Origin of the sequence: Paracoccus sediminicola (genome assembly GCF_027912835.1) — a bacterium.
Lineage (GTDB): Bacteria > Pseudomonadota > Alphaproteobacteria > Rhodobacterales > Rhodobacteraceae > Paracoccus > Paracoccus sediminicola.
This window is the reverse complement of sequence record NZ_CP115768.1, coordinates 1953264-2067313: the sequence shown is the minus strand read 5'-3', so window position 1 is coordinate 2067313 and position 114050 is coordinate 1953264. Positions and strand designations below refer to the sequence as shown.

The window sequence follows — 114050 nt, the reverse complement described above, 5'->3', positions numbered from 1 at the left end:
TTTCAGCAGTGCATTCGCCGCCGCGCCGTTCATCTGGTCGGCAGCATCGACGATGGCCACGCGGCGACCGCCCTCGGCCGCGCTCATGTGGAAAAAGCCGAGCAGGGCGCGAATATCGTCGACACCGATTTCGGCCTTGAGCCGCCCGGTCTTCTGATCGAAACCGCGCCGCACCAGATGCAGACGCGGCTCGGACAGCGCCGCCACGCGCCGCGCCACCGGATCGCCGGGCGGCAGGCGCAGATCACCCGGCGCGCCGCCGGACAGAAGCCAGCGCGTCATCGCCCAGGCCAGCGTCGCCTTGCCGACCCCGCGTGGCCCGGTGATCAGCCAGGCATGATGCAACCGCTGCGCCCCGGCAGCGGCGAGAAAATCGGCAATGGCGTGGTCATGTCCGACCGCCGCCTCGGCGTGGCGGGGATGCGGCGCGCCGGGCACGCGGTCCGATTCGGGGGCGTCGTCGCTCATAACGCGGCCCGGACGCGGGCGGCGACTTCGTCTGCGCTGCCGCTGCCGTCGATGACGCGGACCCTCTTTGGATGGGCATCGGCCAGCGAGAGAAAGCCCGCCCGCAGCTTTTCCTGAAAGCCAAGCCCCATAGATTCAAAGCGATCCTCGGTCCCGCCGCGCGCGGCCCCGCGAGCGAGCCCGTCCTCTGGTGAGATGTCGATCACGAATGTCCGGTCCGGCTCGATCCCGATCATCAGACGGTGCAGGCTCTCGACCTTGTCCACCAGATCACCCCGTGTGGCACCTTGATAGACCCGGGTCGAATCGGCGAAACGGTCGGTGACGACAACCGCGCCGCGTTCGAGCGCCGGGAGGATGCTGCGTTCCAGATGATCGCGGCGGGCGGCATTGAAAAGCAGGATCTCGGTCTCGGGCGACCACCGCTCGGCCCCGCCCTCGACCAGAAGGCGACGGATCAGCTCGGCCCCGTCGGACCCGCCGGGCTCGCGCGTCAGCACCACCTCGCGCCCCTCGGCACGCAGCGCTTCGGCCAGCAGGCGCGCCTGCGTGGTCTTGCCGCTGCCGTCAATGCCCTCGAAGCTGATGAACATGCCCGAATTACTGCCGCGTCGCCTGCCAGGCTTCTCCGCCCAGACGGAACGCGGCGCTCCGCAGACGGCCGACAAACCCCGCCGCCTCGACATTCTCGGCGGCCACCAGCGGCACATTCGCCGGACCCACACCCGGGATCTGGATCTGCAACATGCCCAGCCGGTCGCCTTCCGAGATCGGCGCCTGGATCGGGCCGGAATAGACCGCCTCGGCGGTCACGCCCTGTTCGGCGCCGATCGGCATCAGCACGTTCAGACCGTTCTGCGTGGTCAGCGCGACATTTGACTTCGCACCCAGCCAGACCGACGCCTCGGCAACGGTTTCGCCCTGCGGCACGACCTCTTTCATGGTGAAGTCGCGAAACGCCCATGCTGCGATCCGCTCGGCCTCCTCGGCGCGGGCGGCCTCGGTGGCCATGCCGGTCACAACGAAGATGACCCGCCGGTCGCCCTGCACGGCCGAGCCGACAAGCCCATAGCCTGCCTCTTCGGTGTGGCCCGTCTTCAGCCCGTCTGCGCCGATGCCGAGCTTCAGCAGCGGATTGCGATTAAAGCGGTTCGCCGGGGCGCGGTTGTCATAGGGAAACTCTGTCAGGGCAAAATATTTGTAGAGCTCGGGGAAATCATTGATGAGATGCTCGGCCAGGATGCCGAGATCATGCGCCGACATGACGTGATCGGGATGCGGCCAGCCCGACGAATTGGCGAAGTTGGAATTATTCATCCCGAGCGCCTTCGCCTTGTCGTTCATCTGTCGCGCGAAAGCGTCTTCGGTCCCCGCCAGCCCTTCGGCCACCACCACGCAAGCGTCATTGCCCGACAGAACGATGATGCCCTTGATCAGCTCTTCGACGGTGGGGCGGTCCTGTTCGTTCAGAAACATGGTGGACCCGGCCATCTGCCGCGCCTTGGTCGAGACCGGCAGCCGGGTGTCCATCTGCAAGCGACCGTCGCGCACCGCCTCGAACAGCATATAGACGGTCATCAGCTTCGACATCGAGGCGGGCGGCACGGCCTGATCGGCGTTCTTTTCCAGCAGCACCGTGCCGGTGCCGACATCATAGACCCAGGCGGTGCGGGCATTGGTTTCGAAAGCCAGTGCCTGGATCGGCAGCAGAAGGGCGAAAATGGCGATCAGAGCTGCGCGCATGGGGTGTGCCTGTCTTTTTGGGCGATATGCCGGATTTGAGGTCAGGATTACCGCATGACGGGCGCTGCCGCAACGATGTGCTGCGTCGCCGACCTGTGTCTCAGCCCATCCCCAGAGGATCGCGCCGGCGTTTGGCGCGCTGCGCATCCTGCCGGTCGCTGATGACAGCAATCACCGCCCAGCTGATGCAGTAAAACGCCCCAAGCGACAGGATGATCCAGCCAGGCACCGGCCCGATCGACGCACGCTCCAGCAGTTGCGCCGTGGATTCCAGCGGCGTCGGATGGACGATCAGCTTGCCCAGATAGGCGACGGTCTGAATCAGCAGAATCCAGATATAGTTGCGCCGGATCCGTCGTCCGACGGCGGTCCACATGCTGACGTGATAGCGCGGGTGCAGATAGTCGTCGGCCAGCCGGTCCTGCCAGTGCTCTTCCAGATGCAGATCGCCCTCGCGCAGCATGGGTGCATAGAAATGCAGCTCCATCCAGCGACAGCGGGCGCGCCAGACATTGAAATAGCGATAGCGCCGCGCCTCCTGCATGAGAAAGAAGATGATGAGGATCCCGACCAGAACCAGCGGCAGCGGCGAGGCCTGTGGCGCGGAATAGGTGATCGACAACGCCACGCCGAGCGTCACCACCGACCAGTTCGTGGTGGTATCGAGCCGGGTGCGCCAGATGGTCGAGCGATAGACCTCGCCGCGATAAAGATGCGCAATTGCCCCGATCTCGGCGGAGTCGAGCTTTTTGCGCGGCTTGCTGTCGTATTGCATCGCCCTGCCTCCCACATCGGCAAACTGGCAGGGATATGCCTGATCGGCAAGCAGTTCCGCCCGCGACTGGCGCGGCTGGCTCAGTCCGCGACGGCCTCGCGCCAGTGGCGGCGGCAGAGCGAGACATAGGTCTCGTTTCCGCCGACCTGCACCTGCGCGCCATCGGTCACAGCCTGCCCGTCCTCGCCGCGCCGGATCACCATCGTTGCCTTGCGTCCGCAATGACAGATCGTGCGCACCTCGCGCAGATCGTCTGCGAGCGCCAGCAGCGCCGCCGAGCCGGGGAACAGCTCGCCACGGAAATCGACGCGCAGCCCGTAAGCCATCACCGGAATGCCCAGATCGTCGGCAACGCGGGCGAGCTGCCAGACCTGATCGCGCGAAAGAAACTGCGCCTCGTCGACGAACACGCAGGAGAGCTGGCGTTCATCGGCGCCGATCAGCGCGAACAGATCCGCCTCGGGGCCAAAGGCCGTCGCCTCGCAGGAGATTCCGATCCGCGAGCCGATCCGGCCGGCTCCGGCCCGGTCGTCGAGAGAGGCGATCAGCAGCAGCGTCTCCATCCCGCGCTCGCGATAATTATACGAGGCCTGCAACAGCAGCGTGCTTTTGCCGGCATTCATGGTCGAATAATGGAAATACAGCTTGGCCATGGCCGGGGCATAGCGTCGCCCGGCCCGCCCGACAAGACAGAGAGGCGAGGGCAACCGGCTGATCGGGCTTGTAAAAGCGCGCACATCGTGGCAGATCGAAGCCGAGGCGGCGGCGATTCTGGCAGTGCGATTCATCGCGCTTCGTTTTCACATTCTTTACATCGCAGGTTTTCAGATGCGCGACCCGTTGTTTCGCATGGCCCTGATTCTAGGGCTTCTCTCCGCCGTCGGTCCGTTTGCGATCGACATGTATCTCCCCGCGCTGCGCAGCGTGGCAGAGGATCTCGGCACGACCGAGGCCGGCGCAGCGCAGACGCTGACCGCCTATTTCCTCGTCTTCGGAATCGCTCAGATGATCTATGGGCCAATGTCCGATGCGACAGGCCGCAAGACACCGCTGGTGATCGGCGTGGTGATCTTTCTGGTTGCGACCATCGCTGCCGCACTGGCGCCAAGCCTCGGCTGGCTTCTGGTGGCACGGGGGTTTCAGGGGCTGGGCGCGGCAACGCTGATGGTGGTGCCGCGCGCGGTGATCCGCGATATGGCGACCGGACCCGCGGCGGCGCGCATGATGGCGGCGATCATGATCGTCATCTCGATCTCGCCCATGCTCGCCCCGCTCAGCGGCTCGCTTGTGCTGGCCTGGGGCGACTGGCGCGACATTTTTGCCGTGCTCGCCGTCGCCGCCGCGCTGAGCCTCTGTCTAATCCTTTTCGTGCTGCCCGAAACCCTGCCGGAAACGCGCCGCCGCCCGATCCGACCCGCGCAGATGGCCGCGGGGATCAAGCTGCTGCTCACCGACCGGCGCTTTGTCGGGCTGACCATGATCGGTGCATTCGGCCTGTCGAGCTTCTTCGTGTTCCTGTCGACGGCGAGCTTTGTCTATACCGGCCAGTACGGGCTAGGGCCGACCGGCTTTTCGGTCGCCTTCGCGATCAATGCGATCGGCTTTTTCACGGCCTCGCAATTCGCCGGGCGGCTGGCCGAGAGGTTCGGGATGGAGCGGGTGATCTCGCTCGCCATCACCGCCTTTGCCAGCCTTCAGCTGCTTCTGACGACGCTCGTGTTGCTGGGGGTGGACGCGCTGCCGGTGGTGGTGGCGGGGCTGTTCGTGGCCAATGCCTGTCTCGGGCTGGTCATGCCGACGACGATGGTCATGGCGCTTGATCCGCATCCCGAGATCGCTGGTCTGGCCTCGTCGCTGGGCGGCACGATGCAGATGCTGACCGGTGGCATCATGATCGCCGTCGTGGCGCCGTTCATGGATAACAGCTCGGCCACGATGGTCCCTGCGATCGCATGCTGCGCGGTGCTGGCATGGCTGGCCGCGGCAGCCTCGCTGCCTCGACTGAGGTTTCGCGCGCGGGCCTGATCGAGCCGTCGCGGTGTCAGCCATGAGAAAGGCCGCGGGGGCGTAACCCCGCGGCCTTTTCCGTGTCGAATAGCAGCCTGCGGCTCAGGCGTTCTGACGGCTTTTAGGCTGACGCGAAGGGCGCCGGGCCGGGCGCTTCGAGGGCGCCGCATTGCCGCCCTGCCGCGGACGATTGCCCCCTCGGCCACGCCCGCGCGTAGCCGGCTTCTGCTCGGGCGGGGCCTCGCCGCCGATCACAGGGATCGCGGCTTTCATCGCCTTTTCGATGGCACGAAGCTCACCGATCTCGCCCGGCGCGCAGAAGGCGACGGCGCGCCCGTCGCGCCCGGCGCGTGCGGTGCGGCCGATGCGGTGGACATAGTTTTCGGGCACGTTCGGCAGGTCGTAATTATAGACATGCGCGACTTGCGGGATATCAAGCCCCCGCGCGGCGACATCGGTCGCCACCAGCACCTGCGTCTTGCCCTCACGGAACGAGCTCAGCGCGCGTTCCCGCTGGCCCTGGCTCTTATTGCCGTGGATCGCGGCGACCGAGAAGCCCCATTTGTCGAGCAGCTTGGCCAGTTTCTCCGAGCCGTATTTGGTGCGGCCGAAGACGATGGCCAGCTCGCCCGGATGCTTGGACATATATTCGGCCAGCAAGGCGGCCTTGTCGCCCTGATTGACGAAATGCACGCCCTGGTCGATCTTTTCGGCGGCCTTGCCCGGCGGGTTCACCTGCACACGCTCGGGGTTGTTCAGATAGGTCCCGGCGAGCTCTTCCATCAGCTTCGGCATGGTGGCCGAGAACAGCAGCGTCTGGCGCTGCGCAGGCAAGGTTTTCGCGATTCGGCGCAGCGCGTGGATAAAGCCGATATCCAGCATCTGGTCGGCCTCGTCGAGAACCAGATATTCGGTTTTTGACAGGTCCACCGCCTTGCGGTCCATCAGGTCGATCAGGCGGCCCGGCGTGGCGATCAGCACGTCGACCCCACGCTCGATCCGCTGGATCTGCACGTTGATCGAGGCGCCGCCGACGACGCGGAAGCTGCGGATCGGGGTGCCCTCGGCGAAGCTGTCCACGGCCTGCGCGATCTGGGTGGCGAGTTCGCGCGTGGGTGCAAGGATCAGGGCGCGGCAGGTGCCGGGCTCGGGCTTGCGGCCATGCGCCAGCAACCGGGTCAGCATGGGCAGCGAGAAGGCCGCTGTCTTGCCCGATCCGGTCTGGGCAAGTCCGAGGATATCAGTGCCTTGCACGATATGCGGAATGGATTGCTTCTGGATCGGCGTCGGCTCGGTCAGCCCCATCGGGGCCAGGTTGGCGTTGATCCGCGCGTCGATGCCCATCTCGAAGAACGGGCCGGTCTCGACCGGATCACGGGCCGGGGCGCGGCGGCGCCGGACATCGTCGGGGCGCGGGCCGCGCTGCGATTGCGGGCGGGGTTTCTGGCCGCGGCGGGGGCGGCGTTTTTCGGTATTCATATCAGTCATTCATCTCTGCCGCGCACCCGTATCGGGCGCGGCGTGGCGGCGCTGTGCCGCGAAGGGGTGCGGGCCATGATACGGCGGCCCGACGGTGCCCCTGCGTGTCTGTGGGAACCTGTTCAAAGCCCGGCCGCGACTGGCTGCACACGCGGCAGCACGCGGGTCCGGGGTTGGGCAGGAGATGAGGGTTCGGCGAAGAGAAGTCAAGCGCCGATGCACCGAAAGCCGCGCACACAGCGCGTACACAGCCTGTGCAAAGACTCTGAAAATAAGCGCAGGACATTGGCGCCGACCACTCGTGCTGAGGCGCGCGGCGCGTTCCCGTCAGCCGCGCTCCGCGCTGTCGAGCCAGATGGTAACCGGGCCGTCATTGATAAGCGCCACTTGCATTTCGGCGCCGAACTGGCCTGTGGCGACCTGAGGGCCGAGCGCGCCGAGAGCCTCGGCAAAGCGGCGATAAAGCGCCTCGCCCTCGGCAGGCGGCGCCGCAGCCGAGAAGCCGGGGCGGTTGCCGGAGCGCGTGTCGGCGGCAAGCGTGAACTGGCTGATGACCAGAGCGCCGCCGCCGGTGTCGACAAGCGAGCGGTTCATCTTGCCCTGCTCGTCGCGGAAGATGCGCAGCTTGGCCACGCGGGCGGCGAGCTTGTCCGCGGCACTGTCCTCATCGCCTTGCATGGCGCAGACCAGAATCAGCAGGCCGGGGCCGGTCTGTCCGATGACGCGGCCGTCGACGGTGACGGAGGCTTGGGTAACTCTCTGGATCAGGGCGCGCATGACGATGCCTCTTGCTGGCGGAACGCTATGAGACTGGCCGATCCCGGCGCGGATGTCATCCCGATGATGCCGGGCATTGCCTCTGCCGCCCCGATGCGGTCAGTTGCGCTTAGAGATCGAAAGGAGCCGATGATGGAAACCCGTTTTCACCTTGCCTATCACGTTCATGATCTGGAAGAGGCGCGCCGCTTTTACGGCGATGTTCTGGGATGCGCCGAGGGGCGGAGCACCGAAAGCTGGGTCGATTTTGATTTCTTCGGCCATCAGATCAGCCTGCATCTGGGCGAGGCTTTCGCCACCGCGCCGACGGGCAGGGTCGGGGATCACATGGTACCGATGCCGCATCTGGGGCTGGTGATGAAACAGGCCGATTGGCAGGCGCTGGCCGACCGGCTGAAAGCGGCGGGAACCGAATTCATCCTGCCGCCGCAGACGCGGTTCGCGGGCGAGCCGGGCGAGCAATCGACCATGTTCTTCACCGATCCGTCGGGCAATCCGATCGAGGTAAAGGGCTTTGCCGACTGGGACGGCATCTTCGCGACCTGATCGCGCGGCCCTTGCGCCGCAGGCGGGCGGAGGGACTCAGTAACCGCGCCGGTTGCCGGGGCGACGGTGCGCGGCTCACATTTCGGTGCCGGAACCGTGTCGGAACGCTCACGCAGTTGCGCGCGTTCGCCCTGCAACAATCGCCAACAGGTGATGTGCATGTAATTGGAAAGACAGCCATAAAGGACGCATGAAAAAATTCGCTCTCGCACTCGCGCCCGTCATCGCCCTTCTCGTTTCCGCCCCCGCAGCGCTGGCCGAGAAGATCCCGCTCAACAACATCTCGAACTACCTCAACAGCCTGACGACGCTGCAATCAGAGTTCACCCAGGTGAATCCCGACGGCACGATCTCGGCCGGGACGGTCTATATTCAGCGGCCGAACCGGGTGCGGTTCGAGTACAAGAATTCGGACCAGCTCATGCTTGCCTCGGCCGGGCAGGTTGCGGTGTTCGATGCCAAGTCGAACCAGGGGCCGCAGATCTATCCGCTGTCGAAAACGCCGCTATCGATCATTCTGGCGCCCAATGTGAATCTGGCGCGGCAGGGTATGGTGACCGGCCATAGCGAGCGCAAGAACACCACCGTGGTGACGGCGCAGGATCCGGCAAACCCGGAATACGGCAATATCGAGATGGTCTTCACCTCGCCGACCGAGCTGCGCCAGTGGGTTGTCACCGACGACACCGGCAAGAAGACCACGGTGATCCTGGGCGAGATGCGCAAGGGCGTCAGCTTCCAGCCCTCGACCTTTGTGATCGACAGCGAGCTGGCCCGCCGCGGGCTGTAAGTCGGCCGACTGCCTGATGTTTGCCTGAGAGGAATAGGGGCCGCTTGATGCGGCCCCATTCTTTTGACGGCGAAGGTTTAATCGTCGCCGGGCTCACGCCGCGCGGTGGATCAGAACTTCCACGAGGCGCGCAGGCCGGCGCTCCACGCATCAGCGTCGATGCCAGAGCCGCCGATATCCTCGAAATTATGTTCGAGTACCTCGAGGCTGACGATGCTGCGTTCATTCACGGCATAGGCGGCGCCAAGGCCGTAGAAACCACCCCATTCATCGCCAAGCCCGTCCACATCGACATTTGCGCGACCGGCGGCGACATAGACGAGCGCCGGGCCGATATCATAGCCGGCGGTGGCCTTAAGCCGCGTGACGCGATCGACCGAGATCGCGCCGGGGACGAGTTCCAGATCGGTCCAGTCGTTCTCCAGCTCGGCGCCGATGACCCATTGCCCGGCATCGAGCCGATAGCCGGCGTGAATGCCATAGGCCATGTCGTTTTCCTTCACGCCGTCGACGCTGGTATCGACTTCGAGATTGCCGATACCGGCACCGGCATAGAACCCCGACCAATCCTGAGCGACGGCCGGCGCCGTCGACAGCGCGAGCAGGGCCGCGCCCATCGCGAGATGTTTTGCCATGATGTTCCTCCAGTTGGATATGCATTGCCGCCAAGCGCCGCGCCTGCGGGCTGGAAGGGATACGTGCGGGCGTTGATGAATGTTTCATCCGGCCCCGGCGGACGGGATGACATTTTCGTGAACGCTGTCGTCACGTGCTGGTGACAGGTCAGAGCCGCGTGACGATGCGTTTTCCGAACAGGCGGTCCACATCCTCGGCGCGGCAGAGCCGGGTTGCCGGGGTCATGCAGGTGGCCGAGGCCATCGCCGCGCCAAGGCCTAGCGCGTCGGGCGGCGGCATGCCGCGCGCCGTGGCAAGCGTGAAGCCGGCGACGAAGCTGTCGCCTGCGCCCACCTTGCTGACGATCTTCACCGGGGCGGCCTCGGCATGCCAGGCGCCCTCGGCAGTCACGATGATATTGCCGTCCGAGCCGCGCGCGACGATCACCGATCGGGCGCTTCCCGTCTCGATCAGCGCTGCTGCGAAGGCGGCGGTATCGCTGCGCTCGGGCAGGGGTCGGCCAGCGAGCGTTTCGGCCTCGTGGCGATCCATGCGAAGAAGCGCCACGCCGTGCCCGCCCGAAGACACCGCCTTCAGCGCATTGCCGGAGGTATCCACGAAAAGATGCGCCCCCGTATCGCGCAAATGTTGCGCGAGCTGTGCGGCGTAGTCATCCGGCACGCCGGGCGGGTTCGAGCCCGACAGCACCACGTAACCGCCCTGCGCGGCATGTTCCGCGATCCGGTCGAACGAAATCGAGACGAGATCCGCGTCCCATTCCGGGCCGGGCATCATGAAACGGTATTGCAGCCCCGAGGCGCGGTCGGTCGCCACCAGCGATTGCCGCGTCTCGCCCGGCGCGTCGAGCCGGATCGGGTCCAGCCCCGCAGCGCGCAGCATCTCGTCCATCCGTTCGCCCGTATGGCCGCCAAGCGCCACCAGCGGGCGCGACGTCCCGCCCATCGCGGCAATGGCACGGCTGATATTGATCCCGCCGCCGCCCGGATCGACCTGCGGCGCGTCGCAGCGCAGCTTGACATCCGGGCGCACATGATCGGCCCCGGTGGAAAGGTCGAGCGCCGGGTTCAGCGTGACGGTGAGGATCGGAGCCTGATCCTGCGTCATTCCCACCACCGGTCGATACGTGCGATATCGTCATCCGACCAGCCGAAATGATGGGCGAGTTCATGCACCGTCACATGGGCGACCAGATCGGGCAGGGCGATGTCCCCGCGCTCGGCCCATTCGTCGAGGATCGCGCGGCGAAACAGCCAGATCGTGTCGGGGAAATGCTGTGGCTCGGACGGCGATTTTTCGGTCATCGGGATGCCGTCATAGATGCCGGTCAGTTCCAGCGGGTCGTCGGTTTCCAGCTCGTCCAGCATGTCGTCGGGGGCGAAATCCTCGACCCGCAGAACGATGTCCCTGGCATGGGGCGCAAAGGCCGGGGGCAGATTGGCGATGACCTCGCGGGCGATGGTCTCGATATCGTCATTCGACGGGGCGGTTCGGTCGGTCCAGTCCGGGGTCTGTTCGCTCATCGGCTTACCTCATTTGCCCCTGATATGGACAAAATCGGGATGATATGAAAGAGCGTCCGGGTCCAGAGGAACATAGCCATGACCACCACCCGTTTTGCGCCCTCGCCCACGGGGCATATCCATGTCGGCAATCTGCGCGCGGCGCTGTTCAACTATCTGATCGCGCGCAAGGCCGGGGGCACGTTCATCCTGCGGTTCGACGATACGGATCGCGAGCGGTCGAAACAGGAATACATGGACGGGATCAAACGCGATCTCGAATGGCTGGGGATCGAGTGGACGCGGATCGAGCAGCAGTCGAAGCGACTGGACCGTTATGAGGCCGTGCGCGAGCAGTTGCGTGCCGATGGCCGCATCTATGAGGTGTTCGAGACGCCGGGCGAGCTGGACCTGAAGCGCAAGAAGCAGCTGAACATGGGCAAGCCTCCGGTCTATGACCGCGCCGGGCTGGCGCTGTCGGACGCCGAAAAGGACGCGCTGCGGGCCGAGGGGCGGCAGGGTTACTGGCGCTTCCGGCTGGCGCATGAGCGGATCGAATGGGATGACCGGATCCTCGGCGATATTTCCATCGACGCGGCGTCGGTCAGCGATCCGGTTCTGATCCGGGCCGACGGGCAGGTTCTGTATACCTTCGCGTCCTCGGTGGACGATACCGATATGGGCGTGACGGATATCGTTCGTGGTTCGGATCACGTGACCAACACCGCGACGCAGATCCAGATCATCAAGGCGATTGGCGGGACCGTGCCGGTCTTTGGCCATCACTCCCTGCTGACCGGACCGCAGGGCGAGGAGCTGTCGAAGCGGCTCGGCTCGCTGGCGATCCGCGATCTGCGCGAGGCGGGCGTCGCCCCCGAGGCGCTGGTGTCGATGATGTCGCGGCTTGGATCGTCGCAGCCGGTGGAGCTGCTGACGATGGACGAGATCGCCGAAAGCTTCGATCTGTCGCGTTTCGGGTCGTCACCGACCAAGTTCGACGCCGAGGAGCTGTGGCCCCTGACCCGGCACCGCAACCAGTCGCTGCCCTTCGAGGCGGTTCGGGATCGCATCGCGGCGCTGGATGTGTCCGACGATCAGGCCGAACGCTTCTGGCGCGTGGCGTCGCAGAACATCACCACGCTGGACGATCTAGCGGGCTGGTGGCGCATCTTCAGCGAGGGCGCCGAGCCGGAGATCGCGCCGGAGGATCAGGAATTCATCAGCGAGGCCATGACGCTGCTGCCCCCGCCGCCCTATGACGACAACAGCTGGTCCGAGTTCACCTCGCGCGTCAAGGACGCCACCGGCCGCAAGGGCAAGGGCCTGTTCATGCCGCTGCGCAAGGCGCTGACCGGGCAGGCGCATGGGCCGGATATGGGCGATCTGATGCCCTTGTTGCAGGTGGTGAAGGCGAAGGGATAGGGGCGCGCTATGCCCCGATCGCGTCCCGTTCGGGATGCCGTCTTCTTCAAGCGCAAAGCCGGGGCTCCGCGCTGCCGCGCGGCGAAGTTACGATGGGGATAAGGGCCGGCTTCGCCTAGGTCGAAGGCTGCGATATGTGAGCCTCGCCGCCGGCGGTTTCCTTTACCGGTGGTCTCAGCCAACCGGAAAGGTCGCGCCCGATCATCTCGGCGGTCCTATCGACCTCGTCGCGATAATACTCGTTCAGCCGCTCGCGCAGATTGTCCGACAGGACCGGCAGTTCCGAGATGTTGAGCCGCTTCATCTTCCGCTTCTTGTCGTTGGTCCGAAAGGCCAGCATCTCGGGCGTGATATCGCAGGTCATGTCCAGGTCAGAAAAGACCTTCCGGATAAGCCCATGCGCATCGGTCTTGAGATCGTCGTAGAGATAGACGTGGATCGACGAGAAGAGGGCGCGATAATGGTCCAGGATCTCGGCATAACGACCGAGCCGCAGCATTCCATGATCTTCCACCAGATCGTCGATCACCGCGACCTGAGGTAGCCGACCCTTCATCATGTGGTGGGTATAGGCGGACAGATAGCGTTCCGCCGGATCGCGGAGCATCAGCAGAAGCGGGATATTTCCGAGCGCATTTCTGATCTCGGCCCCCGTGTCATTGCCGTGTCTGGGCAAGCGGAAATAATGCGGGGTCGATTCGTATATATAGGCTACGTCCTCCGGTGCGCCGGCGAAATGGGTCTGATACTCTTCCAGATCGCGCGACTTGCGCGTCCAGAACATAATTTCCTTCTTTTCGCTGCCCCAGAAACGCTCCGACTTGCCCAGTGCCTTGTGGAGCCACGTCGTGCCGCATTTCTGCGCGCCGATAATAAGCAAGTTCGGCAAGGTCATGTTAAAATCACCGTATCTGAAACTCTCGGACCGAGACCGTTCTGACCTGCGGTGGTAGCTGTCCCGCGACGATATGACAAGGTTATGACATATAAGCGCGTGATCGGCGCCCCCTGAAACCGACCGGATTTCGTCCCTGACGTAGCGTCAAATCGCAGCTCTGCCTTGCCGGGAAACGGCATCGGAAAAACCTGAGAATCGGCTTGACGCTTCCCGCACCCTCCCTTACATCGCCTCCACCCCACGAGGTGATCGGGGCGGAGTAGCTCAGTTGGTTAGAGCAGAGGAATCATAATCCTTGTGTCGGGGGTTCAAGTCCCTCCTCCGCTACCAGATCGGATTTTCCCGAAGATGCTGGAACGCAAGCCGCAATGTCGCCGCCGCGACAAATGCGTTCATTCGGCGACGGTCAGGATGTCGTCGAGCGGTTTCTTGATCTTGGCGACTTTCGGCACCTTGGCGTCATCGCGCGGATGGCCGACGGCGAGGATCATGATCGGCTTTTCATGATCCGGGCGGCCGAGCAGGCCGTTGAGGAATTTCATCGGGTTGGGGGTGTGCGTCAGAGACACGAGCCCGGCATGATGCAACGCGGCGAGCAGGAAGCCGGTGGCGATGCCGGTGCTTTCGGGGACGTAGTAGTTCTTGAACCGCGTCCCGTCGTCGAAATGGCCCCAACGCTGCGCGAAGATCACGATCAGCCAGGGCGCGTCTTCAAGATGGGGCTTTTCCGCGCTGGTGCCGATGGGTTCGAGCGCGCGCAGCCATTCGTCGCCCGCGCCTCCGTCATAGAAGCGGCGCTCTTCCTCTTCGGCGGCCTCGCGGATGCGCGATTTGATTGCCGGGTCAGCGATGGCGACGAAATGCCAGGGCTGGTGGTTGGCACCGGATGGTGCGGTTCCGGCGGTGCGGATGCAGGTCTCGATGATCTCGCGCGGGACCGGGCGGTCGGAATAGTCGCGCACCGTGTGGCGGCGGGTCATCAGATCATGGAAGGCCGCCGAGGCGGCGCGCATCTCGTCATCGCTCATCTCGGCGCGGTCGGGGAGGTCGATGGCCTCGTATTCGATATGATCGCGCGAGAACATACGGGCCTCCGTTGATGCGATGCGGCTGATCCGGGCCGGGCCCCCAAGGGGGCGCCGTCCATCTGGGTCAGAGCAGTTCGATGCTGTATTTCTCGATCACCGTGTTGGCGAGCAGCCCCTCGCACATACGGGTCAGCTCGGTCCGGGCGGTGTCGGGGTCGGTTTCGGCCAGATCAAGCTCGATGATCTTGCCCTGGCGGACCCCGTCCACCCCCTTATGGCCGAGACCGGCAAGCGCGTGGCGGATCGCCTCGCCCTGGGGGTCGAGAACGCCGTCTTTCAGCATGATGGTGACACGGGCCTTCATGGGCAATCCTCAGTTGATGAGCGTGGGTTTGACGAGAGAGGCGGTGTTGGCCGGCATCAGCCCAAGCCGGCGCGCGACCTCCGTATAGGCATCGGTCAGGTTGCCCAGATCGCGGCGGAACACATCCTTGTCGAGTTTCTGCCCGGTTTTCACATCCCACAGCCGGCAGGAATCGGGGCTGATTTCGTCGGCCACGATCAGCCGCATGAAATCGCCGTCCCAGACGCGGCCGATTTCGATCTTGAAATCCACCAGCTTGATGCCGACGCCGAAGAACACCCCCGACAGGAAGTCGTTTACCCGCAGTGCGAGGCTGACGATGTCGTCCAGATCCTGCTGCGAGGCCCATCCGAAGGCGATGACATATTCCTCGGAGACCATCGGATCGCCGAGTTCGTCATTCTTGAAGCTGTATTCGACGATGGGGCGGGGAAGCTGGGTGCCCTCTTCCAGCCCGAGCCGCTTGGCGAGGCTTCCGGCGGCGAAGTTGCGCACGATCACCTCGAGCGGGACGATCTCGACCTGCCGGATCAGCTGCTCGCGCATATTGATGCGGCGGATGAAATGGTTCGGCACGCCGATATTGGTCAGCCCCTGCATGAAGAATTCCGAGAGGCGGTTGTTCAGCACGCCCTTGCCCTCGATCGTGGCTTTCTTCTGCGCGTTGAAGGCGGTGGCGTCGTCCTTGAAATACTGGATCAGCGTGCCCGGCTCGGTTCCTTCGTAAAGGATCTTGGCTTTGCCTTCGTAGATTTTCTTGCGCCGGGGTGCCATGAGCTGCGCTGTCCTTTCAGGGCAGGAAGTGTCGCCCCGGCTATAGGGCGAAAGCGCCCGCGCGGCAATACTGGCGCGGCTCGCCGCGATACAGGGTTGTGGTATAATGGCAGGAGAGGCATATGAAGGCACAGGTTTCAGGGAGACGCGAATGACCACTTTCGACGACCGCGAACGCTCATACGAGGCGAAATTCGCCCGCGACGCCGATTTGCAGTTCAAGGCCGAGGCGCGGCGCAACCGGCTGCTGGGTGAGTGGGCCGCCGAATTGTTGGGCAAGACCGGCGAAGACGCCAAGAGCTATGCGCTGACCGTCGTCACCTCGGATTTCGAAGAGCCGGGTGACGAGGATGTCTATCGCAAGCTCGCCGCCGATCTTGAGGGCAAGGCCGATGAGGCCACGATCCGCGCCAAGATGGCCGAGCTGACCGGCGTGGCGCGCAAGCAGATCATCGACGAAAGCTGAGCCGCCCGAGGACGGTGAACACCGGTATTCAGCACAGGGGCCCGGCAGAGATGCCGGGCCCTTTTCCATGCGCCCGGCACCGCGAACCCTGTTGCGGATCGGCCCCGTTTCTTGGCGAAAAATGGGGTTAACCTTGTTTAACAGCGCATCTCACGGCACTGTGAGGGTCGTCCGCGTCGGGATTTTCGTCCCGAAGGAGACGCGGCTCAACGATAAGGACGAAGGACCATTCATCAGAGGGAGACGCGCGACCCATGACCGATGCGGATGAAGAATTAAACCACGGCATACCCGCGCCAGAGGGGCAGACCAATCTCATCGAGACCGATTACGAGATTGGCCAGAACAACATCACCACGCAGGTCGGACCTTTCGGCCTGGACATTCACAACCCGGTCTTCGTGATCTCGGGGCTCGCCATCGTTGCCTTCGTTTTCTATGCGCTGGCGCTGCCCGAGCAGGCCGAGAATATCTTCGGGGCGCTGCGGCCCTGGCTGACCTCGACCTTTGCCTGGTTCTTCATCGGGGCCGGCAATATCTTCGTGCTGTTCTGCCTGTTCCTGATTGTGAGCCCTTGGGGCAAAGTGCGCCTTGGCGGCACGGATGCAACGCCGGATTACGGCTATCCCGGCTGGTTCGCGATGCTGTTTGCGGCCGGGATGGGGATCGGGCTGATGTTCTATGGCGTGTCCGAGCCGATGACGCATTTCGACACCTCGCTGGCCGGGCCGGTCGTCGAGGATGGCGCGCGCAGCGACTGGGCGCCGCTTGGCGGCGCGCAGGGCGATGAACAGGCGGCGATAAATCTCGGCATGGCTGCGACCATCTATCACTGGGGGCTGCACCCCTGGGCGATGTATGCGGTGGTGGCGCTCGCGCTGGCGCTTTTCAGCTATAACAAGGGACTGCCGCTGACGGTGCGTTCGGCATTTTATCCGATCTTCGGGGAACGGATCTGGGGCTGGACGGGCCATGTCATCGACGTGCTCGCGGTGTTTGCGACGCTGTTCGGGCTGGCCACCTCGCTGGGTTATGGCGCGACACAGGCCAATGCCGGGCTGAATTTCCTGTTCGGGATGCCGGTCGGGATCACATCCGAGGTGCTGCTTATCAGCGGGATCACCGCGGTGGCGCTCGTGTCGGTGGTGCGCGGTCTCGACGGCGGGGTGAAGATCCTGTCCGAGCTGAATATGGGCGTTGCCTTCACACTGATGATCTTCGTGCTGATCGTCGGGCCGACCGCGGCGATCCTGTCGATCTTCTGGGAGTCCATCATCGCCTATTTCGGCTATCTGCCGGCGCTGTCGCAGCCCTTTGCGCGCGAGGACGCGAATTACTCGCAAGGCTGGACCGCCTTCTACTGGGCCTGGTGGATCTCGTGGTCACCCTTCGTCGGCATGTTCATCGCGCGGGTGTCGCGCGGCCGCACGGTGCGCGAGTTCATCATCTGCGTGCTGCTGATCCCCAGCTTCGTCTGCATCCTGTGGATGTCGGTCTTCGGCGGCACCGCGATCACCCAGTTCGTGCAGGACGGTGTGACGACGGTGAAGGAAGCGGATCTCGAATTGCAGCTTTTCGAGATGCTGCGCGGGTTGCCCCTGACGCAGATCACCTCGTTCATCGGCATCGTGCTGGTGATCGTGTTCTTCGTGACCTCGTCCGATTCCGGCTCGCTGGTGATCGACACGATCACCGCCGGCGGCAAGATCGACGCGCCGATGCCGCAGCGCGTGTTCTGGTGCATCTTTGAAGGCGCGGTGGCGATTGCACTGCTTGTGGGCGGCGGGCTTGCCTCGTTGCAGGCGGCGGTGCTGTCCACGGGGCTGCCTTTCACGGTGGTTCTGCTTCTGATGTGCTGGGCGATCATCAAGGGGCTGCGCAGCGAGCAACGCTGAGCCGCAAGAATTGACGCGACGTGGAAACGCCCGCCGGCTCTGGCGGGCGTTTCTGCGTTCACGGGTGTTCTGATCCGGCTGCGGCGCGGGTCAGTCCCTGCCTGCTCCCAGGCCCGCCCGCATCATCAGTCGCCGCACAGGAGCGATGCCGTAAAGCGCCCCGAGACCGGCGGCGCGCAGGTCGCGCAGCGGGCGCGGCGCGATCATGCTGGTGCGGTTCAAAAGGTCGATGCCGCTCATCCGCATCCGCGCTTCAGGCCAGCGTCGGCGCTGATATTCGTCGAGGCTGTCGCGGCTGCCCGGCTCCCCGCGCGACAGGTCGAGCAGCAGGCTCAGATCGGCGAGGCTCATGTTCAGCCCTTGCGCCCCGATTGGCGGCAGCACATGCGCGGCCTCGGCGATCAGCGCGGTGCGGCGCCCGGTAAACCTCGCGGCAAGCTGGCTGACGATCGGCCAGGAGCTGAGCCGCGTGACCGGGGTGAGATGCCCGAGAATACCTGTCGAGCGGGCGTTCAGTGCTGCTTCGAATGTGTCGTTGGGAAGGCGCAGAAGCCGCTCGACCTCAGGGCCGCGTTCCAGCCAGACCACGGCCGAGCAGGGTTTGCCGTCACGGTCGGGCAGGGGGACCAGCGTAAACGGTCCGCCCGAGCGATGGATCTCGGTCGAGATATTGCGGTGCGGCAACTCATGGGTGACGGCAAAGGCGAGGGCTTTCTGCCCGTAGCGCGTGGTCCTGACCGGGATTCCGAGGGCGTTGCGGATCACCGAATCCCGCCCATCGGCGCCGATCACCAGCCGTGCGGCAATGCGGCTGCCATCGGAGAGACGGGCGATGGCTTCGTCTTCCCGGGTAACGAGTTCCTCGGTGCCGGTGCCGGGGCGGAACTCGACATTCGGCATGTCGTCGATGAGCGCGGCGGCCTCGCGCCGGACCAGCCAGTTGGGCAGGTTGTACCCGAATGGCGCCTCGGAGATGTCGGCGGCGTCGAATTCGCGCACCAGCCGCGCCTCGGGGGTGGCGCCGCCCGCGTCGATGATGCGCATGATCTGGAGCGGGGCGGCATGAGCAGACAGACGCGCCCACAGACCGGAACGTTCGAACAGGCGGATCGAAGGTTGCAGAAACGCCGTCGTGCGGAGATCCGCGCCGCCTTCTTCCTCGGCGGTAATCGGCGGGGCGGGATCGACGCAGATAACCCGATGGCCATCGGCCCCGAAGGCAGCAGCGGCGATGAGACCCGCCATGCCGCCGCCAGAGATCAGGATATCGGTGCGGTGCGGCGCCTCCATCCCGTTCAACGATCCGTCAGAAGGCCGGGCACCGCCGCAGCGCCCAGCCCGGTGCCGCCCAGCGTTTCGGCTTTCGCCACGATCACCTCTTCAGCCATGTAGTGTCTCCTTGATGCCGCACGGGGAAGGCCGCGTCCGGCAAAGACCCTGCCAGAGGGCCGCCGCTCAGACAAGCGCGCCGAGAAACGCGGCAAGGTCGCCGGTGCGGTGATGGACATGCGGACCGTGGCTGTGATCGGGCGCGAGTTCGTCCGGTCCGTGCCGCCCTTCGCCGACCAGAACCGTCTGCATCCCGAGCCTCGCGGGGACTTCCAGATTGCGCGGATCATCCTCGAACATGGCGGCGCTGCGCGGGTCGAGCCCATCCGCCTCGATCACCGCGGCATAGGCGCGCGCGTCCGGCTTTGGGCGAAATCCGACCTCTTCGATGCCGTAAACTTTTTCGAACAGATCCAGCCCGAGCCGGTCCAGCACCTTTCCGGCATAGCGCGAGTCGGCATTGGTGTGGATGATCTTCCGGCCCGGCAGCGCGGCGATCGCGCGACGCAAGCTGGGCGACGGGTCGAGCACCGAAAAGTCGATATCATGCACATCGAGCAGATAGGCATGTGGGTCAATGTCGTGTTCGCGCATCAGCCCGGCAAGCGTCGTCCCGTAATCGCGCCAATAGCTGGCCCGCAGCCGGTTCGCCTCGTCCGCGCCAACGCCGAGCGAGCGCTGAAGATGCGCCGTCATGCGGGTCTCGATCTGGGCGAACAGCGCTGCTTCGGGCGGGTAGAGCGTGTTATCGAGATCGAAGATCCAGGTGGTCACATGAGAAAAAGTCATTGTGGGTTGATAGGCATGCCGGAGATGCGACGCAATGCCGTGCGGCACATGGGGCGCGCTCAGCGCTACGAAGGTGACGCTATGGAAAGCTGGCTGCTTGGCGCGAGAAATCGCGACGTGACATGAGAGGTAAGGGCACAAGAATTTAGGTTTGGCGTCAGGGACTTGAGAGTCTCTGCTCTGCCTGTCTTGGGTCGAGACGAAGGCGTTTCGGGTGCTCTACGCTCATTTTCAAGATGCGAGCTAACAAAAGATAGTGGAACGCAGCCCTGCGTCACGAACTTGTGTGAATAAGTCGTCAATGCCGTCGCGCGCTGGATGTTTGCCAGCGCATCGCGGCGAAGGCGGCGACATTGGGGAATCCGGTCACCGGATCTGTTCAAGGCCGTTTCATGCGGCCCTTTTTGGCCCTCTGGCGCGCGTCAGAGGGGCGGGTTCTGCGTCGAATTCACGGCGAGGGCCTAATAAGTTCAACGGGAAGGAGTCATTTATGACCAACCAGAAAACGCTTCGTCCGCTTCTGCTGGGCACCGCGATATCGCTGTCGTTTGCGGCGGCGGGTCACAGCCAGCAGCTTGACGTCAACCTCGAAGCGCTGAGCGGCAAGTCGGCGGAATGCCAGGCGCTCGGCCAGTGGCTGAGCGAGAACGAGCTGCCCTCCGACGCGGTCGAGCCGCGCGCCATTGCCGATGCGATCAACGGCGACAATGCCGAGCAGTGCGCCGAGCTGGAAATGCAGGTTGCGCAGGCCGGTGATGCGATGCCCGCCGAGGGTGAAGAGGCTACCGCAGACGCCGAGGCCACCGAAGAGGTGACCGAGGAAGCCACCGCTGAAGCCGATGCCGAAGTCGACGTTGAAGCTGATGCTGATGCTACTGCCGAGGCAAGCGACGAAGCCGAGATCACCGAAGAGGTCAATGTCGCGGAGAATATCGAGGTCCAGGGCGAAGCTGTCGTCAACGTCCCCGAACCGGATGTCGATGTGCGCGTGCCTCAGCCCGAGGTAACGGTGACCACCATGGCTCCGCAGGTCGATGTGAACGAGCCTCCGACCCAGATCGAGATCGAGCAGCAGCAGCCCGAGGTTGCCGTCGAGATCCCGGAAATCATCGTGCGTGTCGATATCCCCGCGCCGCGCATCTACATGCTGCAGGGCGAGCCGGAGGTCACTGTGACTGCCGCAGACCCGCAGGTCGAAGTTGTGCAAGGAGAGCCGGAAGTCACGGTTACGCAGGGCCAGCCGCAGCTTGATGTTGATCTCGGCCTGGGTGAAGACGGCGCGGATGCCGACGCCGATGTCGATGCAGCCGATGGCGAGGCGATGGCCGCTGCCGATGGCGAAGAGCAGTCGGTCGATGGCAATGTCGAGATCGCCGCAGAGCAGCCGATCGTGCAGCTGGTGCAGTCCGAGGACGCGCCGCAGGTGACCTATAGCCAGGCCGACCCCGAGCTGAGCTTCGTCAATGCCGAGGCGAATGTCACCGTGGTGATGACCGAAGAGCCGACCGTCGAAGTGACCATGGGCGGCGACCCGACGGTTACCTTCGAGAGCGCCGAAGAGCGTGAGCAGCGTCAGGCCGGTGCAGCCGAGGCGAATGCCGCCGAGGGTGAAGAAGCTCCCGCAGAGGCCGAAGAAGCCGCTGCGGCGGGCGACGCCGCTGCGCTGACCGTCGGCGACGTGCTGGGCATGAACGTGCTCGACGCCAATGGCGAAGATGTCGGCGAGCCGGAAGCCATCATCGAGACCGATGCCGGGCAGCAGCTCGTCTTCTCGAATGGCGGGTTCCTGAACATCGGCGACACCGATGTGGCCGTGCCGCTGAACCGTGTCATGATGGACGGCGAGAACCTCGTCCTCGGCGAACTGACCGAGGAAGAGATCCAGGCTGCCGAGGACTTCGAGTATGACTCGAGCCTGGCTCTGGACGACGACCAGCCGGCGATGCTCGGTCAATAAGATCTGATCCGGTCGCTCCGCCATGTGCGGGGCGGGTGATCCCGGTGCCCGGCGCGTCACGCGCCGGGCATTTTGCGTCTGCCGGGGCAAGATGAAACGCCCGGTCTTCGCGCTTGCATTCGCCGCGGAAATTCCGGCAACCTGCCGCCATGAAAGATGCCTATAGCCTGATTGTCGAAGCCATTGACGGCGGGGTCTATGCGCCGGGCGACCGGCTCGTGGAATCCGAACTGGCCGAGAGGTTCGGCGTGTCGCGCACCCCGGTCCGAGAGGCCTTGCAGCGGCTGGAAACCCAGTCGATGGTCAAGCGCGACGGGCGCTCGCTGATCGTGTCGACGCTGGATCATAACCAGCTATCAGAGCTTTATACCGTCCGAGCCGAGCTGGAAGCGCTTGCCGCGCGTCTGGCGGCTCGCCATGCCACGCCCGAAGAATTGCGGGTGCTGCAAAGCATGATCGACGCCGATATGAGAATGCTTGGCGATGCCGAAGCGCTTGCGCGGTCGAACCGGCGCTTTCATCATCAGATCCACCTTGCGTCGCATAATCGCTATCTCGTGCAGCAGCTGGATATCGTTCATCGCAATATGGCGCTGATGGCGCGGACCTCGCTGGCGGTCGAGGGGCGGGGCGAAGCCGCGCTCTCTGAGCATCAGACCATTGTCGATGCGCTGAATTCGGGTAACGCCGTGGCGGCAGAGGCTGCGCTGCGCAGCCATATCTCCAAGGCGTTCGAGACAAGGCTGCGCGAAGATGCGCGGCGCGAGCGGTGAGGATCGTCGAGACCGACGCCGATCTGGCCGAGGGCGCGGCGCATCTGGCGTCGGTCTGCCCGATCTGGGCTTCGGCGCTGCCCGGCCTGCCTCTGCCACTGCGGCGGCGTCCTGACGGGTTTGGCGCGATCCTCGACGCGATCATCGGCCAGCAGATCTCGACCGCGTCCGCGGGGGCGACCATGGCGCGACTGGATGCCGCCGGCCTGACCGAGGCCGCCGCCATCCGCGCTGCCGGTCCCGAGGCGTTGCGTGGCTGCGGCGTCTCGCGGCCGAAGATCCGTTATCTGATGGGCATTGCCGAGAACGAGCCCGACTGGCAGGCGCTGCGCCGCGCCCCGGATGAAGAGGTACTGGCCACGCTGACGGCACTGCCGGGGATCGGGCTGTGGACGGCAGAGATCTATCTCGCCTTCGCTCTTGGCCGCCGCGATGCTTTTCCTGCCGGGGATCTGGCGCTGCAAGAGGCGGCGCGTATGCTCTATGGGCTGAACAAACGTCCCGATCCGAAAGCCCTGCGAGAGCTGGCCGAGCCTTGGCGGCCCTGGCGCTCGGTCGCGGCGCGGGGGCTATGGTCGCACTATCTGCTGGAGAAGGGGCGCGAGGGCGTGCGCTCATAGAAAAAGGCCCGGCGCGGGGCCGGGCCTTTCGGGAAAAGGCAGATGAGATCAGTTGGCCGAGGCCAGCAGATCGGTGATGCGACGCACCGAGGCGCGGCGATTGGCGCGCTCGTCAACCAGAGTTTGCACCTTCAGATATTCCTCGCCATAGCCCTGCACCACCAGGTTCTCAGGCGGCACATCGAAATATTCCGACAGCGCCAGAGCCACCGACTCGGCGCGACGGTCCGAGAGGGCGAGGTTGAAGGCCGCGGCGCCAACCGCATCGGTATGACCCTCGATCAGGAACACCTCGCGCGGGTTCTCGTCGATGGCCTGTTCCAGCACCGTGCCGAGAGTCGCCAACTGGCGGGCCTGATCGGGGTCGATCGCCGCCGAGCCGGTGTCGAAGGTGATCGCGTCGATATCCACCGGCGCCACGAGATTGCGGACCTCGGGGATCGAACGGACCTGCGTCAGTGTGAAGCGGCGGTCGATGGCGGCCTCGCGGGCGAGCGCATCGCGCAGCTCTTCCTCGCTGGTCGGCGCGACATCGGGGCGCGGCGCGGGCGCCTGCGGCAACTCGGACAGCTCGACCGGCGGCACTTCGACCGATTCGTCGATCAGCACGGTCTCGGTGCCGTCGGCGGCAACATGGATGCGGCGCAGCACCGACAGATCAGAAGCGCGCAGCGTCACCACCTGCGACCCATCCGGGCGCGTCACCACGGTGCGCGACGAACCGTCCGAATAGTTCTCGGTCTGCACCTCGTTGCCGGGCTGGCGCAGCAGAGCGTTTTCGTCCTTCAGCACTTGCTGGCTGCCATCCGCGCGGGTCACGATCACCCGGTCGCCGGTATTCAGCGCCACTTCGCGATTGCCGTTCAGAACCTGACCGACGGCAAGCGCCCCGAGACCGGCGAGCGCCACCTTTGCCAGATCGCTGGTGCTGTCATCGTCGTCATCACTCTCCGAGGCCTGAGCATCAGCGCTCTGCCGGTCAGCGGCCCGCTCGATCGCTTCGGTGATGGTGGTCTCGAAATCCTCGGCCGAGCTGCGGGCGCTGTCTTCGGTCACGCTTTCGCTGACCACGTCCCCTTCGGCTTCAGCATCGGCGTTGAAGGCTTCGGCGGTCGGCGCCTCGGCCTCGGCGGCTTCCTTCGCGGCTTCGGTGTTCGAGCCGCGAGCCACCAGCTCGCCGTCATCACTGATGCGGTATTGTTGCCGATCCATCGCGGCGAGGATCAAGCGCCCCTGCTCGGTGACATCAACGGCGACACCTTCCGGAGTCACGAGCGACGTCGTATCCATATCGCAGGGCCGCTGTGAGCCGTCCTTGCACATAAGCTCATCCGGCGTCAGCCCGGCCTCGACCTCCTGCGCAAGCAGGCGGTTCAGCCGGCCCATATTGTCTATGCGGCCCTGTTCAAGCCGATTGGCCTCTTCTTCGGTCAGGCGACGCTCTTCATCGGCGAAGCTGTCCTGCACCTGAGAGGGTGCGGCGTCGGCCTGTCTGGGTTCGGCGTCTTCCTGATCGCCGTTATCGTCCCCTTCGGCCTCGGCCGGTTCGGAATCATCTTCCTCTGCTTCGGCTTCCGCGTCATCATCGCTCTGGTCGGCTGCGAGCCGTTCCGCAAGCTCATCCTCGCGGGCTTGCGCCTCGTCGTCCCTCTCGGTCTCCGGCGCTGCGGCGATCTGAGGCTCTTCCGTCGGTGCATCCTGCGGCGAGGCGCTGTCGCTGATAGAGGGATCGACATTCCCGTCCTGACCGTTCTGCTGAGCGCGCGCATTCGGATCGTTCGGGGTGAAGGCGGCTTCGGCGTCCGCTTCCGCCCTTTCAGCCTCAGCCTCAGCTTCAGCCTCGGCAGCTTCGACGCTGGGGGCGGCGTTTTCGCCGGTCAGCACATCGGCGTTCTGCTGTGCCGTTTGCAGATATTGTTTCGCGAGCTTGTTCAGTTCATTGCCACGCGGCACCAGCATGCCCTCGGCATCGACCTCGTAGGGCTGCAGCTCGGCGGGCGCGAGGATGATCTGGCCCTCGGGACCGGTCTGCACCGAAACGCCGGCGGGGGTCACGACGGCCATGTCGTCTGCGCAGGGTCGCTCGGAGCCGTCGAGGCAGCTCAACTGGTCCTGCCGCAGCCCGGCATCGAGTTCGGCGCGCAGCAGCGTGTCGAGCCGGCCCATCGCCTCCGCGCGGGCGGGGCCCTGTTGCTGGATGTCTTCGGCGCTCAGCGTGATCTCGGCGCCGGATGGCGAAACGAGGCCCAGCGAGATCAGGGCCGCAAGCGCGGTCGAGTTGGCAGAGAAGCGGGTCATATAATCCTCCGGTCGGACTTTTCTGGTTCCGAACCTAACGGTACGCCGCTCGCATCGTTCCCCCAATTAAGCGTGAGCGTCATGTCATCGGCCTCTCGCGCGCGTGCGCAATACCGCCTTGCTCGCGTCATGCGTGTGGACCGCCGGCTGGACACGGGGCGCGGGGCTTGCACGGGGCGATGCTTGGGCCTATGCCAAAAAGGGCTGTATTTGGAGGGACGAGCGATGGCGTTGAAGGCGAAAGATGCACCTGATCTTGGGAAGTTCAACTGGGAGGATCCATTCCGGCTCGAGGATCAACTCACCGAAGAAGAACGCATGCTGCGCGATGCCGCCCGCGCCTATGCGCAAGACAAGCTTCAACCGCGCGTGATCGAGGCCTATCGCGACGAGATCACCGACCCCGAGATCTTTCGCGAAATGGGCGAGATGGGGCTTCTCGGCGTCACCGTGCCCGAGGAATATGGCGGGATCGGTGCCTCTTACGTGGCTTACGGACTCGTCGCGCGCGAAGTCGAGCGTGTGGATAGCGGCTATCGCTCGATGATGTCGGTGCAGTCCTCGCTGGTCATGTATCCGATCTATGCCTATGGCTCCGAAGAGCAGCGCAAGAAATACCTGCCGAAACTGTCCTCGGGCGAGTTCATCGGCTGCTTCGGCCTGACCGAGCCCGATGCCGGTTCCGACCCGGCGGGCATGAAGACCCGCGCGAAAAAGACCGAGAACGGCTATGTGCTGACCGGCTCGAAGATGTGGATCTCGAACTCGCCCATCGCCGATGTCTTCGTGGTCTGGGCCAAATCCGAGGAACATGGCGGCAAGATCCGCGGATTTGTTCTGGAAAAGGGCATGAAGGGCCTTTCCGCGCCGAAGGTCGGCGGCAAGTTGAGCCTGCGCGCTTCGATCACCGGCGAAATCGTCATGGACAATGTCGAGGTCGGGGAGGACGCGCTGCTGCCCAATGTCGAGGGTCTGAAGGGGCCTTTCGGCTGTCTCAACCGGGCGCGCTACGGGATCAGCTGGGGTGCGATGGGCGCGGCAGAATTCTGTCTCCATGCCGCGCGGCAATATGGTCTCGACCGGCATCAGTTCGGCAAGCCGCTGGCGCAGACCCAGCTGCATCAGCTCAAGCTGGCCAATATGATGACCGACATCGCGCTTGGCCTTCAGGGCTCGCTCCGCGTTGGACGGCTCCTGGACGAGGCGCAGGCAGCGCCCGAGATGATCTCGATCGTCAAGCGTAATAATTGCGGCAAAGCTCTGGAGATCGCCCGGATCGCCCGCGACATGCATGGCGGCAACGGCATCTCGGAGGAATACCAGGTGATGCGCCACATGGCCAATCTCGAGACCGTCAACACCTATGAGGGTACGCATGACGTCCACGCGCTGATCCTGGGCCGCGCGATCACCGGGCTGCAGGCATTTTTCTGAGAACGGGGCAGGGGGCTGTCCGCCCCCGTCCTGACGGACTCCCCCGAGGATATTTGGTTCAGGATGAAACCCTGCGCCGCTTTTCACCCTGACGACAATATCCTGGGGTGAATTGGCCTCGGGCCAAGAGGGGCAACGCCCCTATTCCGCGGCCGCCTGGGCGGGCGCGCTCCTGCGGGGCCGTTTCCAGAGGCTGAGCAAAGGCTTCTCGATCAGCAGATACAGGATGTAGCCCGCGACCACACAGGCCAGTGTCGCGGCCCAGATATAGGCCCAGGGCTGCGCGGCGCCGGGGTCGAGCCTGAGCCAGATGATTTTCACGATGGCGAGGGTGAAGGGATGCGACAGGTAAAGTGTGTAAGAACTGTCCCCGCCCAGCCTTGCAATCCCGCTCAGCGTGCCACTGAGCCTTGCGGGCAAGAAGAAGATGAAGGCGGCCGAGAAGATCGCGCTGGGCAGGCCGAGCGAGATCAGGCGGCTTTCGAAAGGCGTCAGCAGCCGGTAAGCGACGAAGGCGGCGGCGACGGCGATGGCGAAGAGCGGAAGGCCGGGACGGTTTCCGACGCGCAGATAGATGCGCGCCAGCACGACGCCGATCAGGAATTCGATGATGATCGGCCGGCCCCAGAACCGGATGGGACCGATGTCGATCACGCTCCAGAGCAGCACGAAGCCGAAGATCAGCCCGCACAGCGCCAGAAATCCCGGACGGCGCGGCAGGATCAATGCGATGGCAAACAGCGCATAGAAGAACATCTCGTAGTTCAGCGTCCATCCGAGCGCCAGCACCGGCGTGTATTCTCCGATCGCGTTCGGATAGGGGAAAAACAGGAAGGATGAAATGACCAGCCCCGGGCTCGCATCGGGGTTGTTCAGCTTTTCCGGCAACAGCAGGATCGCGGCCAGCATCCCGAGCGTATAGACCCAGTAAAGCGGCACCACACGCTGAAACCGCTTCTTCAGGAACAGCCCCGTGCCACCCGGCTCGCCGAAAAGATGCGAGCTGGACAGCCACATCACGAAACCGCTGATGATGAAGAAGATATCCACACCGATCCCGAAATCGAAGCCGAGCGGGTCGAATTCGGCCATGCTCTGTACCGCTTCGGTCTGGGCGTGCTGGAACACCACAGCCGTCGCGGCAATCGCCCGCAAAAGCTGGACGCTGACCAGATGGGGTGTCGGGGTTTTTCGATCCGCAGCCATGCCGCTTTCACCTTGAAACATTACGCGCCCCGAGGTTCGCTCGGCACTGCCGTGCGGCATTGGTCTGGGGCGATCACGATCTGAATTTCCTCGGCGGCTCATAGCAGCTTGCCTGGGGGCTGTTAAGAAAGCGCGCCGCGCAGAGGCGCCCCGATCGGCTTCAATCCGCCGACGTGATGGCGCCGCACTGCCGCGGTGATACTGATGGCAGGAGCCTCGCGCGGAGCGCGATCAGCGCGAATAGGAGAGAGGCGACGTGCTTGCCCTGCACATCGCCTTGTGATGGTCTCAGTCGTGGCGCTGATTAGATTCCGTCGCCGACAAAGGCTTTTTCCACCACGAATTCCTTCGGTTCCGAATTCGCCCCTTCGCGCAGGCCGAACCCCTCCAGAACCGCCTTCACATCCACGTTGAAAGCCAGACTGCCGCAGATCATCGCGCGATCTTCTTCGGGGGTGATCGGCGGCAGCCCCAGATCTTCGAACACCTTGCCAGAGCTGAGGTTGTCGGTGATGCGGCCCATCCGCTCGGAGTCCTCGCGGGTGGTCGTCGGGTAATAGAGCAGGCGCTTGTGGAAATCTTCGCCATACATCTCGGCCAGCAGCGGGTCTTCGCGCAGCTTCTGAACAAGCTCGCGGCCATAGTTCAGCTCATCCGCGGTGCGGCAGGTATGCATCATCACCACCTGATCGAAACGCTCATAGCTCTCCGGGTCGCGCATCAGCGACGCGAAGGGCGCAAGCCCGGTGCCGGTGGCCAGGAACCACAGCCGCTTTCCGGGCAGCAGCGCATCGAGCACCAGCGTGCCGACGGGTTTCGGGCGCAGAATGATCTGATCGCCCTCCTTGATGTGCTGAAGCTTCGAGGTCAGCGGCCCGTCCGGCACCTTGATGGAGTAGAATTCCAGCTCGTCATCCCAATTCGGCGAAGCGATGGAATAGGCGCGCAGGATCGGCTTGCCGTTGTCGCCGGGCAGCCCGATCATCACAAACTCGCCCGAGCGGAAGCGCAACGAGGCCGGCCGCGTCACGCGGAACGAGAACAGGCTGTCAGTCCAGTGCTTCACCGCGGTGACGGTCTGCGCGTCCGGCAGGGTCGGCTTTTCGCGGTTCGGGGCGGCGTCGTTCACTGCAATATCCAAAGTCATCGTCGATCCTGCGTGTTCTCTAGGCCAAACTGGCGCGTGTTTACAGCCCGTGGCCAGTCGAAAAGCGGGCGCACGGGGCGAGTCGGCCTGTTATGTAGAACATTTTCCGCGAACTTGTCAGGGCTAAGGCCGTGATAAGGAAATTTTGAGGCCAACGCTGTATTTCGCAGGAAAGACTTCCCGAAGCGGCGTTTCCAAGCGGTCGCCTTGCTACGAGGCTGCGGCGATCAGGATTTATCGTCCACCACGGCCAGAATATCGGGCACGGCAGGGCAGGGCAGCAGCTGGTTATGGGCCACATCGGACAGGGTTGCGTTGTGCAGGAACACATAGACATGGGCCGAGAGGCTCTGCCACAGCCGGTTCGAGAGCGTCTGCGCCCGTGATCCCGAGATCCCGCCCGACGCGCCCGCGCCCACATGCAGCGCGCTTACGGTTTCATCCACCGCCGAGAGCACTTCCGACACGCGGATCTCGGTCGCCGGGCGGGACAATTTGTAACCGCCGCCCGGCCCGCGCGCCGATTCCACCAGCCCGGCCCGCCGCAGCCGCACGAAGAGCTGTTCGAGATAGGGCAGCGAGATGTCCTGACGCTCGGAAATATCCGCCAGAGAGGTCAGTGCGCCGGGAGGTTGTAGCGCCAGATCGACAAGCGCGGTCATCCCGTAGCGACCCTTGGTGGATAGTTTCATGCGCCAACTCCTCGGTTTCGACCCTGCGTGAAATATTGACGAAGGCACAAGGCTTGGGCTAACCCGGCCTGCACTGGCTGCCCTTGCGCAGGCCGGTCCCGGCCCACATCTTCGGGGTCAGGAAATAGATGCCGGCCCTGCTTGCGTCAAGAAACCTGTTTCGCAAAGGACCCCGATGCCCGAACTGATTTTTGCCGGCCCGGACGGGCGACTGGAAGGCCGTTACCATCCGCAGCCGATCCCGGATGCGCCGATCGCCATTATCCTGCATCCGCATCCGCAATATGGCGGGACAATGAATAACCGCGTCGTCTATAACCTGCACTATGCCTTTCACAAGATCGGCTTCACGGTGATGCGGTTCAACTTCCGTGGCGTGGGCCGGTCTCAGGGTGAATTCGATCAGGGCGTGGGCGAGCTGTCGGATGCAGCCGCTGCGCTGGATTATCTCCAGGCGATGAACCCGAATTCGAAGCATTGCTGGGTGGCGGGCTTCAGCTTTGGCGCCTGGATCGGGATGCAGCTGCTGATGCGCCGCCCCGAGATCACCGGTTTCATCTCGGTGTCGCCGCCCGCCAATATGTATGATTTCAGCTTTCTGGCGCCTTGTCCTGCCTCGGGGCTTATCATCAACGGCAGCTCGGACCGCGTGGCGCCGCCGAAGGATACGGACGGGCTCGTTGCCAAGCTGCGCGAGCAGAAGGGCATCACCATCACCCATGAGCAGATCGAGGGCGCGGATCACTTCTTCCGCGACGATGAACAGCACATGGCGCCGATGATCGACACGGTTCAGGGTTATGTACGCCGCCGCCTGACCGAGAGCACGCGCTGATGTGATCGCCGCCGCGCGGTTCTTCGCCGCCGGCGGACCCCTTTGCGGGCTGAAATATGCCCAGCGATCGCCAGCCGGGTAATTTCGCTTGAGAGCCCCGGCGCGGAACCGTTTTCTCGCCCTTGCCAAGACCGGTCGGGCCTCCTGCCCGCACCGGAAAACGGAGGACGACGATGAAAACCACCATCAAGACCACTTCCATTGCTGCGGCTTTTGCGCTGTTCGCCCTTCCCTCTGTCGCGCAGATCACCTCCGAGCAGGTGATCTCGTCGCTGGAAGGGCAGGGCTACAGCGATGTTCAGATCGTGGCCGAGGATGACGACGTTATCTCGACCACCGCTGTCAGCAGCGAGGGTCAGGCGGTCAACGTGATCTATGATCGCGAAACCGGCGCCGTGCGCTCGGCCACAGCCGCGAATGCTGGTGCTTCTGCGGGCGACGCGGGGGCAACCGCCGATGCCGATGCGGATGCGGCAGAAACGACCGGCGGCGATGAGGCTTCGGGTGGTGCCGCTGATGCCGACGGCGCGTCCGCAGACAGCGGCGCACCGAGCCTCGATGACAGCCAGGGCGGCGCCGATGAGCCGGGTGCGAGTGTCGGCGACGAGCCGGCATCGGGCGCAGACGATGGCGCGGATGCCAGCCTGTCCGACAGCGGCAGCACGGCGCAGTAACTGCGCGCCTCAGACATTGAAAAGTATCCGGGGGGGCGGCGACGCCCCCTTCGCGCATTCCGAGCATCCGGGATTTTCCGCTTTCGTGCCTGCGGGCATCTCTGGCAATAGATGGCGAACCGAGGATTCAGGGCAGGGGCACGGGCAATGGACAGTCGACTGGTGGCGGAATTGGCATTTCTGGCCGAGGCAGACCGGCTGAAATCCATTCGCCGCGCAAATGTGCTGATGGACCTGTCGCGCCGTGAGAACACGGCCGAGCACAGCTGGCATGTCGCGCTGTTCGCGATGGTTTTTGGCGCGTCCGACCGCGCGATCCGCATGATCCTGATACATGATCTGGTCGAGATCGATGCAGGCGACCAGCCGGTCTATCTCGCGCATGATGCCGCCGCTCTTGCTGCCGCCGAGACAGCAGCGGCGGACCGGATCTTCGGCATCCTGCCGGACGGGGCCGCGTTCATCGAGCTATGGCGCGAATTCGAGGGCGGCGCGACGCGGGATGCGGCCTTCGCCAAGCGGATGGATCATGTGCAGCCGCTGGCGCAGGTCGTGATGGCACCGCAACCATTGCCCGAGCATGTCGAAATCGCGCGCAGCATGATGCAGCAGGGCCGGGTGGCCCGCTTTGCCACGGAGTGGCCCGAGATCCTGGCGGCGGCGCGGACTGCGCTGGATGGGGGGCGTCCGGGCGGCGATCTGGGCCGGAGGCTGCGCTTTCTGGCCGAGGCCGATGCGCTGAAAACGGTCTGCCGCGCCAATACGCTGATTGACCTCTCGCGCCGGGAGAACAGCGCCGAGCATAGCTGGCATCTGGCGCTCTATGCGCTGATCCTCGGTCGGCATGCCACACCGGGTGTCAATATCGGCCGTACCATCCGCATGCTGCTCCTGCATGATCTGGTGGAAATCGACGTGGGCGACGTCCCGCTGCATTCCGCCGCCGGAACGGCCCACGGCTCCCCAGAGATCCAGATGGCAGAGGCCGCAGCCGCGCGCCGCATCTTCGGCCTGCTGCCCGAGCAGCAGGGCGCGGATTTCCTGGCGCTCTGGCAGGAATTCGAGGCGAATGAGACTCCAGACGCGGTCTTTGCGAAGTCCCTGGACCGCACCCAGCCTCTGGTCCAGAATCTGCGCGCGGGTGGCGCGGGCTGGCGGGAATACGATGTCAGCTATGACGATCTGGTCAGCCGCGTCGGTGAACGGATCGCGCGGGGCCTGCCGCAGGTCTGGTCCGCGCTGGAACCCGAGGTCAAGGCCTTCTTCTACGGCTGAAGCCGCCGCAAACGCCCGCGACCCTGTGCCGCGAGCGTTGGGCTGGCTTAGCGGGACTGATAGGCCTCGACGGTTTCCTGCGCGATGCGCCGAAGATTTTCGGCCTGATCGGCAGGCAGGCGGCCGAAGTAGTCATAGCTCAGCTCTGCCGGAGATTCTCCGTAGATGGTCGCATAAACCACAGCCGAGGCAAGATAGGTGCCAGCGAGCGTCGGATGGCTGCTGTCGAAATCCTGCTGGAGTTCGATTTCGGGCAGCTGGCTGCGCGCTTCGGCAAAGGCGAGACCCACCGGGATCACGGTGGCGCCGATTTCCTTGCCCATTTCGGTGTAAAGCTGATCCAGCTTCTCGGTGCCGTCTTCTGAATAGCTGCCGTGACCCTCCGCATAGCTATGCGTCATATAGAGCATCGTCTCGGCGCCGGATGCCTTGATTTTTTCATCCATCACGCGGACGGCGTCCCGGAACCGCGTCGAGCGTTCTTCACTCTGCGCTGAGGCGCTATGGCCTTGCAGGACAACGATGTCGAAGGGCGCATCATAACCAATGGCACCCGGTGTCAGATAGTGATCGATCGGATGCATATCGAGCGACCCGCCTGAGATGGTGATAGACCGATAATCCAGATCGTCTTCCGGGATGCCGGTCCCCTCGATCGCCATCCGGCGCGTGTGGTTATGGAGGCTGTCGTTATAATAGAAATAGCTGTTGCCCAGAAACAGGATCTGGGTTGGCTCGCTGTCCGCCTGTGCCGATGCAGCCGCGCTTTCCTCCGTGGTGTCTTGGGCTACGGCCTGGCTAGAAATCACTGCCGACGCGGCGATGGCCCACAGAATATGTCGATGAAACCTTCCCATGATCACGCTCCTCCTCAATGATCGAGATGATCGCCCGGACCGATGCCGGGCGGCAGAAGGACGACTATGGGATGAAACCACTCAGCGGCGCAAGGCACTCGCTGGCGCTGCATACAAAGGCATACCGCCTTCCTTTCCGCAGCGAGACTCGTTATACCGCCGCAAAAGTCAAATCCAACCGAAGGGATGCCTCATGTCGAAGATCAAGGTAGCCAACCCCGTCGTCGAGCTTGACGGCGACGAGATGACCCGGATCATCTGGGATTTCATCAAGCAAAAGCTGATCCTGCCCTATCTCGACATCGATCTGAAATATTACGATCTGGGCATCGAGGAGCGTGATCGCACCGACGACCAGATCACCGTGGACGCGGCAAACGCGATCAAGGAATACGGCGTCGGCGTGAAATGCGCGACCATTACCCCGGACGAGGCCCGCGTCGAGGAGTTCGGTCTTAAGAAGATGTGGCGCTCGCCCAACGGGACGATCCGCAACATTCTGGGCGGGGTCATCTTCCGCGAGCCGATCATCTGCAAGAACGTGCCGCGTCTCGTGCCGCACTGGACCCGTCCGATCGTCGTCGGCCGTCACGCTTTTGGCGACCAGTATCGCGCGACCGATTTCAAGTTCCCCGGCAAGGGCAAGCTGACCATCAAATTCGTCGGCGAAGATGGCGAGACCATCGAGAAAGAGGTGTTCCAGGCGCCCGGCTCTGGCGTGACCATGGCGATGTATAACCTGGACGACTCGATCCGCGACTTCGCCCGCGCCTCGATGAACTACGCGCTGCAGCGCAAATGGCCGCTTTATCTGTCGACCAAGAACACGATCATGAAAGCCTATGATGGGCGCTTCAAGGATATCTTCCAGGAGGTGTTCGACGCCGAGTTTGCCGAGGACTTCAAGAAGGCCGACATCACCTATGAGCACCGGCTGATCGACGATATGGTCGCGGCCTCGCTGAAATGGAATGGCGGCTATGTCTGGGCCTGCAAGAACTATGACGGCGACGTGCAGTCCGACACTGTCGCGCAGGGCTTCGGTTCGCTGGGCCTGATGACTTCGGTGCTGATGACGCCGGACGGCAAGACGGTCGAGGCCGAGGCGGCGCATGGCACGGTGACCCGCCACTATCGCGAGCATCAGAAGGGCAACGAAACCTCGACCAACTCCATCGCCTCGATCTATGCGTGGACCGGGGGCCTCAAGCACCGCGCCAAGCTGGACGAGAACGAGCAGCTGATGACCTTTGCCGAGACGCTGGAAAAGGTGACCGTCCGCGCCGTCGAGGATGGGTACATGACCAAGGACCTCGCTTTGCTGGTCGGGCCGGATCAGAAATGGCTGTCGACGATGGGCTTCCTTGAGAAAGTCGACGAATATCTGAACAAGGCGCTCAGCTGAGACGCCCCTGAATGACGAAAGGCCGGGCATCGCTGCCCGGCCTTTTTCGTTTGGCGACCGGCGTCAGGGCTGGGTCGCAAGCGCATCGATCAGCTTGCCGGCGTGTTCCTCTGCCCAGCCGATAGCATCGTCATAGCCGACATCCGATTGGCCGCCGACGCGCGCAGGTGCCTGAACCTCGACGATTCCCGCATCGAGACTGGCCGTGCAGATGCTATGGGTCATGCTCGCTTCTTCCACGGAATGAAAGCACTGCATCGCGAGGCCTTCCGGGCTGGTCACCTCGACATCGCGCAGCTCGCCGACCATCTTTCCCAAGAGTTCCTTCTGAAGCTCGCGAAGCTCCGCCGGGTCGTCGCCATGATCCGCGAAGAGGGTAACCCGCGTTTGCACGGCGCTGTCGTCCTCATAGGTCGCGACATAGGTCTCACGGGGGCCCCTGACAGTGATCTCCTTCCGGTTCCGCCCATCAATGCTCTTTGGCAGCGCCCTGGCGAAGGGAGTGTCCTGTGGCGCGACGGGCTGACCGCCCTGCGACGGCTGGGACTTGCGCACGGCCTCCGCGATCTGGTCGAGAGGAATGTCCTCAACCAGTTCGGATGGCTGGTCGGGTGCCGCTTGAAGCTTGTCCATGAACACACCGGCAAGCTCGCGGTCGCGGTCCGAGATATCTTCGGGCAGTGCCTCGGCCTGAGGATCGACCACCGCGCCCATCTGCGCCCTGACACCCCGACCGCGGATCTCGGCGACGCAGATATTATAACCCAGCTCACCGCTGCGCGTGACGAAGCAATCCATCGGGATGCCCTCGGGAGAGGTCAGTGAAGTCGGCGGCGCCAGAATGTCTTGATTGGAGCCGTAAGAGGCAAGCGACCGTTCCAGCGTGCCGGCTATTCCGTCCTCTGACAGGGGGAACAGCAAGATCCTCACATTACGTGTATCATCGTCATTGCCGTATTCTGCGGAAACCGTGCCCTCTGCCGGATTTGTTTTCAATCCCAACTGCGTCAGATCCTCGACCCGCATCGGGAACGCGGCGCTGAATGCGTTGGTGACGATGCCTTGCACGATATTCGGCGGATCGTCAGCCCGACCATCTGTCTCTGCCGCAGGCGGAGCCGTGTCCGTCGCGACATTGGTCTGAGCCACAGGGGCGAGAAGGTCCGTGACCTCGGACGAGAAGGAAAAGGCCGCATCCAGCACATCCTCGTCGATGCCGTTCCCATTCGGGTCGATCTGAGTTGTCGTATCCAGTTGAAGAATGCGTCCGGATATTTCAGCAAAACACATCGTGGCGGCACGGGCGCCCTCGATCCGGCCGCTGCGGCAGCTAAGCGGCGTGCCGCCGGGCGTCTCGAACTCCGCGGATTCGGGCTCGCGATAATCTTCGGTGAACATATCGAGGCTTTCGGAAATCACGCTATTCGCCGTGGCTTCCGGTGCGGTTGTAAAGTGACTGGGCAAGGACAGCGCCACACTGGCACGGCGAAGCGCATCGTCGTCGGTATACAGCACTGTAAGACGATTGCTCCCGTCGCTCGGCGGGATCTGCTGCCTTGTGAGCCCGTCCCGTTGCTCGGGAAGCGCCTCGATGAAAGGGCGCAGGTTTTCATCGGCGACGTCCTGGCTGAGGGCGGTGGAGGCGATGAGGACCATCGGGACAGAACTGAAAAGACAACGGAAGTTCATCAAGGAAACCTTTTAACAATTTGGCTCGGGGCGGTTTCGTTATCCGTTCAGAGCGTGCACGATTTGTAAATACCGGTCGGCGTTTAACCGCCGAGTCGGCCCGGGATAAGTCCGTATTCAGCCCATTCTGCCGATAATTCGCGGCAGATCGCGGCTGCCGGACTCGGCCTGCCGGACCAGCTCATCGAAATGGCTGGACAACCGCGCAACCCTCTCGCGATCTCGGAAGACCAGATAGCTCTGTCCGATGTAAACCGCCGCCATCAGCGGACCGAACACGGTCAGCGGGGTGGAAAACAGCGTCCTGGCATCGAAGAGATACAATCGCAGCGCCGGATAAAGCTGCTCGGTGACCTGCGAGAGATGATCGAGCTGCTCACGGCGCAGGTTTTCGGGCACGTCCCGATAGATCCCCTCGGCCCGCGCGATCATTTCTAGCTCCTGCCGGGGCATGGCTATTTCAAGGTCCGATGCGGCAGCTTTGATGAGTTCCAGCCGCCGTTCGGAATCCTCGATGGCTTGGCTGGTGCTGCGGTTGCGATGGCGATCATATTCCCAGCGCAGAAACCCATGTGACTTCAGGACATCGGGAAATCCGGTCGGCACATGGCGGATCTTGTAACCCGTCGCTTGCCGGTGCCATTCATAGACCTGATTGTCGATCAGCGCCCGCGTCGCGGCGGTCATCTGCATCGAGGCATTCACCAGATCGCTGGCCATTTCCCGATGCGCCGAGAGCCCGAGGAGCCAGTCCGCGCTGACGCCGAAATGCTGCGCGGCGAGAGCGATCAGATGCGCGCCCGGCATCCGCCCGCCCTCATCGGTCAGAAGCTGCGAGATGGTCGACCGGTCCACGCCAAGCGCGCGCGCGAGGCCTGATTGGCTCTCGTTATGGTCGCGCATGAGACGGGCAAGCCGCTCTCGCAGACCGGCCGCCAGATCGCGTTTGTCAATAATATCACTCATTCCGTGATAAATATCACCGTTTGTTTGATTTTGCTAACGAGGTTCCGAATTCTGCTCACTCCGCCGCAGTGCTAGAGACGCGTCAGCAAAGAAGCTTGGAAGGGACAGAGGCTGATGGAAACGCGCAAACGTTCGGTGGTAAAGGCGGTGGTTTGGCAGATGATCGGTCTCGCGGTCATGACGCTGATCGGCCTCTTCATGACTGGATCGATGCGCGTCGGTGGGGTCATGGCGCTCGTGAACACCGTTGTCGGGCTGGCGATGTATCTGACCTATGAGCGGGTGTGGACGCGGATCAGCTGGGGCCGCGTTGACGTCATCCCGCCGCGCTGACTCGGTGTGGCGCTGGATCACCTATCGCCAAGAGATCACGGAAAAGGCTAATAAACAAGCCATGCACAGCTTAGACGCGAATCGGCTGGGTGACGTTTCGTAAACTTGGCGGAATGGATAGTTTGTCGCTGTCGATTTTTCGGCGGATTTCTGCTTATATAGGCGTATGGGTCATGGCGCCGGCCCAGTTTTCAGGGCGTCCTGGCGGTCCTGGGTTACCAGGGAATCTTCCGGGGCGCCCTTTCATTTGTGGATGCCGCGCCTCGCTTTCCAACTCGCGTCAAATCCGCTATGCGCATGGTCATCCCGCCACGACACGGAGCCCGCGCCATGAAAGCCGCCGTCATCACCTTTCCCGGTTCGAATTGCGACCGTGACCTCTGCGTGGCCTTTGAACGCGCCGGGGCAGAGGTGGTGCAGGTCTGGCACAAGGATGAGGGGCTGCCCGAGGGCACCGATCTGGTGGCCGTACCGGGAGGGTTTTCGTATGGCGACTATCTGCGCTGCGGGGCGATCGCGGCGCAGTCGCCCATCGCTGCGGCGCTACGCGATCACGCGGCGCGTGGCGGCTATGTGCTGGGGATCTGCAACGGGTTTCAGGTCCTGACCGAGCTTGGCCTGCTACCTGGCGCCCTGATGCGCAATGCCGGGCTGACATTTGTCTGCCGTCCCGCAAAGCTCGAGGTCGCGACCGCCGACAGCGCCTTTACCTCCCTTTATCGCAAGGGTGAGACGCTGAACATTCCGGTCGCCCATCATGACGGCAATTATCAGATCGATCCCGATGGGCTCGCCATGTTGCGCGAACAGGACCGAATCGCCTTCCGCTATGCGCCGGGTGTGAACGGCTCGGTCGCTGACATTGCGGGTGTCCTGTCAGAGAACCGGCGGGTGCTCGGCATGATGCCGCATCCCGAGCGCGCTGTGGAGGATGCCCATGGCGGGACCGACGGCAAGCCGATTTTCGCCGCTTTGACCGAGGCGCTCCTCGCGGCCTGAGGCTCGGCTTGGCATAACTCACCGGCAGGAATAGATTGTCTGGAATGGCAATCGCAGCGGAAAACCGCCTTTGACAAGCTCGACGCCCGACCGGCGCCCGGCCTCGCGGCCCGGGGACGACGCGGCCACGAATCCGTGGCCGCTGCGCACGGCGTTGGCCATGCTGGTCGTCTTGGCGGGGCTGGTGCTGTGGGCGACAAATGATTTCCTGTCTCAGCGTTTTTCGGAGAACGCCCGCAACCGGGCCGAACTGCGCGGGGTCATGTATAGCGGTCAGCTTCTTTCCGAGCTGCAACGCAATGCGGTTGTGCCGCTGATGCTGGCCCGTGACCCGGCACTGATCATGGCGCTGTCATCTGGAGATTACGCGACGACCTCGGCCCGGCTGATTACGGCTCAGCAGGAAATCGGTGCGGCGTCGATCCGACTGCTGGATGCGTCGGGCCGCACGGTGGCGGCAACAGATCGGCAGATTCTGGGTGCGAATTTCGTGTCGGCTCCGTATTTCGTCGATGCGATGCGGGCGCGAGACACTGTGTTCACAGCCTCCGTTTCGGAGAATGGCGGCTACGAGTTCGTTTATTCCCGCGCCATTGCCGACAGCTCCGGCACGCTTGGTGTGGTGGTGGTCGGCACCGATCTGCGCCGGCTCGAGCGGGATTGGGCCGGGATCTCGGACGCGGTCGCGGTCACGGATTCGACTGGCGTGGTGATCCTGTCGAACGAATCCCGCTGGCTCGGCCTGCCTCTGGACGAGGCGCTCGCCGTGCGCACCGCGCCCAATGCCATCGGCAGGGCGTTCCAGGTGACCTCGGACTGGACGAACAATCCGGTCGATGCCTGGGTGAAGGGCCGCGCCGTGATGCAGACCGAAACGCGCATCAACTTCCTCGGCTGGCGGATGTATAACTTCACCACATACGAGTCGATCCGCGAGCGGGTGAACGCCGTGCTGGCGATGGAGGCGATGATCTTCGCCGTGCTGGCAGCGATCATCTTCTATGTGCTCTCGCGCCAGGCGCAGCGCAAAACCGTCGCCTATATGCGCGAATCCGCCGATCTGCGCGCGTTGAATGCGCGGCTGACAAGGGAAATCGCCGAGCGCGAGCGCGTGCAGCGAGAACTGCGGGTGGCGGAACAGACCGTGCAGCAATCCTCGAAGCTCGCTGCCCTTGGCGAGATGTCGGCGGGCGTCAGTCACGAGCTGAACCAGCCGCTTGCCGCGATGAAAACCTATATCGCCGGGGCGCGGCTGCTCCTGGATCGCGGACGCTCGGATGAGGCCTTGTCCTCGTTCCAGCGGATCGACGATCTGGTGGACCGGATGGGCACCATCACGCGGCAATTGAAATCCTATGCGCGAAAGGGCGGCGAGGCCTTCGAGCCGGTCGATCTGCGTCAGGCGCTGTCCAACGCGCTGACCATGATGGAGCCGCAGCTGAGGCGCCGCCCGGTGCGCATCGTCCGCGATCTGCCGCGCAAGCCGGTCATGGTATATTGCGACCGTATCCGGCTGGAGCAGGTTCTCATCAATCTTCTGCGCAACGCGCTCGACGCGACGAAGGCGGTGCCTGATGCGCGTGTCGAGATCGGCATAGACACCGGCGCTCAAGCCGTTGTGACCGTCCGTGACAACGGTTCCGGGGTCAGCGATCTGGACAAGCTGTTCGAACCGTTCTTCACAACCAAGAAACCCGGGGAGGGAACCGGGCTGGGACTGGCGATCTCATCCGGGATCGTAGCGGATTTCGGCGGCAGGCTGACCGCGCATAACGCCGAGGATGGTCCCGGCGCCGTGTTCGAGCTGACCCTGCCGCTTTACGATCCGGATGGCGGGCGGGCCGACCGGCCGCTGGCCGCCGAATGATTAGGAAAGGCGAATCATGAGTAAAACGTTACGTATTGCCATCGTCGACGACGAACCTGACATGCGGGAATCGATCAGCCAGTGGCTGGTGCTCTCCGGCTTCAACACGGTCACGTTTTCGTCCGCCGAGGATGCGCTGAAGGAAATCAGCTCGGACTGGCCGGGCGTCGTGATCTCGGACATCCGGATGCCCGGCATGGACGGGATGGCCTTTCTCAAGCGGCTGATGAGCATCGACTCGGCGCTGCCGGTTATCATGATCACCGGGCATGGCGACGTGCCGATGGCGGTCGAGGCCATGCGCATGGGCGCGATGGACTTCATGGAAAAACCCTTCAAGCCCGACCGTATGACCGAGTTGGCAAAGAAAGCCACCCAGACCCGCCGGATGACGCTGGACAACCGCGCCCTGCGGCGGGATCTGTCCGAGGGGCAGCAAGTCATGTCCAAGCTGGTCGGCCAGTCTACCGCGATGGAGCGGCTGCGCGAGGATATACTCGATCTCGGTCAGGCCGATGGTCACGTGCTGATCGACGGCGAGACCGGGACCGGCAAGACGCTGGTGGCTCATGCGCTGCACGCGGTCGGGCCGCGCGCCTCGAAGAAATTCGTGCCGATCGCCTGCGCCGCCTTCGATCCCGAAAAGCTGGGAGAGCGCCTGTTCGGCCCGCTGGAGGACGGCATCCCGGCGGTTGAAGAAGCGCGGAGCGGGACGTTATGTCTTGAAGATATCGAGGCATTGCCCGATGCGCTTCAGGCCCGGCTTCTCGGCTTCATCGCCGATCAGGGCACGCCCGCCGAGACCCGGATCATCGCGATCTCGAACGCTCGCGGCGACGGGCGCAAGCCCGAAGACCTGCTGCGTCCCGATCTGTTCTATCGCCTCTCTGCGCTTCAGATCACCGTGCCGCCGCTGCGCTCGCGCGGGGAGGATATTCTGGCGCTCTTTACCCGCATGACCGAGCAGTTCGCCGATGAGTACGGGTGCGAACCGCCGCAGGTGAACGCGCAGGAAGCCGCGCAGCTTTTGCAGGCGCCGTGGCCCGGCAATGTCCGCCAGCTTATCAACGTGGCCGAGCGCGCTGTGCTGCAGAACCGCCGCGGGTCGGGATCCATCACCTCGCTTCTGATGACCGAGAGCGACGAGGATCAGGCGCAGGCGACCACGACCGAGGGCAAGCCGCTCAAGGAATATGTCGAGAGCTTTGAAAAGATGCTGATCGACAACACCATGCGCCGCCATAAAGGCAGCATCGCAGCAGTCATGGACGAGCTGTGCCTGCCGCGCCGGACGCTGAACGAGAAGATGGCGAAATATGGCTTGCAGCGCGGGGATTATCTGTAAAGCGCCGCGAATGCCTGCCGCGGGCGCGGCAGGCATTGTCACGGCACAGGGCAGCAAGCTTCTCGCCAGGGCCATTCTTGGCAGCTGACGCGGGCAGCCTGCGGTGAATTGCCCATTGAACTTTCTTGCCTTCCCCCCTTATGTTCGGAACATGCGCGGATCTCTCAACCAAGCGTTGAGCAGACGCGCCATCAGTTTCGCAGCGGAAGCTCGCCCGGATCTATGGGCAGGCCCCGCCGAGAAAACCGCCCTCACGCGCAATCCGTAGCAAGGGCAGACATTCGCTGCCCCGTGGCCTCGGTCCGGGGCCAAGAGGTAACAGACGCGATGCAACGCGCGCGATGCAGATTGGCAGATAAGATGCGGGACGAAGGTTCCGCAGCGCCCTGCGTCACGGCGGCCGTGTCCCCATCATACCGCACTCCGCTTTTCCCACCGGCCGCATGCCGGGGCAGCGGGCTGCGCGAAAGACACCTAAATGGCAAAGAAAATGCTCATCGATGCGACACACGCGGAAGAAACGCGTGTCGTCGTCGTGGACGGAACCAAAGTCGAGGAATTTGATTTCGAGACGGTCAACAAGCGGCAGCTTGCTGGCAATATCTATCTGGCAAAAGTGACGCGGGTCGAACCCTCGCTTCAGGCCGCCTTCGTCGATTACGGCGGAAACCGGCACGGTTTCCTCGCCTTCGCCGAGATCCATCCGGATTACTACCAGATCCCCGCCGCTGACCGCCAGGCGCTGCTTGAGGAAGAGCGCGCCTATGCCGAAGCCGTCGCGGCCGAGGAGAGCGAGCAGGACAAGCCCGAGAAGGGCCGGGGCCGCCGGCGCAGGCCGTCGAAATCGGCAAAGGCCGAAAAGGCCGAGACCGGCGATGAAAGCGTCGCCTCCGCCGAGATACCCGGCATGGAGGTCGTCGATCACGACGCCGACGATGATCGCGATGACGGCAACACCGCCGACAAGCGCGACGGAGAAAACGGCGCGAACGGCGATGCGGGCGACGACGAACCGCGCGGAGCCGATGCGGCGGAAAAGGACGACAGCATCGAATCCGTGGCCGACGAGGACGTGACCGAAGAGATCCGCGTTCCGAAGAAGCCGCGCGCCCGCCGCTACAAGATCCAGGAGGTCATCAAGGTCCGCCAGATCCTGCTGGTCCAGGTCGTCAAGGAAGAGCGTGGCAACAAGGGTGCGGCTCTGACGACCTATCTGTCTCTGGCAGGGCGCTACTGCGTACTGATGCCCAACACCGCACGTGGCGGCGGCATTTCCCGCAAGATCACCAATGCCGCGGACCGCAAGAAGCTAAAGGACATCGCCGGAGAGCTTAAGGTGCCGCAGGGTGCCGGGCTTATTATCCGGACCGCCGGCAGTCAGCGCACCCGGACCGAAATCAAGCGCGACTATGAATATCTCATGCGGCTTTGGGAACAGATCCGCGAGCTGACCTTCGCCTCGGTGGCGCCAGCGCCGATCTATGAGGAAGGCGACCTTATCAAGCGCACGATCCGCGACCTTTACAGCCGCGAGATTGACGAGGTTCTGGTAGAGGGCGATCGCGGTTACCGCACCGCGAAGGATTTCATGAAGATGATCATGCCGTCCCACGCCAAGAACGTGAAACATTATAATGATCCGATGCCGCTTTACGCCCGCTATCAGGTGGAAAGCTATCTCGGCGGCATGTTCAATCCGACCGTTCAGTTGAAATCGGGCGGCTATATCGTCATCGGCGTGACCGAGGCGCTTGTGGCCATCGACGTGAACTCGGGCCGGGCCACCAAGGAAGGCAGCATCGAGGATACGGCGACCAAGACCAACCTTGAAGCGGCCGATGAAATCGCGCGGCAATTGCGGCTGCGCGACCTTGCCGGGCTGATCGTGATCGACTTCATCGACATGGATGAGCGCAAGAATAACTCGGCTGTCGAAAAGCGGCTGAAAGATCGGCTGAAGACCGACCGGGCGCGGATTCAGGTCGGCAAGATCTCGGGCTTCGGCCTGATGGAAATGAGCCGTCAGCGGCTGCGCCCGGGGATGCTGGAATCGACGACGCAGCCCTGTGCGCATTGTCACGGCACCGGGCTGATCCGCTCGGATGACAGCCTCGCGCTGACCATCCTGCGCGCCATCGAGGAAGAGGGCACGCGCAAGCGCTCTCGCGAGGTGCTGGTCAAGGCGCCGGTCGCAGTGGCGAATTTCCTCATGAACGCCAAGCGCGAGCATATCGCCGTGATCGAGGCACGTTATGGGATGTCTGTGCGGGTCGAGGCGGATCCCGCGCTGATCTCGCCCGATTTCGCCATCGAAAAGTTCAAGAGCGCGACCCGTGTCGTGCCGGATGCCGCCGCCCCGGTGGTTTCGGTCGATGCGCAGCTCATGGCGCAGATCGACGACGACGAGAGCGATGAAACCGCCGAGGACGAGCGCGACGACCGCGACGACAGCACCGAGCGCGGCGAGGACCGTTCGGATGACGATGGCGGCAATCGCGGCAAGCGCCGCCGCCGCCGCCGTCGGCGGGGTGGCAAAGATCGCAACGATCAGGGCGATTCGCGCGGTAGTGACGAAAATCGCGACGACAACGCCGATGATGGCGGGAACCGCCAGCGGGACGCCGAATCCGATGTTCCGGCTGGCGAGATCAGCGCCAAGGATGACGGCAACAGCCGCAGCGACAGCGAGGATGAGGCCGATAAGCCGAAATCACGCAGCCGCTCGCGAAGCCGCACACGCCGTCGCCCGGAGGCCGCAGAGGCCGGGGGGCAGGATGATGCGGGCACGGCACCGGCCGCAGCAGCATCCTCCGCTGCGGCGAATGTCGTGGATCTGCGCGATCTGCCCACCAAGGCGGAGACATCGCCGGCTGAGGCTGACCAGCCGGCAGAGAATGGGTCTTCGGTGCAGGAGGGGGCCGCGAATGACGCGGCGGCGATCACGAGCTCCGAGGATGCCGCGCCGGGCGAAAACCCCCCGTCGCAGGCCGCCGATGATGCCGCTGACGCACCGGACGATGCCGCCGTGGCCGACAGGGCAGAGCCAGCGAATGCAGAAAATGTCGAGGGCGATCATCAGCCCGACGCCGCTTCGTCATCGGCAGAGGCCGCGCCCGCCCGGCCCGCCAAAGCCGAGGCTCAGCCCGAGCCAGAAACCCCGCCGCGCAAGAAGCGCCGTGGTTGGTGGTCCATTGGCTGATAACCTGAGGCCCGCCGGGAAGGCGGGCCTTTTTCATGACAGCTGCTTCACGCTCTGATCTTACGCGCTTGTGACACTCTGCCCTCTGGTGCCATGGGCGATTTCGGCTAGTGTCCCGCCATGTTCGGAATCGACCTCATCGACGCCGCCTTCCTGCCTGCCGCCACTGTGGCGCTGTTTGCGGGCGTGCTGTCCTTCCTGTCGCCCTGCGTCCTGCCGGTGGTGCCGCCCTATCTGGCCTATATGACCGGCATCAGCGTAAATGGTCTGAAATCGGGTGAGCGCAGCGCGGTGCCCGCAGCGCTGATGTTCGTGCTCGGGCTGTCCACGGTGTTTCTGGTCATGGGGTTTGCCGCCTCGGCCTTCGGGAGGATGTTCCTGGAATACCAGCTTTGGCTGGCGCGGATCGCCGGGGTGATGGTGATCGTGATGGGGCTACATTTCCTGCATGTCTTTCGGATCCCCCTGCTGGATCAGGAGGCCCGGCTGGACACTGGCGATCAGGGCGGCTCGTCGCTGGGTGCCTATGTTCTGGGCTTGGCCTTCGCATTTGGCTGGACGCCCTGCATCGGCCCACAGCTCGGCATGATCCTCGGCCTCGCCGCGACCGAGGCAGAGCTGGGGCGCGGGACCGGGCTTCTGGCCGTCTATGCGCTGGGGCTCGGGATTCCGTTCCTGCTCTCGGCGATCTTCATCAACCGGGCCATGGGGCTGATGAACCGCATCAAGCCCTATCTGAGAACCATCGAGCGGATCATGGGCGCGCTTTTGGTCGCGGTCGGTCTGATGCTGCTGAGCGGGCGGATGGCGGATCTGTCCTATTGGATGCTGGAAACCTTCCCGTTCCTCGCCACGCTCGGTTAGCGCCGGACATTGCGGCGCAGATCGGCCAGCGTGACCGCACCGGTCGCAAAGCTGAGCGCGAAATAGATCGCCGCACCGCCCAGGACAAGCAGCGCCAATTCTGGAATCCGCGCCATCTCGATTCTGTCGGTCCAGCGGAGCATGAACCACAGCGCGATCGCCATCAGCAGCGACGACATCAGAATGCGTGGCGCGCTGCGACGGACGCGGGCGTCCCATCGTGTCGCCTGACCCATGCCGCGTGTGCCCCACCAAAGCTGGCCGACCATCACCCAGGCGGCGGCCGACGTCCCGATGGCGGCGGCGAGAAAACCGATGAAGGGCATCAGCCCAAAGGCGACGACGGCATTCACCACCATCGAAAACAGCGCAAAGCGGAACGGGCTGCGCGTATCCTCCCGGGCGAAATAAAGCGGTTGCAGCACTTTCTGAAGCACAAATGCCGGCAGGCCGAGCGCATAGACGACAAGCGCCTTCGCAGTCTGCTGGGTGTCATAGGCGGTGAACTGGCCGCGCTCGAATAGGGTCGAGACCATCGGAACGGCGATCACCGAAATCGCGAAAGCGGCGGGCAGGGTGAGGAACAAGCCGAATTCCATCGCGCGGGAAAACGCGGCCTGTCCGCCGGCCTCATCCCCTGCCCGCAGCCGGCGGGCCAATTCCGGCAGCAGCACAACCGCCACCGCAGCGCCGACCACGCCGAGCGGAAGCTGATAAAGCCGGTCAGAGGCCGAAAGCCATGAGATCGCGCCCTCGAAGAACGAAGCGACCTGACGACCGACCAGCAGGTTGATCTGGACCACGCCACCCGCGAACATGGCGGGCAGGGCGATGGTCAGCAATCGGCGCATATCAGGCGTCATGCGCGGGCGGCGGGGCAGGAAGGTCCAGCCGGTGCGATTGGCGTCCCACCAGACCAGCCCCAGCTGTGCGATCCCGGTGATCGGCGTGGCCCAAGCAAGCGTCAGCCCCAGATCCCATCCGGCAGAGCGCCCGATCAGCAGGGCGATGATGAACAGGATATTCAGAAGCACCGGCGCCGCAGCCGCGGCGGTGAAACGGCCATTCGCGTTCAGCACGCCCCCGATCATCGAGGCGAGCGAGATCAGCAGGATATAGGGGAAGGTGATCCGCGAATAGGTCACAGCGAGGTCGTATCGCTCATCCCCCCGAAAGCCCGCCGCCATGGCCAGCACCAGCGCGGGCATGGCGATCATTGCAACCGCGCAGAACAGGATGAGCACTGTGCCGAGCCCCGCAAAAGCGTCGCGGGCGAATTGCTGCGGGTCGTCTCCGCCCTCCAGCTTCTTGGAGAACAGCGGAACGAAAGCGGTGTTGAACGCGCCCTCGGCGAAAAAGCGGCGGAACATGTTCGGCAGGGATAGCGCGACTTGAAACGCGTCCATGACCGGACCGGCCCCGAGCCAAGCAAACATCATCATGTCGCGGATGAAGCCCGACAGCCGAGACAATGTCGTCCAGCTGCCCACGGTGAGAAAACCGCGCACCAATCCGCTTTTCATGCCCTTACGCTCCTGCCTGCTCCGAGCCCGCGCGTTCCGCGCCCTCGCGTATGGCCTGCCTCAGCTTTTTTTCCAAGGCCTCGCGGCGCCCCGGCTGCTGAAGTTTCAGGCCGAACGCGTCCTTGACGTAGAAACTGTCCACCACCTGCGCGCCATAGGTCGCGATCACCGCGCTTGCGATGCGGATGTGATTGGCCGCAAGGGTCCGGGTCAGGTCGTAAAGCAGGCCGGGGCGGTCGCGGGTATCCACCTCGATGATGGTGTAGATATCGCTGCCCTCGTTGTCGAAGGTGATATGGGTCGGAAAGCGAAAGGCACGGTCGCGCTTCTTCAGCTGGTCCTTATTGGCGAGCGCGTCACGCGGCACCACCTCGCCCCGCAGGGTGCGGTCGATCATCTTGCGCAGCCGGGGCAGCCGGTCGGTGTCATAGGGATGGCCCTCGGAATCCTGCACCCAGAATACGGCGGTCGCGAAACCGTCCTTCGAGGTATAGGTCCGCGCATCGACGACATTCGCCCCGACAAGCGCCAGTGCCCCGGACAGGCGCGAGAAGATCCCCGGATGATCCGACAGAACGAACACGGCGCGCGTCGCGTCCCGGTCTTGATCGGGATGCAGGTCGATGCGGATTTCGTCGCCGCCCAGATCCTTCAGCATGCCGGCAATCACTGCCTGGGTGTCGGTCGGCAGGCCCTGCCAGTAATTGGCGTAATGGCGCGCGGTTTCGGCGCGGATCGCCTTCGGCTCCCACCCTTTGGCGGTGAGATAGTGGCGCAGCGCGCGCTTCGCTTCGTCCCGCCTCTGGTCGCGGTTGAGCGCCTCCATGCCGTTTTCGAGCACGCTGGCGGTCTCGTCATAAAGCTGGCGGAGCAGCACTGCCTTCCAGTTGTTCCAGGTGTTCGGACCAACCCCGCGTATGTCGCAGACGGTCAGCACAAGCAGCAGGTCCAGACGCTTGCGCGTCTTTACCGCCTTGGCGAAGTCGCGGATGGTGCGCGGGTCCGAGATATCCCGTTTCTGCGCCACATCCGACATCAGCAGATGGTTGCGTACCAGCCATTCGATCGTCTCGACCTCATCGGCCGGCAGGCGAAATCGCGTTGTGACACGCCGCGCGATCTGGGCACCGATGATCGAGTGATCCTCGGGCCGGCCCTTTCCGATATCGTGCAGCAGCAGCGCCAGATACAGGACGCGGCGATTGATCCGTCCCGCCGTGATCCGGCTGGCGATGGGCAGGTCCTCGACCTCATGGCCCTGTTCGATCTCTGACAGGGCGACGATGCACTGGATGGTGTGCTCGTCCACCGTGTAGTGGTGATAGACGTTGAACTGCATCATCGCCACGACCGGTTCGAATTCCGGAATGAAGGCACCGAGCAGGTCCAGCTCGTTCATCCGCCGCAAGGCCCGTTCGGGATTGCCGCGCTTGAGCAGCAGGTCGAGGAAGATCCGTACTGCCTCGGGGTTCTCGCGCATCTCGTCGTCGATCAGCCGAAGATTCGCGCTGACGATGCGCATTGCCTCGGGGTGGATGAGGATGCCGGTGCGCAGCGCCTCTTCGAACAGCCGCAGCAGGTTCAGCGGATCATCCTGCACATCGGCTTTGTCATCGAAGGTCAGCCGCCCGGCCTGTTCGGCAAACCCCGCGCGCAGCTTCTTGCGGCGGCGGAAGAGCCGCTTCAGCAATGGCTGCTGAAAGACATGGCGGCTTTCCAGTGCGGTGAGGAACACGCGCGTCAGCTCTCCGACGCGCGTGGCGTGGCGGAAATATTCCTGCATGAACAGCTCGACGCCCCGGCGCCCCGGCCGGTCGTGATAGCCCATGCGGCCGGCGACCTCGACCTGCATGTCGAAGCTGAGAATATCGACAGGACGGCCCGCGATCAGATGCAGGTGACAGCGCACCGCCCACATGAAGTCCTCGGCCTGCCAGAAGGAGAGATGCTCGTCGCGGGTGAAGAATCCCAGATCGACCAGCTCGACGGCGCGGTCGACGCGATGGATATATTTCGCGATCCAATAGAGTGTCTGGAGGTCGCGCAGCCCGCCCTTGCCCTCTTTGACATTGGGTTCCAGCACATAGCGCTGCCCACCCTGCCGCTCGTGGCGGGTATCGCGTTCGGCCAGCTTGGCTTCGATGAACTCGGGGATCGACGATTCGAACAGCTCGGACCACAGCCGGTCGCGCAGCGTCTCTGCCAGTGCCAGCTGTCCGGCAACGGCGCGATGCTCGACCATCGAGGTGCGAATCGTCATGTCCTGCCCCGCGAGCCGCAGACAATCGTCGACGCTCCGCGTGGCGTGCCCGACTTTCAGCTTGAGATCCCACAGCATGTAGAGCATCGATTCGACGACGCTCTCGGCCCAGGCAGAGGTCTTGTAGGGCGTGAGAAACAACAGATCGACATCGGATTGCGGTGCCATCTCGGCCCGGCCATATCCGCCGACAGCAAGCACGGCAAGCTGCTCGGCCTCGGTCGGGCTTTGCTGCGGGTGAAGATGGTGGATGGCGACATGGTGGACGGTGGTGACGACCGCATCTGTCAGGCTGGCCACCGCCCGCACCGTTTCACGCGCGGCGCGGGGATGCGAGGAAAAGCCGGCAACGATGTCGTCCATCGCCGCATTTCGCGCGGCCTGAAGCGCGGCCACGGTTTCCGCGCGCTTAGACTTGGCATCGTCGAGCGCATCCAGCCGGGCGTCGAGCGCGGGCAGGAAGGTTTCGGGAACAAAAATGGAATGCGCCCCGGGCAGGGCCGGGGCGCTTTGGGGCAGTATGTCGCTGTTCGGCGGCAAATCAGAAGCCGAAGCCGCGCCCGAAGCTGCGCGGAGCCGGATCGATGACCACGACGGTGCCGTCATTGATCGTCGCCACGGCCATGCCACGCTCGTTGGTGCCGTCGCGGCGCAGGCGGAACACACCGTTCACGCCGGTGAAGCCCGCCGGGCGGGTCAGGCCGATCGTGTTGACCGCATTCCGATTGCCCGAACCGGCGAGGGCGGCCACCGCGGCGACGCCATCATAACCGAGCGAGCCCAGCTCATGCGGGGCCTCGCCAAAGGCCGAGCGGTAGCGCTGCGTGAACTGACGCTGCATCGATGTGTCGGGCAGCGCGAACCAGCCCCCCTGCACGCCGGGCAATTGCAGCCGCGCGGCGGGGATGTCCCAGCGGGTCAGCCCCATCAGCTGCGCCTCGCGCGAGGTGACGCCTGCCTCGGCCAGCTGATCGGTCAGATAGGGCAGCACGGCCTGCTGGTTTGCGGTCATGAAGATCGCGTCAATCTGATCGCCCTTGGCCGCCTGGGTGACGGCAGGAATGATCGAATCGATGCTGGATTGCGACAGGGCATGTTCCTGGCGTCCGCTCAGCGTGGCACCGTTCTGCGCGATGGCCGACTGGATCGCATTGGCGCCGATCTGGCCCGCGGCGTCGTTCTCATAGACCATCAGAAAACGGCGCAGCCCCTGACCGACGCCATAGCTCACCAGCCGGTCGGCCACGTTATCGAAGGTATTGCCGAGCACGAAGACGTTGCTGCCGGCGATCTCGGTATTGTTCGAGAAGGACAGCACGTTGAGATTATTATCCTTGATCGCGTTGCCGACGGCATTGGCGGAATCGGCAAAAAGCGGGCCGACAATGATCTTGGCGCCCTCTGCCGCCGCCTTCTCGGCCGCCTCGACCGCCGAGGCCTCGGCAGGCGTCGTCGTGTAAACGCGCAGATCGATTTCGGCACCGTCTGCATCCGCCGCGGCCATCCGCGCCGAGTTCGCGAGCGAGCGACCGAGCCAGTCCAGATCCTGATTGCCCGTGCCGCCGGGAACCAGCAGCGCTATCTGCACAGGTTGGCCCGGATCGATCTGCGGCCCGATGGCCGGGCCGGAGTCGCCGATGCTTGTCGGCTGACAGGCGGCCACGGCAAGTGCACCGGCGGCGATGCCCGCCTGAAAGACCCTGCGGCTGTAACGCTTGGCGATGGATAACATGATGGGGATTCCCTATTGTCCGCGATTATGGCTTTTGGGCGCAGCCTATTAACTCGGCCCGCGCTTGGCAACGCAACGGAAGGCTTGGAGTGCGAAGTGACCGAACGTAACGACGATCCGAGCGAAGTGCCGGCGCGGATCCAGGCCGGGCCGCTTGCGGCGGGGCTATATTTCGTCTCGACCCCGATCGGCTCGGCCCGAGATATCACGCTGCGCGCTCTCGATGTGCTCAATACCGCAGACCTGCTGGCGGCCGAAGACACCCGCACATTGCGGCATCTGCTCGATATCCACGGTGTGCCGCTGCGCGGACGGCGTGTCATCGCCTGTCACGATCACAACGAAACCAAACGCAGTGCAACGCTGATGGCGGCGTTGCGCGAAGGGAACTCGGTCGCCTACTGCTCTGATGCGGGCACGCCGCTTGTGGCCGATCCGGGTTTTCGTCTGGCCCGTGATGCCGCCGCGCAGGGCAGCCCGATCCACGCCGTGCCCGGACCTTCGGCGGCAATCGCGGCACTGACAGTGTCCGGCCTGCCAAGCGATCGTTTCGTCTTTGCCGGGTTTCCGCCACAATCTGCCGGGGCCCGTCGAAGGTGGCTTGAGGAATTGTCGGGCGTCGATGCCACCGCGATCATCTTCGAGAGCCCGCGGCGCATTAAGCAAACATTAGATGAGTTGTGCGAGATTGAGGCGAATCGGAATATGGTCCTGTGCAGGGAACTGACCAAGAAATTCGAGGAAATTATGCGTGGAAGCGTGGCCGAGATCGCAGACAGAATACCCGATGTGGGTTTGAAGGGCGAGGTCGTTATCGTTCTCGACAAGCCGCGGGCGAAGCAAGCCGATCAATCAGAGATCGAAGCGGTGCTCGCGGCCATGCTGTCTGACATGACCCTGCGCGATGCGGCGGCCGCGGTGGCGGAACGCTATGGGATGGCGAAGCGTGATGCCTATCAGCTGGCGCTGTCTTTGGGAAAGGATCGTTGATGCAACTCTCTTTGGACTTCGATCGGCCTGTGCAGGTCAGATCCCTCCCCTCGCCGGAAAACCCCCGTAGCTCCCGTGGCGCGCTTGCCTATCGCTCTGGCCTATTGGCCGAGGCGAACGTGGCAGATCGCTATCGCGAAGCCGGCTACAGCGTCCTGCACTCTCGCTGGCGTGGCAAGGCTGGCGAGATTGATCTCATCGTGCGACGCGGCGACCTCGTCGTGTTCGTGGAAGTAAAATCGGCACATGATTTCTCGCGTGCGGCGGAAAGGATCAACCGGCGACAGATGGACCGCATCTGCATGGCTGCCTGCGAATTCTGCGGCACGCTTCCCACCGGTCAGATGACGGAAATGCGCCTGGATGCAGCACTTGTCGATCAGTTTGGACGCGTCGAGATCATCGAGAATGCTTTCGGTGCGCACTAATCCGTCCAGTTGCGTCTCCGCTTGAACTGACAGGCGGAACATCGGACAAGGCGGCAAACCGGAGGATGCCGCCATGAGTCTGAATGTCGCGCTGCAAATGGATCCGATCGAAGATGTTGCCGTGGATGCGGACAGCACCTTCAAGATCGCGCTCGAAGCCGAGGCGCGGGGCCATCGGCTGTTTCAATACACTGTCGACCGTCTCACCTATCTCGGCGGGACGGTTTCGGCGACAGGACGACCGGTGACACTGCGTCCCGAACAGGGCAGCCACGTGGATTTCGGCGATTGGGCCACGGTTGATCTGGCCGAATTCGACGTGGTCTGGCTACGGCAGGATCCGCCCTTCGACATGGGCTATGTCACCTCGACCCATCTTCTGGATCGCATCACCGGGACGACATTCGTCGTCAATGATCCGTTCTGGGTGCGGAACTGTCCCGAGAAGCTCATGGTTCTTGATTTTCCCGATCTCACGCCCGAGACGTTGATCACCCGCGACATCGACGCGATCCGCAGTTTCCGCGACACCCATGGCGATATCATCGTAAAGCCGCTTTACGGCAATGGCGGGGCGGGCGTGTTCCATCTTCGCCCTGATGATCCCAACCTGTCCTCATTGATGGAGCAGTTTGCCGGCATCAATCGCGAGCCGGTGATCGCACAGCGCTATCTGCCGGCGGTGACACAGGGCGACAAGCGCATCATTCTCGTCGATGGCGAGCCAATCGGCGCGATCAACCGGGTCCCGGCGAAGGGCGAGGCGCGGTCGAACATGCATGTCGGCGGCCGGCCCGAAAAGACCGCTCTCACTGACCGCGAGAAAGAGATCTGCGCCGTGATAGGGCCCGTGCTGCGCGAGAAAGGGCTTTTGTTCACCGGCATCGACGTGATCGATGGATGGCTGACCGAGATCAATGTGACTTCGCCTACCGGTCTTCAGGAGTTAGAGCGATTTGACGGTGTCAACGGCGCGGCGCTGATCTGGGATGCGATCGAGCGGAAGCTGGTCGGCTGATAGCTGCCTCCGCCCTGGCGGGCGCAAAGCGCCTCGATTTCGTGGTGTCACCAGCGAATCGCCAAGCGAGCGTCAACCGCCCGTGATGAATGGCAGGCGATAGCTTATGGCCTCGGCGATATGATCGCTGGTTAAGCGCTCGCTCTCCGCCAGATCGGCAATGGTTCGGGCCGTCCGCAAGACGCGGTGATAGCCGCGCGCCGTCAGGCCGAGCCGCTCCGAGGCGCGGCGAATCAGCGCCTTGCCATCAGCATCCGGCGCGGCAATCCGGTCCAGAATGGCAGGCGGGGCCTCGGCATTGCAGCGGGCGCGCACCCCATCGGCGGCAAGCGGCTCGAACCGCGCGCGCTGTCTGTCGCGCGCTGCCTCGATGCGCAGAGCGAGCTCTGACGTGGTTGGTCCCGAGGGCGGCAGATCGAGTTCGTCCAGACCGACTCCGGGCACCTCGATCCGCAGATCGAAGCGATCCATCAGGGGTCCGGAGATCTTGCCCAGATAGTCCTGGCCGCATCCGGGAACCCGCGCGCAGGCGCGCGCCGGGTCGGCAAGATAGCCGCATCGGCACGGATTGGCGGCGGCGATGAGCAGAAAGCGGCAGGGATAGCGGATATGGGCGTTCGCGCGGGCGACGACGACCTCTCCGGTTTCGATCGGCTGGCGCAGCGTGTCGAGCACTTGCCGTGAGAATTCCGGAAACTCGTCCATGAACAGGACGCCGTTATGCGCGAGGCTGATCTCGCCGGGTTTCGCGCCACGCCCGCCGCCAACGATTGCAGCCATCGACGCAGTGTGGTGCGGGTCGCGAAATGGCGCATGGCGCGGGATGCCGCCTTCTTCCAGCAGACCGGCAACGGAGTGGATCATCGAGGTCTCAAGCGCCTCGGGCGGGCTGAGCGGTGGAAGCAGGCCGGGCAATCGTGCCGCGAGCATGGATTTTCCAGCGCCGGGCGGGCCGACCATCAGCATGTGATGGCGCCCTGCAGCGGCGATCTCGAGCGCGCGCTTGGCACGTTCCTGGCCACGTATGTCACGCATATCGCCGCGATGCCTGGGTGGTGAGACCTGCCCGGGTGTGGCGCGGGACAGCTGGGTGCGGTCGGCGAGATGGTCGATCACCTGGCGCAGATGCGACGCTGCGAAAACCGGGACGCTCGCCACCCAGGCCGCTTCCGCACCGCAGCTTGCCGGGCAGATCAGCGTTCGGTCATCCTCGGCAGAGGTCATCGCCGCAGGCAATGCGCCCACCACCTGCACAAGCCGTCCGTCAAGCGCGAGTTCGCCCAGCGACACCAGTTGGGCCAGCGATTCGGCGGGGATCACGTCGAGGGCCGCCAGCACTGCGAGCGCGATCGGCAGATCGAAATGCGAGCCCTCCTTCGGCAGATCGGCTGGGGACAGGTTCACAGTGATCTTTTTCGAAGGGATGGCGATCGAGAGGGCATTGAACGCGGCGCGCATCCGTTCTCGCGCCTCGGAGACAGCCTTGTCGGGCAGCCCCACAATCGCGAAAGAGGGAAGCCCTGCGGCGACCGAGGCCTGCACCTCGACCAACCGGCCCTCGACCCCCTCGAACGCCACGGTGTAAGCGATCGCGACCATCTCGCTCCTCTCTTCTCGAAAGGCTGGTTAACGCGTCATGGATTAAGGAAGCGTAAACGGCGGCGGTCTGGCTTCCTTGCCGTTCAGCCTCGGGTCGCCTATTTCGGCCCTGTGGGATTGATGGAGGCGCCGATGCAGGGCAGCCGTATTCTTCTGGTGATCGGCGGCGGGATCGCGGCCTTTAAATCGCTGACGCTGATCCGCGATTTGCAGCGAGAGGGCTGCCGCGTGGTGCCGGTGCTGACCCGCGCGGCGGAGGAGTTCGTGACGCCGCTTTCCGTCGCCGCTCTGGCCGGGGAGGATGTGCATCGCGATCTGTTCGACCTCACGCGCGAGGCCGAGATGGGCCATATCCAGCTGTCGCGGGATGCCGATCTGGTGGTGGTTGCGCCCGCGACGGCGGATCTGATGGCGAAGATGGCCGGGGGTCATGCGGATGATCTGGCGTCGACGCTGCTGATGGCGACCGACAAGCGGGTGCTGATCGCGCCGGCGATGAATGTACGCATGTGGCTGCATCCGGCGACGCAGCGCAACCTGGCGACACTGAAACAGGACGGCGTGCTGGTGGTCGGCCCGGATGAGGGCGATATGGCCTGTGGCGAGTTCGGGCCGGGCCGCGCGGCGGAACCACAGGACATTGTGGCTGCGATCCGCGGGGCGCTCGGCCCCGCCCGGCCCGCGCCGTTGCGTCTGGGGCCGGAGGTCGCGGCGAAGCCGCTGAAAGGGCGGCATGTCGTGGTCACCTCGGGGCCGACGCGCGAGCCGATTGATCCGGTGCGCTATATCTCGAACCATTCTTCGGGTGCGCAGGGCAGCGCGATTGCGGCGGCGCTGCGGGATCTGGGCGCGCGGGTCAGTTTTGTGACCGGTCCGGCGCAGTTTGCCCCGCCCGAGGGCGTCGAGGTGATCCCGGTCCAGACCGCCGATGAGATGCAGGCGGCGGTCGAGGCGGCGCTGCCCGCCGATGCCGCGGTGATGGCGGCGGCGGTCGCGGACTGGAAGGTCGCCAATGCCGCCGACCGCAAGATGAAGAAGGGTCGCGACGGAATGCCGGTGCTGGAATTTGCCGAAAACCCGGACATTCTCGCCTGGGTCAGCCAGTTGGCCGAGCGCCGCCCACAGCTTGTCGTGGGCTTCGCGGCGGAAACCAACGACGTGATCGCCAACGCAACCGCCAAGCGGCAGCGCAAGCGCTGCGACTGGATCGTGGCGAATGATGTCTCGGCCGGGACCGGCACCTTCGGCGGTGAGGACAACACCGTGACGCTGATCTCGGCTGACGGTGCCGAGAGCTGGCCGCGCATGGGCAAGGATGCCGTCGCCCGCAAGCTGGCCGAGCGGATCGCGGAGGCGCTGTGATGCGGGCCTATCTGGACTGGAACGCGACCACGCCGCTGCGGGCCGAGGCCAGGGCCGCGATGGTCGAGGCGATGGAGATCGGGGGCAATCCCTCCTCGGTTCATACCGAGGGCCGGGCGGCGAAGATGGCGATGGAGCGGGCGCGGGAACAGCTTGCCGTGGCGCTCGGGGCCGAAGGGGCGGATGTGATCTTCACCTCCGGCACGACCGAGGCCGCGGCGATGGTGCTGGCCGGCAAGGGGGTTTCCTGCGCGCCGGTCGAACATAGCGCGATCAAGGCGTGGTGCGCGCCTGAACTGGCCGTCGATGAGAACGGCATCGTGACCGTGCCGGACCCCGCGCGGGCGACGCTTCAGATCGCCAATAACGAAACCGGCGTGATGCAGGCCCTGCCCGACGGGTTGGCCTCGTCGGATCTCACGCAGGCTTTCGGCAAGGTGCCGATGGCTTTCAACTGGCTGGGCATCACAGCAGGCTTCGTCAGCGCGCACAAGCTGGGCGGACCGAAGGGCATCGGCGCGCTGATCGTGAAGAAGGGCACCGAGGTCGAGGGTGTCATTCGCGGCGGCGGTCAGGAACAGGGCCGCAGGGGCGGGACCGAAAACCTGATCGGCATTCTGGGATTCGCGGCGGCGGCCACGGCGGCGCAGAAGGATCTGGAAGCCGGTCTGTGGGACGAGGTCGCCGCGCGCCGCGATGCGCTGGAAGCGCGGCTCTTGGATGCCGCGCCGGATGCGGTGGTTGCCGGTAAGAACAGCCCACGCTTGCCGAACACCACCTGCCTTCTTACATCGGGGTGGAAGGGTGAGACACAGGTCATGCAGATGGACCTGGCGGGGTTCGCCATCTCGGCGGGCTCTGCCTGTTCGTCGGGAAAGGTGCGGGCCAGCGGCACGCTTCAGGCAATGGGTTTTGATGATATCGTCGCGCAATCGGCGATCCGTGTTTCCATAAGCCCGGCTTTGGGCGACGATCAGGTGAACCGATTTGCGGATGCATGGGAATCCGCGTATGGACGCTGGCGCGACAGGAACGGCTAGAGACATCTCTGGCCCGAGGAAGGACAAAGGATGAACGACATCACCGATCTTGAGGTGCGCGAGGGCGTCGACCGCGAAACGGTCGAGACCGTCGCCAATATGGGCAGCTATAAATATGGCTGGGACACAGAGATCGAGATGGACTATGCCCCCAAAGGGCTGTCCGAGGACATCGTCCGCCTGATCTCGGAAAAGAACGAAGAACCGGAATGGATGACGGAATGGCGGCTGAATGCCTATCGCCGCTGGGTCACCATGACCGAGCCGAGCTGGGCGATGGTGAACTATCCGGATATCGACTTTCAGGACCAGTATTACTACGCCCGCCCCAAGTCGATGGAGGTCAAGCCGAAATCGCTGGACGAGGTCGATCCGAAACTGCTTGCGACCTATGAGAAACTGGGCATCCCGCTGAAGGAACAGATGATCCTTGCCGGGGTAGAGGGCGCGGAAGATGCCGCCCCTGCCGACAGCCGTCGCGTTGCCGTGGATGCGGTGTTCGACAGCGTCAGCGTCGGGACCACCTTCAAGGATGAGCTGGCCAAGGCCGGAGTGATCTTCTGCTCGATCTCCGAGGCGATCCGCGAGCATCCCGAGCTGGTGCAGAAATATCTGGGCAGTGTCGTGCCGCCGAGCGATAATTTCTATGCGACGCTGAACAGCGCCGTGTTCTCGGATGGCAGCTTCGTCTATATCCCGCCGGGCGTGACCTGCCCGATGGAGCTGTCCACCTATTTCCGCATCAATGCAGAGAATACCGGCCAGTTCGAGCGGACACTTATCATTGCCGACAAAGGCTCTTACGTCAGCTATCTCGAAGGCTGCACGGCGCCGAAACGTGATACCGCTCAGCTTCATGCCGCCGTGGTGGAGATCGTGGTCCTGGAAGATGCCGAGGTGAAATACTCGACCGTCCAGAACTGGTTCCCCGGCGATGAAGAGGGCAATGGCGGCATCTACAACTTTGTCACCAAGCGCGCCGATTGCCGCGAGGCCCGCGCCAAGGTGATGTGGACGCAGGTGGAAACCGGCAGCGCCGTGACCTGGAAATACCCGTCCTGCGTGCTGCGCGGCGATGACAGCCAGGGCGAGTTCTACTCCATCGCGATCACCAACAATCACCAGCAGGCCGATACCGGGACCAAGATGATCCATCTGGGCAAGAATACCCGCTCGCGGATCGTGTCGAAGGGGATCTCGGCCGGCAAGGCGCAGAATACCTATCGCGGGCTGGTCTCGATGCATCCAAAGGCGACGAACAGCCGCAACTATACCCAGTGCGACTCGCTGCTGATCGGGGATAAATGCGGGGCACATACCGTGCCCTATATCGAGGTCAAGAACAGCTCGTCTCGGGTCGAACACGAGGCGACCACATCCAAGGTCGACGACGACCAGATGTTCTATTGCCGCCAGCGTGGCATGGACGAGGAAGAGGCCGTCGCGCTGATCGTCAACGGTTTCGCCAAGGAAGTGCTCCAGGCCTTGCCGATGGAGTTCGCCATGGAGGCGCAGTCTCTGGTGGCGATTTCTCTGGAAGGCTCGGTTGGGTAAGTTCCGCGGGGTTTCACCGATGACGAAGAAGCAACTCTTCACCTCGGTGAAGAATGAGGCTCCCTTCCTTTTGGAGTGGATTGCCTATCACCGCGCCATCGGGTTCGAGGAATTTTATGTTTGTTCGAACGATTCAGATGACGGGACGACTGAATTGCTGAACGCTCTGGATAAGGCCAGCGAGATCCGGCATTTTCACAATCACGTCCTGCCGGGTCAGTCGCCTCAGTTGGTGGCGGCTGAGCGGTTTCGCGACGCTGACTTGCCTGCCCAGGAAAGCGGTGACTGGGTGATCTGGCTCGATGCCGATGAGTTTCTGAATATTCATGTCGGCGAAGGCAAGCTTGACGATCTGATCGACTATCTCGGCGATAAAACGGGTATGCTCGTTCCGTGGCGCATTTTTGGTGATAGCGGGTCGGACGGCCTGCTAGAGCGATTTCTTTCTGAGACGTTTACCCGTAGTGCAGGCGATGATTTCCCTGAACAGGCGCAGGGACACTCGGAACAGGCTCAGATAAAGACCCTGTTCAGGATGGACGACTGCATCCAGGGATTCGGAACCAGCTCGCTTCATCGGCCCGTCATCAAACCCGGTGCGAAAGACATACTGCAACGTTTCACCAACGGAGCAGGTGGTCCGCTGGATGCCGGGTTCGGTCCGCACCGATTCTGGGCCTCAGGGGGCGACAAGGCGAGGACCAGTAAGGTTCCGCTGAGCGAAACCGACGGCAGCATCGCGCAGATCAATCACTATCTGGTGCGCACCCCGTCGATGTACAGGCTGAAGAAAAGACGTGGCCGTGGCTATGGGCGGATCGCTCAGGACGGTCGGAATGATCGCCACACGGCTGATTTCTATAATCTCATGAACCGGAACGAACGCGAAGATCGATCGATTTTGCGGCATCTTCCGGCGGTTGACCGGGAAATCTCACGCCTCCTTTCGATCAAGGACGTCAGCGACGCGCATGAACATGGCATCCGGCAGACCAGAGCCGCGTTGAACGCCCTGTCGGAAGAGAAAGAAAATGTGATCGAAACTAACCCGGCGGCCAAAGCTGCCGAACCCGTGCCATTTGAGCTGACCTTGCCCCCGCAGGAGGCGGCTATGCTGCGATCCTCACTGAAAGAGGGAGGGATCGTTCTTGAATATGGCAGTGGAGGCTCGACATTCGAGGCGCTGGGGGCGGGTGCTTCGAAGGTCTTCTCGGTTGAAAGCGACGCAGAGTGGGCAAAGCGGATCGACGAAAGCCTTGCGGCACAGTTCGAGAAAGATCGTTTCCGGGTGATCCATGCCGATATCGGTCCGACCAAGGAATGGGGCAAGCCTGCTAACAGGAAATCCTTCCTGAAGTACCATCTCTATGCGCATGGCGTCTGGGATCTGGAGGATTTCAGGGAACCTGATCTTATCCTGATAGACGGCCGGTTCCGTGCCTCTTGCTTCGCGACCGCCGCGATGCGTCTTACGCGGCCTGCGAAGGTGCTTTTCGATGACTATGCTAACCGAAACCACTATCACTGGGTGGAGAAGATCTGCCCTGTTGCCGAAATGGCTGGACGTATGGCGGTGTTTCACCTCGAACCCACCGAAATCCCGAGGACGCTGATGACTCAGGTGTCCGGGTCCTATGTCGATAGCCGCTGAACATGAGAATGGGTGAACTATGCTGAAAATCAACAATCTGCACGCCAAGCTTGAAGAAGAGGACAAGCAGATCCTGAAAGGGGTCTCGCTGGAGGTTCCTCTGGGTGAGGTGCATGCGATCATGGGGCCGAACGGGTCGGGAAAATCGACGACCTCTTATGTGCTCTCAGGCCGCGACGGCTATGAGGTCACCGAAGGCAGCGCCACGCTGAACGGCGACGATCTGCTGGAGATGGAGCCGGAAGAGCGGGCCGCGGCCGGGCTGTTTCTGGCGTTTCAATATCCGGTCGAAATACCGGGTGTGGGCAACATGACCTTTCTACGCACGGCCGCGAATGCGCAGCGCAAGGCGCGCGGCCAAGACGAGCTGTCGGCGGGCGATTTCCTCAAGCTGATCCGCGAGAAGGCCAAAGCGTTGAATATCGACGCCGAGATGCTGAAGCGTCCGGTCAATGTCGGCTTCTCGGGCGGTGAGAAGAAGCGGAACGAGATCCTTCAGATGGCCGTGCTCGAGCCGAAGATGTGCATCCTCGACGAAACCGACTCGGGTCTGGACGTGGATGCTATGCGACTGGTGGCGGATGGGGTGAATGCGCTTCGCTCGCCTGATCGCGGCTTCCTCGTCATCACCCATTATCAGCGCCTGCTGAACCATATCCAGCCGGATGTCGTCCACATCATGTCGGACGGCAAGATCGTCAAGACAGGCGGTCCGGAACTGGCGCTCGAGGTCGAAGAGAACGGCTATGCCGATATCCTCTCGGAGGTCGCCTGATGTCCGAGACCGCAGTCAAGACACGGCAGGTGACGCCGGATGTCGCGGGCGATGACCACGACCCGGCGCTGTCGGCGCGGCTCGATGCGCTGGATCTGCCGGAGGGCGGGTTTACTGCTGCGGCCCGGAAGGACGCGCTGATCCGCCTGCGCGAGATGGGCTTGCCCAAACCGCGTGACGAGTATTGGCGCTATACCAACCCGGCGAAGTTCAACGCACCGGTCCCGGACCTGCTGCCTATCGCTGGCAAGGGGCCGGACGGACCGCTTTTCGAGGATCTCGACCGGCTGAAGCTTGTCTTCGTGGATGGCGCTTTCGACGCGGCTGAATCGGATGATCTTGCGCTTGAAGGTGTCGAGATCGAAACATTGGCGGAGGCTGACAAGGGCGGCGATCACTGGGCCGGCGATCTGTATGGCCAGCTCGAAGCCGCCTCGCAGAAGCGGGTTTCGCGACCGATGGGGGCGCTGAACACGGCGGTGGCACGGGATGGTGCGCTGATCCGCGTGACGGGTTCCCCGGCGCGTCCTGTGCACATCATCCATCGCCGCAGCGATGAAAGCGCCGATGTCTATTACCATCACGTCATCAGCCTTGAGCCGGATGCCGAATTCACCCTGCTGGAAACCGGAATGACCGGGGCGCGGTCGAATTTCGTGGTCGAGGTTGATCTGGCGGAGAGGGCGAAGTTCCACCACATCACCGCAAAGCGCGCAGGCCATGAAAAGCTCGGCTGGGGCGGGGTTTTTGCTCGCGTCGCCGCCGAGGCTCAGTTCAAAAGCTTCACGCTCTCGGTCAACGGCACGCTGATGCGTCATGAGTCGGTGATCGACATTGTCGGCGACGATGCGGTGGCCCATGTCGCGGCGGCGGTGCTCGGCGATGCGGATCGCGGTGATTTCCACCATGACGACACCGTGTTCATCACCCACGCCGCCGAGCGTTGCGAAAGCCGTCAGGTGTTCAAGAAAGTGCTCAAGAACGGTGCCAAGGGCATTTTTCAGGGCAAGATCCTTGTCCAGCCAGGGGCGCAGAAAACCGATGGCTACCAGATCAGCCAGGCGCTGCTTTTGGACGAGGACAGCCAGTTCCTCGGCAAGCCGGAGCTTGAGATCTACGCCGATGACGTGCAATGCAGCCACGGCTCGACCACCGGCGCCATCGACGAGACCGCGTTGTTCTATCTGCGCTCTCGCGGCGTGCCGAAGGATCGCGCGATCGTGCTGATGGTGCTGTCCTTCCTCGCCGATGCGCTGGAAGAAGTCGAGGATGAGACCCTGCGCGAGCAGATCAGCGACCGTCTGGACGCATGGCTGACGCGGCACGCCTGAACGCCGGCATCGTTCCGCGTGTCCTCGCCAGCTGGCAGCGGCCGGGACAGGTGGTTCGTGCTCTGCATCCGATGACGGAGGGTGCCATGCTGGCGATCCTCATGGGCGCCATGCTGGTGTTCCTGATCGCTCAGGCGCCGGGACATGCGCGCTACGCGGCGATGGACCCGTCGATCCCGCTCGGCGGGCGCATCGCCGGCGCGATCATGGCGCTGTTCTTCCTGATGCCGCTGGCGGCCTATGCGGTCGCAGCAATCGTCAGTGTGATCTCGCGGATCGGTCGCCGGCGCATCGCCCCCGAGGCCTCCCGGCTGGCGCTGTTCTGGGCCTTGCTGGCCGTGTCACCGGCGATGCTGCTGTCGGGACTGATCGAGGGTTTCATCGGCCCCGGAGCGGCGCTGACCGTGCTGCGCGCGATATCCGGGCTGGGTTTTCTGTTCATCTGGGGCGCTGGCCTCGTATCTCTGGCGGAGCGGATATGACGCGACAGGATCTGGTCACGCTGGCCCGCAACACGCTGCAACAGCCGGATCTGGCGCTGCGGCAGCTGCAATCGCTCGATCTGCCGATGCCGGTGCGCTGGACCGGCGTCTTGCTGGTCGGCGCGCTGTCGTCGCTGATCTCTGCTCTGATGGCGCAGATGTTTCCGCCTACCGGAGCGGATGCGGGAATCAGCTATCTGACACAGCGCCCGCTGCTTTTCGCCGGCATTCAGGTCTTTGGGATGGTCGTTACGGCCTGGCTGGTTGCCACCGTCGGACGCGCCTTTGGCGGTCGCGGCGACTTCCCGGATTCTCTGCTGGTTGTCACCTGGATCGACTTTCTGCTGGTGCTGATGCACGCGATGCAGGTCGTTGTGTTGCTGGTGTCGCCTTTGCTGGCAAGTGCGCTCGCGCTTGCAATCATCGTGGTGATGGTCTGGATGACGGTTCAGATGGTCAAGGCGCTGCATGGGTTTCAGAGCGCCGCGATGGTTTTCATTGGTGTTATCGGCACCGGGCTCATGGCGACCATCTTCCTCTCCGTGCTGGCCAATATTCTTGGCCTGCTGCCCGAAATTCCCGTTGAGGTGTCGCAATGAGCTTCGATGTCGCGGCCGTTCGCGCCGATTTCCCGATCCTCGCGCGTGAGGTGAACGACCGGCCGCTGGTCTATCTGGACAACGGTGCATCGGCGCAGAAGCCGAGACAGGTGATCGACGCCATCACCCGCGCCTATGAGGGCGAATACGCCAATGTGCATCGCGGGCTGCACTACCTCTCCAACCTGGCCACCGACCGCTACGAGGCGGTGCGCGGCATCATTGCGCGGTTCCTGCACGCGAAAAACGAGGAAGAGGTGATTTTTACCTCCGGCTCGACCGAGGCGATCAATCTGGTCGCCTATGGTTGGGCTGCGCCGCGCTTGCAGGCAGGCGACGAAATCGTGCTTTCGGTGCTGGAACACCACGCCAATATCGTGCCGTGGCATTTCCTGCGCGAGCGTCAGGGCGTGGTGCTGAAATGGGTCGAGCCCGAGCCGGATGGCTCGCTGCCGCCGGAAAAGATTCTGGAAGCGGTCGGACCTAAGACCAGGCTGATCGCCGTGACCCATATGTCGAATGTGACCGGAACCGTGGTCGATGTCGGTGCCATCGCGAAGCGCACCGAGGTGCCGGTTCTGGTCGATGGCAGCCAGGCCGCGGTGCATATGCCAGTCGATGTCGACGCGCTCGGCGTCGATTTCTACTGCATCACCGGTCACAAGCTTTATGGCCCCTCGGGGTCGGGCGCCATCTGGATCCGCGCCGCGCGTCAGGCTGAAATGCGGCCTTTCCTCGGCGGTGGCGATATGATCCGCACCGTGTCGCGCGACAGCGTCGATTATGCGGATCCGCCTCTGCGCTTCGAGGCGGGGACGCCGGGGATCGTGAACCAGATCGGGCTCGGCGCCGCTCTGGATTACATGATGCAACTCGGGATGGAGAACATCGCCGCCCATGAGCGGACCTTGCGCGATCATGCCCGGACCCGCCTGCGTGAGCTAAACTGGCTGAGCATCCAAGGTGACGCGCCCGACAAGGGGGCGATCTTTTCCATGACGATGGACGGGGCGCATGCGCATGATATCTCCACCATCCTCGACAAGCGCGGCATCGCGGTGCGCGCAGGCAGTCACTGCGCCATGCCGCTGATGGATTTCTTCGGCGTTTCGGCCAGCGCCCGGGCGAGCTTCGGCATGTATAACACGCTGGACGAGGTCGACGCGCTGATCGACGGCCTGCAATTCTGCCGCGAGCTTTTTGCATGATCCCCTGTTTCCGCGCGTTGCCCATTGCGGCGGCGCGTGATTGCGGCTAATCACTGCGCCCAAGGCACCCGTAGCTCAGCTGGATAGAGCGCTGCCCTCCGAAGGCAGAGGCCAGAGGTTCGAATCCTCTCGGGTGCGCCATTTCAGAACAGAACTATGAACGCCGAACGCCGCCGTTTCTACGCTAGAAGCGGCGACCAGCGTTCGCAGCAGTTCCGACTTCGATCCCATGATGCGAACCTCGTCGTCGGCGACCTCGACGCGCTGCGCCAGAGCGCGCAGATGGTCGCGTCGGTAGCCGCCATCGTCGAGTCGAATCCGCTCACGAGCCTTGCGGGCGAAGCCCTTGAGCATATCGGGGCTGACGACCTGATTGCCTGAACTGTCGAGGGCGAGCTGTGTGCGCTCGGCGTCGGCGGCGGCCTGATCCCGCAACGCCTTTAGGCTCACCATGCGTTCTTTCGCCATGGCGTCGTCCTTGTCCACCATGCCGGCTTCGATGGCGTCAAAGAGACGGCCGAGCCGCTGGTCGGCTTCCGCGATTCGCCTGTGAAGCTCGGCAAGATGCTCGCGGCGTCGCTCGGTGCGCTCCTGTCGCCGGTCAATGACGCTGGCGAGGACAGTTTCCAGTCGCTTGGGCTGGAGCAGCCGATCCCCGATATGATCGGCGACAAGATGATCCAGCTTGTCCATCGGGATCGTGCGGCCCTTGCAGCCGGTCTTGCCCTGCCGCGCCTTGGTCGAGCAGGTGTAATAGCGGTATGTCGCTCCCGTGCTGCCTTGGCCGGTGCGCAACGTCATCGCACCTCCGCACTTGGCGCAGAAGCAAATGCCTGTCAGCAGCGTGGGGCCGCTGGAGACACGCGCAGGCGTCACCATAGGATTGCGGGATTTGAGGCGGGCTTGCACCGCATCGTAAATCTCGCGCTCGATCAGGGGCGGCACCGCCATGATGGCGACCTCGCTCTCCGGCTTTTTCTCCCGGTTTTTATGCGAGCGTGTGTTGAACCTATGCTCGCCGATATAGGTGGTCCGGGTCAGGATGGCGTGGATTTGCGCCAGGCCCCATTTGCCACCATCACGGGTGAAGAAGCCGCGCTCGTTGAGATAAGTGGCAATAGCCTTGACGCCCATTGCGCCGGACGTGCCGTCACCTTCGAGATAGAGCCGATAGATCAGCCGCACGGTGTCGGCGTGTAGTGGGTCGATCTCCAGCTTTTTCTTGGTCTTCGATCCACGCTGCTCGGCCGCGACGATGCGGTAGCCGATGGGCGGCCGTGCGCCGTTCCAGAACCCTTGCCGGGCGTTCTCGTTCATGGCGCGCAGGACGTGCTTGGCGTTCTCCTTGGACTGATACTCGTCGAATAGCGCCATGATCTGCCGCATCATCTGGTGCATGGGGTCATCCCCCATTTCCTGCGTGATCGACACCAGCTTGACGCCGTTCTTCGCCAGCTTGCGAACGTAGAACTCCATCTCGAAGTGATCGCGGAAGAACCGGCTGAACGAATGGACCACGACAATATCGAAAGGCGCGGGCTTGGACGTGCCAGCCTCGATCATGCGCTGGAACTCGGGGCGCTTGTCATTGGTGGCGGTTGCACCCGGTTCAACATAAGTCTCAACGAGCTGGTAGCCGCGTTGCTCGCAATAGGCTTCACCCTGCCGCTTCTGGTCGGGAATGGAAATGTCATGCTCGGCCTGCCGGGCAGTTGAGACGCGCAGGTAAAGCGCGGCGCGGGCGGTAACGGTTGGGCTGTGCATGTTCATGGCCGGTCTCCCATAGCCTTCTTCGCCTTGGAGCGGTCGATCAGGGGCAGCGCCAGCTCCACGCGGTCATGGACCACCTTGGGCGCGAGCTTGCGGCCGTGGCCCGGCTCAAGCCGCACAAGGCCGTAGCTCTCCATCGTTTTGAGGGTGCGTGACAGATTGGAACCGGCCCGGCCGGTGATTTCCGCCAGTTCTTCCAGCGATGCCGGGGCTTTCTCGGCGATGACGCGAAGCAACTCGCGGTTCCCTGCCGACAGCACCTTGGCGAAGGATTCGGTCGAGGTGAACCACACCTTCGGATCGCCGGGCCCGGGCTTTTCCTCGCCCTTGGCAATCCGCATGGTGCGGGCCTTCATTTCTTCGTAGTCGGCAATCCCGACTTTCAATGTAGTCATAGGGCACCTCGCTCCTTCAACAACGAGTCCACCGCCTGCCAGAAGTCGGCCAGCAGCGTGGCCGCATCCTCGTAGGCGTAAGGCTTCACGGTCTGGAGGCGGTGCCGATGGTCCATCGGTTCGCCACGTCTGCCTCGGCCGACCGGATGGGCATTGTCGAAGCCGACCAGCCGTTCGCCCGAAGGCCCGTGAAGCGTGAGCGAGTAATCGAGACCATGCGGCTTTTCCGGCGAGGCCGGAACGCGGGTGACGACAAACTTCACCCAATGGCCGCCTTCGGGATCGACAAAGAGCACTTGGCCATCAAGGTCTAGAAGCGTGTCGAGGCCCGGATCACGATGCCCGCTCACGCCTTTTTCCTATCAGTTTGTGATAGGAATTGCAAGCTATCATCCGGCTTTCTCGGGCTCAAGAGTTCGTCGAACACATCGCCGAACCAACGCTCGAACACGTTAATCTCGGCCTCGGTGACAGGAATATCCTCCGGCCAATCATCGGTGACGCGCATCCTCCGCCCATTCGGTGCAAGCAGCGGCGCGTCTCCGGCTCGCGCCCGGCCGTCCGGCGCTGAATCGGCGGCGTAATCGAAAAGATCGTCGGGAAGTGGCTCGGGGATTGACTTTCGCGGTCGCCCTTTGCGGGCGCGGCGGCGCTCTGCGCACATGGGATCCTCCTTGGTTCGGTGGATTCCGGGCGCTCAAGGCCCCGGAATTAAGCGCACCATGGAGAGCAGTCGGCGGCCTGTAGCGTGCCGCATTTGCGCCTGTGCGCTGGCGGCACCCCACGGGTCAGACCTAGGGCGAGTTTGGGATGGCATTCTGCCGTCTGGTATCGCCGCTGGATCGCGAATACCTGTCGTTGAGTCCAGCGCGTCGAAGACGGTATTGAGGCACGACTCCAGGCCTACAGAAGCCGACGCAGGCCGTCGTTTAGATCAGCTTGGCTTTCGATCTGCTTGTCCGGCCTTAGGGGTACGTCCACGGATTGGCTGTCGCAGCGTCATAGAAAGCAACTTCGAGCGGAAACCTCTCGTGACGCATGGACGCCAAGGTGTTAGCCTTGGCAATAATCTGTTGATTGCCTGGTGATCCGGGGTCGCCGAACAGACTAACGTAGAGCTTTTTGAACTTACCAGTTCCGAACCGCCGCAAGATATGGTCGTCATTCTCGGCCAGTGAATGCCCAAGGACAAAAAAGCAGTGCCGCCCCTGCTGCGCGTTCGCAGTTAGCTGCTTGAACCCTTGGTAGAGATAGGCGTTGTGCCGGATCTTTGCCTTTTTCTGCGCACTTGACCCCTCGGTGACAAACAGCGGGTACTTGTTGTCATTGATCGCGCGCCGCGCCTGATCAATCAGGCGATCGTTCGTCCTGACCCATGTGAACTTCTGTAGCTCCGTCCCAGCATCGAAGAGATGCAACGCTCCATGAAGGAAATGAACCCTGGCGCTATGGGCCGCGACCTCACCCTGCCAGACGACGTAGTCGGCCATGGGATCGTCTTCATCATTCCCAAAGCCGTCGTTTGTGGCAAGGTCGATGGCCTCGGTGAACGGATTATCCTCATGCATGAGGGTCCAATACAAAAGAAGATCGTAGTTCAGGGTGAAAACTTGACCGTCGTTTTCCCGTCCTAGGAACAGGCTGAGAAATCTCCGACAGGCCCAAAACTTGTCGTGAGGAATATCGCCAGGAACGTCCGGGTGGTTTCCTGCGATGGCGGTTAGAAGTATTTCCTTCAAAGCGTTGGCATCGGCCAGCATCTTGGCGGCTGCATCGGCATGCCCAGGTGTATATATGCCCGCGAGAAGCGCTCCGGCTTCAAGGTTTTTGATGGCGATCTCGAAATCTTGTGTTCCGAGAACTTCGAAAACTTTCACCAGCTCTGGGTTGTTGGAAAAATCAGCCGCGCTGAAGAGCGATCCGTAATGGAAGATATCAGGGCAGCAAGCGATGCTAAACCCGTTTCCAATCAATAGATGGCGCTTCGAGAATCGTCTGGAGTCGGCGATAGCCTCGGAAAAATTCACTAGATCGACCATATAAGCTCCCCCGGCGCTCCTCGAAGCCCGATCCTACTCCGAGTTGTGGCATGCAAGATTATTGATGTCGATCGTGGCGTTGCAGACGTCGTCATTGATTAGCGGATACGGGCAATTTCGGCGCGAAGCTGCCCGTCCGCATCCGCACTACTCGGGTCGGAAATCCGGATGGCTTTCGAACGGCCGGTTTGGGCTATTTACAAACCATGCTGTACGAGCGGAATAGAGTGCGAACCGGTCAGACCTAACTTGCGGCTCGCCGTGCCTTGGCGAAGCCGCGATCCGTGGCGATGAACCGCTCCAGCATGGGCACGATGAGCCTGACGGGATCGGCGACGGGCTGGCCGCTCTCGCGGGCCAGCACCTCGGCATAGGCGACCAGGTCGCGGTGAAGCGGCGCGGGCAGCTCCATCGTCACCTTCACGGGCTTGTCGTCGGGCAGCGGGCCGAGTTTCAGCTTGGTCATGGTCAACCTCCTGCCGGCTCGAACACAAGGTCGCGGGTGACGATGATCGTGACCGGGAAGCCGGGGCGAATGGTGAGCGTCGGCGCAACCTGCAACTGGCGCTGGACGATCTGCTGGCCCGCCTGATTGACGGTATCCTGCGCGCCGTCGCGGATCGCCCGGATCAGCCGGTCCTCGTCGCTCGTCGCCAGCTCCGTGCCGACTGCGAGCAGCGTGGATAGCCCTGCGGCCTTCATCAGATCCCACCAATGATAATCGACGCCATCCTCAAGCCCGGCATAGCCGCTCGCATCCGCGCCCGGCAGGCGCTCCAGAACGATGGAGCGGCCGCCCGGCAGGATCAGGCGATTCCAGACCAGCAACACGCGGCGCTGGCCGAACGTCACGCCATCGTCGTATTGGCCGATGATGCGGGTGCCCTGCGGGATCAGAAGCAGCGAGCCGGTCGGGCTGTCATAGACGTTCTCCGTCACCTGTGCGGTGATCTGGCCGGGCAGATCGGAACGGATGCCGGTTATCAACGCGGCGGGGATCACGGCCCCGGCCTGAAGAATATAGGGCGATGCCGGCGGCCCGACGCGATCCGGGGCGACGGTCTGCCGGTCCACGGGTCCATTGAGGAAAGCCGCGTGCCGGTCCTGCGTCGCAGGCTGCCCGCCGAGGCCAAGACCGGCAAGGCCGGGCATGGCCGTCCCTGCCGGCGCTCCCGTGCGCGGGCCGGACTGGAAAAACACATTGCTCAAGCGCGCGGCTTCTTCCTCGGCCCTGCGGCGTTCTTCTTCGGGATCGACGGCGGGCGTCGGCATGACAGGGGGCGTGACCGGCTGTCCCCTTGTCTGCGCGTCGAGGATCGGACGGCCGAGATCGCCGGGCAGCGCCGGCCCCAAGACAGGGCCGGTATAGTCGCGCGGCAGGCCGGACAAGCCGTCCGCCGTGGGTCGGTTATCGGTCGAATAGAGTTCTTCGCCTCCCGGCCCCGCATCGCGGGTCTGGAGCGCGTAAATCAGCGCGCCGCCGATGCCGAGAAGCGCAACCGCGCCGACGCCTGCCAGCATCTTGCGGGACAGGCGGGTGACGCGAGGCGCTTCAGCGCGCAGGCGCATAGGGGCGGCGGTATCGGTATCGCTCATGAGGACGATCCTCCCGTGGTCGTGCTGGCTGGCTCTGCTGCGGCCTGCGTCGGGTTGGCGCGGACGATCCTGACGACCTGCTGACGATTGCCGCTGCCAAGGCGCAGCTCGGCCGCGCCGAACAGGCGATCCACGATCAGGATGTTCTGATGGATTCGGCTGTTGACGATCTGCGGCTCGCCATTGGAGCCGAGCACGAAGATCGGCGGCATCTCGCCCTGCACGATCCCCGCCGGGAAGACGACATAGACGCGCCGGCCATCGTCGAAGACGGAAATCGGCCGCCATGGCGGGCTGTCGCCCTGCACTTGCATGGCGTAGCGATAGTTCCGCGCCGCCTCGGCCGGGATCACGGGTGCGGCCGGGACCATCTGACGCTGGCCGGCCGGCGGTGCGGGATAGGCCCATGCCACGGCCGGCATGTAGAGCGATTCCCGCGCGCGCAGCTCGAGCATGTAAGTGCGCCGGTCGGTGGTGACGACAAGGTTGGTGGAAATGTCCGGGCGCGTCGGTTTGACAAGGATATAGACACGGCGGTTTGCACCGCTGCCGCTCTCGGTGTCGCCGATGATCCAGCGGGCGGTGTCGCCCGCCGCAATCGGCCCCGCGCCTGTCAGGCTCTCGCCCGGCTCCAGCGCGATCGTCGTGATCTGCCCAACTGCGGCATAGACCTGATAGAGCGCACCTTCCGACCACGGATAAATCTGGATGGCGTTGTAGTAGCCTTCCCGGCGCGGCTCGATGCGGGCGGCGGCGTTGGCGTTCTCGACGCGGCCGGTCGGCGTGCCTGCGGCGGTGCCGCCGCGCGCCACGGTCCATGCCGGGGGCACATGCAGCGGCCGGGGCGTGTTGTCGGTTGCCGCCGCCTGCACGGTCGGCAGCGGCGGCACGCTGGCGTCGTAGCTGAATTGCGGCGTCCGGTTGGTGGCGCAGCCTGCGAGCATGGTCGCCGAAAGCAGCACGGCCGCGATTGTCGGGGTGCGGGTGATCGTCCTCATTGGCTCATCTCCCGCGACCACGAAATCGCATTGACGTAGATTCCCAGCGGATTCGCGCGCAGGCGCTCGGCGTCGCGCGGCGGCTGGATGACGATGGTGAGAATGGCCGTCCATCGTTCCGTGGTGGAAAGCTGGCCGTTCTCGAAATGGCGTTCGGTCCACGCGACGCGGAAGCTGTTGGGAGATGCCCGGATAACGCTCGATACCTCGACGGCGATCTGCTGGCGGCCGACCTTGGTGAAAGGGTCATTGGCGCGGGCGTAATCGTTCAATGCCGCCGCGCCGCGATCCGTGGTCCACTCATAGGCGCGAAGCCAGTTCTGGCGGACAATGATCGCGTCGGCCGGGATCGCGCGGACCTGCTCGATGAAGCGGCCGAGATGGAAAGCAATCTGCGGATCGGTCGGGCGATAGTCGGCATTGGCGGGTGCGACGGTCTGCGCCTGACCGAGATTGTCCACCTGCACCACCCACGGCACCACGGTCCCGCGTGCGGACTGCCAGACCAGCGCCGAGGCAAAGCCGGCAGACAGGATCAGCGAGCCGAAGGCCATGAGCCGCCAGTTCCGCGCCTGCACGCGGGCCGAGCCGATGCGCTCGTCCCATGCCTGCGCGGCCCTCTGATAGGGCGTCTCGGGTTCCGGCGTCCTGCCGTAATGGGTTGCTGGTCGTTTGAAGATGCTCATGAGCGGTCACTTTCGGAAAGGTTGACGGAGGAACCGGAGCCGTGGCTGTCGCCGGAACGGACGGCATGGGCGGTCATGGTGGTGCCGTGGTTGAGGGCCTGCGAACGCTGCATCCGCTGCGCCCAAGCCGGAGGGCTGCTGGCCGGGCTGGATGGCGCGGCTGCGGGATCGGCGCTTGCGCCGCCGACCGTGCCCATGGTGGAGCTGCCGCCCGTCGCGCCGAAGCCGGCCTTTGCGCCAGCGGCGAAGCTGGACTTGACGCTTTCGCTTGCTTGGGATGTTGCGCTGGAGGCAGCGCGTTTGAGCGGCGAGATAGCGGCCGAGCCTGCGGCGCGTGCAACACCGCCAAGGCCGGAAGCAATGCCGGCCGCCCCGGTCTGGCCGAGCGAGCTGAGGCTATAGGCAGCGGTCGCCGCGCCCGCGGCCGTCGCGCCGCCGCGAACGGCCGCGGCTCCACCGGACAGGGCAGCAGCGCCGCCCTTCGCGGCAAGCATGGCCCCGCCACCGGCCGCCGCACCGCCCGCAAGCACCATGCCGCCAGCAGCGAGGCCGGTTCCCACGGCTGCGCCCGCGCCAAGTTGCGGCCCGCCGCTCACGATGCCGTTGGCGATTCCGGGGCCGAAGATGCCAAGGCCGAGCAGCGACAGGGCTGCCAGCACAGTCGCCATGGCGTCGTCGATGGTCGGGGTCGCCCCGCCGAAACCGGCCGTGAATTGCGAAAACAAGGTGCTGCCGATGCCGATGATGACGGCGAGCACCAAGACCTTGATGCCGGAGGACACCACGTTGCCCAAGACCTTTTCGGCCATGAAGGCGGTCTTGCCGAACAGGCCGAAGGGGATCAGCACGAAGCCGGCGAGCGTGGTCAGCTTGAACTCGATCAAGGTGACGAAAAGCTGGATGGCGAGGATGAAGAAAGCCAGCACGACCAGCGCCCATGCAAACAGCAGGCACGCGATCTGGATGAAGTTCTCGAAAAAGGCGATCCAGCCCATCAGGTCGGAAATGGAATCGAGCAGCGGGCGGCCGGCGTCGAGGCCGGTCTGTGCCACGCGGCCAGGTCGCATCAGGTCTTCGACGGAAAAGCCGGTGCCCGACGCCATGAGGCCGAGGCCGGCGAACGACTCGAAGACGATGCGAGCGAGGTTGTTCCAGTTGGAAATGATGTAGGCGAAGACGCCGATGAACAGCGTCTTCTTGACCAGCCGGGCGATGATGTCGTCGTCCGCGCCCCATGCCCAAAACAGCGCGGCGAGCGTCACGTCGATGACGATCAGCGTCGTGGCGATGAAGGCGACCTCGCCGCCGAGCAGGCCGAAACCGCTGTCGATGTAGGAGGTGAAGACCCCTAGAAACGAGTCGATGACGCCTGTGTTGCCCATGGTCAGCGCGCCTCGCTGCGGTCGCGGCCGAGGAAGCGGTCGCGGGATTCCGCCCACGCGGCGAGGCAGTCGGCGTCACTCGCCGCTGCCTCGCCGAGCTGCTGGCAACGGCGCAGGGTTTCGCGCAGGGGATCGGCCGGCGGCTGGATGGCCGGCGCTGGGGGTGGCGCGGAAGGTTCGTCCTTCCTCGCCATGTCGATTGCGGTCGCCGTGACGGCGATGGCGACGAACACCACGGCCCCGAGCCGGGCCAGCATCTTGCCGTCCATGGCGAGCCTCCCGGTCAGTTGTTGTTGTTGTTGTTGAACATCTGCGCGTTGCCCGGCTGGTAGCCGGTGCCGGGCGTGAGGAAGCGACGGCGCTGCTCGCGGCCTTGTTCGGCGGCGGTCGCGCGCTCGGCCTCGGTCAGCGCGTCAGCGCGGCCATTTGCCGAGATGACCGCGATCAGATCGGAAAGCTGCTGCGACTGGAGGGCAAGGAGCTGATTGCCCGCCTGCGTGGCTTGCAGCGCGCCGGTCGCGCCTTGGCTCTGGCCGACCAGCGCGGCCATCTCGGCGCGGTTGCTGTCGATATTGCCGACGACGCCTGCCTGCACGCGCATGGCGTCCTGCAAGCCGCCAACCGTATTTTCCCAACGGCCGCGCGCGTCGGCGACAAGCTGGGCGTCGGTCGCGGACAGCGAGACATTGCCGTATTGGCTCTGGAACGCTTGGTCGATCTGGCCGACCTCGAACGCGAGATTTTGGGCCTGCCCGAGAAGCTGCTGCGTGCGCTGGACGTTCTGCTGGAGCTGCTGGAGCGAGCTATACGGCAGGCTCGCAAGGTTGCGGGCCTGATTAATGAGCATCTGCGCCTCGTTCTGGAGGCTGGTGATCTGGTTATTGATCTGCTCCAGCGTGCGCGCTGCCGTAAGCACGTTCTGCGCGTAGTTGCTCGGGTCATAGACGATGCGGCCGAAGCCGAATTGCGCATGGGCCGGGCTTGCCAGCATGGGCGAAAGCGCGGTCGCGCCGGCGAGCGCCAGCGCGAGGGCGGAGGCCCCGACGATCTTGGTATAGGTCATGGAAGAATCTCCTGCGTGGGGTGGCTATCGAGCCGGGCCGGCGCGGCGGATTCCGGCCGGTCGGCAAGATTGGTGAGGTTCGGGATCAACTCGGCCGCCCAATCGACGCCGCGCTCGCGTAGCCATGCGGCAAGGAAGCCGTCGCGGCCGTGTTCGGCGACGATCTGCGCAATGAGCGTCTGGTCGGATTTGGCGGATGCGGCGCAGAGCGCGAGGCCGACTTCGGACAGGCCCAGCTCGAACAGCCGGTTGCCGCGCCGCGACTGGCAGTAGTAATCCCGCTTGGGCGTCGCCCGCGCGAGGATTTCGATCTGGCGGTCATTGAGGCCGAAGCGGCGGTAGATGGCCGTGATCTGCGGCTCGATGGCCCGCTCGTTGGGCAGCAAGAGGCGCGTCGGGCAGCTCTCGATGATGGCAGGCGCGATATTGCTGCCGTCAATGTCGGACAGGCTTTGTGTGGCGAAGATGACGCTGGCGTTCTTCTTGCGCAGCGTTTTCAGCCATTCGCGGAGCTGGCCGGCGAACCCCTCGTCGTCCAGCGCAAGCCAACCCTCGTCAATGATGAGCAGCGTGGGCCGCCCGTCCAATCTGTCGGCGACGCGGTGAAACAGGTAGGCGAGCACGGCCGGGGCCGCGCCGGTCCCGACAAGGCCCTCGATCTCGAAGGCTTGCACATCGGCCGAGCCAAGGTGTTCGGCTTCGGCATCGAGCAGCCGGCCATAGGCACCGCCGACGCAGAACGGCCGGAGCGCCTGTTTCAGATCGTTGGATTGCAGCAGGACCGCAAGGCCGGTGATCGTGCGTTCCTCGACCGGCGCGGACGCCAGCGAAGTCAGCGCCGTCCACAGATGCTCCTTCACCTCGGGCGTGATGGCGATGCCTTCGCGCATGAGGATTGCCGCGATCCAGTCCGCCGCCCATGCGCGTTCATAAGTGTCATGGATGCGGGCAAGCGGCTGGAGCGAAACGGACGCCTCGTCCCCTTCTGTCAGGCCACCGCCCAAATCGTGCCAATCCCCGCCCATGGCGAGCGCGGCGGCGCGGATGCTGCCTCCGAAGTCGAAGGCGAAGACTTGGCTGGCCGCATAGCGCCGGAACTGCAAAGCCATGAGGGCGAGCAGCACGCTCTTGCCGGCCCCCGTGGGGCCGACGACAAGGGTGTGGCCTACGTCGCCGACATGGAGACTTAGCCGGAACGGGGTTGAGCCTTCGGTCTTTCCAAAGAGCAAAGGGGGCGCACCGAAATGCTCGTCCCGTTCCGGCCCCGCCCACACCGCTGAAAGCGGGATCATGTGGGCGAGATTCAAAGTGCTGATGGGCGGCTGGCGGACATTGGCGTAGGCGTGTCCGGGCAGGCTGCCGAGCCATGCGTCAACCGCGTTGACGCTCTCGGGCATGGCGGTGAAGTCGCGTCCCTGAACGATCTTCTCGACCAGGCGCAGCTTCTCTTGCGCCACGCGCGGGTCGGCATCCCAAACGGTGACGGTCGCCGTGACATAGGCCATGCCCGCCACGTCCGCGCCAAGCTCCTGCAAGGCCATGTCGGCGTCGAGCGCCTTGTTGGCGGCGTCGGTGTCCACAAGGGCGGACGCCTCGTTCGTCATGACCTCTTTCAAGATCGCGGCGACGCTCTTGCGCTTGGCGAACCATTGGCGACGGATGCGGGTCAGCAGCCGGGTCGCATCGGTCTTGTCGAGCAGGATCGCGCGCGTGCTCCACCTGTAGGGGAACGGCAGCCGGTTCATTTCGTCGAGCAGGCCCGGCGTCGTCGCCGTGGGGAAACCCACGATGGTCAGGACGCGCAGATGCGCGTCGCCAAGGCGCGGCTCCAACCCGCCGGTCAACGGCTGGTCGGCAAGCAGCGCGTCGAGGTGCATCGGCACCTCGGGCACGCGAACCCGGTGCCGGTTGGTCGAGATGGTGGAATGAAGGTAGGTCAGCATCGCGCCGTCATCCATCCAACGGCACTCGGGCATGAAGCCGTCGAGCAAGGCCAGCACGCGGTCGGTGCGGTCGATGAAGCCGCGCAGCAGCTCCCACGGGTCCACGCCTGTTTTCTCGCGGCCCTCGTAGAGCCATGTTTCGGCGCGGGCGGCTTCCTCGGCCGGAGGCAGATAGAGGAAGGTCAGGAAGTAGCCGGACACGAAATGCGCGCCCGCTTCCTCGAAACCGGCTTTGCGCTCTGCATCGACCAGCGCCGATGCGGCATCGGGAAAGGTGCTGTCGGGATAGGTCGCGGCCTCGCTGCGCTGCGCCTCGACGAAGATGCTCCAGCCGGAGCCGAGACGGCGCACGGCGTTGTTGATGCGGCCGGCGACGGCGACCAGCTCGGCGGCGACGGCGGAATCCAGATCGGGACCGCGAAACTTCGCCGTCCTCTGGAAACTGCCGTCCTTGTTCAAGACGACGCCGGAGCCGAGCAATGCGGCCCATGGCAGATAGTCGGCGAGCCGGGCGGCGGTGCGGCGATATTCGGAAAGGTTCATCATGGCCGCGCCCTCACGCCGCCAGATGGCCGGGGATGCGCAGATGCCTGCGCCCGACCTCGACGAATTGGGGATCGCGCTTCGCCGCCCACACGGCCGCGAAATGGCCGATGGCCCATATGGCGAGGCCGACCAGCCAGAGGCGCAGGCCGAGGCCCACGGCCCCGGCCAGCGTGCCGTTCAGAATCGCGATGGAGCGCGGTGCGCCGCCGAGCAGGATATGCTCGGTCAACGCCCGGTGGACCGGGACCGTGAATCCCGGCACCGCGTCGAGCTGTTCGAGGCCGCCCGCCATCAGATGAGCGCCCCGCCGCCGAACGAGAAGAACGACAGGAAGAAGCTCGACGCCGCGAAGGCGATGGACAGGCCGAACACGATCTGGACCAGCTTGCGAAAGCCGCCGCCCGTATCGCCGAAGGCCAAAGTCAGGCCGGTCACGATGATGATGATGACGGCGATGATCTTGGCGACCGGCCCCTCGATGGATTGCAGGATGCTTTGGAGCGGCGCTTCCCATGGCATCGACGAACCGGACGCATGGGCGGCCGGGGCAAGCATGAGACTGGAGGCAAGGGCGGATGCGGCGGTCGCGGCGAAGCGATAGCCGCGCGTAAGGGTGCGGATCATGAAGAGTCTCCTGTGTTGGTGGGGATTGCCAATGGGCTGGGGTGTGTGATGCGGTAGTCGCCGTCCGGCCCCAGCCCCTCGACGCGGGCAAGCTCGGCCAGCCGGCGCGCGGAACCGCGCCCAGCAAGGACGGCAACAAGGTCGATGGTCTCGGCGATCAGCGCGCGCGGGACGGTGACGACAGCCTCTTGGATGAGCTGTTCAAGGCGACGGAGCGCGCCGATGCCGGTGCCGGCATGGATGGTGCCGATCCCGCCCGGATGCCCGGTGCCCCACGCTTTCAGAAGGTCGAGGGCTTCGGCACCGCGCACCTCGCCAATGGGAATACGGTCGGGGCGCAGGCGCAGCGAGGAACGGACCAGATCGGAAAGCGTCGCCACGCCGTCTTTCGTCCGCATGGCGACAAGGTTGGGCGCGGCGCATTGCAGCTCGCGGGTGTCTTCAATGATGACGACGCGATCCTGCGTCTTCGCCACCTCGGCGAGCAGCGCGTTAGTCAGGGTGGTTTTGCCGGTGCTGGTGCCGCCAGCCACCAAGATATTGGCGCGGGCTGCGACGGCTTCGCGCAGCGTTTCCGCCTGATCGGCGGTCATGATGCCGGCGGTCACATAGTTGTCGAGCGTGAACACCGCGACGGCGGGTTTGCGGATGGCGAAGGCCGGCGCGGCGACTACGGGCGGCAGCAGGCCCTCGAACCTCTCTCCGCTCTCCGGCAGCTCGGCCGAGACGCGCGGGCTGCGGGCGTGAACCTCCGCGCCGACATGGTGCGCGACCAGCCGCACGATGCGTTCGCCATCGGCGGCGGACAGGCGCTCGCCTGTATCGGACAGCCCTTCGGAGAGTCGGTCGATCCACAACCGCCCGTCCGGGTTCAACATCACCTCGACCACGGCCGGGTCTTCGAGCAGTCGGGCAATCGCGGGACCGAGCGCGGTGCGCAACATGCGTGCGCCGCGTGCAATGGCTTCCGGTCTTTGGTGGTTGGTGGTCATGTCGGCCCCGGCTTCTGGCGGGGACGCGACAGGCAGTCCCCGGATCGGGGTCGATTAAGAGAGGCCGAAATCCGGCCGGTTCAACAAGTATCTAGCTGCGTGCGGTGATCGGCGGCCAACGGCGGTAAATAGGATAGATAGCGGCTCGCAACCTAGCGTTCAAATCTATGCCGGCAGGCGAATCGCGCCGCTTTGAATAGCGTCGGTCAACGTATCGACCATCTCATTGCGGGACTTGCCATCAACTAGAAGCGCATGCCGCTCAAGGTCTCCAAGCGAAGAGAATTGCCCGTGGAGAGCCGCGATGGCTTCCGGTGTAATTGTCTCGTCGCCGCGTTCGTGGCAACGCTGGATTGCGTTCTCCAAGGAGGGTCGCAGAACGGCATAGTGAAGGGGTAAGGAAGTTGCCCTGAACGGCTCCAGAAACCATGGCCCGATTATCCCATCCACTATCACGAAGTAACCGCCTTTGGCGTAACTGGCCGCCGCATTCGATAGTGCATCAATGACAACCGCATTCTGCCTATGAGCCTCGGGTAAGTAAGGCGGAATTGCTCCATTCTTGATGAAATGCCAGAAATCATCTGAGTGAAGATGAACCTTTGGCGAACCTGACTGCATAGCGAGAAGCTGCGCCGTTGTGGTCTTTCCTGAACCCGGAGTTCCGGTAAGTATAAGAATTTCACCTGCGTTATCCATGCTACACCGTTAGCATGAAGCTGGAGTCTTGTCAGCAGGCTCTGTCTTCCGAAGCTCGGGTTTCACTCGGCAGCATCGTCTTGTTCCCGCCCCAGCGCGCCATCGCGGTCGAAATCTCGCGATAGCTCTTTAAGGAACCCGTCACCCGTCGCCAGCCGCCGGCCGAGGGTCTGCATGAAGCCCTCGAACCGCTCCGCGCCCTTTGCGCGGGCGGCGGATTGCGCAGTTCCCGTGAGCGGCGGCGTGATGGTCATCCAGAAATGGATGAACTGCGCGACCGTCTCGCCAAGAACGGCAAGGTCCATGTCGAGCGTGTCGATCTGGCGGCCAAGCTTGTCCAATCGGCGCGACATGGCGGCTTCTAGCCGGTCTGCGGAATCGCCGGACAGGTAGGACATGACCGCCGCCTCCACTATGGCGGATTTCGAGACCTTGCGGCGCAGCGCCAGCGACTCGATCTGCGGCATGAGCGCCGGGTCGAAATAGAGGTTCAGGCGGGTTCTGGTTGTCATGGGCGTGTCCTCAAAGGTCGATTCCGTCATCGGGGTTCATCGCCACCTGCCGCGCCACCATCCTCATGCGCTGGCGCATGGCGCGGGCCTTGGCCGCGTCAACGTCCGGCTCGTCGTCCAGAAACTCGAACTCCTGTTCTGGCGGCGGCGGCGCGATGACTTCCTCATGCTCGGGCAATTCCGGCTCGCGGCGGATGCCGGCATTGGCCGGATCGCCTTCGGCCTCGCTTTCGGGGTCTGTCGCGGAACGGCTATCCGCCGCGACCACGCGGCCGGACCAGTCATCGGTCGATGGGCCGGGCGCCAACCGAGCGGCGACCGGGTTGGGCGGGGTCAGGATGCGTTCCTGAAACCGGCCGTCCTCATAGTAGCGGGCCTTGGTTGCCCGGATCGGCGGCGTGCCCGCGACCATGACGATTTCATCGGTAGGCGGAAGCTGCATGATTTCGCCGGGCGTCATCAGCGGGCGCGCGGTCTCTTGGCGCGACACCATGAGATGCCCAAGCCACGGCGCGAGGCGATGACCGGCATAGTTCGTGGAATCGCGCAGCTCGGTTGCGGTGCCGAGCGCGTCGCTCACTCGCTTGGCGGTGCGTTCGTCGTTCGTGGCAAAGCTCACGCGGACATGGCAATTGTCGAGGATCGCGTTGTTCGGCCCATAGGCCCGCTCGATCTGGTTGAGGCTCTGCGCGATCAGGAAGCCCTTGAGGCCGTAGCCCGCCATAAAGGCCAATGCGGACTCGAAAAAATCCAACCGGCCGAGCGCAGGAAACTCGTCCAGCATCAACAGCAAGCGATGGCGCTTGCCGGAGGTGGTCAATTCCTCGGTCAACCGTCTGCCGATCTGATTGAGGATCAGGCGGATAAGCGGCTTGGTGCGGTTTATGTCGGATGGTGGCACGACCAGATAGAGCGTGGCGGGCTGGCGGCTGCCGACCAGTTCGGCAATTCGCCAATCGCATCGCGCCGTCACCCGCGCCACCACGGGATCGCGGTAGAGGCCGAGAAACGACATGGCGGTGCTCAATACGCCCGACCGTTCGTTCTCGGATTTGTTCAACAACTCGCGGGCCGACGACGCGATGACGGGATGAACGCCAGCCTCGCCGAGATGCGGCGTGTCCATCATGGCGCGCAAGGTCGCCTCGACCGGACGGCGGGGATCGGACAGGAAGTTGGCGACGCCCGCCAGCGTCTTGTCTTTCTCAGCATAGAGAACATGCAGGATCGCGCCGACCAGAAGCGAATGGCTGGTCTTTTCCCAATGGTTGCGCTTGTCGAGGCTCCCTTCCGGGTCCACCAGAATGTCCGCGATGTTCTGAACGTCGCGGACTTCCCATTCGCCTTGGCGGACCTCCAGCAGCGGATTGTAGGCGGATGATCTGGCGTTGGTCGGATCGAACAGCAGGACGCGGCCATGCTTCGCGCGAAAGCCCGCTGTTAGAGTCCAGTTCTCGCCTTTTATGTCGTGGACAATGGCGGATGCGGGCCATGTCAGCAGCGTCGGCACTACCAGCCCGACGCCCTTGCCGCTGCGGGTCGGGGCGAAGCACAGGACATGCTCGGGGCCGTCATGGCGCAGATAGTCCCGGTCGTATCGGCCGAGCACGACGCCATCGGGGCCGAGCAATCCGGCCGCGCGGATTTCCCGATCCTCGGCCCATCGCGCCGAACCGTAGGTGGCGACGTTGCGCGCTTCTCGCGCCCGGATGATCGACATGAAGATGGCGGCGGCGATGGCGAGGAAACCGCCCGAGACGGCGATGATGCCGCCCTCGACGAAGATCGCGGGCGCGTAGGCGTCGAACGAAAACCACCACCAGAAGAAGGCGGGCGGATAATAGACCGGCAGGCCCGCCAGCTCGAACCATGCTGCTCCAAGCTGCGGCTGAAAGCCGAGGCGGAATGCCGTCCATTGCGTCGCTGCCCACACCATCACCAGAACGATGGTGAAGACGACTGCGATTTGACCCCAAAGGATTCGGCCTCCGCGCAATGCAGGCTCCAATCGGCAAGAGAGATGGAGCCGATCAGAGAATAAGCGTTTGCGCGGGAGGCAATAGGAAAGATGATGCGGGAGGGCTGCCGGATACTATCGGCGGCAAATAGGATGGGTGCTCGCAATTTCGAGCACATCCAAATGAATCAATTAGATCGGCTCATCTTGTCAGCGAGTCCAAGCAAATTTCGGAGCGCAACACTGCGATTGTGAGGCGACCAGACCGCCGAGAAAGCGACCGGCTCGGGTTCGTCGGTGATCGGCAGAAAGACCACCCCGGATGTTGGCAAGAGGGACGAAGCCGCACCTATGACAGTGATACCGAAATCCTGTCCCACCATCGACAGCAAGGTGCCGCGCCCAACATCAAATCTAAGGATCGAAGGCGCGGGCCAGATTCCGGCAAGGCGTAAAACGATATGGTCATGCACTTGTGGGCCGGTGCCACCATGTCTGACGATGAACGTGTCCGCTGCCAGATCAGCCCATGTGGCGGCCGAGCGTCCAACAAGAGCGTGCCGCGCCGACACAGCGGCTAAAAGGGGTTCGGTCCATATTCGCCGGGAATGGCAGTCAGGCGGTTTGGGCGTGCCGGCAACGAACGCAATATCCAGCCGGTCTGCTCGAAGCTGCGTGAGAGTATCGCGTGCTGTGCCCTCCGTGATTTCGATGTCGAGATTGGGATGGTCCTTCCGATACTGGCCAATCAGCTCTGCAAGGAAGCTGCCCGGAATCAGGGCATAGACACCGATGCGTAGCCGGCCGCATTCGCCTTGCGCTGTCATGCCGGCGGTCTTGACGGCGTGATCGAGTTGATCGACGCCTGCCGCGACCCGCTCCATGAAGTGTCTGCCTGCATCCGTCAGCCGGACGCCTCGCGCATGGCGCTCGAACAGCAGGACACCAAGATTTTCTTCCAACGCCTTAACACGCGCGCTGACACTCGACTGACTGACGCCGAGCGCGTTGGCCGCGTGCCGAAAGTTCAGATGCTCAGCGACGGCAATGAATTGAACAAGGGAAATGAGCGGTATCCTGCCGGACAGGATACCGCCATTCACCAGGCTGCGATGGCGGGTGCGCCGCATGGGTGCTGGCCGTCCTACCAATTGCCGGTTAGACGACTGGCGACCTCTCGGGAGGATCGTCGCGGGATCGGAGTAGCGCCAGACCCGCCGATACCAGCACCGCCATCGTCGTCGCGTAACAGATCACGGGCCATGCCGTGTCGCCATTTAATAGCGTCACCGCCAATGTCCCGACGATGCTGACGATTAGGCTTTGGATGCAGAAGTAGAACGCGACTGCCGATCCTGCGATGTCGTCGAACTGTGCGAGAGCGCCATTGGCGGTGACGGACACCGTGAAAACAATACCCACCGCCATAACCCACATCGGCAGGATGAAGGTTAGGAATGACGGCGAGCCAAAGAGTTCGCCGATCCCCAACAGGACCGCTCCGCAAACGAGCAGCGCCATCCCCCGCGCCACGCATCCCGCGATGCCCCATCTGGCGACAAAGGACTTCGCGAAGCGGGTTGTCACGATCATGACGAACGCGACAGTGGCGAAGGCTAAGCTAAATCCGATCTCCGAATAGTCCGCTTGGCCTATGAGCACGCGGGGGGCCGTCGAGAAGAAGACAAAGAAGGTGCCCATGCCGGCGCTAAAGCCGACCGTGTAAACCCAAAAGGCTGGACTCGCGAAGATCGGCAAAACGGATCGGCGCGTCTTTGCTTCATCCAACGGGTGGGTTTCGTGCCATCTGAAACCGGCATTCAAGAGTGCGGGCAATGCAAGTGCAGCCAGCATGACGAATATCGCCCGCCATCCGAAAAACTCGCTGATCAGTGCTCCGGCGATGGGGCCAAGGGCGGGCACAAAGGCCAGCATCGAACTGAAAAGACCGTAGATGACGACGCCCTCGGGCCGGCTGGCATAAACGTCGCGAACCGTCGCGAACGTCGCCACCAGCGCCGCCGACGCGCCGACCGCTTGTAGCAGGCGGAAAGCGACGAAGGCTGCGGCCGTTGACGACCATGCAGCTCCGAGAGAAGCGACGATGAAAAGCGCCCCGCCCGCAAGCAAGATTGGCCGTCGCCCGATGCGATCCGAAATCGGCCCGAAAATCACCTGTCCCACGCCGAGCATCACCATGTAGAGGCTCAACGTGAGTTGGATCATGGATGGCGTCGTATTCAGGATGCCGGGCATCGCCGGAACGACGGGAAGATAAATATCCATCGCCAGTGACGCGAGGATGTCGAAAGGAGCCATCAGCAGCAGGGCTGCCGGCAACGTATAGGCCCACGTGGGGCGTGTGGTGGTCATGACGAATCAACCGCTCGATTAAGGATTCCGGGCGGCGTCTGCTCGTCAGCAATCAAACAGGATTGGTCTTACAGAACGCCGCAACAACAATGCTTGTTGTTGCGGCTTACTTGTCTGCTGTAATACTGGCTCCCATGCCGTTGACCTCACATTGAAAAGATGGATGGCGATCCTATCCGATCATCCCTTCCATCGCAATGCGTCGAGCTGCCAATCCGGGGTTGGACCACCTAGAGGCCAATCCCTCTCTGCCGGCCCAACTGCCACGACACCGATCCGCCCTGCACGACGCCCATGACCTCGCGGCCGAGCTGGCGGTCGATGACCGGCCGCCATGGAACAAGGGTAAACTCATGGGATTGCTCGACCACGGCGAACTTGCCGCTCGATAGCTGCACGGTGCCGGTGAACTTGCCGCTGACGTTCTCGCCATCCGTCGCGGCGCGGAACGGCAGGCCCTTGCTCTCGGCCATCTCCGCGCCGACGCGGGCGACCTCGCGCTCGCGCAAGGTGGCGAGAAGGCTGCGACGGTAGAAGATTCGGCCGTCGCGGCTCCGGGTGGCGTCGCGCTGGTCGATATGATGCTCGCGCCGCTGGTCCATAGCCTCGCGCACCTGCTGGCCGAAGCCGGTCGGAGCAAGGTCGGCGGTTTCGCCATGGATCAGTCGCCGGTCCAGCCAGGTCGCGCCATCCGAACCGATCTGCCTTTGCAGATCGACCGGGGAAAGCACGCGAACGCTGGCCTGCCGGTCACGGCCGGCGTCATAGGTGGCGGCGCGGCTGACCAGATCATCGGGGATGCGCCATTGGTCGGCGTCGATCCGCTCGACGATCCCGGCCCGGCGCAGCGCCTCCAGCCGGCGGACATGGGCATCGACATAGCCCTCATAGTCGCCGCCGGGAACGCGGCCCTCGAACTTGGCCTGTTCCAGATGACGGCTCGGCCGATAGATGCCGTCCTCGGCAATGGCCGTGATGGTGCGGTCGGACGGCCGGGCTGCCGCCTCGGCCGGGCCGATCTGGATAACGCTGCCGATGCGGGCGTCCTCTAGCCGCTCGGGGGCTATGCCGGCGATGTGGTGGGTGCGGCCGTCGATCCCGTCCAACACGATTGTCAGATTCTCCCCCAGCTCGTCGGACAGATGCTTGTCCACGACGCGGCCGAAGATGGGCGTCTCGGGCGCTCCGTCATGGATTTGGAAGCTCATGGGATCGCGTTCGCTGCCCTGCGGGCCGAGCGCCTTCTGCATGGTGCGGATAATGTCGCCACGCTCGCCTAGCTCGCGCAGGGCTGGCTCCATGTCCTTGCTCAATTCCCAAACGGCGGGCGCGTGCTCGTTCGCCAGTCCCATCTTCTCCAGCTTGCCGAGACGGCGCAGGCGTAGCGTCCGCTCGAACTGCCGCCTCGGCTCTGCCGGTTCATGGCGCAGGTCGAGGAAACGGGCATCGGCTTCCTCGGCCATGGCGCGGTCGATCCGGGTAAAACGGTCTTGGTCGATTTCGGCGAACAGCTTGCGGGTCTGCTCGATCTCGGTGACGGGGCCGAGTTCCAGACTGGCAAGCTCGCTGGCGCGCTCGCGTAGGCCGGCGGAAAGATAATCGCCGTTGATGACTAGATCCCGGCCGGTATCGTCGCGGCCATTGACGACGATATGCACATGGGGATGGCCGGTATTGTAGTGATTGACGGCAACCCAATCGAGTTTCGTGCCGAGGTCCGCTTCCACCTGTTTCATAAAATCACGGGTGTAGGCCGTGAGGTCCGACAGCTCCGCGCCGTCCTCGGGCGAGACGATGAATCTGAATTGGTGGCGGTCGTCCTTGCCGCGATCAAGGAAGGCGTCGCCATCGGCGCGGTCCTCGGTCGCCGAATAGAGCCGGCCCCGCTCGCCATCGCGTGACGTGCCGTCGCGCTGGACATAGCGCAGATGCGCGCGGGCGCGTCCGCCCTTCCACGCTGCCCGGACGCTGCGCTGCTTAACGATCACGCGGCGGCTGCCGGGCTGGCGATGATGCCATTGGCCGGAGATGTTGCGGGCGCGCACGAAGCTCGCGCCCCGGCCGCGCTTCACGCCCTTGTCGCTGGCGACCACGGCGCGGGACCGGCCCGGCGATGACGGGCGGGCGGATGACGGCATGGAAGGGTCGCGGGAGGCTGCCGCCTGATGCTGGCGGGTGATCTTCCTGACCTGCGTGAAAAAGCTCTTGGTCTTGCCTGCCTTCGGTGCATCGGATCGGATGCGGCCGGGCTTCGGACGGAAGCGGTTTTCGTCGTCGGCGCTCATGGGCGCGACTCCAGCGAAAACCGCCGAAAACAGGCCGATATGGGCCTATGGTGCCGCTCGAAACCCTGCAAAGCCAAGGCTTTGCGCGAAATCGCGGCACGCGGCCCCTCAAAACCATGGTGCCGGAACCGGGCACCTAACCAGTGTGCAGACAACAATAATTTCCAGAAGCGGCCCGACATGGTGCCGTCTTCTTTAATCTTGCCCTCCGCCCTTTCTGTCTTTTCTGCCCCTCCTGCCGGGAATCCTGCCGGGCGCAAACCTGCCCGACCGGATGCCGAAACCAAAGCCGCCGAGCGCGGGAACGCCGCCCTCATGGCGTTCTCCCATCGCTGGCGCTCGCCACGAAAATGCTGCCGTCCTGCGGCTCCGCACGGGCGGGATCGCGCGCCGGAACGGTCGCGCGGCCGTCGCCTGTTTGCACCTCGGACGGCGGCGCGGCGGCCGCTCGCATGTCGGCCGGGCGCATGACGAACAGCGGTGCCTCGCGCCAGTCGGGCGGCGGTGCCGGTGGTTGCAACGACGCATCCGATGGAGCCGCGCCGCCAAGGATCGGGGCGAGTGCGGCAACATAGGCGCGTGTCTCGGCGGGAAGCGGGCGGCCCGTCGCATGGTGCTCGTCATAGCGGCCGGGGCCGGCGTTATAGGCCGCAAGCATCGCGCCGACATTGCCGTAGCGGTCGAACATCTCGCGCAGATAGGCCGTGCCTGCGAGGATGTTGTCGCGCGGGTCGTAGGGATCGCGGCCGAGGCCATGGCGGACGCGCAGGCCCGCCCATGTGTCGGGCATCACCTGCATCAATCCCATCGCCCCGGCCGACGATATGGCGCGCACATCGCCCGCGCTTTCGGCGCGCAGCACGGCACGAATCCAGTACTCGGGGATGCCGGAACGCTGCGACGCCTCGGCGATGTGCGCCGCATACGGATGGGCAGCGGCCGGGCGCTCGACCGACGCGGATTGCGCAACGGCGACGCCCGATCCGATGCAGACGGATAGCGCCCCCGCCAGCAGCAGGACGGCATAATGCCATGCCGGCCTGTCTCCGCTTCGCCGCCAGCCTGCCAGCGTTCTCGCTGCGGTCAAGGGCAAGGCGCAAGCGCCGGCCGATGGCCGCCCCTGACCTTCGCTGCGCGCGCCGGCCGTTTGGTCGCCGAGCGGGACGAAGGGATGAGACGGCTTTTCCGCGAACAAAGGGATGCCGATCTTTGACCGGATGGCGGGCCGGCCGCGCGCGGCCGTCATTCCTCGTCCTCGATCTTCCGGGCGTGCTTCCAACGCAGGGTCCAGACCGAAGGATCGTCGTTGGACTGGAACAGCTTGGCGCGGATCGGGAACGGGAAGATTGGCCCCTCCAATCGCATCGACACGAAGTCGCCAGCGTTCTCGCTGGAGTCTTTCCATGCGGGGCCGGCGTCCGGGCCGCCCTCGCTATCGAGGCGCACGCGATAATCGGGCGCGTTTTTTGCGTCGCTCGGCTTGGCCGGGACGATGAACAGCTCATCGCGGAGGCCGAACGAATGAAGCTCCCCCGCATAGCCGCTTTCGGTGCGGGTGAAGGTGCCTATCTCTGCCATGGAAATCTCCTGTGGTTGGTTCTCGGGGGGTGGTTTAGTGGGTCGGCGCGCGCCACTCGTAGCGGCCGACGCCTTCCTCATCGGTCCAGAGCGGGACCGCCCGGCCGATGACGGAAGCTGCGGGGATAGGTCCGAAATACCGGCCGTCGAGGCTGTCGCGGACTTCCCAATTCATGAGGAAAAGCTGGCCGTCGCCGATGACGCGGCAGCCCTGCCAGACGGGCAGATCGCGGCCGAGGCTGTCACGCTCCAGCGCCTCGCCCATCTCGATCCCGTCCACCGTGATCGTGCGGTTGGTGCGGCAAATCTGCTGTCCGGGCAGGCCCAAGACGCGCTTCAAGAGCGGGACGCCTCGCGCGCTATAGCCGCGCTCGACCATGAACGCGGCGAGCGGTTCGGGCGGCATGACGGCGACTAGCTCGGGCACGTCGATCCGGTCTGCCGGCTCGACGGTGTAGAAGCCAATGGGCGCGCTGGCGGTGGCGTTCCAGATGAGCCTCAATGGCGTCTCGACCGCGCTTGCGGCGGCGATGCCGATGACGGCGAGCGCCGTCACCGTGAGGGTGCGGCGGCGCGTCATGGGTCGATCCTTCGGCGATGAAGCCACGCGGCATGTCGCTCGGGCGTGTAGGCGTGCGCTTCCAGATTGGCGGTCAAACGGTTGTGGACGTGTCGCCAATGCTCCGGCGAGGCATCGGCCGGATCGAGGCCGAGCGATTCCACGGCGTCGATGGCGGCAAGCGCGCGCTGCACCTTGGGCCAGCTATCGAGGCGCAACAGGATTTCGCCGCCGGGGCGCACGAAGGGCAATGTCTGGAACGGCTCGCCCCGGCCGATGGCGCGCACAATGTCGATGCGCGAAACGACAGTGCCGTGCTCGCCCTTCGCCCATCGCACGAAGGCAAAGACGCTGCCCGGCGCGAAGCCGACGACACTCCGGCGACGGTCGATGATCTGCTCGTAGCTCTTGCGGCCGAAGCGTATCCAGTGCTCGACCTTGCGTTTCTCGAAGGTCAGCTCGACCAATGTTGTGAAGGGCGCAGGTCCGTCCGGCAGCGGACGGCCGTGCGCGCTGCGATGGGCGCGACGGGTCATTGTTCGTCTCCGGTGATGTGCTGGGGGCTGCGCGGGCGCAGCGCGTCGAGCCCGGCGGCCGTCATGGCTCGCCCCTTCGGGCAGGAACCGGCACCAGGCTTCGCCTGCGCGCGCGTCAAAGAAAAAGAGTTAGATTCTCTGTTAGATAAGTTAGCGGTCGGATTCCGCGTTTCAGGCCAAAGTGTTAGCTGCGGTTCGTGCGCCTGATCTGCCGATAGTGGTGCGCCTGATGTGCCGATACCCCGTGCGCCTGATCTGCCGATGGCATTAACAGGGTTATCAACAGTGCCTGTTGACAGCTTTTCGGGGCGGATGCGCAGCAGCTCGCGGCCGTCTTCCCGCTCGATCCGGAGCCGATAGCCGGGGAGTGGCTGGCGGGCCGCGATGCGGCGCAGGTCAAGCGCGAAGTCGGACGGCCGCGCGAGGCTGCCGGATTTCTTGTGAAGATGCGCGACCTCGAAAATCCAGCCGTGGCGCTGGTGCCCGGCGTGCTTTCTGGCGACGCGGTAAAGCCATCGCTCGATGCCGCCAGTCAGCCGGAAATAGGCCGGGTCGATGGTCAGGACCAGCGAACGGTCGATGACGCTGTTGTAGAACCATTCGGGCAGGACGAACTCCATGCCCTCGACGCGGCCGGCGCGCGTCGTCATTTCCTCCCACTCGTTGATCCATGAGAATTGCCGGCGACGCCAATGCGGGCCGTTGCGGATGGTGGTGGCGATGACGGTCGATTGCAGCCGCGCCAGCGCGGCTTTCAGAAGCCGGTATTGATGGTTGCCGGTCGGCCGCCCGATGGCGCGCAACAGATGGTAAGGCGTAAACCGGACAAAGCGCGAAGTGGTGAGGCCGTTGTTCTCGGCCGCAACGATCTGCGAGGCCGCCCATATCAGCACATCGGCGTCCCATATGGTCGCCATGCCGTGCTCGGGCATCCCGAACACCTGCACCTCTATGTCGGCGGCCTTGTAGAGAATCGGCTTGTTGCGCGGGGTCTTCGCCAGCGAGAAAAACGGCCGTTCCATCAAGTCGCGCTGGTCGCGCGGCGGCGCGTCGCCCGTTGCGACCACGAAGGGGTCCAGGCGGCTGCGCTCGCTGTCCTCGCCCGGCAATGCGGGGTCGTGATCGTCCTCGCGCAGCATCTAGCAGTCGCCCCGTTCTTCGGGCGTGAGCGGACGCGCGGGAAATACGGTGCCGGCGGTTTTGTCGCGGGTGGATTTGCGCTCGCCGACCGCGCTCCAGTCTTCCAGATCGCGAACGGTGTAGAGGACACGGCCGCCGACCTTGCGATAGGTCGGCCCGGTCCCGTAGGTCCGATGTTTCTCAAGGGTTCTGATGGATATGCCGAGGAAGCGCGCGGCTTCCTTGGTGCGCAGCAGGCGCGGCGGCAGTCCCGCAAGCGGGTTGGGCATGGATCACCTCCAGTCGGGATTGGGCTGCCGGTGGCGGCAGCGGACTGTGGCGGACCATGGCGAGGGATCGGCGGCGCGTAGCGTGCCGCATTTGCGCCTATGCGCTGGCGGCACCCCCTTCGGGGCGGTGCGCGGCCAACAGATGAGGGATTTCAGCGGCTCATCGCCTGTGGCGTTGAATAGGCGAAGACATTCGAGCGCTGTTCGGCTAAGAATGTCAGCGGAGCAGACGCGCTGCTCCGGGGCGTCGAAACCCCTCTGTTACCGTTTGGTGCCGGCCGTTACGGCACCGCACTCCTTGACCTATGGTCGGGGAGCCTGTGGCGTATACAACAGGCTTTCCGAGCTAAAGGCCATGGGGCCGTGTAACAGCGGTTTCGAACTCCCCGATCACCAAGAGTCAGAGAGAATCGTTTGCGGGGGCGCACCGCAGACAAAGCTCTCTCGGATACGGGGAATGACTATGCGAACTCCCGTCGAACTCGATCCCGATGTGGATGATGAAGCGCCGACCGGCAACGCCATAACCGCCTATGACGAACGGCACTACGTCACCTACCTGCGCTTGCTGGACGCGAAGGCCGAGGGCGCAGACTGGAAGGAAGTCGCGCGGATCGTGCTGCACCGCGATCCGGTCGCCTATGAACTTCGGACTTATCGTTGCTGGCAAAGCCATCTCGAACGCGCGCAATGGCTATCGCGTGATGGCTATCGGAAGATTCTAAAACAGGCAGCAGCTAATGAGTCCGGTGGCTGACGTGTGCTTTTCGGGGCTGCATCATCAGGTTAGCTCGCCGTGAGACATGAAACTGTGAACCTATGGATAGATGTTTTTGTAGGCCATGATATTCAGATGTGATGGCGATCACTCAGAAATCAGTCAAGATTCTCTGGTCAGCGGCTGGCGGTCGTTGCGCCTTTGCCGGCTGTTGGGAACGTCTATGCTACCATGAGGCAGAAGACGCTGCACCCTACACGCTGGGTGAGATGGCGCATATCTGCGGAGACAAGCCGGGGGCCAATCGTCATGATGTGGGCCAGACGGACTCCCAGCGGGACGACTATGAAAACCTAATACTGCTCTGCCCAACGCATCACACGCTGATCGACCGCAAGGAAAATGAAGCCGTCTATACGGTCGAGATTCTGCATGCGATGAAGGCAGAGCACGAAGCACGGGTGCTCGAACGCTTGGACCAAGACCCCATGCCTACCAAGCAAGATATTGCCCGCGCAATTCTGCCGCTGTTGGAAGAGAACAGGCAGTCTTGGGCGCAGTATGGCCCGCTTTCTGAGCTAGCGCGAACGCAGCCTCACAATGAATCGGCGCATGCGGTGTGGATGTCGGAGCGTCTATCAGTAATAATTCCTAATAACCGGAAGATTGCAGTGCTGCTTGAAGAGCACCGATCTCTGTTCGACGCGGACGAACAGGGGGTGGTTGCGGCCTTCTTCCTGCATGTGCGCAGCTATGAACAATGGGTAGAGGATGCGATTCCGTATGCAGCGGTGAAACGCTTCCCTATGGAATTTGATGATCTCATTCGGGGGCTTGCCGATGGCGGCGCATAGCGAAACCTTTCCTTGGACCAGCCATTACGGCCACTACAATTACTTTGAGGGGCAGATGGGTCGCCATGGGAAGGTTGTCTCACTGACTCGTGAGGGCAACGGCGTCTATACATTGGAGAGAAGGCAAGGTGACACGCTCCGCGTGTTTATCTGTGAATGCTATGCGTTTGGGATCGCGGAATATATCGAAACTATCGAACAGCTTGGCGAGGTCAATGCCGTAGTCATTAATTCCGCGTGGTGCGGATACTCCCCGGATGCGAAGCGGCACTGTCGCGATTCCAATGTCGGACTGTTCAAGATCGGGGAATTCATGGGCGCGTTACACCGCGATGATTACTGGCTCCACCTCACCGAAATGGAAGAGGAATACTTCCAGAAGCAAGGCTGGCTGTGACGCACAGCGTCACTATCTATGGTTTTGGATCGGCTTTTGACGATGCGAAAGCACCTCGTGATGTTGATCTTTTAATAGTGCATCAAGGCACCGATCTCGCATCTTGCCAGTTAGCCATCGAGTGCAAGAGGCGACTCGCTGAATCCATAGATCGGGCACACATAACAATGCTTTCGGAAGCAGAAGAGGCACATTTTGAGTTCATTAAGACGGCGGGGGCAGTGCGTCTTGGGGCGATCCGTGAAGATTACTTCAACGTCGATTTAACGGCACTAGACGCTGAGCTTCATAAGTTAGGTGCGCGATAGGTCACGTCCTATCGTGGCGATTCGTCTCTCGCGGCCGGGGTCGACGCACCTTCCCCGGCGAGGAGTCCACGAATATCCCGCAGGATTGCGGCAGTCTCGCTGTCGGACGTGGCAAGCGCCTCAGTCAATTGGTCGTTGGCAACGGTCTGAGCGTTGCGCATGGTAGTAAGTTCAGACTGCATGGCTTCAAGCGCCGCTTGAACCTCGGCCCCATTGCTCGGTTCGCGGCGATATTCCGAATAGATGATCTGCGCGGCAGGCATAGCGACAGCAATGAATACCGCGACTACGCCGATCCAGATGGCGCGGGCTGCGGTGCGGTCATTGTCGGCTGCCGCTTTCTCGAATTTCTGGAGGAACTCAGCGGCAGCTCCTTGAAGTCCCGTGGCAATCTCGGCAGCGTCGGTGGCAATGACTTGCATCTGCTCGAAGCGCTCTTCTATCCGCTCAAGCCGCCTGTTGGTCTCAAAGATCGGGTTCGGCGGAATAGGAGGAAGCTCAGGAATGCGGGGTATTTCAGTTTCGTGCAGACGCATCGCATCAATGGCGCTTTTCTGTGCTCCAATCTGCTCAGCTAGGCGACCCAAAGATGAGTTCTCTCCAGCGATGCCGCCAAGGGTCTTCATGCGGGCTTCAAGATCACGCAATGGCCCGAGAGATGTTTCCATCGCTTTCTGTGCTGCGGTGACACTGTTCAACTGCGGTGTAATTCTGTCCTGCAAGTCACGGAAGGGTTGTGTCTGGCGCTCTATACCCTCAATAGCCTTGCGAACCGTATCGTTCATTGCAGGCGGTCGCATGCCGCCGATCATGAGCTTGGAAATATCCAGACCTTTAGCGCCAGGGGTATCCTCCCCTCCGTCACCGTCACTGTTATCGTCATCCGCCATAAACGTGCTCTCCCAACAGCGCCGATGCTTTCTGAATATAGTTGCTCTGGCCTCACTTCGGAAGCTTGATTGGATAGTGGAGCAACAGGCGGTAGCCGCCGCGCATCATCCTGACGCCGTGGGCGACTAACCGGCGAGCCTTGTTTTTGCGCGGGTCACTCTCGAAATCCTCTTTGGTGCCGCGAAAGCCGAGCAAGACTTCGGCGATGGCGCGATAGCTCTCGCCATGCAGCCGGGCATCGAGCGCGCGTAGCGACAGTATATGCCATTGCCGGAGCTGGGCTGGGACCGCCCGGAAATCGGGACCGGGCGCACGGCCGTTAAGGGAACGCCAGAACCGGCGGACAGCGTGAGCACGAAGTTCCAGAAAGGAATCCATCGGCAGGGTCACGGCATAGAAGGCGGCCGCGTCCGGCATCGCCTCGGGTAGCCAGAACTGGTGCGCGATGCCATCCACATGCCATATGCCGTGCCAGCCGTCGGCAGCGCGGCGCAGGTCGAGGCCGTCGAGATGCGCCAACGTCATTGTCGGTTCGGTATCGTCGTCCTTATGATCGACCGGCGACAACACCACGGCTTGCGGTTGAAGGCGCGGACTCCAGATCGGCGATTGCCTATCATGCGGCGCGTCCGGATCGCACGGGAAATCGCAACCCCCAGCGATGCGCGAACGCTTCAAGGGCGCGGGCAGCCGCCCTTCCGGTCGATGCGATGGTCTGGTAGTCCCGACGATATTCTTCGTTGCGGCGCAAATATTCCCAAGCGAAACCAGCGGCAGGGATGTGCTTTGTATGCCCGTATGCCGCCGGAGATCGCCAATCGATGCTGAGCATGGCGTCACCTCCCCAAGCCGGGATGCTGGGCAGCGCCCGGCAAAAAGAGGTTCAAGGATCACTGGAAATATAGAACCCGCTCAAAGCAGATACCTTGAGCGGCTAATCCGATAATTCTTTGGTGTTTTTAGCTTGGCGACAGCCGTAGCTTTCGAGATGCCTGCCTGTATGAGCACAGGCAGGCAGACATGATCTCATCTGCTTGAAAACACATGCACCTCGCCCTGCGCCGTCTCGATGGTGAATAGGTCGCCGCCGATCTCAGCGTCGCGCGCCATCGCCTGCCAATCGACATAGTAGCGTAGTGCCTCGGGAATCGTGACGCTCTCGGTGGTCAATTCCTCCATGTAGTCGGCGAGGCTGGCGAACTGACCATGATAGCAATCCTGCAAGGCGGTTTCGGCTTGGTCCATGTCGCCGCTGAACTGCTCCAACAGGCCCGCGCCTAGTGCGCCGTGTTCTGCGATGAAGGCGGCCATCCGCGCCACGCTGTCGATGCCCGCATATTCGGAGATGCTGACGCCCTCGAAGCCCTCATAGTCATGAATGGCGTATTCCTCCGCTTCCTCGACCGGAGAACGGGCAAGCATCGCGGCAATCTCGTCCCTGATCTGGTCCGCGTCCTGATCCGCGTCGATCCAAGCTCCATGCAGAAAACCGTTATTGTAAGCTGCAAGGCAGGCGACATAAATGCGGGGGCTGCTGTCGGATACGTTGGTCATATCTCTGATCCTCGGGTCTGAAGGTCAGCGAAGCGGAACGCCGCGCCTGACCTTCTGGCCGTCGCCGAGACCGGGTGTGCAAACGGAGTGAGGCTTCGCGGGGAACCGGCTGCACGGAGCGCGGTACGCGCGTAGGAAGCTGGGCGGAAGCCTCTCGAAGTGCGCCGAGGGCGGAGCCCTAAGTTCTATGAAAGGGTATAATTCAGTATTACGCTCGCAGGCTCATCTGGCTTGGCTCTCGATTCAGTCAAGCGAGCGCATCTTGCGAGAGAATATCCGCTTCTGGAAATAGTCCGAGCCCGCGAATATGCGCAATCGCCGCTGCGGGATCAGCGACGAAAAGGATAACGACCAAGTCTTGCCGCGCGCGTGTGCAGCAAACGTAGAAAAGTCTCCGCGTCCGCTCGACGCCTGTTTCGCCACCGTCCTGCAAAGTCTTTTTGTCTCGCGCAGAAAGCTCTTTCAATCCGAGGTATTTCTCGTAGGAGAATTGAAAGTGCGTGCCTTCCTCGTCATCGAGGACGACGAGCACACGATCGAACTCGGCCCCTTTCACGCCTTGCTGCGTGGAAAAAGGCGATTCGTCGTTAACGTAAGCCTGGTAGGGTCGAAGCTGCTTAGCCGGACAGGCTAGGAACGCGGCCATTGAATTGATCTCGTTTGAAAGGCCTTCCTCGCCTTCGTCTACGTTGTCATCGGCCTCGACTTCGGCCTCGACTTCGGCCTCGTTCACAGCAACATCCTCAAGGTAAGCGGACAGGCGCGGGTCGAACTCTACCAAGCGACTTTCCTTGGCAAGAGTCAGCACGTCACGAATGGTAGCCTGCGACTGAGGTCCCATCAGCTCACCGACCTGATTGCTCACCGCCTGAAGTTCATTGAGCCTCTCGGCGATGTTCACGCCTTGGAGGTTGGCCTTTTCTAGCAACGGTGAATGGAGCCGAAGCAGCCGCATCGTCTCGAAGTCTCGCCCGTCCCGAACAGCCTCCGCAAGCGGCAGTAGAAACGACACCAACGGGCGCAGCGGCCAGGCGGACGCGTCCAGAAAGCCATTCTTGAAGGCCTCAGGCGCCTTATCGTTGAGCGCCGCATACAGATCGCCGAACCCCAATCGCTTCGCTGCCATGCGATGCACGATCACCAACATTTTAACCGGGTCGTTCTCGTCGGCGGGCTGCCACAACTCGTCATCGTTTGCGTTCGCAATCCACGCCCGAACCTGCGCCACGCGTTCGTCGCGATGAGCATCTGTCGGCAAGACAAACAATCGCGCCGTTCCGATCACCGGCACTTCCTGATCACCGTTTTTTTTCTTTCGGCCACCAATCTGAACCAGATCGTCACCTTCACGCCGAATGGCGTTTGCGAGATTCAATATCGAGGTGGGCGAACGGAAATTTTCCGGCTTGGGGATCGCCCGCCAATCGTCGGGTTTGGGAACTGTGCCGATGCCGGTGGGATAGATGCGCTGCATCGGATCGCCGAAGAACCCGAGGCAGAAGCGGGCCTGCTCCTGCCGCTGGACCGCCATCAATGCTTCGACAATAATGGGAAAGGTATCTTGGCTCTCATCCACGAAAACAAACGGAAATTGTTGTGCGACGAGAGTTCGGAAAAGCGGCCGTTGAATCATCAACTGCGAAGCCATTTTGATAATGTCATCGTGGCCGAGGATACCTTTGGCGTAGTCAGTTCCTGTTCCATAAGTGAAGCTACGAACTTGAGTGATAGCCTCACGCTGCTGCTCGTAGCGCGTTATATCGTGGGCGTTCTTGTCTCGCGTTTTCTGCTGAACGCGTGGGCCAAAATTGGCGGCATCGTGCTGTAATTCTGTGATCCGCTCGTCGATCCTGTTTGCAACCCAAGCGGCGATATCTTGTTGGAAGCCGCGTGCGATCGACCAAAGAAAACTATGAATCGTGGAGACGTGGACGAGAGGATTGTTTCCCACGTCAGCCCAAATCTCTCCGGCGGCGATCTCTGTATAGGTTATGCAGGCCACGCGCTGCCTGCGTAGTCGCAAACGCTCGCCATGGATGGCAAGGATCGAGGCGAGCCCCTTGATCAGCGAAGTGGTTTTGCCCGACCCCGCGCCGGCGACCATGTTAAAACTGGTCGGCGGCTGAGATTCCAAGCACAGCCGAAGATCTACGTCGGCCTGTGTGTCAGGCTGTTGAGCGCGGCTACTCACCGACTACACCACCTTCCAGTTCGGCCTCAACTTCGAGATCGACCTGCGCCTTAAGCCAAACCAGGCCGTCACGGATGTACGTCGGAACCTGCCACTCTTCCGGTCGGGCCGTAAGTACGCCAAGCGCGAACTTGGTCTTGTCGAATTTATCGCCGCTGACCCTCTTGTGAAGGCCGGCTGCCAACGCCGCCGGGTCCGCTAGTGCACCACGGAGGCGTAGCCCCAATTTCCTCTGCTCCGCGCTCTGGCACCATTCGGCGTTTTCCAACCCGAACGCTTCTTCCAACGTCCGACCTGCCAGCTCTACGTTCTGACCATTCCATGCGACTGGAACGGGCGTCTGATATGCCACGCGGACACGGGGCGTCACATCCGCCGGCGTTTCTTTCTCTTGCTCCGGTGCTGCGAAAAGCTCGTCGATCGACAGCTTGGCCGGAAGCCATTTCACGAGAGTCTGGTTGGAGGTGACTGCCCCGGCTACACCGGGCAAGCACTTTTTTCCGTAACGACGGGCGGGGGCAGGATCGGCGGCATCGCCAGCTTGGGCGGCCGGAGCATCACCACCGAGTAGTTCATCGACATCGTTGGCAGCGTCCACCTCAAGGGCCTCGACTTCGATCTCCAGCTCGTCATCGTCGTCATCATCGCCGTCATGATCAGCAGGCAACAAGGTAACACTGTCTACGTCGGTGATGATCAGCGTGACGATCCCGAGGAATTCGATCAGCGATTTGAATTTATGGCCGAAGGCACCGCCCACCTCCAGAATGCAAATGCAGGAGGATCGCAGCGATGTCGCCGCCTTTGATATCATGATCGGGAGCAGCAATCGCTCGACATTGCCCTCCACGAGCACAGCGGCGTCAGAGAAGAACAAATCGCAGTGGGTGAGTTTGAGATACCTTTGCAGGAAATCGCGGTGTTCGGTTTCCTGCGCATAGAACGCGGAGAGGTTGAGCACTTCAGTGACTTGATCGTTTCCGACCAAATCGCGCCGGAAGTAGCGGATCGGCTGAAAGCCACGCTCGTACAGGATGTGCGGCGAGTGGGTCGTAATGACCGCTTGTGTGGCGAATGATCCTCCCGCCTCGCCCGGAATGACGAGCAAGTCGAGTATGTTGCGAATGAAAACCTGCTGGAGCTGCGCGTGAAGGTGTGCTTCTGGCTCCTCGATGAATATGAGATGGAGAGGCGCACGCTTCTCCTCTTCGGCTTTCCAGCGCTCCTGAAGGTCGAGCACTTCGACCACCATATAGATCAGGTTTTTGAAGCCGAGGCCATTGTAGGTGTCGGGCAGCATGATCGTCTGCGCGGCTTCGCCCACGATGTAATGGACGCGCGCATCCTGCGTCATGATGGACGCGGGGTTCAGGGCCGACTTGATTTCGAGCCTTGGGTTATTGAGGCCGGGATAACCCAAACGCCCCAACCGCTCCAATGTACCTTTAAAAACCTCCGCGAGATGCTTGTCGAGGCCCACCTCAGACTCGAATAGCGCTTTGAGCGCCTGATGATCGTCCTGACGTTGATCGAGATTGCGTTGATAGAAGCGACTCAGACGCTTCGACAAATCCTCCGAACGGCCGCTTCCGGAAGCTGTTGAAGGGTCCGCAAGGTGCCGCTGTGCATTGAGAAAATCTACCTTGATGAGCGATTTTAGTACAGCACTGCCGCCGGGCTCGTTCCCCAACGGCAGCGGCTGATACCCCTCCACCGCCTGAAACTTCGCATCAAATTGCCTGTGGTCGAGGACGTAATATCGCAGCTCATACTCGTGTCTCAGTTCTTTAAGCAGGTAAGCCGATAGCGATTTTGGCCAAGGCACATAATCGCCTGCGCCGCCGACCAGCGCCGCCGCTTTGGCCCGACCATCGTCGCGAGCGGTGCGATAACGCTGGATCAATTCCGTGATGTTTCTGGGCGCGAGTTCGACGCGGACGCCCACAAGCGTCCCGGCCCAAGCGGTCGAGGGCAGAATGGGGATGACAAGATAGAGGTCTTCGGCTCCCACCTCGAACCAAAGATCGAGCGAGACGGTCGGAAACTCAGCCTCGGCGATGTCGCCCTCTCGTTCGCCGATCTCATCAAGCAGCGGCCAAGCGTGCGAGCTGAAATCATACAGCGAGAAAGCGTCTTTGCCACCCGAGAGAAACATCTGCATAGCCTGCGTCGCGGAGGTTTTTCCGCTATTATTCGCCCCAACGAAAATGGAGATGTCGGACGCAAGCTCGATATGCACGTCCCGAAGCCGCCGGAAATTTCTCAGTCGATAGGAATGTAGGTGCATCGTGTTCCCCCACCACGAAGTCTAACGGATGATAACCCACGTCGGAATCTTAATTGCACGCCGTTGTGGCGGTGTATTGTAAGAATGCAAGGGATTACTGCATGCAGCGCGTATCCCTCGCGGCTCGGTAACTACACCATCTGACAAATTCTGTTCAGTCAGAGATACGCAGGTAGCTTCGCCTTCCATTCGCTCATCAGGATCAAGGTGCCTCCGACGGTCTCGCCGTGTTTGACCAGTTCCAATTCGCCGACCGGCGTTGCTTCGTCCCATTCAAAATGCTCCGAGAGGAACGACAGCGTCTCGCGCTTGTAGGCCGTGTCGAGGTTGTCGAGCTGGTCGCCCTTGGTTTCCAGCACCGTGATCCGCTTCGCTTCGCCATCGCGCTGCACGGCGAAGATGAAATCCGGATAAATTTTGGCCTTCTTCCATCCCTGAATGCCGTATTGCGTCCGCGCGACATTGCGGTGCCACCAGGCCAGCGTCTTTTCGCCGTCGAGATAGACCGCCACATCCCGCTCGTCGCTGTTCAGCTCGTTCTCGTAGACCGGCGCGAAAAGACTCTTTTCGAGCGGGCCGCCCGCGCGGTTCAGGAGCTGGCGCGCGTTTTCCGGTTCCGTCGTTTCGATGCTGAACGGCATTCGCCAGTTGCGGCCATCGAGCCGCAAGCGAAACTGGATGCGTCCCGCCGCTACCTCGGCCTTGAACAGGGCTTCGGCGCGCGCGTTCCGCGCCGCTTCGAGGCCCTTGCGCAGCTCTTCCACGATCAGGCTAGCGAGCAGGCCGAGCTTCGCGTCATCGAAGCCCCGCGCCCGCAGGGCCGCAACCGTCGCGCCGACAATCTCGCGGCCGACGAAGGGATTCGGCACGATGTCGGAAATCATCCGGACGGCATGCGCCGGATCGAAGGCGAGGATTTCCGCGTTGGCGGCGACAGTCTCGCCGACGAACAATTCGTCGCCGTCCTCGGCAAGCCTGATCCGTTGGAGCTGGCTTTCCGCCGCCTGTGCGTTTTCGGGCACCCGATCCGCGATGTCCTGCGGATCGAAGCCCCGCCAGTCGAGCGCGGAAAGCACATCCGTCTCGTAGTCCAGCTCGCGCGCGTCGCCGCTTTCCACCACCATCACCTTGGGCAGGTAGATTTCCGTGGAGGCGAAAGCCGGGCGGCGATTGATCGTGCGGGCAGTCTTACCGGTCCCGCTTTTGTCGTCCTGCGTCACGCGCAGGACCAGATCGCCGAGGCCGTCCTGTTCGAGGCCGTCTTTAATGGCACCGACGACCGTCGCAGTATCGGCGTGATGCGTGATGACGTGGCACTCATCGAGCGCTTCAACGTCCGTTTTGAGCGCGCCGGGCTGGCGGAGAATGCGGCCGACAAGCTGGGTCATGGCCTTGAGGTTGGCGCTGGCCGCAAGGCTGCACAGCACATAGGCGAAGGGGCAATCCCAGCCCTCTTGCAGGGCCTGTTTCGTGATAATCGCCCGCACGCGGTTGGTGGGCGAGAGCAGGTCCTGATTTTCGGGATCGTTGAGGTCGTTTTGCTGGGCGGTTTTAATCGCGATTTCCGCCTGGTCGAAACCCGCCGTCAGGAGCCAGTCTTTTACATCTTCCGCATGGATATGGCCGCTTTCGCGCTGATCCGCGCCCGTGCGCTCGACCTGGATCAGCATGATCGGGCGAATATAGCGGCCCGTATCGGCCCGCAGTTGCCGGGCTTCGGCATCGAGCGCGTTGAGCTTGGCAAGCGCCGCGTTCAGCGTCGCCTTCCAGTCATTGCCCTGCCGGGGATCAAGGTTGAGCGGCATCTTTATCATGCCTTCACGGTCCAGCTCGCGCCCCGTCACTTCCACCAGCACATTGGCATAGCGGCCTTCGCGCGGATTGCGGCCGCCGCGCGGCTGCACATCCTGCGGCGTGGCCGTCAGCTCCAGCACGAAACACGGGTTGAATCCGTAAAGCGTGCCGAAAGCGAGATCGGAAATGGCGCGGTGGCCTTCATCCATCACGACCACGGGCCGAATGATCCGAAGGGCGTTCCCGAGGGAATCCTTCACCAACGGGAACATGCCGGTATAGGCGGAGAGGTTCGGCGTGCGGTCGATGGCGGCTTGATGCGCCTGTTGTTCGCCTTCGGGCGGGAAGAAGCCGTGCACGTCGCCCCGGTCCTGAAACATTTTCAGGGAATCCTGCGTCTCACGGTTCGCAGATTGCAGCATCAGCAGCATGATGCAGATATTGGTTTCCACGTCCCGCGCATCGAGCCGGTCGGTTTTCTCCATGATCTTCACGCGCCCCGCCGCTGCGCGGTCCAGCGCCTGACGGTAGGGGTGCTGGCGATCCTTCAGGTGCTTGAGCGTCTGCGTATAAATCGCTTCGTTCGGCACGATCCACAGGACGAAACCGGTGTTGCGGTCGAGATAGCGGCCCATCACCCGCGAGACGGCGGAGACGGCAAGCCATGTCTTACCGCCGCCGGTTGGCACTTTCAGCACGGCGTTGGGCACGGGCCGCTCGCAGCCGTCCATGCGCGGCGAGAACGGAATCGCGGCGCGGGAAGCGGGCAGCTTCCCCGCCGCCTTCATCGCTTCCCAAGCCTCTTTCGCGAAATCCGGAGTGGCAAGACCAAGGTCCGGGTCTTGCGCGGCAAGCGCCGCCACCTTGTCGGCGCGCGCCTTCTTTTCCTTCAAAAGGTCGAGATAGTCGTCGAGCGTCTTGATGACGCGGTCCTGATAATCGAGCTGGCGAAACACGGCGTCAGCTCCGATCTATCCGGTAGAGCGCGAAGGGCAGCGGCACGAACTCCACGGGGATGTTCTGTTCCGCCAGCATCTTCTGGCTCACGAACCGCGCCGGGGCGAAGACAAGGTGCCGCTTGTCCGGATCGGAGGCGGCGAATGCCTTGGCGCGCGCCAGCGTCAGGGCCGCTTCCGGCGATTTCAGCCAGTCGAGATCGGGCTTGTAGATCAGCCAGACATGCTGGCCTTCTATGGCACCGAGATAGAAATCATCCTCCCGCACGGCTGCGGGATCGAGCGCGCGATTGGTCGCCATGTGGAACAGTGCCGCGCCGAGACCGGCATAGGGCGGCAGGGTTTCACCGCTCAGCACCTTATCCAGCTCCACGGGATCGCCGAGAGTGCAATAGGTGAAGGTGCCGCCGAGGCCGGCTTTATACTCGTCGTCCTTTGAAGTCGGAACGCCCTGGATAAGGCGGCGAACACGCTCTGCCGTCAGTTCGTCGGCATAATCTTCCATTTCGACAAGGATAAACTTCCGATTTCCGGCATCCCTCTCGTTCAGTTTCATGACCGCCTGCGCCGTCGTTCCGGAGCCAGCAAATGAGTCGAGAACGACAGCATCCGGGCCAGCGGTGTATGAAAGAAGCCACTCAATAAGCGTGTAGGTCTTTGGATTCTTGAAGGCTTGCTTCGACTCTGGGAAAATCTTTTTCAGCTCATTCGCGCCGCGCCGACCATCTATTTCAATGATCCCCGGCATCTTCTCCTTGTAGTCCTTCACGTAGGTCTTGAGGCGGATGAGCTGATCGGGATCGTCGCTGAAAATGATGCGGTCCTGCGCAAGCAACTCGTCGCGGGTGTCTTCAGGAAAGCGGTATCCCATGAGCGGTTGCGGCACCAGTTTCTGGGTCTTGGGATTCACTAAATCCCAGCGATAACCCTCACGGCCCGGGTTGTGGACGCTTCGCGAGGCAGTGAAAATCCCGCCCCGGTCGATCTGATTATACTCCTGCAAGGGGCCGAGTTGCGGCTTATGCAGTCTGAACCATTCCGTATATTGTGATGAAAGCTCATCATCGCTTAAGTTGGCGGCCAAAAGCTCCTGTTCCTTCGCAAGAAGGCAATCTTTCAGGTCCGACCACGGAGAACTCCAGATAGGTGCAACGCCATCCCGCTCCAAGCAAAAGACATGAACATACTCATGTTCAATTGCGATATTCGTTGGATTATTATCTGTCGCATTCTTCCAGATAATGGTGCCAAGATGAGGGTTGCTTTTCGGATTGTTATTGTCTCCAAATGTAGCGTGCAGAAGATGCTTGAACAGAGCGACCTCGTTATCATCGATGCTCGCAAAAATGACTGCCCCCGGCTTCATGAGGTCGCGTAAGAGCTGAAGGCGCGGCCACATCATGCACGCCCACTTGTCATGCCGAAGCGTGTCATCGACGGTGATTGGATTGCTATCGAGCCATTCCTGAATCACCGGCGAATTGACTTTGTCGTTATATGACCAATCGCTCTTGCCGGTATTGTAGGGCGGGTCGATATACACGCAATCTACCTTGCCCGCATAAAGCGGCAGGAGCGCCTTCAGCGCGTGCAGATTGTCGCCGTGAATGACGAGATTGCCGTCAAGCGCAACCGGGCCGATGCCCTTGCTTTCATCGGGCACAAGCGGACGGAAGGGCACCGCCAGATGGTGGTTGTAGACAAACTCTTTGCCCTTGAAACTCAGCTCCGTCATGCTCGACCCTTCGTATTCATTCCTGTGTATCGCTCGACCTTGATCTCCGCTTCCCGCCTGCGGGCCTGCGCAATGTCGTAGCTGTTCTGCATGCGCATCAGCGTCTCCATCGGTACGCCGAAGGCCTTTTCAATCCGGATCGCCATTTCCGGCGACAGGTGCGCACGCTCGTTCAGAAGCGCCGACAAGGCCGGTCGCGTAACCCCCAACGCCTCTGCCGCCTCGGTCACGGACAAGCCGAGCGGTTGCAGCACCTCATGCTTGACGAAACCGCCAGGATGGGCGGGCGTCTTCAGCCGAAGGTCATGCTCATCGGTCATCGCGCTGCCCGTTGAATGTTCATCGATTCGGATGCAGCGTATCGGACGTAACGTTTCCTGTAAAGTGACGCTTTACGGAACATGGCGGTGCCAGGCACCTATTTTCGGGCGCGAAAGCAGGCCAAAAGCCCGCCTCCCAAAAACCATTGTGACAGAGACCAAAAAATCGGTCCCGGAAACAGCCATCTAAGCCATTGATTTAAAACAAATCTGAACACATCGTCGAAAAACGTGGCCGTGAAGGTAGTTGAATTAATAAATTAAGTAGTGTGACATGCCCTATGACCAGCGTTGCGCAGTACCTTTCCGAGCATGGTCCCTCACGTTCCTCACGGATCGTTGAGGCATTTGTCGCATCTGGTTTATCCGCAGAGGCAGCGCGTCAACGCGTATCGCGAGCCAAGCCGCCGGTCCGCAGCTTTCCTGTTCCGCTCCTGCCTAAACGCGAGGCGTTCCTCTATCTGGAGAAGGACCGCAACGGCGAACGGTTCTGGCAAAATTTCCTGCGCGATCTCCGCGAAACCAATTCGATTACGGCGGCGGCTATCGACGGCGTGATCGCTCGGGGCGGCATAATTCCTGTCGAGCAATTCGCGGTTGTAAGCGGTGCGACGGTCAGGCCTAAGACCGGGCAAGTCCCGGCTGATACGGTCGCCAGCCGTCTCATAAAGTCCGACTTCCTCAAGGAATTCCACGACCCGGAATATGGCCGCTGTTTCCGCACGGCTCCGAGCTTGGCCATGGGCACACCCGCTGCCATGCGGGCGCGGGACATTACGGAACGTGTCTTGCTGGATGGCCTGCGCGAATGGTGCCGAAAAATTGGCCTCGCGAGCTACAACGCCATCCGCATCCGGGGCGACGAAGACTTGAAGCCGATCGGGCCTTTCGCATTCGATCTTGCCGGGCCGAGCTATCTCCTACCGTTGCAGGGATCGGCAAGCAAACCGGGTTTCGTTGTGGCGGACGTTTTCGCCGAAGGCATTTTGACCGTCCATGAGATTCAGTTCTTCATCCGCAAAGCTCGCGTTCTCAAAGCCAGCTTCAAGGATATCGGCATTCTGTCGATCATCGTCGCGGAAGGCTTCACGGGCGAAGCAATGACCGCAGGACATGCGGCGGGCGTTATGCTGGCAACCCCCAAAGACCTGTTCGGGAGGCGTGTCGGGGAGGCAATCGCCTCGCTCTGCGAAGTGCTCAAGAATGCCGCGAAATATTCGTCATCGAGCCCCGAACGCCTCACCATGCTGTTGAACAACCTGTTTGATATCGAAGGACGCAACAAGAACCTTCGGGGCATCCTGTTTGAGATGGTGGCGGGCTATCTTGCAAGGCGCACAGCCATGACGATGGATATGGGCGTCACCGCCAAAGACCCGAGCACCGGGAAGACAGCGGATATCGACGTTCAGACGATCACGAACCAGAACGCAATCGTCACGGCCATTGAATGCAAAGGTAAGGAGCCGGGCGGTGTGTTGAGTCTGGCAGAGGTGGAGGAATGGCTCGCGAAGATTCCCACATTCCGCGCTCATTACGCTCAGCACGGGTATTTACGCGAGGCAGAGCAGCGCTTCGAAATTTGGACGAGTGGCAGCATCGCACCTGATGCGCTGGCGAAACTGAAAGAGGAACAGGTCCGCCGCGTAAAGGCGAAGATCGACTGGAAGGACGGCGATGCGGTTCTGGCGCTGGCGAGGGCGGGCAAAGAGAAGGCCCTTGCCGACGCTCTCAACCAGCATTTCTTCCGTCACCCGCTTGCCGAAGTCGCCAAGCAATTCGAAGCCGACGAGGCCGCAGGAAAAGTGCAGTCATGGATGGCTCCTACGAAATCTAAACCGCCTGAGTTCAAAGGTCTGGCGATTGAAGTCGTCTCGTTGGATGACGAGTTGGACGCCGCCGAGTGACCTAGAGCCCAAGATCCGAATTGCCGCCGATAGCCACATAAATTCCGCTGAAAACCGCTGGCTGCCGCAAGTCATGGATGCCTGAACAAACTGCTGGCCCGAAGCGAACGCGCTATTCGTTGCGCTGTGGAGAGCCGCTAGTGACAATGTCCCGGCGCTGTAGCGCCGGGTCCGTAGAAACACATGGTGAAAACGAATAGACCGGAACCCATTGTAGTACCATTGGTTTCCTGTCGATTCTCGAACCCGGACTTATAGGGCTATGGAGTAAACGTAGTTGTCATCTTCACCTGGCGCGGTGCGCCAGATTCTCTTCATTTTGGTAATGTCGCGCGTCTTAGCGGCTGTCGAAGGGGCTGGCGATCGCCGATGGGCTGTGAACGGTCATCTGAGTGAACTGGAAATCCAAGACAAATCACTGATATTTAGCAATTGAGAGGGCGGCGATGTGACAAAGCCCGTCCAAGCCCCTATACTCGGTTCCAAGCAACTCTGCTTGCGGCCGCTTTCGGGCGGCTGATCGCCGGGCCTTCGGGTCCAGACGATAGACCGAATGAAAGGTATCACATGACATTTCCGAAAACCGGCCTCGCGCTTCTGGGCCTGATGGCGACTGCGCCTGCGGCATTTGCACAGGAAGAATGCGGCGATCTGACCATTGCCGAGATGAACTGGGCCTCGGCGGGACTCGCCGCCTGGGTGGACAAGATCATCCTCGAAGAGGGCTATGGCTGCGATGTCGAGCTGGTGACGGGCGATACCGTGCCGACCTTTACCTCGATGAATGAAAAGGCCGAACCCGATGTCGCGCCGGAGCTGTGGGTCAATGCGGTGAAGATCCCGCTCGATGCCGCCGTGGACGAGGGCCGCATCATCATCGCGTCGGAAATCCTCACCGATGGCGGCGTCGAAGGTTTCTGGGTTCCGACCGAACTGGCCGAGGCCAATGACATCGTGACGATTCAGGACGCGCTGGAGCAGCCCGATCTGTTCCCGGGTGCGGAAGATGAAAGCAAGGGTGCGTTTTTCGGCTGCCCGTCGGGTTGGGCCTGCCAGATCATCACCCAGAACCAGACCCGCGCGCTCGGCATCGAGGAAAAAGGCTTTGAACTCGTCGATCCGGGTTCGGCAGCGGGGCTCGATGGCTCGATCGCGCGTGCCTTTAACCGCGATGAGGGCTGGCTTGGCTATTACTGGGCGCCAACCGCAATCCTCGGCAAATATGACATGACCCGGCTGGAACTAGGGGTCGAGCACAACCGCGAGCAGTGGGATAACTGCACTGTCGTGAACAACTGCCCGGAGCCCGAGCTGAATGAATGGCCGCGCTCGGACGTGTTCACTGCCGTCACCAAGGAATTTGCCGAGAGCAATGCCGTCACGATGGACTATCTCGGCAAGCGTGCGTGGTCGAACGACACCGTCAACAGCCTGCTCGCCTGGATGGGTGACAATCAGGCGACGAATGAAGACGGTGCGTGGTACTTCCTCGAAAATCACGAGGATGTCTGGAGCGCGTGGGTCAGCGAGGACATCGCCGACAAGGTTCGCGACGCGATCTGACGTGCAGAAGAACTTCGCGGCCCGGCGGAACCAACGCCGGGCCGTTTCGCTTTACTGAATAGCCCCAGGAAAAAGCACACATATGGATTTCGTCGACTTTCCATCCATGAGCCGCGGCGATCTGCGCGATTTGCGCATCGCGATCGACACGGCGTTCCGAGATTTCACCCGCGCCTATGGCGAGACGCTGGAAAACCTGTTCCACCCGGTTCAGGTCCTGCTCGTCTTCATCGAGGATCTGCTGATCGACAGCCCCTGGATTCTGGTCCTCGGCGGGCTGGCCGCCTTGGTCTGGCTTCTCAGCCGCAGTTGGAAAATCGTCCTTGGATCGGTGATCGCGCTGTTTCTGATCGGCTATTTCGGGATGTGGGAAGACACGATGAGCACCATCGCGATGGTTGCGGTTTGCACGCTCATTGCGGTGGTGATCGGGATTCCGGTCGGCATTTTCATGGCGCGCTCAAGCAAGGCGAATTCCCTGATCACGCCAATCCTCGACATGATGCAGACCATGCCGAGCTTCGTTTATCTGATCCCGGTGGTGATGATCTTCGGTCTCGGCAAGGTGCCGGGCGTGATCGCGGTGGTGATCTATGCCATCCCGCCGATCATCCGCCTGACCAATCTGGGCATTCGCCAGGTGCCCTCGGACGTGCTTGAAGCCGCCGAGGCGTTTGGGTCCAATCCGCGTCAGAAGCTGAAGGACGTGCAGCTTCCGCTGGCGCTGCCGACCATCATGGCGGGGGTGAACCAAACCATCATGATGAGCCTCGCCATGGTTGTCGTCGCCTCGATGATCGGGGTGAAGGGTCTTGGGCAGCCGGTGCTTCAGGCGATCAACAACCAGTATTTCACGCTCGGCGTGATGAACGGTCTCGCAATCGTTGCCATCGCCATCATTTTCGACCGCTCGACCCAAGCCTATGGCAAGCGGCTGCAAAAGCATCTGGAGGCTGTCCATGGCTGAAGCGACCCATGACATCGAGATACGTAATCTCTACAAGATCTTTGGTCCCAACGGCGCCGCCTACGTCGATGACGTCAAGGCCGGGATGACCAAGGACGAGCTGAACAACAAGCATAACCATGTGCTTGGGCTCAACGACATCAATCTCACCATTCCCGCGGGGAAGATTCAGGTGGTGATGGGGCTGTCGGGTTCGGGCAAATCGACCCTGATCCGCCACATCAACCGGCTGATCGAGCCGACGGCGGGCGAGGTGATCTTTGACAATCGCGACATCGTGCAGATGTCGCAGTCGCAGCTTCGCGATTTCCGGCGCAAGAAGACCGCGATGGTCTTCCAGAAATTCGCGCTCTTCCCGCATCGCACGGTGCTCGAGAATACGAAATACGGGCTCGATGTGCGCGGTATTTCCAGCAAGGAAGCCGATGAGCGGGCGCGGCGCTGGATCAGTCGCGTGGGGCTTGATGGCTATGAGGCGAGCTATCCGAACCAGCTCTCGGGCGGGATGCAGCAGCGTGTCGGGCTGGCCCGTGCGCTGACCAACGATGCCGAGATTCTGCTCATGGACGAGGCTTTCTCGGCGCTCGACCCTCTGATCCGCACCGACATGCAGTCGGTTCTGCTGGATCTTCAGGAAGAACTGCACAAGACCATCGTCTTTATCACCCACGATCTGGACGAGGCACTGCGGCTTGGCGACAAGATCGCCATTCTGCGCGATGGGGAGATCATCCAGCAGGGCACGGGTGAACAGATCGTGCTGCGCCCCAAGGACGATTATATCAGCAACTTCGTGCGTGACGTAAATCGCGGCCACGTGATCTCGGTCAAGACGATCATGCATAAGGGCGAGCAGACCGACAGCCCGGTCACTCTGGACGCCAACGCGTTGCTGGAAGAGGCGGCGCGGGCGATGACAGACGCCGAGACGAACCGAGCCAATGTGGTCGGCGAGGACGGCATGCATCTGGGCCGGATCACTCTGTCAAAGACGGTGGCCGAGATGATCGCGCCGGATTACAGCGAGGATGTTGCCGCCGAATAGGGCGGTCGCTTCTCAGCCCGCGCGCGTTTCGGCTGAATGCGCTAGCCGGTCTCGCCTCCGCGCCATCCAGCGATGGCACAGCACCGCGATGACATAGCCGCCCACCACCATGGCGATCAGCCCCGCGCCGCCCAGATGCAATTGCGTCAGCATCAGCAGCGGTGTTCCCAGCAGATTGCCCAGATTACCCATCTGCGCCATCAGCCCATTGGCAAGCGCGCGGTCCCCGAGATCGGCGTTCAGCACGGGCACGGCAGCGAAGCTCGCACCCTGGATGATGCCGAGCGCGGCGAATAGCGCCATCGCCGGAAGGCTCGGATCGTCGGGCAGCAGCATGGCCGCGGCAGAGAGCGCGGCGGACATGAAGCCGAGCTGGATCAGCCCCACCGCCGATGTGAACCGCAGCAACAGCGGCACGAGCATGAGGCTGGATGCGATGCTGATCAAAGGCAGCGCGGCAATCATCAGTGCACGCCGATCGGGCGGCATCAGTGCTGGCAGGATCGCCAGCAGAGACACGAATGTGAGTGTATAGAACAGCCAGCCGAGCCCCGGCGCGGCAATGCGCGGCGACGCATATGCGCGGCGCTGCGCGACCAATATGCCGGACGCAGACGGCAGGCGGGGAACCTCACCGCGCCTGACTCTGGGCAGCACCGCCCAAAGCAGCGCGGCCATCGCAAGCATGAAGGCGCCGTGCCATTGGAACAGAACGCCAAGCGACGCCTTTCGGATCAGCGGCAGGCCCAGCCACGCCATGATCACGTAGGTCACGCCGAAAAACGTCGCCCAAAGCGTCATGGCGAGATTTCGATAGCGATCTGGCGCAAGCTGCGCGATCAGCGTCGGCGCGGCGATCACGATGAACAGATGCGATGCGCCCTCGACCGCGCGGCTGAACAGTAACGGGGTAAGCGCGTCCATCCTTGCCTGAACCAGCGAGACCGCCCCACCAAGGAGAAGCGCCGCCAGAAGCGCCCGGCGCAGCCCGATGCCGAGCACGAGCGACCCGGCGACAAGCCCGAATACCGCGCCGATCAGGCTGACGAGCGACAGCAGCCACCCCGCACGTGCCCCGGCCTTCGGAAACATGACCCGAATTTCTTCGAAGGGCACCCCGATCTTGGCAAATTGTGCCGCTGCCCCAAGGCCCGCAAACCAGAGCAGCAGGATCAGGACGCCAGCGGGCAGGGCAGGGCGGTGGAATGTCATGCCACAGGGTTAACCCTGCAATCCGAACGACGCCATGTGAAAACCTGACAGACGCTATCTTTCCCTGCTGCGCAGCCCCATCGCCGCGGCGAAGATCGGAGCGCCAAGGATCACAAGCACCAGCCTTAGCAGGTGATGAACCACGATGAAGCCCAGATCGGCCCCGGCGACGATGGCCAGAACCGTCATCTCGGCCTGTCCGCCCGGAGCGAAGGACAGAAATCCCTCGACCGGAGACGCCAGCCCCAACAGCACGACGATCTCTGTCACGCCGAAAGTCAGGAAGGCGAGAATGACAACAAAGACCATTCCCGCCAACACGATGCGGCGCAGCTCGGACAGCGTGACGCCTACATAGCCGGCACCGATTCCCATACCGATGAAGAACTGCGCGCCAAGAATCGCCTCGCGCGGGGGACGATGTTCGATGATGCCGGTCAGCGACAACGCGGCGGTAACGATCATCGGGCCCAGAATCGCCGCCCCAAAAAGGCCGATGCGCTGTGCCAGTTTCCAGCCCCCGATTGCGGCGGCTGCCATGATCGCCAGCTCGGTCAGTGGCAGCTCCGAAGCCGGTGCGCCGATGGGCTGGACAAGCGGCCGGTCGAAGATCCAGATCAGGACCGCGGGGACGATGGTCACAATCACCAGCACCCGCGTCGCGTGGATCAGGGAGAGCGCGCGGACATCGCCGCCCGCCTCTTTGCCGAACAGGATCATGTCCTGAAGCCCGCCCGGCATGGCCGCAAAATACGAGGTCGCCAGATCGAAGCCGCAGACCTTATGGAAATAAGGCACGCCGACCAGCCCGATCACCGCGATATAGATCGGCACGAAAGCGACGGAACCGGCCATTTGCGGGATCTGATGCATCACCTCGGGCGTGATCGTCGCCCCGACCGCGACGCCGAGAATGGTTCGGGCGCCTTCGGAGACCGGCTTGATCCCCTGCAATGGCGCGCCGAGCAGCGCCGCGAAAAGGCAGGCGAACATTGGCCCGAACAGAAAGGGCAGCGGCAGACCCAGCGCCGCGAAGATGGCTGTGCCCGCAGCGGCGAGTGCGACCGTCCCCGCGCGGCGCGGGGTGATAAGACGAGAGAGGGCGGAGGTTTCTTGACGCATTTGTATCCAACAGTATACGTAAGGATGCATGAAGAAAAGCGATCGCGAGCACAACCCGTCCCCCGCTGCGGCTTTGCGCGGATTGCAGGGCGAAAGCACCTATGAGCGGCTTTGTGAAGACATTCGCTCAGGTGTGCTCGCGCCCGGCAGCCGGCTCCGCGAGACCGAGATTGCGGCGCGGCTTGAGGTCAGCCGCACCCCTGTGCGCGAGGCCATCAGGCGGCTCGAGGCCGAGGGTCTGGTCGATCACCAGCCGCGCAGCGGCGCGGCGGTGCGCAAGCTGGAATACCCGGAGCTGATGGAGCTTTACGAGATGCGCAGCGTGTTGGAAGGCACGGCAGCGCGGCTTGCGGCGCGGGCGGCATCACCGGTCGAGCTGGAAGAGCTTCAGGCGTTGAATGCCGAGATGGGCGAGGCTGCGGGTCAGCCCGGGTTGCAGGTAAGGTTGAACCGTCAGTTTCATCGCCGGATGCTCGACGCGGCGCGCAATCGCTTCCTGCTGCGCGCGATGGAGTCGGTTGAAAAAACGCTGTTGATTCTCGGCACATCGTCGATGCAGTCGCCGGATCGCGCCCTGGCCGCTGTGGAAGAGCATCGAGAGGTTCTCGATGCGCT

Annotated in this window: 107 protein-coding genes, 2 tRNA genes and 2 pseudogenes (2 of these 111 cut by a window edge); 44 read left to right on the top strand and 67 right to left on the bottom strand. The window is 63.0% G+C overall.

The annotated features are described in order from the left end of the window. The 5 genes from PAF18_RS10220 to PAF18_RS10200 all read right to left on the bottom strand — a co-directional run. Positions 1-468, bottom strand: partial view of a DNA polymerase III subunit delta' gene (locus PAF18_RS10220; RefSeq protein ID WP_271115619.1) — the 5' portion only. Its footprint begins 624 nt before the window's first position; 468 of the gene's 1092 nt are visible here — the first part of the coding sequence; it begins with the start codon at positions 466-468; its stop codon lies off the left edge, out of view. Beyond that, positions 465-1061: a dTMP kinase gene (gene tmk, locus PAF18_RS10215; RefSeq protein WP_271115618.1), complete on the bottom strand. Its 597-nt coding sequence runs from the start codon at positions 1059-1061 to the stop codon at positions 465-467. The genes PAF18_RS10220 and tmk overlap by 4 nt, the downstream gene beginning before the upstream one ends. A gap of 7 nt (positions 1062-1068) precedes the next feature. Beyond that, the gene (locus tag PAF18_RS10210) at positions 1069-2211 is read right to left on the bottom strand and encodes a D-alanyl-D-alanine carboxypeptidase family protein (RefSeq protein ID WP_271115617.1); all 1143 of its coding nucleotides are present in this window, start codon (positions 2209-2211) and stop codon (positions 1069-1071) included. 100 nt (positions 2212-2311) lie between these two features. After that, the gene (locus PAF18_RS10205) at positions 2312-2986 is read right to left on the bottom strand and encodes a DUF2270 domain-containing protein (RefSeq protein ID WP_271115616.1); all 675 of its coding nucleotides are present in this window, start codon (positions 2984-2986) and stop codon (positions 2312-2314) included. 80 nt (positions 2987-3066) lie between these two features. Beyond that, on the bottom strand, positions 3067-3639 hold the full coding sequence (locus PAF18_RS10200) for a thymidine kinase (RefSeq protein ID WP_271118107.1): 573 nt from the start codon (positions 3637-3639) through the stop codon (positions 3067-3069). 175 nt (positions 3640-3814) lie between these two features. Between PAF18_RS10200 and PAF18_RS10195 the strand changes: the two genes are divergently transcribed. After that, positions 3815-5011: a multidrug effflux MFS transporter gene (locus PAF18_RS10195; RefSeq protein WP_271115615.1), complete on the top strand. Its 1197-nt coding sequence runs from the start codon at positions 3815-3817 to the stop codon at positions 5009-5011. Between the two features lie 84 nt (positions 5012-5095). On the opposite strand, the gene PAF18_RS10190 is transcribed toward PAF18_RS10195, so the two are convergent. Together PAF18_RS10190 and dtd are read right to left on the bottom strand one after the other, a co-directional pair. Further along, the gene (locus tag PAF18_RS10190; RefSeq protein WP_271118106.1) at positions 5096-6337 is read right to left on the bottom strand and encodes a DEAD/DEAH box helicase; all 1242 of its coding nucleotides are present in this window, start codon (positions 6335-6337) and stop codon (positions 5096-5098) included. 462 nt (positions 6338-6799) lie between these two features. Next, positions 6800-7249 (bottom strand): D-aminoacyl-tRNA deacylase, encoded by a 450-nt coding sequence (gene dtd / locus PAF18_RS10185; RefSeq protein WP_271115614.1) that lies wholly within the window; start codon positions 7247-7249, stop codon positions 6800-6802. Between the two features lie 132 nt (positions 7250-7381). Between dtd and PAF18_RS10180 the strand changes: the two genes are divergently transcribed. Together PAF18_RS10180 and PAF18_RS10175 are read left to right on the top strand one after the other, a co-directional pair. Then, a complete protein-coding gene (locus PAF18_RS10180) occupies positions 7382-7795 on the top strand; it encodes a VOC family protein (RefSeq protein ID WP_271118105.1) in 414 nt (137 codons plus the stop codon). A gap of 190 nt (positions 7796-7985) precedes the next feature. Then, positions 7986-8585: a LolA family protein gene (locus PAF18_RS10175; RefSeq protein ID WP_271115613.1), complete on the top strand. Its 600-nt coding sequence runs from the start codon at positions 7986-7988 to the stop codon at positions 8583-8585. Positions 8586-8695: 110 nt separating this feature from the next. Here the strand turns inward: PAF18_RS10175 and PAF18_RS10170 are convergent, their stop codons facing one another. The 3 genes from PAF18_RS10170 to PAF18_RS10160 form a co-directional block, all read right to left on the bottom strand. Further along, positions 8696-9220, bottom strand: a complete 525-nt coding sequence (locus PAF18_RS10170) for an outer membrane beta-barrel protein (RefSeq protein ID WP_271115612.1) — start codon at positions 9218-9220, stop codon at positions 8696-8698. A gap of 148 nt (positions 9221-9368) precedes the next feature. Further along, positions 9369-10325, bottom strand: a complete 957-nt coding sequence (locus PAF18_RS10165; RefSeq protein ID WP_271115611.1) for a 1-phosphofructokinase family hexose kinase — start codon at positions 10323-10325, stop codon at positions 9369-9371. Beyond that, positions 10322-10741 (bottom strand): metallopeptidase family protein, encoded by a 420-nt coding sequence (locus PAF18_RS10160; RefSeq protein ID WP_271115610.1) that lies wholly within the window; start codon positions 10739-10741, stop codon positions 10322-10324. The genes PAF18_RS10165 and PAF18_RS10160 overlap by 4 nt, the downstream gene beginning before the upstream one ends. 78 nt (positions 10742-10819) lie before the next feature. On the opposite strand from PAF18_RS10160, the gene gltX reads away from it, so the two are divergent. Then, positions 10820-12142, top strand: a complete 1323-nt coding sequence (gltX, locus tag PAF18_RS10155) for a glutamate--tRNA ligase (RefSeq protein WP_271115609.1) — start codon at positions 10820-10822, stop codon at positions 12140-12142. A 115-nt stretch (positions 12143-12257) separates the two neighbouring features. Here the strand turns inward: gltX and PAF18_RS10150 are convergent, their stop codons facing one another. After that, on the bottom strand, positions 12258-13037 hold the full coding sequence (locus PAF18_RS10150; protein ID WP_271115608.1) for a sulfotransferase domain-containing protein: 780 nt from the start codon (positions 13035-13037) through the stop codon (positions 12258-12260). A 256-nt stretch (positions 13038-13293) separates the two neighbouring features. On the opposite strand from PAF18_RS10150, the gene PAF18_RS10145 reads away from it, so the two are divergent. Then, a tRNA-Met gene (locus PAF18_RS10145) sits at positions 13294-13370 on the top strand. Positions 13371-13432: 62 nt separating this feature from the next. Here the strand turns inward: PAF18_RS10145 and PAF18_RS10140 are convergent. From PAF18_RS10140 to purC, 3 genes are all read right to left on the bottom strand, one after another. Continuing rightward, positions 13433-14125: a nitroreductase family protein gene (locus PAF18_RS10140; RefSeq protein ID WP_271115607.1), complete on the bottom strand. Its 693-nt coding sequence runs from the start codon at positions 14123-14125 to the stop codon at positions 13433-13435. A gap of 67 nt (positions 14126-14192) precedes the next feature. Further along, positions 14193-14432, bottom strand: coding sequence for a phosphoribosylformylglycinamidine synthase subunit PurS (gene purS / locus PAF18_RS10135; protein ID WP_271115606.1), 240 nt, complete (start codon positions 14430-14432; stop codon positions 14193-14195). A gap of 9 nt (positions 14433-14441) precedes the next feature. Next, complete coding sequence (gene purC / locus PAF18_RS10130) at positions 14442-15206, bottom strand: phosphoribosylaminoimidazolesuccinocarboxamide synthase (RefSeq protein WP_271115605.1); 765 nt, start codon at positions 15204-15206, stop codon at positions 14442-14444. Between the two features lie 151 nt (positions 15207-15357). Here purC and PAF18_RS10125 point away from each other — a divergent pair, with 151 nt between their 5' ends. Further along, positions 15358-15672 (top strand): DUF1476 domain-containing protein, encoded by a 315-nt coding sequence (locus PAF18_RS10125; protein ID WP_271115604.1) that lies wholly within the window; start codon positions 15358-15360, stop codon positions 15670-15672. A 254-nt stretch (positions 15673-15926) separates the two neighbouring features. Beyond that, a complete protein-coding gene (locus PAF18_RS10120; RefSeq protein WP_271115603.1) occupies positions 15927-17567 on the top strand; it encodes a BCCT family transporter in 1641 nt (546 codons plus the stop codon). A gap of 90 nt (positions 17568-17657) precedes the next feature. Here PAF18_RS10120 and PAF18_RS10115 read toward each other — a convergent pair whose 3' ends face one another. Continuing rightward, positions 17658-18857, bottom strand: coding sequence for a UbiH/UbiF family hydroxylase (locus PAF18_RS10115; RefSeq protein ID WP_271115602.1), 1200 nt, complete (start codon positions 18855-18857; stop codon positions 17658-17660). 165 nt (positions 18858-19022) lie between these two features. Next, positions 19023-19685 carry a pyrimidine 5'-nucleotidase gene (locus tag PAF18_RS10110; RefSeq protein WP_271115601.1) on the bottom strand — a complete coding sequence of 221 codons (663 nt, stop codon included), beginning with the start codon at positions 19683-19685 and terminating at the stop codon, positions 19023-19025. Positions 19686-20175: 490 nt separating this feature from the next. Between PAF18_RS10110 and PAF18_RS10105 the strand changes: the two genes are divergently transcribed. The 3 genes from PAF18_RS10105 (at position 20176) to PAF18_RS10095 (ending at position 23035) form a co-directional block, all read left to right on the top strand. After that, a complete protein-coding gene (locus tag PAF18_RS10105; protein ID WP_271115600.1) occupies positions 20176-21642 on the top strand; it encodes a PRC-barrel domain-containing protein in 1467 nt (488 codons plus the stop codon). A 149-nt stretch (positions 21643-21791) separates the two neighbouring features. Further along, a complete protein-coding gene (locus PAF18_RS10100) occupies positions 21792-22415 on the top strand; it encodes a GntR family transcriptional regulator (protein ID WP_271115599.1) in 624 nt (207 codons plus the stop codon). Continuing rightward, on the top strand, positions 22412-23035 hold the full coding sequence (locus PAF18_RS10095; RefSeq protein WP_271115598.1) for a DNA-3-methyladenine glycosylase family protein: 624 nt from the start codon (positions 22412-22414) through the stop codon (positions 23033-23035). The genes PAF18_RS10100 and PAF18_RS10095 overlap by 4 nt, the downstream gene beginning before the upstream one ends. A gap of 48 nt (positions 23036-23083) precedes the next feature. Here PAF18_RS10095 and PAF18_RS10090 read toward each other — a convergent pair whose 3' ends face one another. Beyond that, a complete protein-coding gene (locus tag PAF18_RS10090; protein WP_271115597.1) occupies positions 23084-25333 on the bottom strand; it encodes an OmpA family protein in 2250 nt (749 codons plus the stop codon). Between the two features lie 225 nt (positions 25334-25558). On the opposite strand from PAF18_RS10090, the gene PAF18_RS10085 reads away from it, so the two are divergent. Continuing rightward, complete coding sequence (locus PAF18_RS10085) at positions 25559-26767, top strand: acyl-CoA dehydrogenase (protein WP_271115596.1); 1209 nt, start codon at positions 25559-25561, stop codon at positions 26765-26767. Between the two features lie 141 nt (positions 26768-26908). On the opposite strand, the gene PAF18_RS10080 is transcribed toward PAF18_RS10085, so the two are convergent. From PAF18_RS10080 to iscR, 3 genes are all read right to left on the bottom strand, one after another. After that, positions 26909-27973, bottom strand: coding sequence for an acyltransferase family protein (locus PAF18_RS10080; protein ID WP_271115595.1), 1065 nt, complete (start codon positions 27971-27973; stop codon positions 26909-26911). 304 nt (positions 27974-28277) lie between these two features. After that, positions 28278-29120 carry a ferredoxin--NADP reductase gene (locus PAF18_RS10075; protein WP_271115594.1) on the bottom strand — a complete coding sequence of 281 codons (843 nt, stop codon included), beginning with the start codon at positions 29118-29120 and terminating at the stop codon, positions 28278-28280. Positions 29121-29347: 227 nt separating this feature from the next. Next, positions 29348-29812 carry a Fe-S cluster assembly transcriptional regulator IscR gene (gene iscR, locus PAF18_RS10070; RefSeq protein WP_271115593.1) on the bottom strand — a complete coding sequence of 155 codons (465 nt, stop codon included), beginning with the start codon at positions 29810-29812 and terminating at the stop codon, positions 29348-29350. 175 nt (positions 29813-29987) lie between these two features. Here iscR and PAF18_RS10065 point away from each other — a divergent pair, with 175 nt between their 5' ends. The 3 genes from PAF18_RS10065 to PAF18_RS10055 all read left to right on the top strand — a co-directional run bounded on the left by PAF18_RS10065 (position 29988) and on the right by PAF18_RS10055 (position 32596). Beyond that, positions 29988-30647 carry an alpha/beta hydrolase gene (locus PAF18_RS10065; protein WP_271115592.1) on the top strand — a complete coding sequence of 220 codons (660 nt, stop codon included), beginning with the start codon at positions 29988-29990 and terminating at the stop codon, positions 30645-30647. Positions 30648-30820: 173 nt separating this feature from the next. Then, positions 30821-31321 carry a PepSY domain-containing protein gene (locus PAF18_RS10060; protein WP_271115591.1) on the top strand — a complete coding sequence of 167 codons (501 nt, stop codon included), beginning with the start codon at positions 30821-30823 and terminating at the stop codon, positions 31319-31321. 147 nt (positions 31322-31468) lie between these two features. Next, a complete protein-coding gene (locus PAF18_RS10055; RefSeq protein ID WP_271115590.1) occupies positions 31469-32596 on the top strand; it encodes an HD domain-containing protein in 1128 nt (375 codons plus the stop codon). Positions 32597-32643: 47 nt separating this feature from the next. On the opposite strand, the gene PAF18_RS10050 is transcribed toward PAF18_RS10055, so the two are convergent. Continuing rightward, positions 32644-33453 carry an SGNH/GDSL hydrolase family protein gene (locus PAF18_RS10050; RefSeq protein ID WP_271115589.1) on the bottom strand — a complete coding sequence of 270 codons (810 nt, stop codon included), beginning with the start codon at positions 33451-33453 and terminating at the stop codon, positions 32644-32646. A 193-nt stretch (positions 33454-33646) separates the two neighbouring features. Between PAF18_RS10050 and PAF18_RS10045 the strand changes: the two genes are divergently transcribed. Next, positions 33647-34858 carry an NADP-dependent isocitrate dehydrogenase gene (locus PAF18_RS10045; protein ID WP_271115588.1) on the top strand — a complete coding sequence of 404 codons (1212 nt, stop codon included), beginning with the start codon at positions 33647-33649 and terminating at the stop codon, positions 34856-34858. 63 nt (positions 34859-34921) lie between these two features. On the opposite strand, the gene PAF18_RS10040 is transcribed toward PAF18_RS10045, so the two are convergent. Together PAF18_RS10040 and PAF18_RS10035 are read right to left on the bottom strand one after the other, a co-directional pair. Further along, on the bottom strand, positions 34922-36514 hold the full coding sequence (locus tag PAF18_RS10040) for a hypothetical protein (RefSeq protein WP_271115587.1): 1593 nt from the start codon (positions 36512-36514) through the stop codon (positions 34922-34924). 150 nt (positions 36515-36664) lie between these two features. Beyond that, entirely contained in the window at positions 36665-37513 is an 849-nt protein-coding gene (locus tag PAF18_RS10035; protein ID WP_271115586.1) for a helix-turn-helix domain-containing protein, read from the bottom strand. A 114-nt stretch (positions 37514-37627) separates the two neighbouring features. On the opposite strand from PAF18_RS10035, the gene PAF18_RS10030 reads away from it, so the two are divergent. From PAF18_RS10030 to PAF18_RS10005, 6 genes are all read left to right on the top strand, one after another. Further along, positions 37628-37846 (top strand): DUF2061 domain-containing protein, encoded by a 219-nt coding sequence (locus tag PAF18_RS10030; protein ID WP_271115585.1) that lies wholly within the window; start codon positions 37628-37630, stop codon positions 37844-37846. Positions 37847-38176: 330 nt separating this feature from the next. Further along, positions 38177-38845, top strand: a complete 669-nt coding sequence (purQ, locus tag PAF18_RS10025) for a phosphoribosylformylglycinamidine synthase subunit PurQ (protein ID WP_271115584.1) — start codon at positions 38177-38179, stop codon at positions 38843-38845. Positions 38846-39005: 160 nt separating this feature from the next. Beyond that, on the top strand, positions 39006-40712 hold the full coding sequence (locus PAF18_RS10020) for a sensor histidine kinase (protein ID WP_271115583.1): 1707 nt from the start codon (positions 39006-39008) through the stop codon (positions 40710-40712). Positions 40713-40728: 16 nt separating this feature from the next. Further along, the gene (locus PAF18_RS10015) at positions 40729-42057 is read left to right on the top strand and encodes a sigma-54-dependent transcriptional regulator (protein ID WP_271115582.1); all 1329 of its coding nucleotides are present in this window, start codon (positions 40729-40731) and stop codon (positions 42055-42057) included. A gap of 478 nt (positions 42058-42535) precedes the next feature. Then, positions 42536-45256, top strand: a complete 2721-nt coding sequence (locus tag PAF18_RS10010; protein ID WP_271115581.1) for an Rne/Rng family ribonuclease — start codon at positions 42536-42538, stop codon at positions 45254-45256. 120 nt (positions 45257-45376) lie between these two features. Beyond that, complete coding sequence (locus PAF18_RS10005; protein ID WP_271115580.1) at positions 45377-46120, top strand: cytochrome c biogenesis CcdA family protein; 744 nt, start codon at positions 45377-45379, stop codon at positions 46118-46120. Here PAF18_RS10005 and murJ read toward each other — a convergent pair. Genes murJ through PAF18_RS09990 form a run of 3 tightly spaced genes read right to left on the bottom strand, consistent with a single transcriptional unit; the run spans position 46117 to position 51635 of the window. Continuing rightward, positions 46117-47643: a murein biosynthesis integral membrane protein MurJ gene (murJ, locus tag PAF18_RS10000; RefSeq protein ID WP_271115579.1), complete on the bottom strand. Its 1527-nt coding sequence runs from the start codon at positions 47641-47643 to the stop codon at positions 46117-46119. The genes PAF18_RS10005 and murJ overlap by 4 nt on opposite strands. 4 nt (positions 47644-47647) lie before the next feature. Next, positions 47648-50443, bottom strand: a complete 2796-nt coding sequence (locus PAF18_RS09995) for a [protein-PII] uridylyltransferase (RefSeq protein ID WP_434802256.1) — start codon at positions 50441-50443, stop codon at positions 47648-47650. A gap of 1 nt (position 50444) precedes the next feature. Further along, a complete protein-coding gene (locus PAF18_RS09990; RefSeq protein ID WP_271115577.1) occupies positions 50445-51635 on the bottom strand; it encodes a penicillin-binding protein activator in 1191 nt (396 codons plus the stop codon). Between the two features lie 96 nt (positions 51636-51731). Between PAF18_RS09990 and rsmI the strand changes: the two genes are divergently transcribed. The 3 genes from rsmI (at position 51732) to gshB (ending at position 54071) form a co-directional block, all read left to right on the top strand. Continuing rightward, positions 51732-52625, top strand: coding sequence for a 16S rRNA (cytidine(1402)-2'-O)-methyltransferase (rsmI, locus tag PAF18_RS09985; RefSeq protein WP_434802255.1), 894 nt, complete (start codon positions 51732-51734; stop codon positions 52623-52625). Then, positions 52625-53053, top strand: a complete 429-nt coding sequence (locus tag PAF18_RS09980; protein ID WP_271115575.1) for a YraN family protein — start codon at positions 52625-52627, stop codon at positions 53051-53053. The genes rsmI and PAF18_RS09980 overlap by 1 nt, the downstream gene beginning before the upstream one ends. Before the next feature lie 73 nt (positions 53054-53126). Beyond that, positions 53127-54071, top strand: coding sequence for a glutathione synthase (gene gshB / locus PAF18_RS09975; protein ID WP_271115574.1), 945 nt, complete (start codon positions 53127-53129; stop codon positions 54069-54071). A 72-nt stretch (positions 54072-54143) separates the two neighbouring features. On the opposite strand, the gene PAF18_RS09970 is transcribed toward gshB, so the two are convergent. After that, positions 54144-55670: a YifB family Mg chelatase-like AAA ATPase gene (locus PAF18_RS09970; RefSeq protein WP_271115573.1), complete on the bottom strand. Its 1527-nt coding sequence runs from the start codon at positions 55668-55670 to the stop codon at positions 54144-54146. A gap of 132 nt (positions 55671-55802) precedes the next feature. Between PAF18_RS09970 and coaBC the strand changes: the two genes are divergently transcribed. The 11 genes from coaBC to PAF18_RS09915 all read left to right on the top strand — a co-directional run bounded on the left by coaBC (position 55803) and on the right by PAF18_RS09915 (position 66053). Then, entirely contained in the window at positions 55803-57032 is a 1230-nt protein-coding gene (coaBC, locus tag PAF18_RS09965; RefSeq protein WP_271115572.1) for a bifunctional phosphopantothenoylcysteine decarboxylase/phosphopantothenate--cysteine ligase CoaBC, read from the top strand. Beyond that, positions 57032-58072, top strand: a complete 1041-nt coding sequence (locus tag PAF18_RS09960) for a cysteine desulfurase family protein (RefSeq protein WP_271115571.1) — start codon at positions 57032-57034, stop codon at positions 58070-58072. Before coaBC ends, PAF18_RS09960 begins: the two co-directional genes overlap by 1 nt. 30 nt (positions 58073-58102) lie before the next feature. Then, positions 58103-59626 carry a Fe-S cluster assembly protein SufB gene (gene sufB / locus PAF18_RS09955; RefSeq protein WP_271115570.1) on the top strand — a complete coding sequence of 508 codons (1524 nt, stop codon included), beginning with the start codon at positions 58103-58105 and terminating at the stop codon, positions 59624-59626. 19 nt (positions 59627-59645) lie between these two features. Further along, positions 59646-61277, top strand: coding sequence for a glycosyltransferase family 92 protein (locus tag PAF18_RS09950; protein ID WP_271115569.1), 1632 nt, complete (start codon positions 59646-59648; stop codon positions 61275-61277). A gap of 19 nt (positions 61278-61296) precedes the next feature. Continuing rightward, a complete protein-coding gene (gene sufC / locus PAF18_RS09945) occupies positions 61297-62052 on the top strand; it encodes a Fe-S cluster assembly ATPase SufC (protein ID WP_271115568.1) in 756 nt (251 codons plus the stop codon). Continuing rightward, a complete protein-coding gene (locus PAF18_RS09940; RefSeq protein WP_271115567.1) occupies positions 62052-63383 on the top strand; it encodes a SufB/SufD family protein in 1332 nt (443 codons plus the stop codon). Before sufC ends, PAF18_RS09940 begins: the two co-directional genes overlap by 1 nt. Continuing rightward, entirely contained in the window at positions 63362-63865 is a 504-nt protein-coding gene (locus tag PAF18_RS09935) for a hypothetical protein (protein WP_271115566.1), read from the top strand. The genes PAF18_RS09940 and PAF18_RS09935 overlap by 22 nt, the downstream gene beginning before the upstream one ends. Then, positions 63862-64464: a YIP1 family protein gene (locus tag PAF18_RS09930; RefSeq protein WP_271115565.1), complete on the top strand. Its 603-nt coding sequence runs from the start codon at positions 63862-63864 to the stop codon at positions 64462-64464. The genes PAF18_RS09935 and PAF18_RS09930 overlap by 4 nt, the downstream gene beginning before the upstream one ends. Beyond that, positions 64461-65672 (top strand): cysteine desulfurase, encoded by a 1212-nt coding sequence (locus tag PAF18_RS09925; RefSeq protein WP_271115564.1) that lies wholly within the window; start codon positions 64461-64463, stop codon positions 65670-65672. Before PAF18_RS09930 ends, PAF18_RS09925 begins: the two co-directional genes overlap by 4 nt. Positions 65673-65736: 64 nt before the next feature. Continuing rightward, a tRNA-Arg gene (locus PAF18_RS09920) sits at positions 65737-65813 on the top strand. Between the two features lie 15 nt (positions 65814-65828). Beyond that, a complete protein-coding gene (locus tag PAF18_RS09915) occupies positions 65829-66053 on the top strand; it encodes a hypothetical protein (protein WP_271115563.1) in 225 nt (74 codons plus the stop codon). A gap of 336 nt (positions 66054-66389) precedes the next feature. Here PAF18_RS09915 and PAF18_RS09910 read toward each other — a convergent pair. The 29 genes and pseudogenes from PAF18_RS09910 to PAF18_RS09770 all read right to left on the bottom strand — a co-directional run. Further along, positions 66390-67436, bottom strand: a pseudogene (locus PAF18_RS09910) (recombinase family protein); the annotation flags it as partial. A 2-nt stretch (positions 67437-67438) separates the two neighbouring features. Beyond that, a complete protein-coding gene (locus tag PAF18_RS09905) occupies positions 67439-67837 on the bottom strand; it encodes an HVO_A0114 family putative DNA-binding protein (RefSeq protein ID WP_271115562.1) in 399 nt (132 codons plus the stop codon). After that, entirely contained in the window at positions 67834-68187 is a 354-nt protein-coding gene (locus PAF18_RS09900) for a toxin-antitoxin system TumE family protein (protein ID WP_271115561.1), read from the bottom strand. Before PAF18_RS09900 ends, PAF18_RS09905 begins: the two co-directional genes overlap by 4 nt. Then, a complete protein-coding gene (locus PAF18_RS09895) occupies positions 68184-68501 on the bottom strand; it encodes a hypothetical protein (RefSeq protein ID WP_271115560.1) in 318 nt (105 codons plus the stop codon). The genes PAF18_RS09900 and PAF18_RS09895 overlap by 4 nt, the downstream gene beginning before the upstream one ends. 301 nt (positions 68502-68802) lie before the next feature. Continuing rightward, positions 68803-69876: a DUF4917 family protein gene (locus PAF18_RS09890; RefSeq protein ID WP_271115559.1), complete on the bottom strand. Its 1074-nt coding sequence runs from the start codon at positions 69874-69876 to the stop codon at positions 68803-68805. 244 nt (positions 69877-70120) lie between these two features. Continuing rightward, complete coding sequence (locus tag PAF18_RS09885; protein WP_271115558.1) at positions 70121-70342, bottom strand: DUF2274 domain-containing protein; 222 nt, start codon at positions 70340-70342, stop codon at positions 70121-70123. Between the two features lie 2 nt (positions 70343-70344). Next, complete coding sequence (locus tag PAF18_RS09880; RefSeq protein ID WP_271115557.1) at positions 70345-71472, bottom strand: TraB/TrbI/VirB10 family type IV secretion system protein; 1128 nt, start codon at positions 71470-71472, stop codon at positions 70345-70347. Continuing rightward, on the bottom strand, positions 71469-72470 hold the full coding sequence (gene trbG, locus PAF18_RS09875; RefSeq protein WP_271115556.1) for a P-type conjugative transfer protein TrbG: 1002 nt from the start codon (positions 72468-72470) through the stop codon (positions 71469-71471). The genes PAF18_RS09880 and trbG overlap by 4 nt, the downstream gene beginning before the upstream one ends. Beyond that, the gene (gene trbF / locus PAF18_RS09870; protein WP_271115555.1) at positions 72467-73156 is read right to left on the bottom strand and encodes a conjugal transfer protein TrbF; all 690 of its coding nucleotides are present in this window, start codon (positions 73154-73156) and stop codon (positions 72467-72469) included. The genes trbG and trbF overlap by 4 nt, the downstream gene beginning before the upstream one ends. Then, on the bottom strand, positions 73153-74538 hold the full coding sequence (gene trbL / locus PAF18_RS09865; RefSeq protein ID WP_271115554.1) for a P-type conjugative transfer protein TrbL: 1386 nt from the start codon (positions 74536-74538) through the stop codon (positions 73153-73155). The genes trbF and trbL overlap by 4 nt, the downstream gene beginning before the upstream one ends. Positions 74539-74540: 2 nt before the next feature. Further along, entirely contained in the window at positions 74541-74807 is a 267-nt protein-coding gene (trbK-alt, locus tag PAF18_RS09860; RefSeq protein WP_271115553.1) for a putative entry exclusion protein TrbK-alt, read from the bottom strand. 14 nt (positions 74808-74821) lie between these two features. Next, positions 74822-75601 (bottom strand): P-type conjugative transfer protein TrbJ, encoded by a 780-nt coding sequence (trbJ, locus tag PAF18_RS09855; protein WP_271115552.1) that lies wholly within the window; start codon positions 75599-75601, stop codon positions 74822-74824. After that, positions 75598-78090: a conjugal transfer protein TrbE gene (gene trbE / locus PAF18_RS09850; RefSeq protein WP_271115551.1), complete on the bottom strand. Its 2493-nt coding sequence runs from the start codon at positions 78088-78090 to the stop codon at positions 75598-75600. Before trbE ends, trbJ begins: the two co-directional genes overlap by 4 nt. A 10-nt stretch (positions 78091-78100) precedes the next feature. Then, positions 78101-78382 carry a VirB3 family type IV secretion system protein gene (locus PAF18_RS09845; protein ID WP_271115550.1) on the bottom strand — a complete coding sequence of 94 codons (282 nt, stop codon included), beginning with the start codon at positions 78380-78382 and terminating at the stop codon, positions 78101-78103. After that, positions 78382-78714 (bottom strand): TrbC/VirB2 family type IV secretion system protein, encoded by a 333-nt coding sequence (locus PAF18_RS09840; protein ID WP_271115549.1) that lies wholly within the window; start codon positions 78712-78714, stop codon positions 78382-78384. Before PAF18_RS09840 ends, PAF18_RS09845 begins: the two co-directional genes overlap by 1 nt. Continuing rightward, entirely contained in the window at positions 78711-79658 is a 948-nt protein-coding gene (gene trbB / locus PAF18_RS09835; protein WP_434802215.1) for a P-type conjugative transfer ATPase TrbB, read from the bottom strand. The genes PAF18_RS09840 and trbB overlap by 4 nt, the downstream gene beginning before the upstream one ends. A 213-nt stretch (positions 79659-79871) precedes the next feature. Beyond that, on the bottom strand, positions 79872-80405 hold the full coding sequence (locus PAF18_RS09830) for an ATP-binding protein (protein WP_271115547.1): 534 nt from the start codon (positions 80403-80405) through the stop codon (positions 79872-79874). Between the two features lie 62 nt (positions 80406-80467). Further along, on the bottom strand, positions 80468-80917 hold the full coding sequence (locus tag PAF18_RS09825) for a ribbon-helix-helix domain-containing protein (protein ID WP_271115546.1): 450 nt from the start codon (positions 80915-80917) through the stop codon (positions 80468-80470). Positions 80918-80927: 10 nt separating this feature from the next. Then, on the bottom strand, positions 80928-82913 hold the full coding sequence (locus PAF18_RS09820) for a conjugal transfer protein TraG (RefSeq protein ID WP_271115545.1): 1986 nt from the start codon (positions 82911-82913) through the stop codon (positions 80928-80930). A 149-nt stretch (positions 82914-83062) separates the two neighbouring features. Further along, positions 83063-84004 carry a LysR family transcriptional regulator gene (locus PAF18_RS09815; RefSeq protein WP_289624979.1) on the bottom strand — a complete coding sequence of 314 codons (942 nt, stop codon included), beginning with the start codon at positions 84002-84004 and terminating at the stop codon, positions 83063-83065. A 28-nt stretch (positions 84005-84032) separates the two neighbouring features. Then, positions 84033-85247 (bottom strand): chloramphenicol/florfenicol efflux MFS transporter FloR, encoded by a 1215-nt coding sequence (gene floR / locus PAF18_RS09805; protein WP_271115544.1) that lies wholly within the window; start codon positions 85245-85247, stop codon positions 84033-84035. A gap of 230 nt (positions 85248-85477) precedes the next feature. After that, positions 85478-86710, bottom strand: a complete 1233-nt coding sequence (locus PAF18_RS09800) for a DUF3363 domain-containing protein (RefSeq protein WP_271118103.1) — start codon at positions 86708-86710, stop codon at positions 85478-85480. A gap of 168 nt (positions 86711-86878) precedes the next feature. After that, positions 86879-87385 (bottom strand): annotated as a pseudogene (locus PAF18_RS17535) (relaxase/mobilization nuclease domain-containing protein); the annotation flags it as partial. Between the two features lie 460 nt (positions 87386-87845). Beyond that, complete coding sequence (locus PAF18_RS09795; protein ID WP_271118102.1) at positions 87846-88520, bottom strand: lytic transglycosylase domain-containing protein; 675 nt, start codon at positions 88518-88520, stop codon at positions 87846-87848. A gap of 254 nt (positions 88521-88774) precedes the next feature. Continuing rightward, a complete protein-coding gene (locus tag PAF18_RS09790; RefSeq protein ID WP_271115543.1) occupies positions 88775-89110 on the bottom strand; it encodes a DUF736 domain-containing protein in 336 nt (111 codons plus the stop codon). A 34-nt stretch (positions 89111-89144) separates the two neighbouring features. Then, a complete protein-coding gene (locus PAF18_RS09785) occupies positions 89145-89690 on the bottom strand; it encodes a S26 family signal peptidase (protein WP_271115542.1) in 546 nt (181 codons plus the stop codon). Further along, complete coding sequence (locus tag PAF18_RS09780; protein ID WP_090612829.1) at positions 89687-90205, bottom strand: DUF2840 domain-containing protein; 519 nt, start codon at positions 90203-90205, stop codon at positions 89687-89689. The genes PAF18_RS09785 and PAF18_RS09780 overlap by 4 nt, the downstream gene beginning before the upstream one ends. Beyond that, positions 90202-91344 carry a replication initiator protein A gene (locus PAF18_RS09775; RefSeq protein WP_271115541.1) on the bottom strand — a complete coding sequence of 381 codons (1143 nt, stop codon included), beginning with the start codon at positions 91342-91344 and terminating at the stop codon, positions 90202-90204. Before PAF18_RS09775 ends, PAF18_RS09780 begins: the two co-directional genes overlap by 4 nt. After that, complete coding sequence (locus PAF18_RS09770) at positions 91345-91614, bottom strand: helix-turn-helix transcriptional regulator (RefSeq protein WP_024353481.1); 270 nt, start codon at positions 91612-91614, stop codon at positions 91345-91347. A 457-nt stretch (positions 91615-92071) separates the two neighbouring features. Here PAF18_RS09770 and PAF18_RS09765 point away from each other — a divergent pair, with 457 nt between their 5' ends. The 4 genes from PAF18_RS09765 (at position 92072) to PAF18_RS09750 (ending at position 93891) form a co-directional block, all read left to right on the top strand. Further along, positions 92072-92371: a DNA -binding domain-containing protein gene (locus tag PAF18_RS09765; RefSeq protein ID WP_434802214.1), complete on the top strand. Its 300-nt coding sequence runs from the start codon at positions 92072-92074 to the stop codon at positions 92369-92371. Positions 92372-92472: 101 nt separating this feature from the next. Beyond that, positions 92473-93186, top strand: coding sequence for an HNH endonuclease (locus PAF18_RS09760; RefSeq protein WP_024353479.1), 714 nt, complete (start codon positions 92473-92475; stop codon positions 93184-93186). After that, a complete protein-coding gene (locus PAF18_RS09755) occupies positions 93173-93583 on the top strand; it encodes a hypothetical protein (RefSeq protein ID WP_024353478.1) in 411 nt (136 codons plus the stop codon). Before PAF18_RS09760 ends, PAF18_RS09755 begins: the two co-directional genes overlap by 14 nt. Continuing rightward, on the top strand, positions 93580-93891 hold the full coding sequence (locus PAF18_RS09750) for a hypothetical protein (protein ID WP_139208252.1): 312 nt from the start codon (positions 93580-93582) through the stop codon (positions 93889-93891). The genes PAF18_RS09755 and PAF18_RS09750 overlap by 4 nt, the downstream gene beginning before the upstream one ends. A gap of 8 nt (positions 93892-93899) precedes the next feature. On the opposite strand, the gene PAF18_RS09745 is transcribed toward PAF18_RS09750, so the two are convergent. The 9 genes from PAF18_RS09745 to PAF18_RS09705 form a co-directional block, all read right to left on the bottom strand. Beyond that, positions 93900-94781, bottom strand: coding sequence for a hypothetical protein (locus tag PAF18_RS09745; RefSeq protein WP_090616927.1), 882 nt, complete (start codon positions 94779-94781; stop codon positions 93900-93902). A gap of 52 nt (positions 94782-94833) precedes the next feature. Beyond that, on the bottom strand, positions 94834-95352 hold the full coding sequence (locus tag PAF18_RS09740; protein ID WP_090616925.1) for a DUF2285 domain-containing protein: 519 nt from the start codon (positions 95350-95352) through the stop codon (positions 94834-94836). A 46-nt stretch (positions 95353-95398) separates the two neighbouring features. Next, positions 95399-95614 carry a transcriptional regulator domain-containing protein gene (locus tag PAF18_RS09735; RefSeq protein ID WP_081650884.1) on the bottom strand — a complete coding sequence of 72 codons (216 nt, stop codon included), beginning with the start codon at positions 95612-95614 and terminating at the stop codon, positions 95399-95401. Between the two features lie 194 nt (positions 95615-95808). Then, positions 95809-96336 (bottom strand): antirestriction protein ArdA, encoded by a 528-nt coding sequence (locus PAF18_RS09730; protein WP_090616923.1) that lies wholly within the window; start codon positions 96334-96336, stop codon positions 95809-95811. 247 nt (positions 96337-96583) lie between these two features. Beyond that, positions 96584-98470 (bottom strand): UvrD-helicase domain-containing protein, encoded by a 1887-nt coding sequence (locus PAF18_RS09725; RefSeq protein WP_271115540.1) that lies wholly within the window; start codon positions 98468-98470, stop codon positions 96584-96586. A 49-nt stretch (positions 98471-98519) separates the two neighbouring features. Further along, the gene (locus PAF18_RS09720; protein ID WP_090616921.1) at positions 98520-100814 is read right to left on the bottom strand and encodes an ATP-dependent nuclease; all 2295 of its coding nucleotides are present in this window, start codon (positions 100812-100814) and stop codon (positions 98520-98522) included. A 158-nt stretch (positions 100815-100972) separates the two neighbouring features. Beyond that, positions 100973-103564 carry a DEAD/DEAH box helicase gene (locus tag PAF18_RS09715; RefSeq protein WP_090616919.1) on the bottom strand — a complete coding sequence of 864 codons (2592 nt, stop codon included), beginning with the start codon at positions 103562-103564 and terminating at the stop codon, positions 100973-100975. A gap of 4 nt (positions 103565-103568) precedes the next feature. Continuing rightward, positions 103569-105299, bottom strand: a complete 1731-nt coding sequence (locus PAF18_RS09710; RefSeq protein WP_170851944.1) for a site-specific DNA-methyltransferase — start codon at positions 105297-105299, stop codon at positions 103569-103571. After that, positions 105296-105619, bottom strand: a complete 324-nt coding sequence (locus tag PAF18_RS09705; RefSeq protein WP_012171781.1) for a HigA family addiction module antitoxin — start codon at positions 105617-105619, stop codon at positions 105296-105298. Before PAF18_RS09705 ends, PAF18_RS09710 begins: the two co-directional genes overlap by 4 nt. Positions 105620-105900: 281 nt before the next feature. On the opposite strand from PAF18_RS09705, the gene PAF18_RS09700 reads away from it, so the two are divergent. From PAF18_RS09700 to PAF18_RS09685, 4 genes are all read left to right on the top strand, one after another. Continuing rightward, complete coding sequence (locus PAF18_RS09700) at positions 105901-107526, top strand: hypothetical protein (protein WP_090616917.1); 1626 nt, start codon at positions 105901-105903, stop codon at positions 107524-107526. Between the two features lie 567 nt (positions 107527-108093). Then, the gene (locus PAF18_RS09695) at positions 108094-109089 is read left to right on the top strand and encodes an ABC transporter substrate-binding protein (protein WP_271115539.1); all 996 of its coding nucleotides are present in this window, start codon (positions 108094-108096) and stop codon (positions 109087-109089) included. An 82-nt stretch (positions 109090-109171) separates the two neighbouring features. Then, on the top strand, positions 109172-110056 hold the full coding sequence (locus PAF18_RS09690; protein ID WP_271115538.1) for an ABC transporter permease: 885 nt from the start codon (positions 109172-109174) through the stop codon (positions 110054-110056). Beyond that, positions 110049-111101, top strand: coding sequence for a quaternary amine ABC transporter ATP-binding protein (locus tag PAF18_RS09685; protein WP_271115537.1), 1053 nt, complete (start codon positions 110049-110051; stop codon positions 111099-111101). Before PAF18_RS09690 ends, PAF18_RS09685 begins: the two co-directional genes overlap by 8 nt. A 12-nt stretch (positions 111102-111113) precedes the next feature. Here the strand turns inward: PAF18_RS09685 and PAF18_RS09680 are convergent, their stop codons facing one another. Both PAF18_RS09680 and PAF18_RS09675 read right to left on the bottom strand, forming a co-directional pair. Next, the gene (locus PAF18_RS09680) at positions 111114-112313 is read right to left on the bottom strand and encodes an MFS transporter (protein WP_271115536.1); all 1200 of its coding nucleotides are present in this window, start codon (positions 112311-112313) and stop codon (positions 111114-111116) included. 54 nt (positions 112314-112367) lie between these two features. Continuing rightward, entirely contained in the window at positions 112368-113435 is a 1068-nt protein-coding gene (locus PAF18_RS09675) for an AbrB family transcriptional regulator (RefSeq protein WP_271115535.1), read from the bottom strand. Positions 113436-113463: 28 nt separating this feature from the next. Here PAF18_RS09675 and PAF18_RS09670 point away from each other — a divergent pair, with 28 nt between their 5' ends. Beyond that, on the top strand, positions 113464-114050 hold the 5' portion of the coding sequence (locus PAF18_RS09670; protein WP_271115534.1) for a GntR family transcriptional regulator. 112 nt of this gene lie beyond the right edge of the window; the window shows 587 of its 699 coding nt (coding positions 1-587); its start codon is at positions 113464-113466; the stop codon falls past the right edge of the window.

Coding starts and splice junctions, on each gene's coding strand:
- PAF18_RS09690 (WP_271115538.1), top strand. CDS start 109,172: ATGGATTTCGTCGACTTTCCATCCATGAGCCGCGGCGATCTGCGCGAT.
- PAF18_RS09845 (WP_271115550.1), bottom strand. CDS start 78,382: ATGGCGGGCGGCCTCGAACAGCTCGACGCGGTGCCGGGATTCACGGTC.
- PAF18_RS09705 (WP_012171781.1), bottom strand. CDS start 105,619: ATGACCGATGAGCATGACCTTCGGCTGAAGACGCCCGCCCATCCTGGC.
- PAF18_RS10115 (WP_271115602.1), bottom strand. CDS start 18,857: ATGGAGGCGCCGCACCGCACCGATATCCTGATCTCTGGCGGCGGCATG.
- PAF18_RS09685 (WP_271115537.1), top strand. CDS start 110,049: ATGGCTGAAGCGACCCATGACATCGAGATACGTAATCTCTACAAGATC.
- PAF18_RS09780 (WP_090612829.1), bottom strand. CDS start 90,205: ATGACCCGTCGCGCCCATCGCAGCGCGCACGGCCGTCCGCTGCCGGAC.
- PAF18_RS09885 (WP_271115558.1), bottom strand. CDS start 70,342: ATGACCAAGCTGAAACTCGGCCCGCTGCCCGACGACAAGCCCGTGAAG.
- PAF18_RS10195 (WP_271115615.1), top strand. CDS start 3,815: ATGCGCGACCCGTTGTTTCGCATGGCCCTGATTCTAGGGCTTCTCTCC.
- PAF18_RS09720 (WP_090616921.1), bottom strand. CDS start 100,814: ATGCACCTACATTCCTATCGACTGAGAAATTTCCGGCGGCTTCGGGAC.
- PAF18_RS09925 (WP_271115564.1), top strand. CDS start 64,461: ATGAGCTTCGATGTCGCGGCCGTTCGCGCCGATTTCCCGATCCTCGCG.
- PAF18_RS10210 (WP_271115617.1), bottom strand. CDS start 2,211: ATGCGCGCAGCTCTGATCGCCATTTTCGCCCTTCTGCTGCCGATCCAG.
- PAF18_RS09950 (WP_271115569.1), top strand. CDS start 59,646: ATGACGAAGAAGCAACTCTTCACCTCGGTGAAGAATGAGGCTCCCTTC.
- trbF (WP_271115555.1), bottom strand. CDS start 73,156: ATGAGCATCTTCAAACGACCAGCAACCCATTACGGCAGGACGCCGGAA.
- PAF18_RS10045 (WP_271115588.1), top strand. CDS start 33,647: ATGTCGAAGATCAAGGTAGCCAACCCCGTCGTCGAGCTTGACGGCGAC.
- purC (WP_271115605.1), bottom strand. CDS start 15,206: ATGGCACCCCGGCGCAAGAAAATCTACGAAGGCAAAGCCAAGATCCTT.
- PAF18_RS10105 (WP_271115600.1), top strand. CDS start 20,176: ATGACCAACCAGAAAACGCTTCGTCCGCTTCTGCTGGGCACCGCGATA.
- PAF18_RS10080 (WP_271115595.1), bottom strand. CDS start 27,973: ATGGCTGCGGATCGAAAAACCCCGACACCCCATCTGGTCAGCGTCCAG.
- PAF18_RS10020 (WP_271115583.1), top strand. CDS start 39,006: ATGCTGGTCGTCTTGGCGGGGCTGGTGCTGTGGGCGACAAATGATTTC.
- trbG (WP_271115556.1), bottom strand. CDS start 72,470: ATGAGGACGATCACCCGCACCCCGACAATCGCGGCCGTGCTGCTTTCG.
- PAF18_RS10150 (WP_271115608.1), bottom strand. CDS start 13,037: ATGACCTTGCCGAACTTGCTTATTATCGGCGCGCAGAAATGCGGCACG.
- PAF18_RS09970 (WP_271115573.1), bottom strand. CDS start 55,670: ATGGTCGCGATCGCTTACACCGTGGCGTTCGAGGGGGTCGAGGGCCGG.
- PAF18_RS10050 (WP_271115589.1), bottom strand. CDS start 33,453: ATGGGAAGGTTTCATCGACATATTCTGTGGGCCATCGCCGCGTCGGCA.
- PAF18_RS09785 (WP_271115542.1), bottom strand. CDS start 89,690: ATGACGCGCCGCCGCACCCTCACGGTGACGGCGCTCGCCGTCATCGGC.
- sufC (WP_271115568.1), top strand. CDS start 61,297: ATGCTGAAAATCAACAATCTGCACGCCAAGCTTGAAGAAGAGGACAAG.
- PAF18_RS10035 (WP_271115586.1), bottom strand. CDS start 37,513: ATGAGTGATATTATTGACAAACGCGATCTGGCGGCCGGTCTGCGAGAG.
- PAF18_RS09980 (WP_271115575.1), top strand. CDS start 52,625: ATGCAACTCTCTTTGGACTTCGATCGGCCTGTGCAGGTCAGATCCCTC.
- PAF18_RS10030 (WP_271115585.1), top strand. CDS start 37,628: ATGGAAACGCGCAAACGTTCGGTGGTAAAGGCGGTGGTTTGGCAGATG.
- gltX (WP_271115609.1), top strand. CDS start 10,820: ATGACCACCACCCGTTTTGCGCCCTCGCCCACGGGGCATATCCATGTC.
- PAF18_RS09880 (WP_271115557.1), bottom strand. CDS start 71,472: ATGAGCGATACCGATACCGCCGCCCCTATGCGCCTGCGCGCTGAAGCG.
- PAF18_RS09770 (WP_024353481.1), bottom strand. CDS start 91,614: ATGCCCAACCCGCTTGCGGGACTGCCGCCGCGCCTGCTGCGCACCAAG.
- PAF18_RS09695 (WP_271115539.1), top strand. CDS start 108,094: ATGACATTTCCGAAAACCGGCCTCGCGCTTCTGGGCCTGATGGCGACT.
- floR (WP_271115544.1), bottom strand. CDS start 85,247: ATGACCACCACACGCCCCACGTGGGCCTATACGTTGCCGGCAGCCCTG.
- PAF18_RS09825 (WP_271115546.1), bottom strand. CDS start 80,917: ATGACAACCAGAACCCGCCTGAACCTCTATTTCGACCCGGCGCTCATG.
- PAF18_RS09755 (WP_024353478.1), top strand. CDS start 93,173: ATGGCGGCGCATAGCGAAACCTTTCCTTGGACCAGCCATTACGGCCAC.
- trbE (WP_271115551.1), bottom strand. CDS start 78,090: ATGATGAACCTTTCCGAATATCGCCGCACCGCCGCCCGGCTCGCCGAC.
- PAF18_RS09905 (WP_271115562.1), bottom strand. CDS start 67,837: ATGACTACATTGAAAGTCGGGATTGCCGACTACGAAGAAATGAAGGCC.
- PAF18_RS09940 (WP_271115567.1), top strand. CDS start 62,052: ATGTCCGAGACCGCAGTCAAGACACGGCAGGTGACGCCGGATGTCGCG.
- dtd (WP_271115614.1), bottom strand. CDS start 7,249: ATGCGCGCCCTGATCCAGAGAGTTACCCAAGCCTCCGTCACCGTCGAC.
- PAF18_RS10085 (WP_271115596.1), top strand. CDS start 25,559: ATGGCGTTGAAGGCGAAAGATGCACCTGATCTTGGGAAGTTCAACTGG.
- PAF18_RS09930 (WP_271115565.1), top strand. CDS start 63,862: ATGACGCGACAGGATCTGGTCACGCTGGCCCGCAACACGCTGCAACAG.
- PAF18_RS10010 (WP_271115581.1), top strand. CDS start 42,536: ATGGCAAAGAAAATGCTCATCGATGCGACACACGCGGAAGAAACGCGT.
- PAF18_RS10160 (WP_271115610.1), bottom strand. CDS start 10,741: ATGAGCGAACAGACCCCGGACTGGACCGACCGAACCGCCCCGTCGAAT.
- PAF18_RS10175 (WP_271115613.1), top strand. CDS start 7,986: ATGAAAAAATTCGCTCTCGCACTCGCGCCCGTCATCGCCCTTCTCGTT.
- gshB (WP_271115574.1), top strand. CDS start 53,127: ATGAGTCTGAATGTCGCGCTGCAAATGGATCCGATCGAAGATGTTGCC.
- PAF18_RS10040 (WP_271115587.1), bottom strand. CDS start 36,514: ATGGTCCTCATCGCCTCCACCGCCCTCAGCCAGGACGTCGCCGATGAA.
- PAF18_RS10120 (WP_271115603.1), top strand. CDS start 15,927: ATGACCGATGCGGATGAAGAATTAAACCACGGCATACCCGCGCCAGAG.
- PAF18_RS10065 (WP_271115592.1), top strand. CDS start 29,988: ATGCCCGAACTGATTTTTGCCGGCCCGGACGGGCGACTGGAAGGCCGT.
- murJ (WP_271115579.1), bottom strand. CDS start 47,643: ATGAAAAGCGGATTGGTGCGCGGTTTTCTCACCGTGGGCAGCTGGACG.
- iscR (WP_271115593.1), bottom strand. CDS start 29,812: ATGAAACTATCCACCAAGGGTCGCTACGGGATGACCGCGCTTGTCGAT.
- PAF18_RS09960 (WP_271115571.1), top strand. CDS start 57,032: ATGCGGGCCTATCTGGACTGGAACGCGACCACGCCGCTGCGGGCCGAG.
- PAF18_RS09730 (WP_090616923.1), bottom strand. CDS start 96,336: ATGACCAACGTATCCGACAGCAGCCCCCGCATTTATGTCGCCTGCCTT.
- purS (WP_271115606.1), bottom strand. CDS start 14,432: ATGAAGGCCCGTGTCACCATCATGCTGAAAGACGGCGTTCTCGACCCC.
- PAF18_RS10190 (WP_271118106.1), bottom strand. CDS start 6,337: ATGGGCATCGACGCGCGGATCAACGCCAACCTGGCCCCGATGGGGCTG.
- PAF18_RS09935 (WP_271115566.1), top strand. CDS start 63,362: ATGGCTGACGCGGCACGCCTGAACGCCGGCATCGTTCCGCGTGTCCTC.
- PAF18_RS09815 (WP_289624979.1), bottom strand. CDS start 84,004: ATGCGGCGCACCCGCCATCGCAGCCTGGTGAATGGCGGTATCCTGTCC.
- PAF18_RS09710 (WP_170851944.1), bottom strand. CDS start 105,299: ATGACGGAGCTGAGTTTCAAGGGCAAAGAGTTTGTCTACAACCACCAT.
- PAF18_RS10110 (WP_271115601.1), bottom strand. CDS start 19,685: ATGACTTTTTCTCATGTGACCACCTGGATCTTCGATCTCGATAACACG.
- PAF18_RS10170 (WP_271115612.1), bottom strand. CDS start 9,220: ATGGCAAAACATCTCGCGATGGGCGCGGCCCTGCTCGCGCTGTCGACG.
- PAF18_RS09915 (WP_271115563.1), top strand. CDS start 65,829: ATGAACGCCGAACGCCGCCGTTTCTACGCTAGAAGCGGCGACCAGCGT.
- PAF18_RS09760 (WP_024353479.1), top strand. CDS start 92,473: ATGGCGATCACTCAGAAATCAGTCAAGATTCTCTGGTCAGCGGCTGGC.
- PAF18_RS10200 (WP_271118107.1), bottom strand. CDS start 3,639: ATGGCCAAGCTGTATTTCCATTATTCGACCATGAATGCCGGCAAAAGC.
- PAF18_RS09775 (WP_271115541.1), bottom strand. CDS start 91,344: ATGCTGCGCGAGGACGATCACGACCCCGCATTGCCGGGCGAGGACAGC.
- PAF18_RS09890 (WP_271115559.1), bottom strand. CDS start 69,876: ATGGTCGATCTAGTGAATTTTTCCGAGGCTATCGCCGACTCCAGACGA.
- coaBC (WP_271115572.1), top strand. CDS start 55,803: ATGCAGGGCAGCCGTATTCTTCTGGTGATCGGCGGCGGGATCGCGGCC.
- PAF18_RS09800 (WP_271118103.1), bottom strand. CDS start 86,710: ATGGCCGAGGAAGCCGATGCCCGTTTCCTCGACCTGCGCCATGAACCG.
- PAF18_RS09790 (WP_271115543.1), bottom strand. CDS start 89,110: ATGGCAGAGATAGGCACCTTCACCCGCACCGAAAGCGGCTATGCGGGG.
- PAF18_RS10075 (WP_271115594.1), bottom strand. CDS start 29,120: ATGACTTTGGATATTGCAGTGAACGACGCCGCCCCGAACCGCGAAAAG.
- PAF18_RS10140 (WP_271115607.1), bottom strand. CDS start 14,125: ATGTTCTCGCGCGATCATATCGAATACGAGGCCATCGACCTCCCCGAC.
- PAF18_RS10100 (WP_271115599.1), top strand. CDS start 21,792: ATGAAAGATGCCTATAGCCTGATTGTCGAAGCCATTGACGGCGGGGTC.
- PAF18_RS10005 (WP_271115580.1), top strand. CDS start 45,377: ATGTTCGGAATCGACCTCATCGACGCCGCCTTCCTGCCTGCCGCCACT.
- trbJ (WP_271115552.1), bottom strand. CDS start 75,601: ATGACCTATACCAAGATCGTCGGGGCCTCCGCCCTCGCGCTGGCGCTC.
- PAF18_RS10165 (WP_271115611.1), bottom strand. CDS start 10,325: ATGACGCAGGATCAGGCTCCGATCCTCACCGTCACGCTGAACCCGGCG.
- PAF18_RS09735 (WP_081650884.1), bottom strand. CDS start 95,614: ATGCTCAGCATCGATTGGCGATCTCCGGCGGCATACGGGCATACAAAG.
- PAF18_RS09700 (WP_090616917.1), top strand. CDS start 105,901: ATGACCAGCGTTGCGCAGTACCTTTCCGAGCATGGTCCCTCACGTTCC.
- PAF18_RS10205 (WP_271115616.1), bottom strand. CDS start 2,986: ATGCAATACGACAGCAAGCCGCGCAAAAAGCTCGACTCCGCCGAGATC.
- sufB (WP_271115570.1), top strand. CDS start 58,103: ATGAACGACATCACCGATCTTGAGGTGCGCGAGGGCGTCGACCGCGAA.
- PAF18_RS10090 (WP_271115597.1), bottom strand. CDS start 25,333: ATGACCCGCTTCTCTGCCAACTCGACCGCGCTTGCGGCCCTGATCTCG.
- trbK-alt (WP_271115553.1), bottom strand. CDS start 74,807: ATGGACGGCAAGATGCTGGCCCGGCTCGGGGCCGTGGTGTTCGTCGCC.
- PAF18_RS09745 (WP_090616927.1), bottom strand. CDS start 94,781: ATGGCGGATGACGATAACAGTGACGGTGACGGAGGGGAGGATACCCCT.
- PAF18_RS09765 (WP_434802214.1), top strand. CDS start 92,072: ATGACTATGCGAACTCCCGTCGAACTCGATCCCGATGTGGATGATGAA.
- PAF18_RS10125 (WP_271115604.1), top strand. CDS start 15,358: ATGACCACTTTCGACGACCGCGAACGCTCATACGAGGCGAAATTCGCC.
- PAF18_RS09840 (WP_271115549.1), bottom strand. CDS start 78,714: ATGATCCGCACCCTTACGCGCGGCTATCGCTTCGCCGCGACCGCCGCA.
- PAF18_RS09990 (WP_271115577.1), bottom strand. CDS start 51,635: ATGTTATCCATCGCCAAGCGTTACAGCCGCAGGGTCTTTCAGGCGGGC.
- PAF18_RS10015 (WP_271115582.1), top strand. CDS start 40,729: ATGAGTAAAACGTTACGTATTGCCATCGTCGACGACGAACCTGACATG.
- PAF18_RS09675 (WP_271115535.1), bottom strand. CDS start 113,435: ATGCGTCAAGAAACCTCCGCCCTCTCTCGTCTTATCACCCCGCGCCGC.
- PAF18_RS10060 (WP_271115591.1), top strand. CDS start 30,821: ATGAAAACCACCATCAAGACCACTTCCATTGCTGCGGCTTTTGCGCTG.
- purQ (WP_271115584.1), top strand. CDS start 38,177: ATGAAAGCCGCCGTCATCACCTTTCCCGGTTCGAATTGCGACCGTGAC.
- PAF18_RS09680 (WP_271115536.1), bottom strand. CDS start 112,313: ATGACATTCCACCGCCCTGCCCTGCCCGCTGGCGTCCTGATCCTGCTG.
- PAF18_RS09895 (WP_271115560.1), bottom strand. CDS start 68,501: ATGTGCGCAGAGCGCCGCCGCGCCCGCAAAGGGCGACCGCGAAAGTCA.
- tmk (WP_271115618.1), bottom strand. CDS start 1,061: ATGTTCATCAGCTTCGAGGGCATTGACGGCAGCGGCAAGACCACGCAG.
- PAF18_RS10180 (WP_271118105.1), top strand. CDS start 7,382: ATGGAAACCCGTTTTCACCTTGCCTATCACGTTCATGATCTGGAAGAG.
- trbB (WP_434802215.1), bottom strand. CDS start 79,658: ATGTTGCGCACCGCGCTCGGTCCCGCGATTGCCCGACTGCTCGAAGAC.
- PAF18_RS10055 (WP_271115590.1), top strand. CDS start 31,469: ATGGACAGTCGACTGGTGGCGGAATTGGCATTTCTGGCCGAGGCAGAC.
- PAF18_RS09830 (WP_271115547.1), bottom strand. CDS start 80,405: ATGGATAACGCAGGTGAAATTCTTATACTTACCGGAACTCCGGGTTCA.
- trbL (WP_271115554.1), bottom strand. CDS start 74,538: ATGGGCAACACAGGCGTCATCGACTCGTTTCTAGGGGTCTTCACCTCC.